At 61.7% G+C, this 115343-nt stretch carries 98 protein-coding genes and 5 pseudogenes (2 of these 103 cut by a window edge); 49 read left to right on the top strand and 54 right to left on the bottom strand.

All coding sequences use genetic code 11. The annotated features are described in order from the left end of the window. The 5 genes from AC0IYN_RS08720 to AC0IYN_RS08700 all read left to right on the top strand — a co-directional run. Positions 1–2964: the 3' portion of a DUF2339 domain-containing protein gene (locus AC0IYN_RS08720; RefSeq protein ID WP_471841081.1), read on the top strand. Its footprint begins 555 nt before the window's first position; the window shows 2964 of its 3519 coding nt (coding positions 556–3519); the start codon falls outside the window, past its left edge; the stop codon is at positions 2962–2964. Further along, on the top strand, positions 2964–4316 hold the full coding sequence (locus AC0IYN_RS08715; protein ID WP_471844761.1) for a DUF3999 domain-containing protein: 1353 nt from the start codon (positions 2964–2966) through the stop codon (positions 4314–4316). The genes AC0IYN_RS08720 and AC0IYN_RS08715 overlap by 1 nt, the downstream gene beginning before the upstream one ends. A 108-nt stretch (positions 4317–4424) precedes the next feature. Beyond that, on the top strand, positions 4425–5435 hold the full coding sequence (locus AC0IYN_RS08710; RefSeq protein WP_003187818.1) for a class 1 fructose-bisphosphatase: 1011 nt from the start codon (positions 4425–4427) through the stop codon (positions 5433–5435). A 176-nt stretch (positions 5436–5611) separates the two neighbouring features. Further along, positions 5612–5866 (top strand): hypothetical protein, encoded by a 255-nt coding sequence (locus tag AC0IYN_RS08705; protein ID WP_017849914.1) that lies wholly within the window; start codon positions 5612–5614, stop codon positions 5864–5866. A gap of 30 nt (positions 5867–5896) precedes the next feature. Beyond that, positions 5897–6466, top strand: a complete 570-nt coding sequence (locus tag AC0IYN_RS08700; protein ID WP_010213852.1) for a lipocalin family protein — start codon at positions 5897–5899, stop codon at positions 6464–6466. A gap of 130 nt (positions 6467–6596) precedes the next feature. On the opposite strand, the gene AC0IYN_RS08695 is transcribed toward AC0IYN_RS08700, so the two are convergent. Beyond that, positions 6597–7961, bottom strand: a complete 1365-nt coding sequence (locus tag AC0IYN_RS08695; RefSeq protein WP_406596780.1) for a formimidoylglutamate deiminase — start codon at positions 7959–7961, stop codon at positions 6597–6599. A 147-nt stretch (positions 7962–8108) separates the two neighbouring features. Here AC0IYN_RS08695 and hutC point away from each other — a divergent pair, with 147 nt between their 5' ends. Both hutC and AC0IYN_RS08685 read left to right on the top strand, forming a co-directional pair. After that, positions 8109–8819, top strand: a complete 711-nt coding sequence (gene hutC, locus AC0IYN_RS08690; protein ID WP_017738808.1) for a histidine utilization repressor — start codon at positions 8109–8111, stop codon at positions 8817–8819. Beyond that, a complete protein-coding gene (locus AC0IYN_RS08685; protein WP_471841077.1) occupies positions 8816–9376 on the top strand; it encodes a HutD/Ves family protein in 561 nt (186 codons plus the stop codon). The genes hutC and AC0IYN_RS08685 overlap by 4 nt, the downstream gene beginning before the upstream one ends. A gap of 178 nt (positions 9377–9554) precedes the next feature. On the opposite strand, the gene AC0IYN_RS08680 is transcribed toward AC0IYN_RS08685, so the two are convergent. After that, entirely contained in the window at positions 9555–9761 is a 207-nt protein-coding gene (locus AC0IYN_RS08680) for a hypothetical protein (RefSeq protein ID WP_406596782.1), read from the bottom strand. A 16-nt stretch (positions 9762–9777) separates the two neighbouring features. Between AC0IYN_RS08680 and hutU the strand changes: the two genes are divergently transcribed. The 20 genes from hutU to AC0IYN_RS08580 all read left to right on the top strand — a co-directional run bounded on the left by hutU (position 9778) and on the right by AC0IYN_RS08580 (position 34829). Next, the gene (gene hutU / locus AC0IYN_RS08675; protein ID WP_256656584.1) at positions 9778–11463 is read left to right on the top strand and encodes a urocanate hydratase; all 1686 of its coding nucleotides are present in this window, start codon (positions 9778–9780) and stop codon (positions 11461–11463) included. A 144-nt stretch (positions 11464–11607) separates the two neighbouring features. After that, complete coding sequence (locus tag AC0IYN_RS08670; RefSeq protein ID WP_406596783.1) at positions 11608–13065, top strand: purine-cytosine permease family protein; 1458 nt, start codon at positions 11608–11610, stop codon at positions 13063–13065. A 69-nt stretch (positions 13066–13134) separates the two neighbouring features. After that, complete coding sequence (locus tag AC0IYN_RS08665; protein ID WP_406596784.1) at positions 13135–14100, top strand: ABC transporter substrate-binding protein; 966 nt, start codon at positions 13135–13137, stop codon at positions 14098–14100. 71 nt (positions 14101–14171) lie between these two features. Beyond that, positions 14172–15023, top strand: coding sequence for an ABC transporter permease (locus AC0IYN_RS08660; protein ID WP_028615386.1), 852 nt, complete (start codon positions 14172–14174; stop codon positions 15021–15023). Then, positions 15020–15844: a quaternary amine ABC transporter ATP-binding protein gene (locus AC0IYN_RS08655; protein ID WP_005783958.1), complete on the top strand. Its 825-nt coding sequence runs from the start codon at positions 15020–15022 to the stop codon at positions 15842–15844. Before AC0IYN_RS08660 ends, AC0IYN_RS08655 begins: the two co-directional genes overlap by 4 nt. 137 nt (positions 15845–15981) lie before the next feature. Further along, entirely contained in the window at positions 15982–17490 is a 1509-nt protein-coding gene (hutH, locus tag AC0IYN_RS08650; RefSeq protein WP_471841072.1) for a histidine ammonia-lyase, read from the top strand. A gap of 32 nt (positions 17491–17522) precedes the next feature. Next, the gene (gene hutH, locus AC0IYN_RS08645) at positions 17523–19061 is read left to right on the top strand and encodes a histidine ammonia-lyase (RefSeq protein WP_122730420.1); all 1539 of its coding nucleotides are present in this window, start codon (positions 17523–17525) and stop codon (positions 19059–19061) included. Positions 19062–19218: 157 nt separating this feature from the next. Beyond that, positions 19219–20628: an amino acid permease gene (locus tag AC0IYN_RS08640; protein WP_406596786.1), complete on the top strand. Its 1410-nt coding sequence runs from the start codon at positions 19219–19221 to the stop codon at positions 20626–20628. A gap of 15 nt (positions 20629–20643) precedes the next feature. Beyond that, the gene (gene hutI, locus AC0IYN_RS08635) at positions 20644–21849 is read left to right on the top strand and encodes an imidazolonepropionase (protein ID WP_406596787.1); all 1206 of its coding nucleotides are present in this window, start codon (positions 20644–20646) and stop codon (positions 21847–21849) included. Positions 21850–21861: 12 nt separating this feature from the next. Beyond that, positions 21862–22662, top strand: a complete 801-nt coding sequence (gene hutG / locus AC0IYN_RS08630; protein ID WP_078046474.1) for an N-formylglutamate deformylase — start codon at positions 21862–21864, stop codon at positions 22660–22662. A gap of 188 nt (positions 22663–22850) precedes the next feature. Then, positions 22851–23786 (top strand): choline ABC transporter substrate-binding protein, encoded by a 936-nt coding sequence (gene choX, locus AC0IYN_RS08625; protein ID WP_471841066.1) that lies wholly within the window; start codon positions 22851–22853, stop codon positions 23784–23786. Between the two features lie 153 nt (positions 23787–23939). Continuing rightward, a complete protein-coding gene (locus tag AC0IYN_RS08620; RefSeq protein ID WP_457239072.1) occupies positions 23940–24869 on the top strand; it encodes an alpha/beta hydrolase in 930 nt (309 codons plus the stop codon). A gap of 104 nt (positions 24870–24973) precedes the next feature. Continuing rightward, a complete protein-coding gene (pip, locus tag AC0IYN_RS08615) occupies positions 24974–25945 on the top strand; it encodes a prolyl aminopeptidase (RefSeq protein ID WP_078046477.1) in 972 nt (323 codons plus the stop codon). Then, positions 25942–26379 (top strand): D-aminoacyl-tRNA deacylase, encoded by a 438-nt coding sequence (gene dtd, locus AC0IYN_RS08610; RefSeq protein ID WP_406596790.1) that lies wholly within the window; start codon positions 25942–25944, stop codon positions 26377–26379. The genes pip and dtd overlap by 4 nt, the downstream gene beginning before the upstream one ends. A gap of 267 nt (positions 26380–26646) precedes the next feature. Beyond that, positions 26647–28383, top strand: coding sequence for a glucan biosynthesis protein G (locus tag AC0IYN_RS08605; protein ID WP_457239073.1), 1737 nt, complete (start codon positions 26647–26649; stop codon positions 28381–28383). Continuing rightward, positions 28376–30946 (top strand): glucans biosynthesis glucosyltransferase MdoH, encoded by a 2571-nt coding sequence (mdoH, locus tag AC0IYN_RS08600; protein ID WP_406596792.1) that lies wholly within the window; start codon positions 28376–28378, stop codon positions 30944–30946. Before AC0IYN_RS08605 ends, mdoH begins: the two co-directional genes overlap by 8 nt. Positions 30947–31142: 196 nt before the next feature. Beyond that, complete coding sequence (locus tag AC0IYN_RS08595; RefSeq protein ID WP_457248078.1) at positions 31143–31943, top strand: transporter substrate-binding domain-containing protein; 801 nt, start codon at positions 31143–31145, stop codon at positions 31941–31943. A 220-nt stretch (positions 31944–32163) separates the two neighbouring features. After that, positions 32164–32961 carry a transporter substrate-binding domain-containing protein gene (locus AC0IYN_RS08590; protein WP_078046480.1) on the top strand — a complete coding sequence of 266 codons (798 nt, stop codon included), beginning with the start codon at positions 32164–32166 and terminating at the stop codon, positions 32959–32961. A 181-nt stretch (positions 32962–33142) separates the two neighbouring features. Next, complete coding sequence (locus AC0IYN_RS08585; RefSeq protein ID WP_025858674.1) at positions 33143–34102, top strand: amino acid ABC transporter permease; 960 nt, start codon at positions 33143–33145, stop codon at positions 34100–34102. After that, positions 34095–34829 carry an amino acid ABC transporter ATP-binding protein gene (locus AC0IYN_RS08580; RefSeq protein WP_406596794.1) on the top strand — a complete coding sequence of 245 codons (735 nt, stop codon included), beginning with the start codon at positions 34095–34097 and terminating at the stop codon, positions 34827–34829. The genes AC0IYN_RS08585 and AC0IYN_RS08580 overlap by 8 nt, the downstream gene beginning before the upstream one ends. Positions 34830–34928: 99 nt before the next feature. Here AC0IYN_RS08580 and AC0IYN_RS08575 read toward each other — a convergent pair whose 3' ends face one another. The 12 genes and pseudogenes from AC0IYN_RS08575 to ubiE form a co-directional block, all read right to left on the bottom strand. Next, complete coding sequence (locus AC0IYN_RS08575) at positions 34929–36836, bottom strand: methyl-accepting chemotaxis protein (RefSeq protein ID WP_406596795.1); 1908 nt, start codon at positions 36834–36836, stop codon at positions 34929–34931. A gap of 98 nt (positions 36837–36934) precedes the next feature. After that, positions 36935–37648 (bottom strand): methyl-accepting chemotaxis protein, encoded by a 714-nt coding sequence (locus tag AC0IYN_RS08570; protein ID WP_371857070.1) that lies wholly within the window; start codon positions 37646–37648, stop codon positions 36935–36937. Between the two features lie 144 nt (positions 37649–37792). Further along, positions 37793–38761, bottom strand: a pseudogene (locus AC0IYN_RS08565) (methyl-accepting chemotaxis protein); the annotation flags it as partial. Positions 38762–39348: 587 nt separating this feature from the next. Next, complete coding sequence (locus AC0IYN_RS08560) at positions 39349–40056, bottom strand: 16S rRNA (uracil(1498)-N(3))-methyltransferase (RefSeq protein ID WP_078046484.1); 708 nt, start codon at positions 40054–40056, stop codon at positions 39349–39351. Continuing rightward, on the bottom strand, positions 40053–40841 hold the full coding sequence (tatC, locus tag AC0IYN_RS08555; RefSeq protein ID WP_406596796.1) for a twin-arginine translocase subunit TatC: 789 nt from the start codon (positions 40839–40841) through the stop codon (positions 40053–40055). The genes AC0IYN_RS08560 and tatC overlap by 4 nt, the downstream gene beginning before the upstream one ends. Then, complete coding sequence (gene tatB, locus AC0IYN_RS08550) at positions 40838–41242, bottom strand: Sec-independent protein translocase protein TatB (RefSeq protein WP_406596797.1); 405 nt, start codon at positions 41240–41242, stop codon at positions 40838–40840. The genes tatC and tatB overlap by 4 nt, the downstream gene beginning before the upstream one ends. A gap of 10 nt (positions 41243–41252) precedes the next feature. Next, on the bottom strand, positions 41253–41531 hold the full coding sequence (locus AC0IYN_RS08545) for a twin-arginine translocase TatA/TatE family subunit (RefSeq protein ID WP_003171180.1): 279 nt from the start codon (positions 41529–41531) through the stop codon (positions 41253–41255). A 26-nt stretch (positions 41532–41557) separates the two neighbouring features. After that, the gene (locus AC0IYN_RS08540) at positions 41558–41890 is read right to left on the bottom strand and encodes a phosphoribosyl-ATP diphosphatase (RefSeq protein ID WP_003209299.1); all 333 of its coding nucleotides are present in this window, start codon (positions 41888–41890) and stop codon (positions 41558–41560) included. A gap of 2 nt (positions 41891–41892) precedes the next feature. Continuing rightward, positions 41893–42285, bottom strand: a complete 393-nt coding sequence (hisI, locus tag AC0IYN_RS08535; RefSeq protein WP_058423690.1) for a phosphoribosyl-AMP cyclohydrolase — start codon at positions 42283–42285, stop codon at positions 41893–41895. A 41-nt stretch (positions 42286–42326) separates the two neighbouring features. After that, the gene (gene ubiB / locus AC0IYN_RS08530) at positions 42327–43931 is read right to left on the bottom strand and encodes a ubiquinone biosynthesis regulatory protein kinase UbiB (RefSeq protein WP_471841061.1); all 1605 of its coding nucleotides are present in this window, start codon (positions 43929–43931) and stop codon (positions 42327–42329) included. Further along, positions 43928–44551: a ubiquinone biosynthesis accessory factor UbiJ gene (locus AC0IYN_RS08525; RefSeq protein WP_406596799.1), complete on the bottom strand. Its 624-nt coding sequence runs from the start codon at positions 44549–44551 to the stop codon at positions 43928–43930. Before AC0IYN_RS08525 ends, ubiB begins: the two co-directional genes overlap by 4 nt. Next, a complete protein-coding gene (gene ubiE, locus AC0IYN_RS08520) occupies positions 44551–45321 on the bottom strand; it encodes a bifunctional demethylmenaquinone methyltransferase/2-methoxy-6-polyprenyl-1,4-benzoquinol methylase UbiE (protein ID WP_003171186.1) in 771 nt (256 codons plus the stop codon). Before ubiE ends, AC0IYN_RS08525 begins: the two co-directional genes overlap by 1 nt. Before the next feature lie 144 nt (positions 45322–45465). Here ubiE and AC0IYN_RS08515 point away from each other — a divergent pair, with 144 nt between their 5' ends. The 3 genes from AC0IYN_RS08515 (at position 45466) to AC0IYN_RS08505 (ending at position 47290) form a co-directional block, all read left to right on the top strand. Next, positions 45466–45741, top strand: coding sequence for a polyhydroxyalkanoic acid system family protein (locus AC0IYN_RS08515; RefSeq protein ID WP_016979171.1), 276 nt, complete (start codon positions 45466–45468; stop codon positions 45739–45741). A 103-nt stretch (positions 45742–45844) separates the two neighbouring features. After that, complete coding sequence (locus AC0IYN_RS08510) at positions 45845–46267, top strand: phasin family protein (protein WP_406596800.1); 423 nt, start codon at positions 45845–45847, stop codon at positions 46265–46267. A 12-nt stretch (positions 46268–46279) separates the two neighbouring features. Next, entirely contained in the window at positions 46280–47290 is a 1011-nt protein-coding gene (locus tag AC0IYN_RS08505; protein ID WP_406596801.1) for a phasin family protein, read from the top strand. A 75-nt stretch (positions 47291–47365) separates the two neighbouring features. On the opposite strand, the gene AC0IYN_RS08500 is transcribed toward AC0IYN_RS08505, so the two are convergent. From AC0IYN_RS08500 to AC0IYN_RS08455, 10 genes and pseudogenes are all read right to left on the bottom strand, one after another. Next, entirely contained in the window at positions 47366–47986 is a 621-nt protein-coding gene (locus AC0IYN_RS08500; protein WP_406596802.1) for a TetR/AcrR family transcriptional regulator, read from the bottom strand. 27 nt (positions 47987–48013) lie between these two features. Continuing rightward, positions 48014–49695, bottom strand: a pseudogene (gene phaC / locus AC0IYN_RS08495) (class II poly(R)-hydroxyalkanoic acid synthase). A gap of 89 nt (positions 49696–49784) precedes the next feature. Next, positions 49785–50630: a poly(3-hydroxyalkanoate) depolymerase gene (phaZ, locus tag AC0IYN_RS08490; protein ID WP_016979176.1), complete on the bottom strand. Its 846-nt coding sequence runs from the start codon at positions 50628–50630 to the stop codon at positions 49785–49787. A 104-nt stretch (positions 50631–50734) separates the two neighbouring features. After that, positions 50735–52414 (bottom strand): class II poly(R)-hydroxyalkanoic acid synthase, encoded by a 1680-nt coding sequence (gene phaC / locus AC0IYN_RS08485; RefSeq protein WP_457240225.1) that lies wholly within the window; start codon positions 52412–52414, stop codon positions 50735–50737. 249 nt (positions 52415–52663) lie between these two features. Then, positions 52664–53041 (bottom strand): gamma-butyrobetaine hydroxylase family protein, encoded by a 378-nt coding sequence (locus AC0IYN_RS08480; protein WP_406596805.1) that lies wholly within the window; start codon positions 53039–53041, stop codon positions 52664–52666. Between the two features lie 160 nt (positions 53042–53201). Next, positions 53202–54539: an ATP-dependent protease ATPase subunit HslU gene (gene hslU, locus AC0IYN_RS08475; RefSeq protein ID WP_012721807.1), complete on the bottom strand. Its 1338-nt coding sequence runs from the start codon at positions 54537–54539 to the stop codon at positions 53202–53204. A 37-nt stretch (positions 54540–54576) separates the two neighbouring features. After that, entirely contained in the window at positions 54577–55107 is a 531-nt protein-coding gene (gene hslV / locus AC0IYN_RS08470; RefSeq protein WP_003171209.1) for an ATP-dependent protease subunit HslV, read from the bottom strand. Positions 55108–55353: 246 nt separating this feature from the next. Further along, the gene (locus AC0IYN_RS08465; RefSeq protein WP_025858692.1) at positions 55354–56055 is read right to left on the bottom strand and encodes an SPOR domain-containing protein; all 702 of its coding nucleotides are present in this window, start codon (positions 56053–56055) and stop codon (positions 55354–55356) included. Position 56056: 1 nt separating this feature from the next. Then, positions 56057–57793: an arginine--tRNA ligase gene (gene argS, locus AC0IYN_RS08460; protein ID WP_471841055.1), complete on the bottom strand. Its 1737-nt coding sequence runs from the start codon at positions 57791–57793 to the stop codon at positions 56057–56059. A gap of 233 nt (positions 57794–58026) precedes the next feature. Then, positions 58027–60246 carry a primosomal protein N' gene (locus tag AC0IYN_RS08455; RefSeq protein WP_471841053.1) on the bottom strand — a complete coding sequence of 740 codons (2220 nt, stop codon included), beginning with the start codon at positions 60244–60246 and terminating at the stop codon, positions 58027–58029. Between the two features lie 215 nt (positions 60247–60461). On the opposite strand from AC0IYN_RS08455, the gene rpmE reads away from it, so the two are divergent. From rpmE to AC0IYN_RS08440, 3 genes are all read left to right on the top strand, one after another. After that, complete coding sequence (gene rpmE / locus AC0IYN_RS08450) at positions 60462–60695, top strand: 50S ribosomal protein L31 (protein WP_005784030.1); 234 nt, start codon at positions 60462–60464, stop codon at positions 60693–60695. A gap of 14 nt (positions 60696–60709) precedes the next feature. Further along, entirely contained in the window at positions 60710–61516 is an 807-nt protein-coding gene (locus AC0IYN_RS08445; protein WP_406596808.1) for a thermonuclease family protein, read from the top strand. Between the two features lie 182 nt (positions 61517–61698). Next, positions 61699–62967 (top strand): malic enzyme-like NAD(P)-binding protein, encoded by a 1269-nt coding sequence (locus AC0IYN_RS08440; RefSeq protein WP_016979185.1) that lies wholly within the window; start codon positions 61699–61701, stop codon positions 62965–62967. Between the two features lie 291 nt (positions 62968–63258). Here AC0IYN_RS08440 and AC0IYN_RS08435 read toward each other — a convergent pair whose 3' ends face one another. Continuing rightward, positions 63259–65718, bottom strand: a complete 2460-nt coding sequence (locus AC0IYN_RS08435; RefSeq protein WP_471844759.1) for a penicillin-binding protein 1A — start codon at positions 65716–65718, stop codon at positions 63259–63261. Between the two features lie 221 nt (positions 65719–65939). Here AC0IYN_RS08435 and pilM point away from each other — a divergent pair, with 221 nt between their 5' ends. From pilM to hemE, 10 genes and pseudogenes are all read left to right on the top strand, one after another. Next, positions 65940–66593 (top strand): type IV pilus assembly protein PilM, encoded by a 654-nt coding sequence (gene pilM / locus AC0IYN_RS08430; RefSeq protein WP_406596809.1) that lies wholly within the window; start codon positions 65940–65942, stop codon positions 66591–66593. Beyond that, positions 66590–67144, top strand: a complete 555-nt coding sequence (locus AC0IYN_RS08425; RefSeq protein ID WP_078046505.1) for a PilN domain-containing protein — start codon at positions 66590–66592, stop codon at positions 67142–67144. The genes pilM and AC0IYN_RS08425 overlap by 4 nt, the downstream gene beginning before the upstream one ends. Then, entirely contained in the window at positions 67141–68112 is a 972-nt protein-coding gene (locus AC0IYN_RS08420) for a pilus assembly protein PilP (RefSeq protein WP_406596810.1), read from the top strand. The genes AC0IYN_RS08425 and AC0IYN_RS08420 overlap by 4 nt, the downstream gene beginning before the upstream one ends. Positions 68113–68250: 138 nt before the next feature. After that, a pseudogene (locus tag AC0IYN_RS08415) lies at positions 68251–69507 on the top strand (type IV pilus secretin PilQ); the annotation flags it as partial. A gap of 4 nt (positions 69508–69511) precedes the next feature. Further along, entirely contained in the window at positions 69512–70030 is a 519-nt protein-coding gene (gene aroK / locus AC0IYN_RS08410; protein ID WP_003187914.1) for a shikimate kinase AroK, read from the top strand. A gap of 125 nt (positions 70031–70155) precedes the next feature. Beyond that, positions 70156–71256, top strand: a complete 1101-nt coding sequence (gene aroB, locus AC0IYN_RS08405; RefSeq protein WP_406596811.1) for a 3-dehydroquinate synthase — start codon at positions 70156–70158, stop codon at positions 71254–71256. A 10-nt stretch (positions 71257–71266) separates the two neighbouring features. After that, positions 71267–72832 carry an AAA family ATPase gene (locus AC0IYN_RS08400; RefSeq protein ID WP_471841050.1) on the top strand — a complete coding sequence of 522 codons (1566 nt, stop codon included), beginning with the start codon at positions 71267–71269 and terminating at the stop codon, positions 72830–72832. A 353-nt stretch (positions 72833–73185) separates the two neighbouring features. Next, positions 73186–77631 (top strand): glutamate synthase large subunit, encoded by a 4446-nt coding sequence (gltB, locus tag AC0IYN_RS08395; RefSeq protein WP_471841048.1) that lies wholly within the window; start codon positions 73186–73188, stop codon positions 77629–77631. A gap of 32 nt (positions 77632–77663) precedes the next feature. Next, complete coding sequence (locus AC0IYN_RS08390) at positions 77664–79082, top strand: FAD-dependent oxidoreductase (RefSeq protein ID WP_034105894.1); 1419 nt, start codon at positions 77664–77666, stop codon at positions 79080–79082. A 243-nt stretch (positions 79083–79325) separates the two neighbouring features. Then, positions 79326–80393: a uroporphyrinogen decarboxylase gene (gene hemE / locus AC0IYN_RS08385; RefSeq protein WP_252993379.1), complete on the top strand. Its 1068-nt coding sequence runs from the start codon at positions 79326–79328 to the stop codon at positions 80391–80393. A gap of 141 nt (positions 80394–80534) precedes the next feature. Here the strand turns inward: hemE and AC0IYN_RS08380 are convergent, their stop codons facing one another. After that, positions 80535–81761 (bottom strand): MFS transporter, encoded by a 1227-nt coding sequence (locus AC0IYN_RS08380; protein WP_471844757.1) that lies wholly within the window; start codon positions 81759–81761, stop codon positions 80535–80537. Between the two features lie 172 nt (positions 81762–81933). Here AC0IYN_RS08380 and AC0IYN_RS08375 point away from each other — a divergent pair, with 172 nt between their 5' ends. After that, on the top strand, positions 81934–82827 hold the full coding sequence (locus tag AC0IYN_RS08375; RefSeq protein ID WP_092246437.1) for a LysR family transcriptional regulator: 894 nt from the start codon (positions 81934–81936) through the stop codon (positions 82825–82827). 160 nt (positions 82828–82987) lie between these two features. On the opposite strand, the gene AC0IYN_RS08370 is transcribed toward AC0IYN_RS08375, so the two are convergent. Genes AC0IYN_RS08370 through AC0IYN_RS08275 form a run of 20 tightly spaced genes read right to left on the bottom strand, consistent with a single transcriptional unit; the run spans position 82988 to position 100332 of the window. Continuing rightward, positions 82988–83431 carry a hypothetical protein gene (locus AC0IYN_RS08370; protein WP_406596814.1) on the bottom strand — a complete coding sequence of 148 codons (444 nt, stop codon included), beginning with the start codon at positions 83429–83431 and terminating at the stop codon, positions 82988–82990. 26 nt (positions 83432–83457) lie between these two features. Beyond that, on the bottom strand, positions 83458–84684 hold the full coding sequence (locus AC0IYN_RS08365) for a beta-ketoacyl-ACP synthase (RefSeq protein WP_122685782.1): 1227 nt from the start codon (positions 84682–84684) through the stop codon (positions 83458–83460). Beyond that, on the bottom strand, positions 84684–85412 hold the full coding sequence (locus tag AC0IYN_RS08360) for a 3-ketoacyl-ACP reductase FabG2 (RefSeq protein ID WP_471841046.1): 729 nt from the start codon (positions 85410–85412) through the stop codon (positions 84684–84686). The genes AC0IYN_RS08365 and AC0IYN_RS08360 overlap by 1 nt, the downstream gene beginning before the upstream one ends. Beyond that, entirely contained in the window at positions 85409–85870 is a 462-nt protein-coding gene (locus tag AC0IYN_RS08355) for a hotdog family protein (protein WP_471841044.1), read from the bottom strand. Before AC0IYN_RS08355 ends, AC0IYN_RS08360 begins: the two co-directional genes overlap by 4 nt. Next, positions 85867–87033, bottom strand: coding sequence for a beta-ketoacyl-[acyl-carrier-protein] synthase family protein (locus AC0IYN_RS08350; RefSeq protein WP_471841042.1), 1167 nt, complete (start codon positions 87031–87033; stop codon positions 85867–85869). The genes AC0IYN_RS08355 and AC0IYN_RS08350 overlap by 4 nt, the downstream gene beginning before the upstream one ends. Next, a complete protein-coding gene (locus AC0IYN_RS08345) occupies positions 87030–87512 on the bottom strand; it encodes a hypothetical protein (RefSeq protein ID WP_406596819.1) in 483 nt (160 codons plus the stop codon). Before AC0IYN_RS08345 ends, AC0IYN_RS08350 begins: the two co-directional genes overlap by 4 nt. Next, the gene (locus AC0IYN_RS08340) at positions 87509–88243 is read right to left on the bottom strand and encodes a class I SAM-dependent methyltransferase (protein ID WP_406596820.1); all 735 of its coding nucleotides are present in this window, start codon (positions 88241–88243) and stop codon (positions 87509–87511) included. The genes AC0IYN_RS08345 and AC0IYN_RS08340 overlap by 4 nt, the downstream gene beginning before the upstream one ends. Beyond that, complete coding sequence (locus tag AC0IYN_RS08335; RefSeq protein ID WP_406596821.1) at positions 88240–89487, bottom strand: NAD(P)/FAD-dependent oxidoreductase; 1248 nt, start codon at positions 89485–89487, stop codon at positions 88240–88242. Before AC0IYN_RS08335 ends, AC0IYN_RS08340 begins: the two co-directional genes overlap by 4 nt. Before the next feature lie 33 nt (positions 89488–89520). Beyond that, on the bottom strand, positions 89521–91833 hold the full coding sequence (locus tag AC0IYN_RS08330) for an MMPL family transporter (protein ID WP_471841037.1): 2313 nt from the start codon (positions 91831–91833) through the stop codon (positions 89521–89523). Beyond that, a complete protein-coding gene (locus tag AC0IYN_RS08325) occupies positions 91823–92506 on the bottom strand; it encodes an outer membrane lipoprotein carrier protein LolA (protein ID WP_457240203.1) in 684 nt (227 codons plus the stop codon). The genes AC0IYN_RS08330 and AC0IYN_RS08325 overlap by 11 nt, the downstream gene beginning before the upstream one ends. After that, entirely contained in the window at positions 92503–92928 is a 426-nt protein-coding gene (locus AC0IYN_RS08320; protein WP_028615440.1) for an acyl-CoA thioesterase, read from the bottom strand. Before AC0IYN_RS08320 ends, AC0IYN_RS08325 begins: the two co-directional genes overlap by 4 nt. After that, a complete protein-coding gene (locus AC0IYN_RS08315; protein ID WP_471841032.1) occupies positions 92921–94462 on the bottom strand; it encodes an HAL/PAL/TAL family ammonia-lyase in 1542 nt (513 codons plus the stop codon). The genes AC0IYN_RS08320 and AC0IYN_RS08315 overlap by 8 nt, the downstream gene beginning before the upstream one ends. Continuing rightward, complete coding sequence (locus AC0IYN_RS08310; protein ID WP_471841030.1) at positions 94446–95381, bottom strand: LpxL/LpxP family acyltransferase; 936 nt, start codon at positions 95379–95381, stop codon at positions 94446–94448. The genes AC0IYN_RS08315 and AC0IYN_RS08310 overlap by 17 nt, the downstream gene beginning before the upstream one ends. Then, positions 95378–96112, bottom strand: coding sequence for a glycosyltransferase family 2 protein (locus AC0IYN_RS08305; RefSeq protein ID WP_252993387.1), 735 nt, complete (start codon positions 96110–96112; stop codon positions 95378–95380). The genes AC0IYN_RS08310 and AC0IYN_RS08305 overlap by 4 nt, the downstream gene beginning before the upstream one ends. Further along, entirely contained in the window at positions 96105–97775 is a 1671-nt protein-coding gene (locus tag AC0IYN_RS08300; RefSeq protein ID WP_471841027.1) for an ApeI family dehydratase, read from the bottom strand. Before AC0IYN_RS08300 ends, AC0IYN_RS08305 begins: the two co-directional genes overlap by 8 nt. Further along, positions 97772–98317 carry a COG4648 family protein gene (locus AC0IYN_RS08295; RefSeq protein WP_406596828.1) on the bottom strand — a complete coding sequence of 182 codons (546 nt, stop codon included), beginning with the start codon at positions 98315–98317 and terminating at the stop codon, positions 97772–97774. Before AC0IYN_RS08295 ends, AC0IYN_RS08300 begins: the two co-directional genes overlap by 4 nt. Continuing rightward, positions 98314–98568 carry an acyl carrier protein gene (locus AC0IYN_RS08290; protein ID WP_003187949.1) on the bottom strand — a complete coding sequence of 85 codons (255 nt, stop codon included), beginning with the start codon at positions 98566–98568 and terminating at the stop codon, positions 98314–98316. The genes AC0IYN_RS08295 and AC0IYN_RS08290 overlap by 4 nt, the downstream gene beginning before the upstream one ends. Positions 98569–98577: 9 nt before the next feature. Beyond that, positions 98578–98847 carry a phosphopantetheine-binding protein gene (locus tag AC0IYN_RS08285; RefSeq protein WP_014716603.1) on the bottom strand — a complete coding sequence of 90 codons (270 nt, stop codon included), beginning with the start codon at positions 98845–98847 and terminating at the stop codon, positions 98578–98580. Next, on the bottom strand, positions 98825–99637 hold the full coding sequence (locus AC0IYN_RS08280) for a lysophospholipid acyltransferase family protein (RefSeq protein WP_406596829.1): 813 nt from the start codon (positions 99635–99637) through the stop codon (positions 98825–98827). Before AC0IYN_RS08280 ends, AC0IYN_RS08285 begins: the two co-directional genes overlap by 23 nt. Beyond that, positions 99613–100332, bottom strand: a complete 720-nt coding sequence (locus AC0IYN_RS08275; RefSeq protein WP_368946111.1) for a beta-ketoacyl synthase chain length factor — start codon at positions 100330–100332, stop codon at positions 99613–99615. Before AC0IYN_RS08275 ends, AC0IYN_RS08280 begins: the two co-directional genes overlap by 25 nt. A gap of 347 nt (positions 100333–100679) precedes the next feature. On the opposite strand from AC0IYN_RS08275, the gene AC0IYN_RS08270 reads away from it, so the two are divergent. Continuing rightward, a complete protein-coding gene (locus tag AC0IYN_RS08270; protein ID WP_078046531.1) occupies positions 100680–101450 on the top strand; it encodes a ParA family protein in 771 nt (256 codons plus the stop codon). Between the two features lie 92 nt (positions 101451–101542). Here the strand turns inward: AC0IYN_RS08270 and trxC are convergent, their stop codons facing one another. After that, entirely contained in the window at positions 101543–101977 is a 435-nt protein-coding gene (gene trxC, locus AC0IYN_RS08265; RefSeq protein WP_034105847.1) for a thioredoxin TrxC, read from the bottom strand. Between the two features lie 236 nt (positions 101978–102213). Between trxC and AC0IYN_RS08260 the strand changes: the two genes are divergently transcribed. Both AC0IYN_RS08260 and AC0IYN_RS08255 read left to right on the top strand, forming a co-directional pair. Continuing rightward, positions 102214–102501: a type II toxin-antitoxin system HigB family toxin gene (locus tag AC0IYN_RS08260; protein WP_471841020.1), complete on the top strand. Its 288-nt coding sequence runs from the start codon at positions 102214–102216 to the stop codon at positions 102499–102501. A gap of 8 nt (positions 102502–102509) precedes the next feature. Continuing rightward, positions 102510–102911, top strand: a complete 402-nt coding sequence (locus AC0IYN_RS08255) for a helix-turn-helix domain-containing protein (RefSeq protein ID WP_069078677.1) — start codon at positions 102510–102512, stop codon at positions 102909–102911. A 40-nt stretch (positions 102912–102951) separates the two neighbouring features. Here the strand turns inward: AC0IYN_RS08255 and selO are convergent, their stop codons facing one another. The 5 genes and pseudogenes from selO to AC0IYN_RS08230 all read right to left on the bottom strand — a co-directional run. Then, entirely contained in the window at positions 102952–104415 is a 1464-nt protein-coding gene (gene selO, locus AC0IYN_RS08250) for a protein adenylyltransferase SelO (protein WP_471841018.1), read from the bottom strand. Positions 104416–104463: 48 nt separating this feature from the next. After that, complete coding sequence (gene mscK, locus AC0IYN_RS08245) at positions 104464–107802, bottom strand: mechanosensitive channel MscK (RefSeq protein ID WP_471841016.1); 3339 nt, start codon at positions 107800–107802, stop codon at positions 104464–104466. Between the two features lie 50 nt (positions 107803–107852). Continuing rightward, a complete protein-coding gene (locus AC0IYN_RS08240; protein ID WP_471841014.1) occupies positions 107853–109595 on the bottom strand; it encodes a potassium/proton antiporter in 1743 nt (580 codons plus the stop codon). 343 nt (positions 109596–109938) lie between these two features. Beyond that, positions 109939–110538: pseudogene (locus AC0IYN_RS08235) on the bottom strand (methyl-accepting chemotaxis protein); the annotation flags it as partial. Positions 110539–110841: 303 nt separating this feature from the next. Continuing rightward, a pseudogene (locus AC0IYN_RS08230) lies at positions 110842–111498 on the bottom strand (MCP four helix bundle domain-containing protein); the annotation flags it as partial. Positions 111499–111842: 344 nt separating this feature from the next. Here AC0IYN_RS08230 and AC0IYN_RS08225 point away from each other — a divergent pair. Both AC0IYN_RS08225 and AC0IYN_RS08220 read left to right on the top strand, forming a co-directional pair. Next, positions 111843–112073 carry a hypothetical protein gene (locus AC0IYN_RS08225; RefSeq protein WP_012721849.1) on the top strand — a complete coding sequence of 77 codons (231 nt, stop codon included), beginning with the start codon at positions 111843–111845 and terminating at the stop codon, positions 112071–112073. Further along, entirely contained in the window at positions 112070–112363 is a 294-nt protein-coding gene (locus AC0IYN_RS08220; protein WP_016977202.1) for a cell division protein ZapA, read from the top strand. The genes AC0IYN_RS08225 and AC0IYN_RS08220 overlap by 4 nt, the downstream gene beginning before the upstream one ends. Here AC0IYN_RS08220 and AC0IYN_RS08215 read toward each other — a convergent pair. Together AC0IYN_RS08215 and putA are read right to left on the bottom strand one after the other, a co-directional pair. Further along, the gene (locus tag AC0IYN_RS08215) at positions 112360–114162 is read right to left on the bottom strand and encodes an acyl-CoA dehydrogenase (RefSeq protein ID WP_457239555.1); all 1803 of its coding nucleotides are present in this window, start codon (positions 114160–114162) and stop codon (positions 112360–112362) included. The two genes, AC0IYN_RS08220 and AC0IYN_RS08215, sit on opposite strands and share 4 nt — an antisense overlap. Before the next feature lie 214 nt (positions 114163–114376). Next, on the bottom strand, positions 114377–115343 hold the 3' end of the coding sequence (gene putA, locus AC0IYN_RS08210) for a trifunctional transcriptional regulator/proline dehydrogenase/L-glutamate gamma-semialdehyde dehydrogenase (RefSeq protein ID WP_457239556.1). The gene runs 2987 nt beyond the window's last position; the window shows 967 of its 3954 coding nt (coding positions 2988–3954); the start codon falls outside the window, past its right edge; the stop codon is at positions 114377–114379.

Below are 115343 nucleotides of genomic sequence, written 5' to 3'. Positions count from 1 at the left end.
CCGATCGAATTACGTTACGCCGGGGTGGCTGCTGCTGCGTTGGGCCTGCTGGGCCTGGGCTGGTGGCTGCGCCTGCGTAACAGCAATTACGGCTTGATGTTGCAAGGCACCGGGATCGCGGTGCTGTACCTGACCGTGTTCGCTGCGATGCGCTTGCACCCGCTGATCGACCCCGGCGCGGCGCTTGGCCTGCTGGTGGCCGTCACGGTGTTCTCGGCGATCCTGGCGATTACCCAGGATGCGCTGGGCCTGGCCTGTGCGGCGGCGTTGGGTGGTTTTGCCGCGCCGATACTGACGTCCACCGGCGCTGGCAACCACGTGGCGCTGTTCAGCTATTTCGCCCTGCTCAACGCTGGCATCCTGGCGATTGCCTGGTTCAAGGCCTGGCGCCTGCTCAACCTGATCGGTTTTGTCGGCACCTTTGGGATCGGTTTCGCCTGGGGCATGCGCTCCTACACGCCGGAACTGCTGTGGAGTACTGAACCGTTCCTGATGCTGTTTTTCCTGATGTACCTGGCCATCGGCCTGCTGTTCGCCCGGCGTAAATTGCTCGAGATGCGCGACGCGCCCGAGGATGACAGCCGTGGTGCACTGCTGCGCTGGTCGGCGGCCAAAGGCGATTATGTCGACGGCAGCATGCTGTTCGGCCCGCCGCTGGTGGGTTTCGGCTTGCAGTTTGCGCTGGTGCAGCACCTGGAGTTTGCCGCAGCGTTCAGCGCCTTGGGCCTGGGTATCGTCTACATGGGCCTGGCCCGACTGCTGAGCGGTGGGCGCGCCTTGCTACTGGCGGAAACCTGCCTGGCCTTGGGGGTGATCTTTGCCAGCCTGGCCATCCCCCTGGGCCTCGACGCGCGTTGGACGGCGGCGGCCTGGGCGGTGGAAGGCGCCGGCATTTTCTGGCTCGGCTTGCGTCAGCAGCGGCCGTTGGCGCGCGCGTTTGGCCTGTTGCTGCAAGTGGGTTCGGCGCTGGCGTTCCTCAGTGAATTACGTTCCGGTGAGCACACCTTGCTCAGTGGCGCGCCGCTGGGCGCGCTGCTGCTGGGCGCTGCGTTGTTGTTCAGCTTTGACCAGTTGCGCAAGGCATCCGGGGAGCAGTCCTCAGACTGGGAGCGCAAAGGCCTCCCGGTGTTGGCGAGCCTTGGCTTGAGCTTTTTGTACTTGCTCGCGCCTTTGTTGCTGGATACCCAAGGCACCGCTGTGAGTTGGGCAATCGCTGGCCTGGTGACGCTGCTTATAGGCCTGCGCATCGGCTCGCGCACCTTCCTGTTCACCGCATTCGCTGTGCAATTGCTGGGCGGCGCGGTGTTCCTGCTGCGATTGCAAGGTGGCGACGGCGCAGCGGTGTTCAATGCCGGCTGGAGCGGTTTGCTCACGGCGTCGTTGATTGGCTTGGCCTTGATCGGTGGCATGTTGTTGGCGGCGCGTGACGACATCGTGCGCAGCGATGTTCGACTGCTGCGCGGTTTGTCGGTGGTGCTGTTGGCGGGCCTCGTATTGATCAACCTCGCGGTGCTGTTCGTGCTGCCGTGGGAAAGCGCCAGTGGCGTGTGGGCGGCCAGTGGCTTGTTGGTCATCTGGCTGAGCCTGTACCTGCAACAGCGGGTCAGTTTTGTGTTCGGCTTGCTACTGCAATTGGTGGGCGGCGGTTCTTTCCTGCTGGCGGTACCGGAGTTGCTCGGGCCACTGACCAGCGAGGGGCTGCGTCCGTTGGCCCACAGCGGTTTCTGGACGCCGATGGTACTGGGCCTGGCTGCGCTGGTCGGCGCCTGGCGCTTGCAGCGCGAGCCCCATGCGCCGGTGTTTGCCGTGTTGAAGCTGCAACGCCTTTCCGACTTGCTGTTGGTCTGGGGCGCGGCCTGGTGGATGTTGGCGCTGATCGGCGAAGTGTTGCGGTTTATTCCACAGGAATTGCAGGGGGCATTCCTGCTGGGGTGCGCGGCAATCAGCGTCGCGATCTGGATGCTGCTGGCTGCGCGCCTGAAGTGGGTGTCGTTGGGGGTGTTGTCCACCCTGCTGATGCCAGCGGTGGGCTTGGTGTTGCTGGTGTACGGACATACTTATTACCACCCCGCGGCGGAGTACGGCTGGCTGGCGTGGTCGGCGGTATTTGTGGTGCATTTCATCTCGCTGCGACGCCTGGCGGCGATTGTGCCCGCCAAGGCGTTGAGCGTGGCCCACGTACTCGGCTGCTGGATGCTGATCGGCATATTGGCGCTGGAGTTGCGCTACGGTCTGCTGAGGTTTACTGCCGAGTACAACGCCTGGCGCTGGCTGGGCTGGGCGATCCTGCCAAGCCTCTATCTCGTGCTGGCCGCTTCGCCACGTCGTTGGCCATGGCCGGTGTCGGCGTATCCAAGGGAATATCGGGTGTTGGCGGCCGTGCCATTGGCGGTGCTGATGCTTGGCTGGTTCTGGCTGGCGAACAGCTTCAGCGACGGCACGGCCAAACCGCTGCCCTATGTGCCGCTGGTCAACCCGCTGGACCTGGGCCTGCTCTTTGCGCTGCTGGGTGTGTATTGGTGCGCGCGAAGTGTCGCGCCGCCACGGGGGCCGCGTACCGAGCTTGTCGCCCAAGGTGTCGCAGGTGTTTCGCTGTTTGCCTTCTTCACTGCGCTGGTGATGCGCACTGCCCACCATTGGGGCGGCGTGCCGTTTCAACTGGATGCGTTGCTCGAATCCATGCTGGTACAGGCCGGCCTGTCGATTGTCTGGACCCTGATCGCTCTCGGCCTGATGATCGGCGGCCACCTGCGCCATCGCCGCGAGGTGTGGCTGATAGGCGCAGTGTTGATTGCGGTGGTGGTCGCCAAGTTGTTCTTTGTCGAACTGAGCAACCGTGGCGGTCTGGCGCGGATCGTGTCGTTTATAGGCGTGGGCGGGCTGTTGCTGGTGGTGGGTTACTTCGCACCGCTGCCGCCCAAGCGCGCCGAACCGGTGTTGGACACTGAAGGAGCATCCTCTTGATCGGTAAGTTGAGCGTGGCCGTGCTGGGCCTGTGTACGACCTTGTCTGTGTGGGCGCAGGAAACGCCGGCCGACTTCACCTCCCACGTGCCGCTGAACGTCAGCGGCAGCGGCCCTTGGTATCGCCTGGAGCTGCCGCTGGCGGTGCAATTGAACGCGCGCCAGGCCGATCTTGGCGATGTGCGTGTGTTCAACGCCGCCGGCGAGCCGCAGGCCTATGCGTTGTCGCGTCAGGCCTCGCAGCGCAGCGAAAGTCGCAACGTTACGGCGGTGAAGTGGTTCCCGCTCTACGCCGCCGACACCCAGCAAGCCCTCCCAGACGTGGTAATGAAGGCCACCACTGCCGGCACCCTGGTGGAAATCAAACCGTCCACAGCCCCCAAGCCCGGCAAGCAAGTGCTGCGGGGCTGGGTGTTGGACGCCAGTGCAATCAAGGCGCCCCTGCAGCAATTGAGCCTGGACTGGAGTCGCGAGCAGGAGGGCTTCCAGCGTTTCAGCATTGAAGCCAGTGATGATTTGCAGCACTGGAAAGCCTGGGGCGATGGGCAGGTGGCGCGCTTGTCATTTGCCGATGAACGGGTCGAGCAGCATGACGTGAGCTTGCCGGGGCACTCGGCGCGTTATTTGCGGCTGGTGTGGCAAGGCCAGGCGGCGCCGTTGTTGACGTCGGCTAAGCTGGAGAGCGCCACCAGCAGCACCTTGCCGATGCCGTTGGTGTGGTCGCAGGCCTTTCCAGGGGAGCGGCTCAAGGCGGGAGAGTACAGCTGGCAATTGCCGACGGGGCTGAATGTCGAGCGCTTGCGGGTCGAGTTGAAGCAGCCCAATACGCTGGCGCCGGTGACGTTGTCGGGTCGAAGTGACGCCAAGCAGACCTGGCAGCCGTTGAGCAATGGCCTGCTGTACCGCCTGACCCAGAACGGCAAGGACGTGGTGCAGGATCAATTGCAGTTGCCGGGCCAGACGGTTGCCCAGTTGAAGTTGCAAGTGGACGAGCGGGGCGGTGGACTGGGCGTCGAAGCCCCCGCCTTACGCGTGGCCGTGCGTGCCACGCAACTGGTGTTCCTGGCGCGGGGTGAGCCGCCCTTCAGCCTGGCGCTGGGGAACGCGTCCGTGAAAGCCGCGAGCTTGCCACTCTCTACGCTGATTCCCGATTACAGTCCCGAGCGTTTGAAGGCGCTGGGCCAGGCCACCTTGGTGGGAGAAATCGCGGTCAAACCGCCGGCGATTGCCGCCTTGCCAGAAGCCGGCACCGACTGGAAGAAACTCGGCCTGTGGGCCGTGTTACTGCTCGGCGTGGCGGCACTGGGTGCCATGGCCTACAGTTTGCTGCGCAAGCCGCCGGAGGCACGTTAAATAAAGTCCATGAACTCTATTGGGTTTAAATCCTCTGATAGGAGGAAATACGCCCCGACTCGCGTTAAACTGCGCGGGTTTTCAGCCCCCCATTCTCCGGAGCCTTACATGTCCCGCGTTACCTTGAGTCGCTATTTGATTGAGCAGACCCGCAGCAACAACACGCCTGCCGATCTGCGCTTCCTTATCGAAGTGGTGGCGCGTGCTTGCAAGGAAATCAGCCACGCCGTGTCCAAAGGCGCATTGGGTGGTGTCCTGGGCAGCATGGGCACTGAAAACGTCCAGGGCGAAGTGCAGAAGAAACTCGACGTACTCTCCAACGAGATCCTGCTCGAAGCCAACGAATGGGGCGGTCACCTGGCCGGCATGGCGTCCGAAGAAATGGACAATGCCTACCAGATCCCGGGCAAATACCCGAAAGGCGCGTACCTGCTGGTATTTGACCCACTGGACGGCTCGTCCAACATCGACATCAACGCACCGGTCGGCACCATCTTCTCGGTATTGCGTTGCCCGAACGAATACCTGAGCCAGAACGAAGCCCTTAACGAAAAGGCCTTCCTGCAGCCAGGCACCGAGCAGGTCGCTGCCGGCTACGCCATCTACGGCCCACAGACCATGCTGGTGCTGACCCTGGGCGATGGCGTCAAGGGCTTCACCCTGGACCGTGAAATGGGCAGCTTCGTACTGACACACGAAGACATCTCCATTCCTGCATCCACCCAGGAATTCGCAATCAACATGTCCAACCAGCGCCACTGGGAAGAACCGGTGAAGCGCTATGTCAACGAGCTGATGGAAGGCGAAGAAGGCCCGTTGAAGAAAAACTTCAACATGCGCTGGGTTGCCGCGATGGTTGCCGACGTGCACCGCATCCTGACCCGTGGTGGTCTGTTCATGTACCCACGCGACAGCCGCGAGCCATCCAAGCCGGGCAAACTGCGCTTGATGTACGAAGCCAACCCGATGTCGTTCCTGGTTGAGCAGGCGGGCGGTGCGTCCACCGACGGCCACCAGCGCATCCTCGACATCCAGCCTGAAGGCCTGCACCAGCGTGTGGCGGTATTCCTGGGTTCGAAGGAAGAAGTTGAGCGTGTGACGGCCTATCACAAGAAGTAAGCTGCGGCGATAAGTGATCGGCGTTGTTGTGAGCCGTTTCACCCTTGAAGAAGCCCCGAAACGTTTCAGCGTTTTCGGGGCTTTTTTGTTTTCGTTCGTCGGGAACCAGACACCTCTTTTCCCTTCTAAGCTTCTGGCAGATACCCAAGCTGCTTCGTCCCTCCAGGAGTTTTTCCATGTCGTTACGCCGTCTCGCTTTGCTGGCTTTTTGCGTGCTATTGGCCGCTTGCAGCAAGGTCAACCAAGAAAACTACGCGAAGTTATCGGCTGGCATGGCCAAGGCAGAGGTGGAGTCGCTGTTGGGCAAGCCGACCGATTGTTCTGGCGCACTGGGCATGTCCAGCTGCACCTGGGGCGATAAAAACAGCTTTATCAGCGTTCAATATGCCGGTGACAAAGTTCTGATGTTTTCCGGGCAAGGCCTGAAGTAAACCGGGGCGCAAGCCTGCGGGAGAAGAAGAATGATGCGTTTTGTTTTGTTCCTTTGTGCCAGCCTGTTTTTGGCGGGCTGTGCCAGCCATTCTGGCGATGATCTGCAACCCAAGACCGCTGGCAGCGTCAACCTCAAGCGTTACCAGGGCACCTGGTACGAGTTGGCCCGATTGCCGATGTACTTCCAGCGCAACTGCGCGCAGTCCGAAGCTCGCTACACGTTGCTGCCCGATGGCGATATGTCAGTGTTCAACCGCTGCCTGACGACCGAGTGGAAGTGGGAAGAAGCCAAGGGCACCGCCACCCCGCAAGTGCCGGGCAAGACCGACAAGCTGTGGGTGGAATTCAATAACTGGTTTACCGCGCTGCTACCCGGCGTCGCCAAGGGCGATTACTGGGTGCTGTATGTCAGCGATGACTACAAGACCGCGATCGTCGGCAGCCCGAGCCGGCGCTACATGTGGATCTTGTCGCGCACGCCGACGGTCAATGCGGACACCCGCGAAGACCTGCTGAGCAGGGCGCGGCAGCAGGGGTATGACACCACGCGATTGATCTGGCGTACGTCGGACAAGCAGATGGCAAAAACCTCGCAATAACCCTGGGCCACCGCCGATCAAAAAATGTGGGAGCTGGCTTGCCTGCGATACAAGCACCACGGTGTAACTGATACACCTTGGTGCCTGTATCGCAGGCAGGCCAGCTCCCACATTTGTTATGTGTCGCGTGTTAGCCCAGTAGCGCTCTCAAAACTTGCGTGAAGGCCCGGCTGCTTTCTTCTTCGCCGGCATGATGCCCATCGCGCACCACCCACTTTCCGTTGACCAGCACATCCCGCACCTGCCGATCACCGCCCGCGAACAGCCAGCGATTCAGAATCCCGTCCTCCGTTGCCGTCGCCAAGTACGGATCATTACCGTCCAGCACAATCCAATCCGCACGCTTGCCCACTTCCAGTCGACCAATCGGCTGGCCCAACGCCTGGGCACCGCCGTCCAGCGCGGCATCAAACAGCGTGCGTCCGACCATCGGCTGATCGCTGCGATACAACCGATTACGCCGCTGATCTCGCAAGCGCTGGCCGTATTCCAGCCAACGTAACTCTTCCACCACGCTCAGTGATACATGGCTGTCGGACCCGATGCCTATGCGTCCGCCTTGGGCGAGAAAATCCACCGCCGGGAAAATCCCGTCACCCAGGTTCGCCTCGGTGGTCAGGCACAAACCGGCAATCGCACGGCTCTTGGCCATGCGCGCCACCTCGTCTGCATCGGCGTGGGTGGCATGCACCAGGCACCAGCGTTCATCGACGTCGACATGGTCATACAGCCATTGCAGCGGGCGCTTGCCACTCCACGCCAGGCAGTCGTCGACTTCCTTTTGCTGCTCGGCGATGTGGATATGCACCGGGCACGCCTTGTCGCTGGCGGCCAGCACGTCATTGATTTGTTGTGGCGTGACCGCGCGCAACGAGTGAAAGCACAGGCCCAGCTGTTGCGCCGGTTGCGTCGCGAGGATCGGTTGCAGGCGTGCTTGCAGGTCCAGGTAATCTTCAGTGCTGTTGATAAAGCGCCGCTGGCCTTCATTCGGTGCCTGGCCGCCAAACCCGGAGTGGGTGTAGAGCACCGGCACCAGCGTCAGGCCCATACCACTGCTGGCCGCCGCCTGGCTGATCTGCCGCGACAGCTCCGTGCGATCGGCATACGGCTGGCCGCTGACGTCATGGTGCACATAGTGAAATTCGGCCACCGACGTGTAGCCGGCCTTGAGCATCTCGATGTACAGCTGGCGCGCGATCACCTGCAATTGGTCCGGGTTGATCTTGCCCACCATGCGGTACATCAGGTCGCGCCAGGTCCAGAAACTGTCATTCGGGTTGCCTGCCACTTCAGCCAAGCCGGCCATCGCACGCTGGAATGCATGGGAGTGCAAGTTTGGCATACCCGCCAATATCGGGCCTCTCAGCCGTTCAGCACCTTCTGCGCTGGCATTGGCCTCAACTTTCGTCAGCAGCCCATCGGCGCTGACTTCAAGACGTACATCATTGGCCCATCCATTAGGCAGCAGCGCGCGTTCGGCAAAGAAAGCGGACATGATCAAGGCACTCCGGTCGTGTGTTTATTTGTATATACATATACAGACGTTTGCCTGCTCGGTAAACTCCGGCAATCTATGCATCTTTTCCCCCTGCAAGGATTCCCTGTGCCGACTCCGCCTGCCAAGTCTTCGCTGGCTGCCCACATGGACGAAAGTCCGGCGCCCTTGTATGCCCGCGTCAAACAGATGATCAGCCAGCAGATCCTCAACGGCAACTGGCCGCCCCATTACCGCGTGCCTTCCGAGAGCGAACTGGTCAGCCAGTTGGGGTTCAGCCGCATGACCATCAACCGTGCCCTGCGCGAACTCACCGCCGAAGGTCTGCTGGTGCGCATGCAAGGTGTCGGCACCTTTGTCGCTGAGCCGAAGAGCCAGTCGGCCCTGTTCGAAGTGCACAACATTGCCGATGAGATCGCCTCGCGCGGTCATCGGCATACCTGCCAGGTCATCCACCTGGGCGAGGAGGCGGCCGGTTCCGAGCGTGCTGTCGCCCTGGAAATGCGCGAAGGCGGGCGGGTGTTCCACTCGTTGATCGTGCACTTCGAAAACGACATTCCCGTGCAAATCGAAGACCGCTTCGTCAATGCCCTGGTCGCGCCGGAATACCTGCAGCAGGATTTCACCCAGCAAACGCCGTATGCCTACCTGAACCAGGTGGCGCCGTTGACCGAAGGCGAGCACGTGGTCGAAGCCATTCTTGCCGACGCTGCCGAGTGCAAGCTGCTGCAGATCGAACCCAGCGAGCCGTGCCTGCTGATTCGCCGGCGCACCTGGTCGGGTCGCCAGCCGGTGACCGCCGCGCGTCTGATCCACCCCGGTTCCCGTCATAGCCTGGAAGGACGTTTCAGTAAATGAGTGCAGTGAAAGTCTGGCGCGCCACCGATTACGTGCGCATGCCATGGAAAAACGGCGGTGGTAGCACCGAAGAAATCACCCGTGATGCCGGTACCGGCCTGGATGGTTTTGGCTGGCGACTGTCAATTGCCGATATTGCCGAGTCGGGCGGGTTTTCGACCTTCGCCGGCTACCAGCGCGTGATCACCGTGATCAAGGGCGCGGGCATGGTCCTGACCGTAGACGGTGAGGAGCAGCGCGGGTTGTTACCGCTCCAACCCTTCGCGTTCCAGGGTGACAGCCAAGTGTCATGCCGCTTGATCACCGGGCCGATCCGCGACTTCAACCTGATCTATTCGCCACAGCGTTACCACGCACGCCTGCAATGGATCGATGGCGAGCAGCGCTTTTTCAGCACGGCGCAGACGGTGCTGGTTTTCAGTGTGGCCGATGAAGTGAAAGTGCTGGACCACAAGCTGGGCCATCACGATTGCCTGCAAGTGGACGGTAACACTGGCCTGTTGGACCTCTGCGTAACAGGTCGCAGCTGCATCATCGAACTGACCCCACGCGATTAACCCTGTAGGAGCCGGCTTGCCGGCGATAACGGTATATCAGTATTGAAGGTGCTGACTGATACGCCGTTATCGCCGGCAAGCCAGCTCCTACAGTTGTTTTGTGGCGTTTATAAAATCTGTTTCCAACCCTCGCACCATTTTGTTACCGAATGCCCCAGCGTGGCGCAAAACCACGCCATCACGCCAAACCTCCCTTGCTGTAAAAATCCTCCGTAAGAAATTTCATCCAGTCTCCAAGCCTTAATTTCCAAGGCTTGCGCGCACTTTCCAAAAAAATCTCAACCGCCCCCTCAGCAAGTTGGCCGCTTGATTGCATATGCTTGTATGTACAAGTAAAGATGTGTGCGTAAGACTCTCCTTCGCACCATCCATGTTCGCGCATCATGCCGAGGAGTCCAGTCGTGACCGATTTTTCTAAAGCCAGGCCTACAAAATACCGTGACGTCGAAATCCGTGCCGCCCACGGTAACAAGCTCACCGCCAAAAGCTGGCTGACTGAAGCGCCGTTGCGCATGCTGATGAACAACCTCGACCCGCAAGTGGCCGAGAACCCGAAAGAATTGGTGGTGTACGGCGGTATCGGCCGTGCGGCGCGCAACTGGGAGTGCTACGACCAGATCGTCGAGAGCCTCACTAACCTGAATGACGACGAAACCCTGCTGGTGCAATCCGGCAAGCCGGTCGGCGTGTTCAAGACCCACAGCAACGCCCCGCGTGTACTGATCGCCAACTCCAACCTGGTGCCGCACTGGGCCAGCTGGGAACACTTCAACGAACTGGATGCCAAGGGCCTGGCCATGTACGGCCAGATGACTGCTGGCAGCTGGATCTACATCGGCAGCCAGGGCATCGTCCAGGGGACCTACGAAACCTTCGTCGAAGCCGGTCGCCAACACTACAACAGTGACCTGACTGGCCGTTGGGTCCTCACCGCCGGCCTCGGCGGCATGGGCGGCGCCCAGCCTCTGGCGGCCACCCTGGCCGGCGCGTGCTCGCTGAACATCGAGTGCCAGCAGGTCAGCATCGATTTCCGCCTGAACAGCCGTTACGTCGACGAGCAAGCCACTGACCTCGACGACGCCCTGGCACGCATCGCCAAGTACACCAAGGAAGGCAAGGCCATCTCCATCGCCCTGCTGGGTAACGCCGCGGAAATCCTGCCGGAATTGGTCAAGCGTGGCGTACGCCCGGACATGGTCACCGACCAGACCAGCGCCCACGACCCGCTCAACGGCTACCTGCCAGCCGGCTGGACCTGGGACGAATACCGCGCCCGCGCCAAGACCGAGCCGGCCGCCGTGATCAAGGCGGCCAAGCAGTCGATGGCCGTGCACGTCAAAGCCATGCTGGAATTCCAGAAGCAAGGCATCCCGACCTTCGACTACGGCAACAACATCCGCCAGATGGCCCAGGAAGAAGGCGTGGAAAACGCTTTCGACTTCCCAGGTTTCGTCCCGGCCTACATCCGCCCACTGTTCTGCCGTGGCATCGGCCCGTTCCGTTGGGCGGCACTGTCCGGCGACCCACAAGACATCTACAAGACCGACGCCAAGGTCAAAGAACTGATCCCCGACGACGCCCACCTGCACAACTGGCTGGACATGGCGCGCGAGCGCATCAGCTTCCAGGGCCTGCCGGCGCGTATCTGCTGGGTGGGTCTGGGCCAGCGCGCCAAGCTCGGCCTGGCATTCAACGAAATGGTACGCAGCGGTGAGCTGTCGGCGCCGGTGGTGATCGGCCGTGACCATCTGGACTCCGGCTCGGTATCCAGCCCGAACCGCGAGACCGAAGCCATGCAGGACGGTTCCGACGCCGTGTCCGACTGGCCACTGCTCAACGCCTTGCTCAACACCGCCAGCGGCGCGACCTGGGTTTCGCTGCACCACGGCGGCGGCGTGGGCATGGGCTTCTCCCAGCACTCCGGCATGGTGATCGTCTGCGACGGCACCGACGAAGCGGCTGAGCGGATTGCCCGTGTGCTGCACAACGACCCGGCCACTGGTGTGATGCGTCACGCAGACGCTGGCTACCAGATCGCGATCGACTGCGCCAAGGAGCAGGGCCTCAATCTTCCGATGATCAAATAACCCATGTGGGAGCGGGCTTGCCTGCGATGGCATCCCCTCGGTTCTACTGATAGACCGAGTCGCCCGCATCGCAGGCAAGCCAGCTCCCACAGAAAAGCGGTTTTACACAGGCTTTATGAACAATCCATCAGAGGTTGAACACACATGGCTGCAAATGACGCACGTGCAAGCACCACCCCGTTGATCGAAAGGCGTTCGATCGACTATATCCCGGAAGCGGAAAGACACGGTCGTCTATTGAGCCAGTTCACCCTGTGGATGGGTGCCAACCTGCAGATCACCGCGATTGTCACCGGGGCCTTGGCCGTGGTGCTGGGCGGTGATGTGTTCTGGTCGTTGATCGGGCTGTTTGTCGGCCAACTGATCGGCGGCGGCGTCATGGCGTTGCATGCGGCGCAGGGGCCCAAGCTGGGCCTGCCGCAGATGATTTCCAGTCGGGTGCAGTTCGGCGTGTATGGCGCGGCCATTCCGATCGTGCTGGTGTGCCTGATGTACCTGGGTTTCACCGCCACCGGCACGGTGCTGTCCGGTCAGGCGCTGGGCCAGTTGTTCGGGGTCAGCGACAGCACCGGTATTTTGATTTTCGCCAGTGTCATTGTGCTGGTCACGGTGCTGGGCTACCGGGTGATCCACTTCATCGGCCGTGTCGCCAGCGTCATTGGCGTGATCGCCTTTGTCTACCTGTTCAGCCGCCTGATAAGCCAGACCGACGTTGGCGCTCTCCTGCAAATCCGTCACTTCAGCTGGAGCAGTTTTCTGCTGGCGGTGTCGCTCGCGGCCTCCTGGCAGATCGCCTTCGGCCCTTACGTGGCGGACTACTCGCGTTACCTGCCGAGCACCACGTCATCGGTGAAGACTTTTTTCGCCGCCGGCGCGGGTTCGGTCGTGGGCGCCCAGGTGGCGATGGTCCTCGGCGTGTTTGCTGCGGCCATGTCCAATGGTCAGTTCGCCGGGCATGAAGTGGCCTACATCGTTGGCTTGAGCGGTACCGGCGCCACCGCTGCGCTGCTGTACTTCAGCATCGCGTTTGGCAAGGTCACTATCTCGACGCTGAACTCCTACGGCAGCTTCATGTGCATCGCGACCATCATCAGCGGCTTCCGTGGTCGCCTTGAGGTCACGCGCCTGCAGCGCTTGGTATTCGTGCTGGTGATTGTCGGTACGGCGACCCTGATCGCGTTGCTCGGCCAGCACTCGTTCCTCGGTGCGTTCAAGTCTTTCATCCTGTTCCTGCTGGCGTTCTTCACGCCCTGGAGTGCGATCAACCTGGTGGACTACTACTGCATCACCCGCGAGCGCTATGACGTGCCGGCACTGGCGGACCCCAACGGGCGCTATGGCCGCTGGAACCTGCTGGGTATCAGCGTGTATGTCTTCGGCGTGCTGGTGCAGTTGCCGTTCATCTCCACCAAGTTCTACACCGGCCCCCTGGTGGCCGCGCTGGGTGATGTGGATATTTCCTGGATCATCGGCCTGGTGCTGCCGGCGGCGCTGTATTACCTGTGTGCAAAAAAATGGCACGGCACGGTGCCCGATCACCTGATCCTGCCAACAGAGCAGGGCGCTATACCAAGAGCAAACGGGCTGGCTGCACAAGCCTGATGGGACGTGGACAGGGCAGGATGCCTACTGACTGCCGTAATCCATTTCAAGATTGGGAGCGTCACAACAATGAAAATGCATAAGACCCTGCTGGCCACCTTGCTCTCTGCAGGTTTGCTCGCCTCCGCTGGCGCCCAGGCAGCCGGCTGGTGCGAATCCGGCAAACCGGTGAAATTCGCCGGCCTGAACTGGGAAAGCGGCATGTTGCTCACCGACATCCTGCAAACCGTGCTGGAAAAAGGCTACGACTGCAAAACCGACAGCCTGCCGGGCAACTCCATCACCATGGAAAACGCCCTGAGCAGCAATGACATCCAAGTGTTCGCCGAAGAATGGGTGGGCCGCAGTGAAGTCTGGAACAAAGCCGAGAAGGCCGGCAAAGTCGTTGGCGTCGGTGCCCCGGTCGTGGGCGCTATCGAAGGTTGGTACGTGCCGCGCTATGTGATCGAAGGCGACGCCAAACGCAAGTTGGAACCCAAGGCGCCGGACCTGAAAAACATCGCCGACCTGGCCAAGTACGCTTCCGTGTTCAAGGATCAGGAAGAACCGTCCAAGGGCCGTTTCTACAACTGCCCGGCTGGCTGGACCTGCGAGCTGGACAACAGCGAGATGCTGAAAAGCTACGGCCTGGAAAATGCCTACACCAACTTCCGTCCAGGCACCGGCCCGGCGCTGGATGCGGCGGTGCTGTCGAGCTACAAGCGTGGCGAGCCGATCCTGTTCTACTACTGGTCGCCGACGCCGCTGATGGGCCAGGTTGACCTGGTCAAGCTGGAAGAAAAACCCGGCGTGGATAAAAGCGTGAGCATCAAGGTCGGCCTGTCCAAGACTTTCCATGAGCAAGCCCCTGAGCTGGTGGCCGTGCTGGAAAAGGTCAACCTGCCTATCGACCTGCTGAACCAGAACCTGGGTCGCATGGCCAAGGAACGAATTGAGTCGCCAAAACTGGCGAAAATTTTCCTCAAGGAACATCCTGAAGTCTGGCACGCCTGGGTGAGCGACGACGCAGCCAAGAAAATCGACGCGGCCTTGTAGGTCAAGCGTGCCCGGCTACCCTGAAGGGCAGCCGGGCGCCTGGCCACAACCCACTGGATCGAGAGCACGATATGTTTCCTGAGAGTTTTACGTTTTCCATCGCCGACTGGGTCAACGGTTGGGTGGACTCATTGGTCACCAACTACGGTGATGTGTTCCGGCACATTTCCGACACCCTGCTGTGGGCCATCGTCAACCTGGAAGGGTTGCTGCGCGCAGCGCCCTGGTGGCTGATGCTGGCTATCGTCGGCGGCGTCGCCTGGCATGCCACCCGCAAGGTGGTGACCACGGCGGTGATCGTCGGTTTGCTGTTCCTGGTAGGCGCGGTTGGCCTGTGGGACAAGTTGATGCAGACCCTGGCCTTGATGATGGTCGCCACGGTGATCTCGGTGCTGATCGGTATCCCGCTGGGCATTCTGTCCGCACGTAGCAATCGCCTGCGTTCGGTGCTGATGCCGCTGCTCGACATCATGCAAACCATGCCCAGCTTTGTGTACCTGATCCCGGTGCTGATGTTGTTCGGCCTGGGCAAGGTCCCGGCGATTTTCGCCACGGTGATCTACGCCGCGCCGCCGCTGATTCGTCTGACAGACTTGGGCATTCGCCAAGTCGACGGCGAAGTCATGGAAGCCATCAATGCGTTTGGTGCCAACCGCTGGCAGCAACTGTTCGGTGTGCAGCTTCCGCTGGCCTTGCCGAGCATCATGGCCGGTATCAACCAGACCACCATGATGGCGCTGTCGATGGTGGTGATCGCCTCGATGATCGGCGCCCGTGGCTTGGGTGAAGACGTCCTCGTCGGCATCCAGACCCTCAACGTCGGCCGAGGCCTTGAAGCCGGGCTGGCGATCGTGATTCTCGCAGTGGTCATCGACCGCATTACCCAGGCCTATGGTCGTCCACGGCATGAGGCGAGCAAATGACTACTGTCAGCAAAATCGAAGTTAAAAACGTCTTCAAGATCTTCGGCGCGCGCTCCAAGGATGCGCTGGCCATGGTCGGGCAGGGCAAGACCAAGGACCAGGTGCTGGCCGAGACTGGCTGCGTGGTCGGCGTGAACGACTTGTCCCTGAGCATCGGCACCGGCGAGATCTTCGTGATCATGGGCCTGTCGGGTTCCGGCAAGTCCACCCTGGTGCGTCACTTCAACCGCCTGATCGACCCGACCAGTGGCGCAATCCTGGTGGACGGCGAAGACATCCTGCAACTGGACATGGAAGCCCTGCGCCAATTCCGTCGACACAAGATCAGCATGGTGTTCCAGAGCTTCGGCCTGTTGCCCCACAAGAGCGTGCTCGACAACGTCGCCTACGGCCTCAAGGTGCGTGGCGAAACCAAACAGGTGTGCGCCGAACGCGCCCTGCACTGGATCGAAACCGTGGGCCTCAAGGGCTACGAAAACAAATACCCGCACCAGCTTTCCGGCGGCATGCGGCAACGTGTCGGCCTGGCCCGCGCCTTGGCTGCCGACACCGACATCATCCTGATGGACGAAGCCTTCAGCGCCCTCGACCCACTGATCCGCGCCGAGATGCAGGACCAGTTGCTGGAGCTGCAAAAGACCCTGCACAAAACCATCGTGTTCATCACCCACGACCTCGACGAGGCCGTGCGCATCGGCAACCGCATTGCGATCCTCAAGGACGGCAAGCTGATCCAGGTCGGCACGCCTCGGGAGATCCTGCATTCTCCGGCGGATGAATATGTGGATCGGTTTGTCCAGCGGCGGGCGGCGGTGGTCTGAGCTGAAAGGTGTAATGAGGCTGCTGGCGCCATCGCTGGCAAGCCAGCTCCTACATGGAGCGCGCAATCCCCTGTAGGAGCCCGGCTTGCCGGCGATGAGGCCAGTGAGGCCACACAAGAATTCAAGAAGGTATGAAGATGTCCCAGGCAACAAAAATCACCATCGCCGATGCCCCGCTGCGCTGGCAGGACGTCGTCGCCGTGGCCCGCCACGGCGCGGTGCTTGAACTCTCCGGCCAGGCCTGGGCGCGCATCGACAACGCCCAAGCCATTGTGCAGCGCATTGTCACCAGCGGGGAGCGCGCCTATGGCGTGAACACTGGCCTGGGCGCGTTGTGCAATGTGTCGCTCAAGGGCGAGCAACTCAGCCAACTGTCGCGCAACACCTTGCTGAGCCATGCCTGCGGCGTCGGCCCGGCGCTGAGCGATGAGCAGACCCGCGCGATCATCTGTGCGGCGATCATCAACTACAGCCACGGCAAATCCGGCCTGCATCCGCAGGTGGTGCACTCGTTGCTGGCGCTGCTCAACCATGGCATTACCCCGCAAGTTCCGTCCCAGGGTTCGGTGGGTTACCTGACCCACATGGCCCATGTGGGCGTGGCCTTGTTGGGCGTGGGTAATGTGAGTTACCGAGGCCGCATCGTTCCGGCTCAAGAGGCCTTAAGCGCTGAAGGTTTGCAACCAGTGGTGCTCGGCGCCAAGGACGGCCTGTGCCTGGTCAACGGCACGCCGTGCATGACCGGCCTGAGCTGCCTGGCCCTGGCCGACGTGCATCACTTGCTGCAATGGGCCGACGTGATCGGCGCCATGAGCTTTGAAGCCCAGCGTGGGCAGATCGATGCCTTCGATGAAGAAATCATCGCGCTCAAGCCGCACCCTGGCATGCAACACGTGGGAATGAACCTGCGCGCCTTGCTCGATGGCAGCGAAGTGATCGCCAGCAGCAAGGGCATTCGCACTCAGGATGCGTTAAGCATTCGCTCGATCCCGCAGATCCATGGCGCGGCTCGCGACCAGGTAGAGCACGCCACCCGCCAGATCGAGACCGAACTCAACAGCACCACCGATAACCCGCTGGTACTCGGTACGCCAGACAATTACCGCGTAGTGTCCCAGGCCAACCCCCACGGACAATCCGTGGCATTGGCGGCGGACATGCTCGCGATTGCCATGGCCGAAATCGGCTCGGTGGCCGAACGTCGCCTGGACCGCCTGATCAACCCGCACGTCAGCGGCTTGCCGGCGTTCCTGGTGAGCAACCCTGGGGTCAACTCCGGGATGATGATCGTGCAGTACGTCGCCGCTTCGCTGTGTGGGCAGAACCGCCAGTTGGCGCAACCGGCGGTGCTCGACAATTTCGTCACCTCGGGCCTGCAGGAAGACCACCTGAGCATGGGCACCAATGCCGCGCTCAAGCTGCACCAGGTATTGGCCAACGTGACGCAGATCCTCGCCATCGAGTACCTGCTGGCGGCCCAGGCGTTTGAGTTCTTGAAGGACCAGCGTTTCGGCGTGGGCACCGACCGTGCGTGGCGCCTGCTGCGTGAAGTGGTGCCGGCCTATGAGCAGGACCGCTGGCTGGCGCCGGACATTGCGGCCGCCGCCAAGCTACTCAAAGACACCGACTTACCGAATTTACACTGAAGACTTATTCAAAAGAACAATTCAAAAGGAGCATGAATGTGACTGCGCTAAACCTGATTCCAGGCCAACTGAGCCTTGCCCAACTGCGAGCCATCTACCAGCAGCCGGTAACCCTCAGTCTGGATGACAGCGCCACGGCGCAGATCGAAGCCAGTGTGGCCTGCGTGGAGCAGATTCTCGCCGAGAACCGCACCGCCTATGGCATCAACACCGGTTTCGGCCTGCTGGCCTCGACCCGCATCGCCAGCGAAGACCTGGAAAACCTCCAGCGTTCCCTGGTGCTGTCCCACGCCGCTGGCGTCGGTGAGCCGATCAGCGATGCGCTGGTGCGGCTGGTCATGGTGCTCAAGGTCAACAGCCTGAGCCGTGGGTTCTCCGGGATCCGCCGCCAAGTGATCGACGCGCTGATCGCACTGATCAACGCCGAGGTGTACCCGCATATTCCGCTCAAAGGTTCGGTAGGCGCCTCGGGCGACCTGGCACCTTTGGCGCACATGTCCTTGGTGCTGCTGGGCGAAGGCAAGGCACGCTACAAGGGCGAATGGCTGGAAGCCACCGAAGCGCTGAAGGTCGCCGGCCTCACGCCGCTGACCCTCGCCGCCAAGGAAGGCCTGGCGCTGCTCAACGGCACCCAGGTGTCCACCGCGTACGCCCTGCGTGGCCTGTTCGAAGGTGAAGACCTGTTCGCCGGCGCCCTGGCGTGTGGCGCACTCACCGTGGAAGCGGTGCTGGGTTCGCGCTCACCCTTCGACGCACGCATTCATGCCGCACGCGGCCAGCGTGGGCAAATCGATTCGGCAGCGGCCTATCGTCACCTGCTGGGTGAAAGCAGCCAGGTGTCCCAGTCGCACCAGAACTGCGACAAGGTGCAGGACCCGTACTCGCTGCGTTGCCAGCCGCAAGTCATGGGTGCGTGCCTGACCCAGTTCCGCCAGGCCGCCGAGGTGCTGGTGGTCGAGGCCAACGCCGTGTCGGATAACCCGCTGGTCTTTGCCGCCGAAGGTGACGTGATTTCCGGGGGTAACTTCCACGCCGAACCAGTGGCCATGGCCGCCGACAACATGGCGCTGGCCATCGCTGAAATCGGTTCCCTCAGCGAGCGCCGTATCTCGCTGATGATGGACAAGCACATGTCGCAACTGCCGCCGTTCCTGGTGGGCAATGGTGGCGTGAACTCCGGCTTCATGATCGCCCAAGTGACCGCCGCCGCGCTCGCCAGCGAAAACAAAGCGCTGGCCCATCCCCATAGCGTCGACAGCCTGCCGACCTCGGCCAACCAGGAAGACCATGTGTCCATGGCCCCGGCTGCGGGCAAGCGCCTGTGGGAAATGGCTGAAAACACCCGTGGCGTTCTCGCCGTGGAATGGCTGGCCGCGTGCCAGGGCCTGGACCTGCGCGACGGCCTGAAAACTTCGCCTGCGCTTGAAAAGGCACGTGGGATTCTGCGTGACAAAGTGGCGTTCTATGAGAAGGACCGCTTCTTCGCACCGGACATCAACGCCGCCAGTGAGTTGTTGGCCAGCCGCTGCCTGAATGAGTTGGTGCCGGCCAAGTTGCTGCCGAGCCTCTAAGCGCAGCATCCCCGTAGGAGCCGGCTTGCCGGCGATGACGCTGTGTCAGTCACAGATATAGGCACTGATAGATAGCCATCGCTGGCGAGCCAGCTCCTACAGGGGATTTGCGACAGGTTCGGATTTTTCTCGGGATAAAAATAACTAGGGAAGAGAAATGCACCAGCAAGAAAAGGGTTTGAAACGCGGGCTAAGCGCCCGACATATTCGCTTCATGGCACTCGGTTCCGCGATCGGCACCGGGCTGTTCTATGGCTCTGCCTCGGCTATCCAGATGGCCGGCCCCGCTGTACTGCTGGCCTACCTGATCGGCGGCGCCGCCGTGTTCATGGTGATGCGCGCCCTCGGCGAAATGGCTGTGCACAACCCGGTCGCCGGCTCTTTCGGCCAGTATGCCAGCACCTACCTGGGCCCCATGGCCGGGTTTATCCTCGGCTGGACCTATGCCTTTGAAATGATCATCGTCTGCCTGGCTGATGTGACCGCCTTCGGCATCTACATGGGCTTCTGGTTTCCCGAAGTCGCGCGGTGGGTCTGGGTGCTCGGCATTGTGTTTCTGATCGGCGGCCTGAACCTGTGCAACGTAAAAGTGTTTGGCGAGATGGAGTTCTGGCTGTCGCTGCTCAAGGTAGGCGCCATCGTGGCGATGATCCTCGGCGGTTTCGGCATCATGCTGTTCGGTATTCATTCGGCCGGTGAAACCCAGGCCAGCGGCCTTAGCAACCTGTGGGCCCACGGCGGCTTCATGCCCAACGGCATCGGTGGCCTGATCGCCTCGTTCGCGGTGGTGATGTTTGCCTTTGGCGGCATCGAAATCATTGGCATCACCGCCGGCGAAGCCAAGGACCCGCAACGCGTGATCCCCAAGGCGATCAACGCGGTGCCGCTGCGTATCCTGCTGTTCTACGTACTGACTTTGTTTGTGCTGATGGCCATCTATCCATGGCCACAGATCGGCAGCCAGGGCAGCCCGTTTGTGCAGATCTTTAGCAACTTGGGCATCGGCTCGGCGGCGACCATCCTCAACATCGTGGTGATCTCGGCGGCCGTTTCGGCGATCAACAGCGACATCTTCGGCGCTGGCCGCATGATGTACGGCTTGGCCCAGCAAGGGCAGGCACCCAAGGGCTTCGCGCAATTGTCCAAACACGGCGTGCCATGGATGACCGTGCTGGTGATGGGCGCAGCGCTGCTCGGCGGCGTAGTGCTTAACTACCTGATCCCGGAAAACGTGTTCCTGCTGATCGCCTCGATTGCCACCTTCGCCACCGTGTGGGTGTGGCTGATGATCCTGTTCACCCAGGTCGCCATGCGCCGTTCGATGACTAAAGAGCAGGTGGCCGAACTGAAATTCCCCGTGCCGTTCTGGCCCTATGCGCCAGCGGCGGCCATTGTCTTCATGCTGTTCGTGTTTGGTGTGCTGGGGTATTTCCCGGACACCCAGGCCGCCTTGCTGGTCGGTGCCGTGTGGATCGTGTTGCTGGTGGTTGCCTACCTGTTGTGGGTCAAGCCCGCAGCCGGCCAAGCGGCCAAGGTCCACTACGACCCGGCTTTGTCTCATCGTTAATCTAGGGAGGCGTTGATGAAAACGCTTTGGCAACACTGCCACGTCGCAACCATGGCCCAGGGCAAATACTCGATCATCGAGGACGCCGCCATGGTGACTGCCGATTCGCTCATTGAGTGGATCGGCCCCCGCAGCCAGGTACCCACGGCGGATTACGCCCAGGTGCATGACCTGCAAGGCGCGTGGGTCACCCCCGGGCTGATCGACTGCCACACCCACACGGTGTTCGGCGGCAACCGCAGCGGCGAATTCGAGCAACGCCTCGAAGGCGTTAGCTACGCCGAGATCGCGGCCAAGGGCGGCGGTATTGCCAGCACCGTGCGTGCCACCCGTGCGGCGACGGAAGATGAACTGTTTGCCAGCGCTGAGAAGCGCCTGCGCAGTCTGCTACGGGACGGCGTGACCACCGTAGAGATCAAGTCCGGCTACGGCCTGGACCTGGCCAATGAGCGCAAGATGCTGCGCGTTGCCCGTCGCCTCGGTGAAGCGCTGCCGGTCAGCGTGCGCGCCACGTGCCTGGCGGCCCACGCGTTGCCGCCGGAGTACAAGGACCGCGCCGACGACTACATCGAGCACATCTGCGCCGAGATGCTGCCGGCCCTGGCGGCGGAAGGGCTGGTGGATGCAGTGGATGCGTTCTGCGAATACCTGGCGTTCTCCACCGAGCAGGTGGAGCGCGTGTTCAAAGTCGCCCAGCAACTGGGCCTGCCGGTGAAGTTGCACGCCGAGCAGCTTTCGTCGCTGCACGGCTCCAGCCTGGCCGCGCGTTACCACGCGCTGTCGGCGGACCACCTGGAATTCATGACCGAAGAAGACGCCATCGCCATGGCTGCCGCCGGCACCGTCGCGGTCTTGCTGCCCGGCGCCTTCTATTTCCTGCGCGAAACCCAGTTGCCGCCAATGGACGCCCTGCGCAAGCACGGCGTGAAGATCGCCATCGCCAGCGACCTCAACCCCGGCACCTCGCCAGCGCTGTCGGTGCGCCTGATGCTCAACATGGCGTGCACCCTGTTCCGCATGACCCCGGAAGAGGCCCTGGCCGGCGCCACCCAACATGCCGCCACTGCGTTGGGCATGGGCGATACCCACGGCTCCCTGGAAGTCGGCAAGGTCGCGGATTTTGTCGCCTGGCAGATCGATCGTCCCGCCGACCTGGCCTATTGGTTGGGTGGCGAGCTGGATAAACGCGTCGTGCGCCACGGCGTCGACGTCACTGTTTGAGGAGTACTGCTTGTGGATAAGGTTCTGAACTTCAAACAAGGTCGCGTGCCGCTGCTGATCAGCATGCCCCACGCCGGTCTGCACCTCACACCCGCCGTCAAGGCTGGGCTGATCCCCGAGGCGCAAAGCCTGCCGGACACCGACTGGCACATTCCTGCGCTGTATGACTTTGCCGAGGCACTGGGTGCCAGCACCTTGTCGGCCGAATATTCGCGGTTTGTGATCGACTTGAACCGGCCATCCGACGACAAGCCGTTGTATGCCGGCGCCACCACCGGCCTGTACCCGGCGACGCTGTTCGATGGCGTGCCCTTGTTTCGTGAAGGGCATGAGCCGTCTGAAGAAGAGCGCGTGACCTACCTGCAAAAAATCTGGGGCCCGTATCACCGAACCCTGCAGGAGGAGCTGGCGCGGCTCAAGGCTGAGTTCGGCTATGCACTGTTGTTTGATGCGCACTCGATCCGCTCGGTGATCCCGCACCTGTTCGACGGCAAGTTGCCGGACTTCAATCTCGGCACCTTCAACGGCGCCGCCTGTGATCCCACGTTGGCCAGCCAGTTGGAAGCCATCTGCGCTACGCATCCGCAGTACACCCACGTACTCAACGGGCGCTTCAAGGGCGGCCACATCACCCGGCATTACGGTGACCCGGCGCAGGATATCCATGCGGTGCAGCTGGAGTTGTGCCAGAGCACCTACATGGAAGAAGTTGAGCCGTTCCGTTATCGCCCGGACCTGGCCGAGCCGACGCGTGTGGTGCTCAAGCAGTTGCTTGACGGGTTGTTAGCCTGGGGGCAACAGCGTTACGGCTGAAATAGCTATCGCAGGCAAGCCAGCTCCCACATTGAATCGGGTTCACACGGTCATAATGGGAGCGGGCTTGCCCGCGATGACGGCCGCACAGTCGCCCCAGTGCAACTGGCCGTCGCCCCAGTTCGTGTTGACTCAGGCTCCACTGGCTAAGGTTGTGGAATAACAACAGCCAAGTGAGACCGCCCCCCATGCAAAAAACCTTGTTGAGCCTTGTCGGCGCCGCACTGTTCAGTGCACACGCCATGGCCGCCGAACCGGCCTCCTGCAAAAACATCCGCATGGGCGTCGTCAGCTGGACTGACGTTGTCGCCACCTCCGGCATGGCCGACGTGCTGCTCAATGGCCTGGGCTACGACAGCAAGCAGACCAGCGCCGTGCAGCAGATCATCTTTGCCGGCATCCGCGACAAGCGCCTGGATATCTTCCTCGGTTACTGGAAACCGGCGATGGACAACAACATCGCGCCGTTCCTGGCGGCCAAGCAGGTCAAGGTGTTCGACACTCCGAGCCTGTCCGACGCCCAGGCCACCCTGGCCGTGCCGCAATATGTTGCCGATGCTGGCTTGAAGACCTTTGCCGATATTGCCCGCTTCAAGGACAAGCTGGGCGGCAAGATCTACGGGATCGAACCCGGCAGCGGCGCGAACACGGATATCCAGAAAATGATCTACACCAACCGCTTTGGCTTGGGTGGCTTCAAGCTGGTCGCCTCCGGTGAGGCGGGGATGCTCGCCGCTGTGCAACGCGCGGTGAACCGCAAGGAGTTCGTGGTGTTCGTCGGCTGGACCCCGCACCCGATGAACATCAACATGAAAATGGCCTACCTCACCGGCAGCGAAGACGTATTTGGCCCCGACGAAGGCCGCGCCACGGTTTCCACCGTCACCGCGCCGGACTTTGCCGAGCGTTGCCCCAACGCTAACCGTCTGCTGGAGAACCTCACCTTCACCGCCGCCCAGGAAAGCCAACTGATGGTGCCGATCATGGAGGGCCAGTCGCCGCGGGACGTCGCCAGGCAATGGTTGCGGGATCATCCCGAGGATTTGCAGCGCTGGTTGGCGGGGGTCCAAGCGTTTGATGGCACGGACGCAGTGGCAGCTGTACAAGCCAGCCTGGAGCTTTGAGCCGAACCTTCCACACCAGGCAACACGGGAAAATGTGGGAGCCGGGCTCGCTCGCGATGGCGGTGTGTCAGGCATTGACTAGTTGGCAGGCACACCGCTTTCGCAGGCAAGTCAGCTCCCACACTTGATCTCCAGCGTCAGGGATATTTGCGCATGTACCCGATTTCTCCTCAGCTTGTTGCTTTCGTCGCCAAGACCGAATCCTTCGCCAGCGACGACTCGTCGCTGGTTGGGCTGCGCACAGGCTATGACCGCATGTGCCGTGCATTCACCCCGCCGCAACCCGAAGGCTTGCAGGTCGAGGACTTCACCCTGGCGGGCGTGCGTGTACGCAGTTATCTGCCCACCGCGCCTACTCCTCCTGATGGCTGGCCGTGCCTCCTTTATATACACGGCGGCGGCTGGGTGGTCGGCGGGCTAGATTCCCACGACTTCATCTGCTTCGAGCTGGCCACTGCCTTGCAGGTACTGGTGATCGCCATCGATTACCGGCTGGCGCCTGAGCACCCGTTCCCTGCCGCCTATGAAGATTGCCGCGCCGTATGGCAGGCGATCCAGGCAGGACAGGGGCCTCACGCGATCAACCTGCAGCGTCGGGTGGTGATGGGCGACAGCGCCGGCGGCAACCTGGCGGCGGCGTTGTGCCTGGGCTTGCGGGACGACGGGCAGCCGCTGCCTTGGGCCCAGGTATTGATTTATCCGGGCCTGGGCGGCCCGGCCGACCTGCCGTCGCGGCGCGACTGCAGGGACGCGCCGTTGCTCAGCAGCGCCGACACCGACTGTTACCTGGCGCTGTACCTGCGGGGCAGCGGCACGCCATCGCCCTACGCCATGCCGCTGCTGGCTGCGGATTTCAGCGGTCTGCCCCAGGCCTTCATCGCCGTGGCCCAGTTCGACCCGCTGCGCGACGACGGCAGGCTCTACGCCGAACGGCTGCAAGCGGCGGGCGTGACCACCGTGCTGTATCCCGGCAAAGGCCTGGTGCACGGCTGCCTGCGGGCGCGGCGGCAAGCGCCGGAGGTCGACCGGCTCTACGACTACCTGCTGGAGTACCTGGGGAGCGAAGGGCTGACACAGGTCTAAGCGCTCTAGGACATGCTCATTGCACAATTCGGGTTTATAGTGCCAGACGGCAAAAATAAAAGACGTCCCCCCAGGGATGAACCCGACCCCTTACGGAGCGCGCAATGCAGACTTGGTACCCGCAGATCAAACCCTACGCCCGGCACGATCTGGCAGTCGATGACACCCATACGCTGTATGTCGATGAAAGTGGCTCCCCCGAAGGCTTGCCCGTCGTTTTCATCCATGGTGGCCCAGGTGCCGGTTGTGACGCCCAGAGCCGCTGCTATTTCGACCCAAACCTGTACCGCATCGTCACCTTCGACCAGCGTGGTTGCGGGCGCTCCACCCCGCGCGCCAGCCTGGAAAACAACACCACCTGGGACCTGGTCGCCGACCTTGAGCGCATCCGCGAACACCTGGGCATCGACAAATGGGTACTGTTCGGCGGTTCCTGGGGCTCGACCCTGGCCCTGGCCTACGCGCAAACCCATCCGGAGCGTGTACACGGCCTGATCGTGCGCGGCATTTTCCTGGCCCGCCCACAGGACATTCATTGGTTCTACCAGGAAGGGGCGAGCCGCCTGTTCCCGGATTACTGGCAGGACTACATCGCCCCCATCCCGCCGGAAGAGCGCCACGACATGATCGCGGCCTACCACAAGCGCCTCACCGGCAACGACCAGATCGCCCAGATGCATGCCGCCAAGGCCTGGTCGGGCTGGGAAGGTCGCATGCTGGGCCTGTGCCCGAGCCCGCAGCACGTGGAGCGTTTTTCCGAACCGCAACGCGCCTTGTCCATTGCGCGGATCGAGTGCCACTACTTCACCAACAACTCGTTCCTGGAGCCCAACCAGCTGATCCGCGATATGCACAAGATCGCCCATCTGCCTGGCGTAATCATTCACGGGCGCTACGATATGATCTGCCCATTGGACAACGCGTGGGAGTTGCACCAGGCGTGGCCCAACAGTGAGCTGCAGGTGATTCGCGAGGCCGGCCATGCGGCGTCCGAGCCGGGCATTACCGATGCCTTGGTGCGTGCGACCAGCGAAATGGCACGGCGCTTGCTCGATTTGCCGCCTGAAGAAGCATGAAGGGCCTGTTGCAACGGGTGCGAGGCGCCCGGGTCGAGGTGGCGGGGGAAATCGTCGGGGCCATTGACCAGGGATTGCTGGTGCTGGTGGCCGTCGAGCCTGCGGATACGCCCGAGAGCGCCGATAAACTGCTGCACAAGCTGCTGAACTACCGGGTATTCAGCGACGACGCAGGCAAGATGAACCTGTCGCTCAAGGACATCGGTGGCGGCTTGTTGCTGGTATCGCAGTTCACCCTGGCGGCGGACACCAAGAGCGGGCTGCGGCCGAGCTTCTCTACAGCGGCCCCGCCAGCCCTGGGAGCGGCACTATTTGATCACTTGCTGTTACAAGCGCAACAATTGCATGGCAAGGTGGCCTCAGGGCGTTTTGGCGCCGATATGCAGGTGCATTTGGTCAATGATGGCCCTGTGACCTTCCTCTTACAGACGTGAATGTATTAAAAACGACTTTTAATGCCTAAAAACGTAGGGTTTCGCTACAAATACTTTGTTCTCCATGGTGCGTTGTCTCGCGGGCTACTAGATAATCGCGCGCTACGGGGATCAGCGTTGTTTGGTCCATTTTTGACTTAGGTAGAGACTTGTCCGATAGCCATTGGGGAATCATTTTGACCCAGGGGAGTCGGAACAATGCTCGCCAACCTGGCATATAGATAGCTGGCCGTTGGTTTTTTGATCTGTTTTCGGCGAGGGTTGCTCGTGATTGTTAGTCCCTGTAATGCACCAAAATTGTCTGCCAAACGGTTACGAAACGCACTGGTGACGGGCTCCGCCCTGTTTTGCCTGTTCGGCGCGGGTCAACTGTGGGCATTCAGTCTGGATGATGTGTCGGCCAAGGCAAAAGAGCTGGCCGGGCAGAAATACGAAGCTCCGCGCAGCAATCTGCCGAACGAGTTCCGCGAAATGAAATTCGCGGACTACCAGAAGATTCGTTTCCGTAACGAAAAAGCCGAGTGGGCAGATCAAAACACCCCGTTCAAGCTGTCCTTCTATCACCAGGGTATGCACTTCGATACACCGGTGAAAATCAACGAAGTCACCGCCGACAGCGTCCAGGAAATCAAGTACGACCCGACGCGCTTCGACTTCGGCGACGTGAAGTTTGATCCTAAAGCCACTGAACAGCTGGGTTATGCCGGCTTCCGTGTGCTGTACCCGATCAACAAGGCCGACAAGCAAGACGAAATCATGACCATGCTGGGCGCGAGCTATTTCCGCGTGGTTGGCAAGGGCCAGGCCTACGGCTTGTCCGCCCGTGGCATGGCGATCGACACTGCATTGCCATCCGGCGAAGAATTCCCGCGTTTTACCGAGTTCTGGATCGAACGTCCGAAGCCGGGTGAGAAACAACTGGTGATCTTCGCCCTGTTGGACTCCCCACGCGCTACCGGTGCTTATCGCCTGACGCTGCGCCCGGGCACCGACACCATTGTCGACGTGAAATCCCAGATGTTCCTGCGCGACAAGGTCAGCAAACTGGGGGTTGCCCCGTTGACCAGCATGTACCTGTTCGGCGCCAACCAGCCGTCGAAAGTACTCAACTACCGTCGTGAGCTGCACGATTCCAGCGGCCTGTCGATCCATGCCGGCAATGGCGAGTGGATCTGGCGCCCTCTTAACAACCCTAAACACCTGTCGGTCAGCAACTTCACCGTAGAGAACCCGCGTGGTTTCGGCCTGCTGCAACGTGGCCGTGATTTCAGTCACTACGAAGACCTGGACGACAACTACGACAAGCGCCCAAGCGCCTGGATCGAGCCTGAGGGCGACTGGGGCAAAGGCACCGTCAACCTGGTAGAGATCCCGACTGCCGATGAAACCAACGACAACATCGTTGCGTTCTGGAGCCCTGCGGAGCTGCCAGAAGTCGGCAAGCCGCTGGATGTCTCCTACCGCCTGCACTGGACCATGGACGAAAAGTCGCTGCACCCGACCGACAGCGCCTGGGTCAAGCAGACCCTGCGTTCCACCGGTGACGTGAAGCAATCCAACCTGATCCGCCAGCCTGACGGCAGCGTGGCCTACCTGGTGGACTTCGAGGGCCCGTCCCTCAAGGCCCTGCCGTCGGATGCCGCCGTGCGCAGCCAGGTGAGTGTCAGCGACAACGCCGAACTGGTTGAAAACAGCGTGCGCTACAACGAGCACACCAAGGGCTGGCGCTTGACCCTGCGGATGAAGATCAAGGACGCAGGCAAGCCGACCGAAATGCGCGCAGCGCTGGTGCAGGATGTTGCGCCTCCAGCGCCTGAGCAGGACACCAGCCACGTGCTCAAGGCTGACAAGGTCCTGGCCAAGCAACACGAGAAACAGGCTAAGAAAGACGCGAAAGACAAGGAAGCCAAGCAGCCAGAAGCTGCCCCAGCCACGCCGGAGCCGATCAAGACAGAACAAGTCCTGACCGAGACCTGGAGCTATCAGTTGCCTGCCGATGAGTAATTCTCAAGTAACGCCCGAGACTCTGTCCGAGTACCTGGCGCATCTACCGATGACCGCTGAGCAGCGCGCCGAACTGGCGGGCTGCACATCCTTCACCGAGTTGCACGAGCGCTTGTCGTCGAAGACTTTCGACGCGCCTATCGACGCCGCCCAGGCGTCGGTTGGCACGCGGTTGACCCTCAACACGGCCGAAGAGCTGCAAGACGCCGAAATGCTGGCGCTCGACGCTGAGGGTCGCGTGTGCCTCAAGGCCACGCCGCCGATTCGTCGTACCCGCGTGGTACCGGAGCCGTGGCGCACCAACATCCTGGTGCGCGGCTGGCGCCGTATCACCGGGCGCAGCAATCCTCCGGCGCCGCCGAAGGATGAGCGTGTATTGCCGGCTGCGCGCTGGCGTACCGTCGGCTCGATCCGCCGTTACATCCTGCTGGTGCTGATGCTCGGCCAGACCATCGTCGCCGGCTGGTACATGAAAGGCATCATGCCGTACCAGGGCTGGTCGCTGGTCGACTTCGACGAAATCCGCAACCAGACCTTGTTGCAAACCGCTACCCAGGTGCTGCCTTACGCCCTGCAAACCAGCATCCTGATCATGTTCGGGATCTTGTTCTGCTGGGTGTCGGCGGGTTTCTGGACCGCGTTGATGGGCTTCCTGGAGTTGCTTACCGGCCACGATAAATACCGGATCTCCGGTAAAAGTGCCGGCGACGAGCCGATTCCAAAAGACGCCCGTACCGCGCTGGTAATGCCGATCTGCAACGAAGACGTGCCCCGGGTGTTTGCCGGCCTGCGCGCGACATTCGAGTCGGTCGCCGCCACGGGTGACCTGGATCGTTTCGACTTCTTCGTGCTCAGCGACAGTAACGAGGCCGACATCTGCATCGCCGAACAGCAAGCCTGGCTTGACGTGTGCCGCGAAGCCGGTGGTTTCGGCAAGATCTTCTATCGCCGTCGTCGCCGTCGCGTAAAGCGCAAGAGCGGCAACCTCGACGATTTCTGCCGTCGCTGGGGCGGTGACTATAAATACATGGTCGTGCTCGACGCTGACAGCGTGATGAGCGGCGAATGCCTGACCAGCCTGGTGCGCTTGATGGAAGCCACGCCGGATGCCGGGATTATCCAGACCGCGCCGCGTGCGTCGGGCATGGACACCCTGTATGCGCGCATGCAGCAGTTCGCGACCCGCGTCTACGGCCCGCTGTTCACCGCCGGCCTGCACTTCTGGCAGTTGGGTGAATCCCACTACTGGGGTCACAACGCGATCATCCGCATGAAGCCGTTCATCGAGCACTGCGCCCTGGCGCCATTGCCGGGCAAGGGCGCGTTCGCCGGTTCGATTCTGTCCCACGACTTCGTTGAAGCGGCGTTGATGCGCCGTGCTGGCTGGGGCGTGTGGATTGCCTACGACCTGCCAGGCAGCTACGAAGAACTGCCGCCGAACCTGCTGGACGAACTCAAGCGTGACCGTCGCTGGTGCCACGGTAACCTGATGAACTTCCGCCTGTTCCTGGTCAAGGGCATGCACCCGGTACACCGCGCGGTGTTCCTGACCGGTGTGATGTCCTACCTGTCGGCGCCGTTGTGGTTCCTGTTCCTGGTGCTGTCCACGGCCTTGCTGGCGGTGAACACCCTGATGGAACCGCAGTACTTCATGGCGCCGCGCCAGTTGTACCCACTGTGGCCGCAATGGCATCCGGACAAGGCGGTGGCGCTGTTCTCCACCACCATCGTGCTGCTGTTCCTGCCCAAACTGCTGAGCATCATTCTGATCTGGGCCAAGGGCGCGAAAGAGTTCGGCGGCAAGTTCAAGGTGACCTTGTCGATGCTGCTGGAGATGCTGTTTTCCATGCTGCTGGCGCCGGTGCGGATGATCTTCCACACCCGCTTCGTGCTCGCCGCGTTCCTCGGCTGGGCTGCGACCTGGAACTCGCCGCAGCGCGACGACGACTCCACCCCTTGGAGTGAGGCAGTCAAGCGCCACGGTCCGCAAACCCTGCTGGGCTTCCTGTGGGCGCTGCTGGTGGTGTGGTTGAACCCGAGCTTCCTGTGGTGGCTGGTGCCGATCGTCGGTTCGCTGATGCTGTCGATCCCGGTGTCGGTGATCTCCAGCCGTGTTGGCCTGGGCCTCAAGTCCCGCGACGAGAGCCTGTTCCTGATCCCTGAGGAATACAATCCGCCGCAGGCGCTGCTCTCTACCGACAAGTACACCCACGAAAACCGTTGGCACGCGCTTAACGACGGCTTCGTGCGTTCGGTGGTCGACCCGCAGCAGAACGCCCTGGCCTGTGCCCTGGCAACCTCGCGCCATGCCCAGGCCGAGCCGATCGAGTACCTGCGTGCCGAGCGTGTGCGTCACGCGTTGAAGGTCGGCCCTGCCGGTCTCAACAACGGTGAACGCCTGGCCTTGCTCAGTGACCCGGTAGCCCTGGCCCGCCTGCACGAACAGGTCTGGAGCGAAGGCCATGCCGAGTGGCTCGCCGCCTGGCGGGAGTCGATCAAGGCTGATCCGCACGCACCGTTGCTACCATTGCAACCGCTGTCGTCCCAGGCCCAACCGGCCTGATTCAGACGCCCCCGAAGGCCCGCCTCGGGGGCGTTTCAAGCGCTGGTCCTACAGCGTTTTATGCTCCGTCCTTCCTGTGCTAATTCCTTGTTTTTTATAAACTATTTCGAAACAAAAGACCTTCGTTCGAGGCGTATTGCCGTGCCTGGGACTGAGTTAGCATCGCCCCCGGATTTGACGTGTCACTGGGGTATTCATGAGCAAAGGTTTTTGTTCGGCACTGCTGATAAGCGCTGTCGCATTGATTCACATGGGGCTGGCACAGGCCGGCGCGATTGACGACGCGGTACGACGCGGCGTGCTGAAGGTCGGCACCACGCCCACCTACGTGCCTTTCGAGATGACGGATAAACAGGGGCGCATCGTCGGTTTTGAAATCGACTTGCTCAAGGTCATGAGCCAGGCGCTGGGGGTGGAACTCGAATTGGTATCCGTGCCCTACACCGAGTTGGTGGCGGGGTTGATGGCGAAAAAATTCGACCTGATCGGTAGCGGCATGACGGTCACCCAAGAGCGCAACCTCAAGCTGAATTTCAGCGATTCGTTCATTGTCGTTGGCCAGTCAGTGTTGTTGCACCCAAGGTTTCTGGGCAAGGTCACCAGTATCGAAGATCTCGACGATGCCAGTTACCGGATTGCTACCACCGAAGGCACCACGGGTGAGGCGGCCGCCCGACGCTTTTTAGGCGCGGCCCGGATCAGCAGTTTTGCGACGCCCGAGGAAGGCGTACGCCAATTGCTGCTGGGCAAGGCCGATGCCTTTATCCATGACGCGCCTTACAACCTGATCGCCATGAGTCGCCCGGAAAACAGTGCGCTGCTGGCGCTTGAGCAACCCTTCACCTTCGAACCCCTGGCGTTCGGATTGAAAAAAGGTGATTTCGACAGCCTCAACTGGATTAATCACTTCCTCAACCAAGTGGCCCAGGACGGAACCTATGATCGGCTGCACGACAAGTGGTTTAAAGACACGGCCTGGCTGGTTGAAATCGACTGAAAGTCATAACTGCTTACACATGAATTCGTTGCCGTTGCCCTGTGCCCATGTGTCTATCGCTGCGCTTTGCCGCACCGTTGTGGGGCTTTTCCGACATACGCCGATAACAAATAGCCGTGAAACCTTTGTGACGAGAGACGAGTGGGTTAGGATCGCACCCCGAAATGGTGCAGCCCTTTTTGCGCGCCGATCTCATAAGAATCGTTTAGGGGACTTGATGATGAAAAAGTATCTTTCGATGCTGCTGCTTGGCGTCACTGCGCTGGTCGCGGCCACTGCTGCCCAAGCGGGTGCTATCGATGATGCGGTCAAGCGCGGCACGCTGAAAGTCGGCATGGACCCGACCTACATGCCGTTCGAAATGACAGACAAGCGCGGTGAGATCATCGGTTTCGAAGTCGACATCCTCAAGGCCATGGCCAAGTCCATGGGCGTCAAGCTGGAGCTGGTTTCCACTGGCTACGACGGCATCATCCCGGCCTTCCTGACCGGTAAGTTCGACATGATTGGCAGCGGCATGACCCTGACCCAGGAACGCAACCTGCGCCTGAATTTCAGCGAACCCTTCATCGTGGTCGGCCAGACCCTGCTGATCCGCAAGGACCTGGAAGGCACCATCAAGTCCTACAAAGACCTGAACGACGAGAAATACCGCCTGACCTCCAAGCTGGGCACCACCGGTGAGATGGTCGCCAAGAAACTGATCTCCAAGGCCAAGTACCACGGCTACGACAACGAGCAGGAAGGCGTGCTGGACGTGGTCAACGGTAAGGCCGATGCCTTTGTGTATGACGCGCCGTACAACGTGGTTGCCGAGAAAAAAGTCGGTAATGGCAAGCTGGTGTTCCTGGAAGAACCGTTCACCTTCGAGCCCCTGGCGTTTGGCCTGAAGAAAGGCGACTACGACAGCATCAACTTCATCAACAACTTCTTGCACCAGATCCGCAACGACGGCACCTACGATCGCATCCATGACAAGTGGTTCAAGAGCTCCGAGTGGCTCAAGGACATGGAATAAGGCTGGTTTGTAGTGAGCGGGCTTGCCCCGCGCTGGGTGGCGAAGCCGCCCCAAATCCATACACCTCGGTCTTTCTGAAACACCGCGGCGTCTGGTCTTAGGGCGGCTTCGCCACCCAGCGCGGGGCAAGCCCGCTCACTACACAAAGGCGCTTGCCTTAGACTTTTTTGGATGTTGAGTAATGAAACAGAAAAAAGCCCAATGGCCCTGGCACCTGCTTACCGTGGTCGTGTTGGTCGGCCTGGCCGGCGCCTTGTACTACGCCACCTCGTTGATGTCCTACGAGTGGCGCTGGAACCGCGTACCGCAATACTTCGCCTACCAGGCCGAGACCTCCCAGCGCGCCGCTGACATTTCCACGGTGGTGGAATTGGTGCGCAAGGGCGATCTGGCCGAGGTGACCCTGCGCAACGACGCCGGCGCCGAGCAAAAGCTGACCGTTGCCGACAATAGCCTGCAAGTGGCGCGCGGTGACGATGTGGCCGAAGGCGATGTCGTCGGTGTGACCCGGCAGTGGGCGTTGGGACCCTTGATGTGGGGCTTGTGGACCACGCTGTGGCTGTCGGTGGTGTCCGGCATCCTGGGCCTGGCGATTGGCCTGGCGACTGGCTTGTGTCGTTTGTCCAGCAACCCGACGTTGCGGGATCTGTCGACGATCTACGTCGAACTGGTGCGCGGAACGCCGCTATTGGTGCAGATCTTCATTTTCTATTTCTTCATCGGCACGGTGCTCAACCTGTCCCGGGAGTTCGCCGGGATCGCCGCGCTGTCGCTTTTTACCGGCGCCTATGTGGCGGAAATCGTCCGCGCGGGTGTGCAGTCCATCACCCGCGGCCAGAACGAAGCCGCGCGGTCCCTGGGCCTGAGTGCCAGCCAGTCGATGCGCCATGTGGTATTGCCACAGGCGTTCAAGCGTGTGCTGCCGCCGCTGGCCGGGCAATTTATCAGCCTGGTCAAGGACACGTCCTTGGTGTCGGTGATCGCGATTACCGAGCTGCTCAAGAGCGGACGCGAAGTGATCACCACCTCGTTCTCGCCGTTTGAAATCCTGTTCTGTGTCGCAGGCCTGTACCTGCTGATCAACCTGCCGCTGTCGAAAATGGCCAGCCGGCTTGAGCGGAGGCTCGCGCAAAGTGATTGAAGTCCGCGATCTGGTAAAAGTCTTCGACACCCGTGGACACGTGGTCCGCGCGGTGGACCATGTCACCACCCAGGTGGCCAAGGGCGAAGTGCTGGTGGTGATCGGCCCGTCGGGCTCCGGCAAGTCGACGTTCCTGCGCTGCCTCAATGGCCTGGAAGCATTCGATTCCGGCTCGGTGAGCATCGATGGCCTGCAACTGGCTGATCCGAAAACCGACGTAAACGCCTATCGCCGCGAAGTCGGCATGGTGTTCCAGCACTTCAACCTCTTCCCGCACATGACCGTGCTGGAAAACCTGTGCCTGGCGCAGAAAGTCGTGCGCAAGCGCGGCAAGAAGGAGCGTGAAGCCAAGGCGCTGGCGTTGCTGGAAAAGGTCGGCATTGCGCAGAAGGCCAACGAATTTCCCTCACGCTTGTCCGGTGGCCAGCAGCAACGGGTGGCGATTGCCCGTGCCCTGGCGATGGAGCCCAAGGTGATGCTTTTCGATGAACCCACCTCGGCGCTTGACCCGGAAATGGTCGGCGAAGTGCTGGATGTGATGAAGACCCTGGCCCTGGAAGGCATGACCATGGTCTGCGTCACCCACGAAATGGGCTTTGCCCGCGAAGTGGCGGACCGGGTGTTGTTCTTCGATCACGGCAAATTGCTCGAAGATGCCGCCCCGGCCGAGTTTTTTGATGCGCCGAAAGACCCTCGGGCTCAAGCGTTCCTGCGCCAGGTTCTCTAGGTTCGCGTTCGCTCATGTTAGTAAGCTTGCCTTTTCGAGCTGCTTTTCGGCCCAGCGCGAGCAAGCTCGCTCACCACAGTGACAGGCGCGACACAGGGCTCAAAGCCTGAATCTGCCGACCAGCGTCTGCAAATCCAGGCTTAGTTTCGTCAGCTGAACACTCGCCGTCGCTGTCTCCTCGCTGGCGGCGGCTGTCTGCTCCGACACGTCCCGCACCCTTAACACACTGCGATTGATTTCTTCGGCCACTGCGCTCTGTTCCTCTGCGGCCGCAGCAATTTGTGGGTTCATTTCCTGGATGACAGAGACCGTGCGGGCAATCGCCGCCAGGGCATCTCCCGCGTCACGGGTCAGTTCGACGCTGTAGTCGGTCAAGGTGCGACTGCTCTCCATGATATCGGCGACCTGTTGGGTGCCGGTGTGCAGTCCCTGGATCAGCCCTTCGATTTCTTCGGCCGATTCCTGGGTGCGCTGTGCCAGGCTGCGGACTTCGTCGGCGACCACCGCAAAGCCTTTGCCGGCAGAGCCTGCGCGGGCGGCTTCAATAGCGGCGTTCAGCGCCAGCAGGTTGGTCTGCTGGGACACTGATTTGATCACGTCCAATACACTGCCGATCTTCTGGCTTTCTTGCTGCAACGCGAGCATCGCATGGCCCGAAAGAGCCATCTCATTTGCGAGCTGGCCGATCTGCTCAACGGCCTGTGTCACCACTTTGTCCCCGGCGTTGGCTTGTAGATCGGCTTCATTCGCTGCGACTGACGCTTGCTCGGCGTGCCGGGCGACTTCTTGGGCGGTGGCGAGCATTTCGTTCATGGCGGTCGCCACCTGGTCGGTTTCGTCTTTCTGGTTGTTGATACCGGTACGGGTCTGCGCGGTGACAGCCGATAGCTGCGTGGCGGCGCTAGCGATCTGACGGGCACTGTCGTCGATGCCGCTGATGAGGCTGCGCAGATTGCGGGTCATGTCACTGATAGTTTGCTGCAGTTGGCCCAACTCATCGCGGCGCTCCACCTGGATATCGTGGCTGAGATCACCTTGCGCGATGCGGTTGGCGCACACGAGTACCTGGCGTAATGGCACGGCAATCTGGCGGGCGATCCACCAGGCCGCCAGGGTACCGAGCAGCAGGGCAGCAACCGTGACGCTGATGAGCAGGGTTCGCGTTTGCTCTGCTTCCCTGTCGCGCATGAGGGTCTGGGCCCGACTGACGGCGTCGTTCTGGTCGAGCAGCTGGTTGAGCTGCTGTTCAAACCGATTCTGCGCCGTTTCGGTGGTGAGTTGAGCGTCCTTGAGCGCTATCAGCTGTGCGCGATAGTTCGCCAGGTCGGCTTTGAGCGGCGTGGAGTCGGCCGGCAGGTCAGTCAAGGCAGCCTGGGCGACGTCCAGGGCGTTGAGGGCGTTGCTGACGGCTTCGGCATAGGCTTGCAGCGACTCGGCCGCCCAGGCGGGGCTCTGGGCGCGGTCCTCGGCATGCTTCATGGCTTGGCGCAGGTTTTCGATGGCATTCAGCGCTTGCTGGTCTTGCTGATCGGGTAAATCGTTGGCCAATTGTGTGAGGCGATCACTGGCCTGAAGCGCCGTCGCATGCAGGGGCGGTCGCATAGTGTCGCGCCGTTCGATCAGTGGGGGCAGTTCAATGAGTGCCGTCTTGAAGTAGGCGACCAGGCCTTTGGCATCCTGGATACGCTGCAGGTCAGTCGGGTCCCTCAAGTGGTTCGACAGGTAGACCAAATGTTGATCGATGCGTGCGATCTGCTGCTCCATTTTGCCCAGGCTGCTGGTGTCTGCGAGCGTTCGGTAAACGATACGGTCCGCACGCATGGCTTCAGCGATGATGGCCACCTTGCTTAAGGCGGTCAGGTTGCTTGAGCGGAACAGCACCGCATTCAGGGCCTGCCATCCGGTCATGGCGATGGCGAAGCTGAGGATCAGCACCAGGCCAAAGCCCACGGCGAGCTTGAGGCGGACGCTGGCATCGACCAGCACGCGGGTCAGCCGAGAAAACATAGTGAACCTCCGAATCTGAAAAAGCGTTGCGCAGACGCTAATTCGATTCGGAGAACAGCTGGGCTGATAACTACGTAGGAAATTTCACAAGTTATTCGTTAGATGCGGAAGCGCCCTACCAGCGTTTGCAGGTAAATACCCAGGCGAGCCAACTCGGCGCTGGACGCGGCGGTCTCTTCACTGGCCGAAGAGGTTTGTTCCGAGACATCACGCACATTCAACACGCTGCGGTTGATCTCTTCCGCCACTGCGCTTTGTTGCTCAGCGGCGGTGGCGATCTGCGAGTTCATTGCCTGGATGGTCGAGACTGTGCGGGTGATGCTAGCCAGGGCGCTGCCGGCACGGCGCGTCAGCTCGACGCTGCTGTCGGTCAGGCCACGGCTGTTATCCATGATGGTCGCGACCTGCTGCGTGCCGTTTTGCAGGCCGACGATCAGCTCCTCGATCTCTTCGGTGGACTTCTGCGTGCGCTGGGCCAGGCTGCGCACTTCGTCGGCCACCACCGCGAAGCCGCGCCCGGCTTCCCCGGCGCGTGCGGCTTCAATGGCGGCGTTGAGGGCCAGCAGGTTGGTTTGCTGCGCAACGGACTTGATCACGTCGAGCACGCTGCCGATCTTGTCGCTTTCGCGCTTCAGATCACCCATGGCGACGGTGGAGTTGCCCACTTCGGTGGCCAGGCGTTCGATCTGGGCGATGGCTTCACCGACCACTTTGTCGCCCTCACGGGCTTGCTGGTCGGCGGCCACGGCAGCCTCGGAGGCTTCCTCGGCGTTGCGCGCCACTTCCTGCACCGTGGCGGCCATTTCATTCATGGCGGTTGCCACCTGGTCGGTCTCGACCTTCTGGCTGTTGACCCCGGCGCTGGTCTGTTCGGTCACGGCCGAGAGTTGCTCGGCGGCGCTGGCGATCTGGGTGACGCCATCGCTGATCCCCCCGATCAGCTCGCGCAGGCCGACGGTCATGCTCTGCATGGCGCGTTGCAGTTGGCCCAGTTCATCCTGGCGCACCGAGGTCAGGTTGTGGCTCAGGTCGCCTGAGGCCACGCGTTCAGCCACTTGGAGCGTCTGGTTCAGCGGGATGATGATCTGGCGGGTGATGGCCCAGGCGGCGATCAGGCCGAAGACCAGCGCCAATACCGTGGCCAGTAGCAGGAAGTTCTTGGCCAGTGCGGCGTCGGTGTCGCGCACCACGGTTTGCGAGGCGGTGAGTTTTTCACTGTGGCCGAGCAGGATATCGCCTTGCTCGGTCATGATTTTCAATGCCGCTGCGCTGGCAACTTGGGAGTCGCGGTACTGGCTGACCGCCGCGCGATAGGCCTGCAACGACACGCTGGCCTCTTGCAGGTTGGCCTGGTACTGCGCCGGCAGTTGCCCTTCGAGCTCGGTGATTTTCTTCAGGGCATTGTCGATGGCATCCAGGGCCGGTTGCTCAGCTTCGACTTTGCCGCTGTAGGTGTAGCCGCGTACCTGGAAGCGCGATTGCTGGATCAGCTTGCTCAGGTCGACCACGCTATTGAACTGGGTGACGCTGTCGCCTTGCAGCAGGGACTTCTCGACTTCATTGATCTTGGCCACGGCGTTGTCGGCGGTGTCGCCGAGCTTGCTGCGTGCACCTTCGCGCTTGAGTCCGGCCTGGACCATGGCGCCGAAGGCCTTTTTGTATTGATTCAAGGCGTCCTGTTGTTGTTCCACCAGGGCCTTGTCGGCGGGCTGCTCGATCAGCTCGGCGGCTTTTTTCAGGCCGCTGTCCAATTGCGTGAGCAGGCCGTTGACCGCGTCGGTGCCTTGTTCGCCTCGACGCATTTCGAAGTCCAGGCGCGCCAGGCGCAGGTCTTTGGTCAGCCCGGTGAGGCTGGAGATATAGCCCAGTTTGTCGCCTCGACTGATGACATCGCTCAGGCCGGTCCAGCCGGTGAAGGTGATCATTAATGTCAACAGCAACACCAGGCCGAAGCCCACGCCGAGTTTGGTTTTGACGCTGATATTCCCCAGCTTTTCGGCTAACCAACGATACATGCTGCGAACTCCCCTGGAACAAGGCTTGGACTTATTCAAAGGTTATCGGCAGGTTGGAAACATTCTGTAGCAGCTGGCTTGCCAGCGATGGCGGTGGTGCGGTGTACATATCCGTTATTTGGGTAACGGCTGGTATTGGTTCCGCCCTTACGGCGGGTCACTTTTGGAAAAGAGCCCCAAAAGTAACCAAAAGGGCTCTTGCCCCAACACTCGGCACCTCGCATAGGCTCGGTGTGCCCGTAATCCGACAGGTATTTGGGGGGCCGCCGCCACGCGCCATCCATGGCGCGGGGCGGCTAAACCGGCATCCCTGCCGGTTTACCCCCCAAATCCCTGTCGAATTCCGGCCAGCGTGTTTGACGGGGCGCCTGAGATCAAAAGCAGGATCAAGATCAAGGTCAAGAGCGGCTCGCTTCGCACCGTGGTTAGCGCTGGGTGCTTCAGAATCGTGTAGATGCCTACATCGCCGGCATGCCGGCTCCTGCAGGGGGGTGGTATTAGAAGAGGCGGGCGAGCAGGGCGGTGACGGCGGTTTCGACGCGCAGGATGCGGGCGCCGAGTTGCACGGGTTGTAACCCGGCTTTGGCCAGCAGGTCGACTTCGTAGGGGATCCAGCCGCCTTCCGGGCCGATTGCCAGTGTCACTGGCTCATCCAGCCCACGCGGGCACGCGGGGTAATCGCCTGGGTGGCCGATCAGGCCCAAGGTGCCTTCGGTCATGGCTGGCAGGCGGTCTTCGACGAACGGTTTGAAGCGTTTTTCGATGACGATTTCGGGCAACACTGTGTCCCGTGCCTGCTCCAGGCCGAGGATCAGTTGCTCGCGAATCGCCTCGGGCTCCAGGAATGGGGTTTGCCAGAAACTTTTCTCGACCCGGTAACTGTTGACCAGCACCACCTTGGGCACGCCCATGGCGGCCACGGTTTGCAGTACCCGGCGCAGCATTTTCGGGCGTGGCAGGGCCAGCAGCAGGGTCAGCGGCAGTTTGGTGGGGGGAGGTTGGTCGAAGCTGACTTGCAGTTCGGCTTCGCGGGTTTCCAGGCGTACCAGTTGCGCATTGCCCATCAGCCCGCCGATACGGCCGACGCGCAGGCTGTCGCCAACGGCGGCGCGGTGGACTTCCTGCATGTGCACCAGGCGCCGATCACGCAGCACCACACGGTCGGCCGCGATAAAATCGGCCTCTTCGAGCAGTAGCAGGTTCACGGCTGGGTCGCTGGCGGCTGGTCGTCGTCGCGCTGGTCATCCGGGTGTTCGCCGCGCTTGCTGATCAAGCCGCTGAACAGGATGCCGATTTCGAACAGCATCCACATCGGCACGGCCAGCAGGGTCTGGGAGAAGATGTCCGGCGGCGTAAGGATCATGCCGACCACAAAGCAGCCGATGATCACGTACGGGCGGATCTTCTTCAGGTACGCCACGTTGACCACGCCGATCCATACCAGCAGCACCACGGCCACCGGGATTTCGAAGGCCACGCCAAAGGCGAAGAACAGCGTCATCACAAAGTCGAGGTAGCTGGTGATGTCGGTCATCATTTCCACGCCGGCCGGGGTGGCGGCGGCGAAGAATTTGAAGATCAGCGGGAACACCAGGAAGTACGCGAACGCCATGCCGGTGTAGAACAGCAGGATGCTCGACACCAGCAACGGCACGGCGATGCGCTTCTCATGCTTATACAGGCCCGGCGCGATAAAGCCCCAGATCTGGTGCAGGATCACCGGGATCGCCAGGAACAGCGAGACCATCATGGTCAGCTTCAGCGGCGTGAGGAACGGCGATGACACATCGGTGGCGATCATCGTCGCACCGGCCGGCAGGTACTGGCGCAGCGGCGTGGAGACGAAGGTGTAGATCTGCTGGGTAAAGGCGAACAACCCGGCAAAGATGATGAAGATGGCCGCTACGCAACGCAGCAGGCGGGTTCGCAGCTCGGTGAGGTGCGAGACCAGCGGCATATGCTGGTCGTTTTCCGGTTTATCAGCGCTCATGGGGCTCGCGGCGGCAATGTAGGGTCATGGGGCGCGGGCGACGCAACAGGCGTCGGCGCAGGCTCGGTGGGCGCGGTCGGTGCCACGGGGGCGGCTTCGGCAACAGGCGCGATGCTGTTTTGGGCCACAGGCTCTGCCGGTTTGGCGGGCTCCTGCACCGGTGACAGAATCTTGCGGGCTTCCTGCTCCAACGAAAGGATGTGCTCGTTGTGAAGTTGCCGGCGGATCTCGTCGGCGCCGATTTCCCGTTCAACTTCCTGTTTGATGGCGTTGAAACTGCGTTTCAGGCGCCCGATCCACAGGCCGGCCGTGCGTGCAGCACCGGGCAGGCGTTCCGGCCCCAGTACCAGCAGGGCCACGAGGCCGACGAGGAGCAGTTCAGAGAAGCTGATACCAAACATTAGTCAGTGCTCACGAGTCTTTGCGGGTCGGCTCTTCGACTTTCTCAGCCTGCACGTCGAAGGTGCGACGCTCGGTGATCGGCTGGGTGGCCTGCGGGTGCACAGGCTGGGCCGGAGGCACAGGGTTGGCAGCTGGGTCGGCAGGTTTTTCGTCATCGTTCATGGCTTTGCGAAAGCCCTTGATCGACTCGCCCACGTCAGTGCCCAGGTTCTTGAGTTTCTTGGTGCCGAACACCAGTACCACCACCACCAGAATGACGATCCAGTGTTTCCAGTCAAAAATGCCCATGCTGCAAATCCTCTAGTCTTAGTTATTCAGGCGGACGGGCGCGAAGCCTTTTCGGCATGCCCGGACAATCCGAAGCGACGGTCCAGTTCATCCAGCACAGCCTGTGGGTGCTGCCCCAGTTGGGCGAGCATGACCAGGCTATGGAACCACAAGTCGGCGGTCTCGTAGATGACATCGCTGCAATCACCGCTGATCTGCGCGTCCTTGGCGGCGATGATGGTCTCGACGGATTCTTCGCCGAGTTTTTCCAGGATCTTGTTCAAGCCCTTGTGGTACAGGCTGGCGACGTAGGAGCTGTCGGCATCTGCGCCTTTGCGGTCTTCCAGCACCTGGGCCACGCGGTTCAGGGTATCGCTCATGTCTAGTGTCCTGCCGAGTAGATGGCGTGCGGGTCTTTGAGCACCGGTTCCACGACTTTCCATTCGCCGTTCTCGAACACGCGATAGAAGCAGCTGTGACGGCCGGTGTGGCAGGCGATGTCGCCGATCTGCTCGACCATGAGGATCACCACGTCGGCGTCGCAGTCGATGCGCATCTCGTGCAGGGTCTGCACGTGCCCGGACTCTTCGCCCTTGCGCCACAGTTTGCCACGCGAGCGTGACCAGTAGATGGCGCGCTGCTCAGTGGCGGTGAGGCTCAGGGCCTCGCGGTTCATCCAGGCCATCATCAATACGCGCCCGGTCTTGTAGTCCTGGGCAATGGCCGGCACCAGGCCGTCGCTGTCCCACTTGATCTCGTCCAGCCAGTCTTTCATGTTCGGCTCCGGCAATTTGCGACAGTGTATAACCGGATTGGCTATCGACGCACGATCAGATAAACACCCACGGCGACCATGATGCCGGCCGGCCAGTGGCCCAGTTGGTTCAGCGGGCCACCGATGGCGAGCATCACCCCGCCCACCAGGTGCGCAGCACCCAGCAGGCGCAGGAACCAGTCATCCTTGCGCTGCTTCCAGGGCGGCGCCGGGTCCTTGGCGTGGGGCTGGGACATGCGCTCCAGCAGGTCGCGGGTCATGTTGGCCAGGTGCGGCAGTTGTTCCATCTGGCTGTGCAGGTTGCCCAGCACGGTTTTCGGGCTCATCCGCTCGCGCATCCAACGCTCCAGGAACGGCTGGGCGGTGTTCCACAGGTCGAGGTCCGGGTACAGCTGGCGGCCCAGGCCTTCGATGTTCAGCAAGGTTTTTTGCAGCAGCACCAACTGTGGCTGCACTTCCATATTGAAGCGCCGCGCAGTCTGGAACAGGCGCATCAGCACCTGGCCGAATGAAATATCTTTTAATGGTTTTTCAAAGATCGGCTCGCACACGGTGCGGATCGCGGCTTCGAATTCGTTGAGCTTGGTTTCCGCCGGCACCCAGCCCGAATCGATGTGCAATTGCGCCACGCGGCGGTAGTCACGCTTGAAGAAGGCGAACAGGTTGCGGGCCAGGTAGTCCTGGTCTTCCGGGGTCAGGCTGCCGACGATGCCGCAGTCGATCGCGATGTACTGCGGGCTCCACGGGTTGACGGTGCTGACAAAGATATTGCCTGGGTGCATGTCGGCGTGGAAGAAACTGTCGCGGAATACCTGGGTGAAGAAGATCTCCACGCCGCGTTCGGCGAGCATCTTCATGTCGGTGCGCTGGTCGGCCAGGGTTGCGAGGTCAGTGACCTGTACGCCGTAGATGCGCTCCATCACCAGCACTTTCGGGCGGCACCAGTCCCAATACACTTGCGGCACGTACAGCAGCGGCGAGCCTTCGAAGTTGCGCTTGAGCTGGCTGGCATTCGCCGCTTCGCGCAGCAGATCGAGTTCGTCGTAGATGGTTTTTTCGTAGTCGGCGACCACGTCCACCGGGTGCAGCAGGCGCGCATCGGCAGAGAAGCGCTCGGCAGCGCGGGCGAGGATGAACAGCCAGGCCAGGTCCTGGCCGATGATCGGCTTGAGGCCGGGGCGAATCACCTTCACCACCACTTCTTCGCCGGTCTTGAGTTGCGCTGCGTGCACCTGTGCGACCGACGCCGAGGCCAGAGGGTCGACGTCGAAGCGGCTGAACACGTCGCTGATCTTCTTGCCCAGTTGCTCCTCGATAAGCTTCATCGATTGCTGGGAGTCGAACGGCGGCACACGGTCCTGCAACAGCATCAACTCGTCCGCGATGTCTTCAGGCAGCAGGTCGCGGCGGGTGGAGAGGATCTGCCCGAACTTGATGAAGATCGGCCCCAGGTCCTGCAACGCCAGGCGCAGGCGCGCGCCACGGCTCAGTTCCAGCTGTTTGCGCGGGAACCAGCGCCACGGCAATACATAACGTACAGCGAGCAGGAACCACGGCAGGGGCAGGGCGAACAGCAGGTCATCGAGGCGGTAGCGGATTACGACGCGCTGGATACGAAACAAACGGCGGACGGCGAGCAGCTTCATGCGTTATCGCTTGGATCAAGGGAACGGCTCAGGCGCTCGAAGCGGGCCTCAAGGCGTTCCAGGTCGATTTTGGCCTTGTCGAGTTCACGAAAGCGCGCTTGCGCTTCTCGTTCTCCGACCAGGGTGCGCGATTCTTCGCTCAGGTATTCGGCAAGGTTCTGGTTGAGGCTGGCAAACCCCTGCTGGTACCAACGCGAGCGGCTGCGCAGGTGCCCGCTGATCAACTGGGTGGCCACCGGGCCGATCCAGCGGGACAGCTCGTATTCCCAGTCCAGTTCCAGGTCTTGCAGTACGGCGGCCAGGTCCATCAGCACCGAACTGTCGCCTTCCAGCTCCACTTCGTCGCTGTGCAGGATGGCGGTCTTGTTGCGGCTCAGGGCCAGGTGCAACAGGCTCGAAGCCGGCGCACGCAGGGTGCAGTCGGCGTCGGCGGCCCATTGGGTCGCGAGCATCAGGCCTTCATCGCTGGGCAGGATAAACAGCTGCAAGGAGGGGCTGCGGCAGTCGACGGCAATGACTTTGCCGTTGAGGTGCGCCAGCCGCGCCAGGGCGGTGCTGTCCAGGCGCAGCACACGGTTGAGGCCGTGTTCAACGCTGGCGAGAAGACCTTTGAGCAGCATCAGGGCTTGATACCACGGTGCAGGGCGACGATGCCCGAGGTCATGTTGTGGTAGGTCACGCGGTCGAAACCGGCTTCTACCATCATCGACTTCAGGGTTTCCTGGTCGGGGTGCATGCGGATCGATTCGGCCAGGTAGCGATAGCTCTCGGCGTCATTGGTGATCAGCTTGCCCATCAACGGCATGAAGGCAAAGGAATAGGTGTCGTAGACCTTTGACATCAGTGCATTGGTCGGCTTGGAGAACTCCAGCACCAACAGGCGTCCGCCCGGCTTGAGCACGCGCAGCATCGAGCGGATCGCGTCCTCCTTGTGGGTCACGTTGCGCAGGCCGAAGGCGATGGTCACACAGTCGAAATGGTTGTCTGGAAACGGCAGCTTTTCAGCGTCGGCCTGGACGAACTCAATATTGCCGGCCACACCCTTGTCGAGCAGGCGGTCACGGCCGACCTTGAGCATCGAACCGTTGATGTCCGCCAAGACTACCTGGCCGGTAGGCCCGACAAGCTTGGAGAACTTGGCTGCCAGGTCGCCTGTGCCGCCGGCGATGTCCAACACGCGGTTGCCGGTGCGAACACCCGACAGCTCGATGGTGAACCGCTTCCACAGGCGATGCATGCCGCCCGATAGCACGTCGTTCATCAGGTCGTACTTGGCCGCAACGGAATGGAACACCTCAGCGACTTTTTCCGCCTTTTGGCTTTCCGGGACGTTCTTGAAGCCGAAGTGAGTGGTGGGTTCGGCATCGCTGCCTTTGCGCTGATCAGTCATATCGCTGTCACCAAAAGAGAATGCGGGACATGATAATCCCCACGACCTGCTTTGTCTTGGCAAGGCTGAAGGTAAGATGGGGGGTCACCGAGACCTTTTGCCGCATCGAAGGTATCCAAGTCCCTATAAAGAGGAGTCATTGCAATGGCCCGTATAACCGTTGAGCGCGCACATTCCCTGGGTAAAGAAGGCGCGCGGGCAAAGGCCGACAAGTTGGCGCACAAACTCAAGGAACAATATGGCCTGGAGCCGTCGTGGTCCGGCGATACCTTGAACCTCAAGCGTTCGGGGGTTAAAGGCACTGTAGTAGTCGCCGACGATTCACTGCGCATTGATGTGGAACTGGGCCTGTTGATGTCGGCCATGAGTGGCACCATCAAGTCCGAAATCGAAAAAGCCCTGGATAAGGCCTTGGCCTGACCGTTGTTCTTAGGGTGCCGATTCTAATTTTCCAGCCTACTTTGTGCCCAAGCCCTCAACTCCTGTGGGCCGTTCCTCCCCCCTATTCTGCGTGAGGTGCACCATGGCCAAAGTTATCCTGAAGAAAAAAATCGACGCCCCGACCACTACTCTGAGCGACGTTAAATCCTACGCCCGCAAGATCTGGCTGGCGGGTCTTGGTGCCTACGCCAAGGTTGGAAGCGAGGGCGGCGACTACTTCAAAGAGCTGGTTAAAACTGGTCAACATGTTGAAAGTAAAGGCAAAAAAGTTGCAGTTGAACAACTTGAGGCCGCCAACAGTCAGATTGATCAAGTAAAGAGTAATGTCTCCGCCGTCAAAGGTCTGGTAGAAGTTCAGCTGGATAAAGTTGAAAAAGCTTTTGATACTCGTGTTGCCAGTGCCTTGAATCGAATCGGCATTGCGTCTAAACATGACGTTGAGACACTCTCTGCTAAGCTCGAAGAGCTGACGACATTGCTAGAACGTGTCGCGCGTAAACACTAAGGAGACATCGGGATGGCTGTTAAAAAGACTACTCAGAAAGAAGGCAGCTCGTGGGTCGGGGAAGTTGAAAAATATTCCCGTAAGATCTGGCTTGCTGGTTTAGGCGTGTACTCGAAGGTTAGCAGTGACGGCGGCAAGTACTTCGAGACTTTGGTCAAGGACGGCGAGAAGGCCGAGAAGTTGACCAAAACCACGGTTGGTAAAAAAGTTGAAGCGGCCAAGGCAACTGCCGGTTCCGCCAAGTCGAGCATTTCTGACACGTGGGGCAAGTTGGAAGAAACTTTCGACAAGCGCCTTAACAGTGCCATTTCGCGACTGGGTGTGCCGAGCAAGGCTGAACTGAAAACGCTGCACAGCAAGGTCGATACCCTGACCAAGCAAATTGAGAAACTTACCGGCGCTAAAGTGGCTCCAGCGAAAACGGCTGCGGCTAAACCTGCTCCCAAGCCTGCCGCTAAAACCGCCGCCGCCAAACCTGCTGCCAAAACAGCAGCCAAGCCTCTGGTAAAAGCGGCTGCCAAGCCGGCTTCCAAACCTGCGGCCAAGGCGCCGGCCAAAGCAGCTGCTAAACCAGCCGCCAAGCCAGCCGCCAAAACTGCAGCTGCCAAGCCGGCCGCCAAGCCTGCTTCCAAACCGGTCGCGGCTAAAGCGGCTGCCAAGCCTGCTGCTAAACCAGCGGCTAAACCCACCGCCAAGGCCGCCGCCAAACCGGCTGCCAAGCCAGCGGCCAAAACAGCAGCTGCCAAACCCGCTGCCAAACCGGCCGCTGCGAAGCCTGCAGCCAAGCCGGCCGCCGCGAAACCGGCCGCCAAGCCTGCCGCAGCCAAGCCTGCGGCAAAACCAGCCGCCGCCAAGAAGCCAGCGGTCGCGAAAAAACCAGCAGCACCCAAGCCAGCTGTTGCGGCCAAGCCGGCAACTACCGCGCCAACCGCTTCCACAGCCAACTCGGTGTCCGCACCGACCCCTGCTGCTGTGACCCCGACTGCGACGCCGGCAACCCCGACGCCATCCAGTCAGTCCTGATTTTTCCCAGGACGCAAAAAATGCCCGGCCTGCAAAGGCCGGGCATTTTTATGTGTGGGAGCAAGCCCCACATTTCTAGGCGGGGTCATCCAGGTATTTCAGCGCAAACTTCTCAGTTGCCTGCCGCGCCGGCGGCAGCAAGTGCGGCGCTACCAGCATCATGATCTGGTAGACCACGACCTGCACTTCACTTTCGCGGTCAAGAATCCGTTGGTAGTCCAGGGAGAACAGCAGCGTCATAGTGATCTGCTCCACCAACTGCCCCAACGCCTGAGTGCTGCTGACCAGTTGGCCCGCCGTCTTCAGCCGTGCCAGCAAAGAGGCCAGGGTACGTTTGAGCGCCGTCAGCAGGTTGCGAATGCCCTTGGCCAGCTTCGGTAAGCGCCCCGCCAGGTTCGACAGGTCCTGGAACAGAAACCGGTAATGCGCCATGCGCTCGACGATCAGGTGCAGGAACAGCCAGTAGTCCTCGGCTTCCAGTTGCGCGTCGGCCGGTGGATCAAGCAGGGGCGCCAGCTCATTCTGAAAACGCTCGAACAAGCCGAGTACCAGCGGCTCCTTGCCATGGAAGTGGTAGTAGAGGTTGCCGGGGCTGATCCCCATTTCATTGGCCACCTCCATGGTCGACACGTTCGGTTCACCCTTGTGGTTGAACAACTGCAGGGCACATTCAAGGATACGGTCGCGCGTCTTCATCCAGTCTTCTTAATGTGATCGTTGAGCTCAGCGCACGCGCACATAAGTGCCCGGCGCCGCTTCCATCGGTGGGTAGTTCTGGTTGCCAGGGCGGTGAGTGTTTCGCGTTGCACGCCAGAGCGCTGCTGGATCCACTCCAGCCACTGCGGCCACCAACTGCCTTCGACGTGGTTGGCGTCGTAATACCAGGCGCGCGGATCGCTGCTCAGCTTGGGATTCTCGACATAGTTGGCCTTGGGGTTGCCCGGCGGGTTGAGGATGCTCTGGATGTGCCCGCTGTTGGACAGCACGAAGCGCCGCTCGCCGCCGAGCAATTGGGTGGAGCGGTACACCGCATCCCACGGCGTGATGTGGTCGTTGATCCCGGCCACGCTGAAACTGTCCACGGTGACCTTTTGCAAATCGATGGGCGTGCCGCAGACCTCCAGGCCGCCGGGATGGCTGAGCGGGTTGTGCTTGAAGAAGTCCAGCAGGTCGCCATGCAGCGCGGCGGGCAGGCGTGTGTTGTCGTTGTTCCAGTACAGGATGTCGAAGGCCGGCGGCTCTTTGCCCAACAGGTAGTTGTTGATCCAGTAGTTCCAGATCAGGTCATTGGGGCGCATCCAGGCGAATACCTTGGCCATGTCGCGACCGTCGAGCACGCCTTGCTGGTAGGAGCGGCGCTTGGCGGCTTCCAGGGTCTGTTCGTCGGCGAACAGCGTGGCGGGGCTGTCTATCTGGCTGTCCAGCAGGCTCACCAGGTAACTGGCACTGGAGATGCGCCGCAACTGGCGCTTGGCTTGCAGGTGGCCTTGCAACGCGGCGATGGTCAGGCCACCGGCGCAGGCGCCCATCAGGTTGACTTCACGAGCACCGGTGATCGCGCGGCAGACGTTGAGCGCTTCTTCCAGCGCTGCCACGTAGGTGGAGAGGCCCCATTCGCGATGGCGCACATCCGGGTTGCGCCAACTGACCATGAACGTTTGCAGGCCGCTCTTGAGGGCGTATTGCACAAAGCTGTTGGCCGGGCTCAGGTCGAAAATGTAGTACTTGTTGATTTGCGGCGGCACGATCAGCAGCGGCTTGGCGTACTGTTTTTCGCTCATGGGCTTGTACTGGATCAGCTCCAGCAGCTCATTGCGAAACACCACCGAGCCCGGCGTGGTGGCTACGGTCTTGCCGACCTCGAAAGCGTGCTTGCTGACCTGGCGTGGGAGGCCATTGTTGTGCAGCAAATCTTCGAACAGGTTGCTGACACCGCGCACCACGCTGTTGCCACCGGAGTTGAGCAGCTCCTTGATCGCCAGGGGATTGAGCAAGGTATTGGAGGGGGAGACGGCATCATTGAGCAGGGCGAAGGCAAAATGCGCACGGGCCCGGTCGTCGGCGCTCATCGCGCTGTCATCGATCCAGTGACGCGTTTGTTTCTGCCAGCTCAGATAGGCTTGCAGGCTGCGGCGGTACAGCGGGTTGAGCGCCCAGGTGGGATCGCTGAAGCGGCTGTCGTTGGGGTTGGGCGCATGCACGGTTTCACCCAGCAGCACGCGGCCCAACTGGCCGCCCAAGGCCATGGCATGGCGGGCGGTATGCAAGGGGTTGCGCAAGCCGTGGGCGGCGACGCTGCGCAGGGTCGACAGCAAATCCCGGCCGCGCAGGCCGGTGATTGCATTTTGCGCATTGATGAACGCGGCGGGGGTGGGGGCCGGGTTCGTCACGGGTCTTTCTCGCATGAGCCAACACTCCTTCGTCAAGCCATCAAACAGGCACGCCAATTCAGAACCATAGTCGGTTCCTGGCAAGTTGCGCGGCGGTGCAGTCCTTACACGGCCGGTCGCGGGTGAATCACCGCGCGCATGCGCTCCTCTTCGAGAAACTTCATGATGATCGGCGCCACGGCTTCGGCCCGGGTGATCAAGAACAAGTGACCGTCATCGATGATGTGCAACTGTGCATTGGGAATGCGCCACGCGAGCATGCGCATGTTGATCAGCGGGATCAGCGGGTCGTCGTCGCCGGCCAGCACCAGGGTGGGTTGGCGGATCTTGTGCAGCCAGTGGATGCTGGTCCAGCCCAACCCCGCGAACAGTTGCCAGTAATAGCCCAGCTTGCCGGCCGAGCGCACTTTGCTCGCATGTTCGGCGGCCAGTTTCGAGTCGCGGCGGAACGAGCCGCCGTAGATCATCGGCGCGATGCGCACCACATGCGACGGTTGAATGTAGCGGCGCGGGCTGGCCATCAGCCAAAGCACCTTGGGCTTGCCCGGCACCATCACCGCCCCCGCTGCCGTGGCTGCCAGGATCAGCTTCTTGCAACGTTCCGGGTAGTCGTAGGCAAACTGCTGCGCCAACGCGCCGCCCCAAGACACGCCCACCGCATTTACCTGGCCATAGTCCAGGTAATCGAGCATGCGTGCGGTCAGTTTCGCCAGGCCGGGAAAGCGGTAGGGCCGGTTCGGCGTCGATGAACCGCCCACGCCGGGTACATCGAAGGCGATCACTTCCAGGTCCGGGTCCAGTGCCTGGACGAACGGAAACACCAGTTCAAGGTTGGCGCCGATGCCATTGAAGATCAGCAGCGGCGTCAAGTGAGGCTTGCCCGGGCGCACCGCCGTGCGGATGGTCTGGCCATCCAGGTCGATGGTGCGAAAGATGAACGGTTGCGGCATGGGAAAGCCCTGTAGGTAATATCGATACCCTTTGTAGGAGCCGACTTGCCGGCGATGGCGGTCTTGAGGGCCTCATCGCCGGCAAGCCGGGCTCCTGCAGTGGGTTAGCGTTCATGCACATAAGTCCCTGGCGCCGCTTCGGCCGCGCCATAGGTTTTGTTACCCAAACTTGTCGGCGCTTTCTTCAACTTACCCGCCCGCTCCGCCTGCCAGGCCTGCCAATGCAGCCACCACGAGTCAGTGTGCTTGGTGGCATTCTCCTGCCATTCCAGCGGTTTCGCCGTCAGGCTGTCACTGGTCTGGTAGCGCGCCTTGGGGTTGCCCGGCGGGTTGAGGATGCTCTGGATATGCCCGCTGCTGGACAGCACGAACTCGACCTTGCCACCAAACAACTGCGCTGACTTGTAGCAAGACTGCCACGGCGTGATGTGGTCGTTGGTACCGGCCAGTGAGTAAATATCAGCAGTGACCTGCTTGAGATCGATGGGCGTGCCGCACACTTCCAGGGCGTTGGCGCGCACCAATGGGTTGTTTTTGAACAGTTCGATCAGGTCGCCGTGAAAGGCTGCCGGCAAGCGTGTGGTGTCGTTGTTCCAGAACAGGATGTCGAACACCGGCGGCTCGTTGCCCAGCAGGTAGTTGTTCACCCAGTAGTTCCAGATCAGGTCGTTGGGGCGCATCCAGGCGAATACCTTGGCCATGTCGCGGCCTTCCAGTACGCCGGCCTGGTAGGAATGGCGCTTGGCGGCTTCCAGGGTTTGCTCGTCGACGAACAGCGCCACCTGGGTGTCCAGCGTCGTGTCGAGCACGCTCACCAGCAGGGTCAGGGCGTTGACCTTCTTCTCCCCCAGCGCCGCGTAGTGGCCCAGCAGGGCGGTGCAGGTGATGCCACCGGAGCAGGCGCCAAGCATATTCACGTCTTTGCTGCCGGTAATCGCCGTGACCACGTCGACCGCTTCCTTGAGCGCCTCGATATAGGTCGACAGGCCCCACTCGCGCTGAGCCTTGGTCGGGTTACGCCAACTGACGATAAAAGTTTGCTGGTTATTGCGCAGGCAGAAGCGCGCCAGGCTCTTCTCCGGGCTCAGGTCGAATACATAGAATTTGTTGATCTGCGGCGGCACCACCAGCAGCGGGCGTTCGTGCACCTGTTCGGTGATCGGCTTGTACTGGATCAGCTCCAGCACATCGTTGCGAAACACCACCGCGCCTTCGGTGGTGCCCAGGGTCTTGCCCACTTCAAAGGCGCCCATGTTGACCTGGCTCGGCATGCCGCCGTTGTGCACCATGTCCTTGGCCAGGTGGGACAGGCCATCGAGCAGGCTCTTGCCGCCGGTCTCGAAGAAGCGTTTGACCGCCGCCGGGTTAGCCGCGCTGTTGGTGGGGGCCATGGCTTCGGTCATCAGGTTGATCACGAAGTGGCCGCGGCTGATGTCCTGTTCCGACAGGTTGCTGTCGCCGATCCAGTCGTGCAGTTCCTTGCGCCACGCCAGGTAGGTTTGCAGATAACGTTTGTAGAGCGGGTTCTGGCTCCAGGCCGGGTCACTGAAGCGGCGGTCGTCGCTTTCGGGTACCAGCGCCGACTTGCCGAACATCACGTTCTTGAGTTCGACGCCAAAGTGGGCGACGTGCTTGACGCTGTGCAACGGTTGCTTGATGGCTTGGGTCAGCACCATCTTCGCCGAGGCGAGTAAATCCTTTTTACGTAACGCGATGATCGGGTTGAGCCCCAGGGTGTTTTCCGAGGCCTGGCGTTTCAAGTCATCGTTGTTCTTGTTACTCATCTACGACGCTCCATTGTCCGAAAGACGAGTACCGGGTACCGCTGCGCACCAAGTTTCGATACACAACACAAGCCTGGTACTGCGACTCGGGTGACCGTTGATACCGCATCGTCAAATGCAGGGAACTTGCCAGTTCCATTGGTTACCCGAGTTTAATTTTTTTCGCAAGCGGGCCAATCGTTGGCCACAAGAGAAGGCATTCAAGCAGATGAAATTAGAAAATGCCCTCTAAAGAGCGAGAGGCTTGGGCTAGAGCATCAGCCGTACGATCGACTCACTCGGATCGCGGGTTTTGCCGGCGGCTTTGAGCTCGGCCAAGTAATCGGCCCACAGCGCGTCCTGACGCACGGCCAGCTGATAGAGGTAGTCCCAGGTGAACAGTCCACTGTCATGCCCGTCGTCGAAGGTCAATTTCAGTGCGTATTGGCCGGCCGGTTCAACCTGGGTCAACCGAACGTTGAGCTTGCCGAATTGCAGGATGGGTTTGCCGTGGCCCTGGACCTCGGCGGAAGGCGAGTGGGTGCGCAGCAGCTCGGCAGGCAGTTGGTACACCTCGTCGGGCCCATAGGTGAGGCCGAGGGTGTTGGAGGTTTTGTGCAGGTTTACAGCCGTGGGAAATTTCGACATTGGAGAACCGCCCAGAAATAGTCCTGAAGGAACCGGCTTCAAACTGTGGGAGCAGGCTTGCTCGCGAAAGCGGTGTGCCAGTCAGCACATCTGTTACTGATACACCGCATTCGCGAGCAAGCCCGCTCCCACAATAAAGCAAAGCGGTCCTGCGTGAGGCTTACAGGATATAACGAGACAGGTCTTCGTTCTGCGCCAATTCGCCCAAGTGGCTGTTGACGTAATCCGCATCGATCTTGATCACTTCGCCATTTTGCGCACCGGCCAGGTCGCCGGCACTGAAGGACACTTCCTCCAGCAAACGCTCCAGCAAGGTGTGCAGGCGACGCGCACCGATATTCTCGGTCTTCTCGTTGACCTGCCAGGCGATCTCCGCCAGGCGCTTGATGCCGTCGGGCTGGAACTCGATGCCCAGGCCTTCGGTTTTCAGCAGCTCACGGTATTGCTCGGTGAGCGACGCGTGTGGCTCGCTGAGGATGCGTTCGAAGTCGCCTGGGGTCAGCGCCTTGAGTTCCACGCGGATCGGCAGGCGGCCTTGCAGCTCCGGCACCAGGTCGCTTGGCTTGCTCAGGTGGAATGCACCGGAGGCGATAAACAGGATGTGGTCGGTCTTGACCATGCCCAGCTTGGTGTTCACGGTGCAGCCTTCGATCAGCGGCAGCAGGTCGCGCTGCACGCCTTCACGGGATACATCCACACCGCCGGAGTTACCGCGCTTGGCGACCTTGTCGATTTCGTCGATAAACACGATGCCGTGCTGCTCGACCGCTTCCAGGGCCTTGGCCTTGAGTTCTTCCTCATTCACCAGGCGCCCGGCTTCTTCGTCGCGCACCAGTTTCAGCGCTTCCTTCACCTTGAGCTTGCGGCTTTTCTTCTTGCCCTTGCCCATGTTGGCGAACAGGTTCTGCAACTGGCTGGTCATTTCTTCCATGCCAGGCGGAGCAGAGATGTCGACGCCGGAGACTTCGGCGACTTCGATCTCGATTTCCTTGTCGTCCAGCTGGCCCTCACGCAGGCGCTTGCGGAACAGCTGGCGGGTGTTGGAGTCCGAGGCCGGTGCGGCGTCTTCGTTGAAGCCCATGCGTGCCGGTGGCAGCAGGGCATCGAGGATACGTTCTTCGGCGGCGTCTTCGGCGCGGTGGCTGACCTTGGTCATTTCCTGTTCGCGCAGCAGCTTCAGGGCGGCATCGGCCAGGTCACGAATGATCGACTCGACGTCGCGGCCCACGTAGCCCACTTCGGTGAACTTGGTGGCTTCGACCTTGATAAACGGCGCGTTGGCCAGCTTGGCCAGGCGACGGGCGATCTCGGTTTTACCGACGCCGGTCGGGCCGATCATCAGGATGTTCTTCGGCGTTACTTCAACGCGCAGTTCTTCGGGCAGTTGCATCCGGCGCCAGCGGTTACGCAGCGCAATGGCAACGGCGCGCTTGGCATCGTCCTGGCCGATGATATGGCGGTTGAGTTCATGGACGATTTCGCGGGGAGTCATGGACATAGTGTTTGGCGGCCTCAAGCGGGAATAAGCCTACGGCTTACTCAGCGAGGTCCTGCTCCTCAATGGTCTGGTTGTGGTTGGTGAACACGCAAATATCGCCGGCAATGCCCAGGGCCGTCTCGACGATTTCGCGGGCCGACAGGTCGGTCTTCTTCAACAGTGCGCTGGCTGCCGCCTGGGCGTAGCCACCGCCGGAACCCATGGCGATCAGGCCATGTTCGGGCTCAACCACATCGCCGTTACCGGTGATGATCAGGGAAGCGTCTTTGTTGGCAACCGCCAGCATGGCTTCCAGGCGGCTGAGGGAGCGGTCGGTGCGCCATTCTTTGGCAAGTTCGACCGCAGCGCGCACGAGGTGGCCCTGATGTTTTTCAAGCTGGCCTTCGAAACGCTCGAAGAGGGTGAAGGCGTCGGCGGTCGCGCCGGCAAAGCCTGCGAGCACCTGGCCGTGGTACAGGCGACGCACTTTCTTGGCGTTGCCTTTCATCACGGTATTACCCAGGGAAACCTGGCCGTCGCCGCCCATGACGACTTTGCCGTGGCGACGTACTGAAACGATGGTGGTCAAGGGGAGAGTCTCCACGCAGCGGGGCGAAAATGCCCTGATGAAAACTCATATGGGGGTGGCGGGGGGGATTTCAACCGCGGGGGCAGTGTGCGGACGAGTGGTGTTTATCTTTCTGACACGCCGCAAAACAAAATGTGGGAGCGGGCTTGCTCGCGAATGCGGTGGGTCAGTCGCCGAAAATATTGACTGAAATACCGCTTTCGCGAGCAAGCCTGCTCCCACATGGGGCCTGCTGCGCTCTTAGGCTCAGCGACTCTGGCGTTGTTGTAACAACAGGTTGCTAAAGCCCGCGCCAGCCAGTTGTTTCTGCGCCACAGTCAGCTGTTCTCGGTTGCTGAACGGCCCCACCAGCACGCGATACCAGGTCGCATCCTTCACCGTGCCGGACTCCACCGTCACCGACTGGCCGAGCAGAATGATCTGCGCCCGCACGCGATCCGCATCCGCCTGTTTCGGGAACGAACCCGCTTGCAGGAAGAACTTGGTCACGGGTGCGGCCTTGGTCTCGGCAACCGGCGGGGCCGGCGGCGGGGTGATCCCGGCCAGTGCGGCCTGGGCGCGTGCCGTGTCGATTTTCGCCGCTTCGGCAGGGGTGACTGGCGTGGTCGGCACTTGTGGCGTCGGCAGGGTTTTCTCTGGCACGGCGTCAGGCGGCACGATCACTTCCGATTCCGGCAGCAGCGTATAGAAGTCGTATTTCGGCTTCACCGGTGCGGTCGGGCTTGGCGCAGTCTTGTTGGCTTCGGCCATTTTCGTGGCCTTCTGCTGTTCCTGCTTGACCCGTTTGACGTCATCGCCCTTGCCCGGATCCAGTTTCATCAGGAACACAATAAACGCGCCGACGGTGAGGCCGATGGCCATCCACAACCAGCCCGGGATCGGCTTCTTCGCCGGGGCCTGGTAGCGGCTGGCGCCGCGCTTGGGTGCGGGTTTTTTCTTGGCAGCCAACTTACATACGCTCCAGAGTTTCCAGGCCCAACAGCTCGAGGCCTTGCTTGAGGGTCCGTCCAGCCAGTGCAGCCAAGCGCAGGCGGCTTTGCTTCTGGGCTTCGTCGTCGGCGGTCAGGATCGGGCAGTTCTCGTAGAAGCTGGAGAACAGGCCGGCGACTTCGTACAGGTAGGTGCACAGGATGTGCGGCGTGCCTTTCTCACCGACGCTGTTCAGCACTTCGCCGAATTGCGCCAGCTTGGCGGCCAGCTCTTGTTCATGGGGGGCATCCAGCACGATCTGGCCTTCAACTTCGCTGAAATCCTTGCCCAGCTTGCGGAACACGCCGGCCACACGGGTATAGGCGTACAGCAGGTAGGGTGCGGTGTTGCCTTCGAAGTTGAGCATCAGCTCGAAGTTGAAGCTGTAGTCGCTGGTGCGGTGCTTGGACAGGTCGGCGTATTTCACCGCGCCAATGCCCACCACGCGGGCGATGTTGCGCAGGTCGGCCTCGGCCAGCTCCGGGTTCTTTTCCTTCACCAGGCTGTAGGCACGTTCCTGGGCTTCGGTCAGCAGGTCGATCAGCTTCACGGTGCCGCCGTCACGGGTCTTGAACGGGCGGCCATCGGCGCCGTTCATGGTGCCGAAGCCCATGTGCTCCATGTGCATCGGGTGAGTGACGAAACCGGCGCGGCGCGCCACTTCGAACACCTGCTGGAAGTGCAGCGCCTGGCGTTGGTCAACAAAATACAAGGCGCGATCGGCCTTGAGCACGCCACTGCGGTAGCGCACGGCCGCCAGGTCGGTGGTGGCATAGAGGTAGCCGCCATCGGCCTTGACGATGATCACCGGCAGCGGCTCGCCGTCGGCGGTCTTGAATTCTTCGAGGAACACGCACTGCGCGCCGTTGCTCTCCACCAGCAGGCCTTTGGCCTTGAGGTCGTTGACCACGTTGATCAGGTCGTCGTTGTAGGCGCTTTCGCCCATCACGTCGGCCATGGTCAGCTTGACGTTGAGCAGCTCGTAGATTTCCTGGCAGTGCGACAGGGAGATCTCACGGAAGCGGTTCCACAGCGCCAGGCATTCCTTGTCACCGGCTTGCAACTTGACCACCAGGCCACGGGCGCGGTCGGCGAATTCTTCGGATTCGTCGAAGCGCTTCTTGGCGGCGCGGTAGAAGTTTTCCAGGTCCGACAGCTCGTTGCTGGTGATCGGGTTCTCTTGCAGGTAAGCCATCAGCATGCCGAACTGGGTGCCCCAGTCGCCCACGTGGTTCTGACGGATCACGGTGTCGCCGAGGAACTCCAGCACCCGCGCCACGCCGTCGCCGATGATGGTGGAGCGCAGGTGGCCCACGTGCATCTCTTTGGCCAGGTTCGGCGCCGACAGGTCAACGGCCACGCGCTGCAGCGGGCCGGCCTTGCGCACGCCGATCCTGGCATCGGCCAGGGCGGCATCCAGGCGCGAAGCCAGGGCTTGGGTGTTCTGGAAGAAGTTGATGAAGCCTGGGCCGGCGATTTCGGCCTTGGTGACGCTCTCGTCGGCAGGCAGCGCGGCGATGATTTTCTCTGCCAGGTCGCGCGGCTTCATGCCTGCGGGTTTGGACAGCATCATCGCAATGTTGCTGGCGAAGTCACCGTGGGTCTTGTCGCGGGTGTTTTCCACCTGGATCGCCGGCGACAGGCCTTCAGGCAACACACCTTCGTTGACGAGTTGGGTGAGGGCTTGTTGGATCAGCTGGCGAATGGTGTCTTTCATGGTGTTCTCTTTCGACCGCAAGCGGCGGCGCGCGATGCGCAGGTGGAAAAACTGGGCATTATCCGTGGCGAGGGCGGGCTTGCCAACCGTTCAGACCAGATGGCGGACCTGCGGGCTTCCCTCTCCAGGACGCTATCCCCCTGTAGGAGCCGGCTTGCCGGCGATAAGGCCCTTGAGAGCGATGCAACATTCAATGCCGCCATCGCCGGCAAGTCGGCTCCTACAGGGATGATTTAGTACAAATCTACCGGGTCTACATCCAATGACCATCGCACTTGCCGGCCGCTGGGCAGTTGCTCCAAGGCAAGCAACCAGCTACTTAATAGCCGATGCAGCGGTGCGCGCGAGGTTGCCTGCAAGAGTAGCTGAGCACGATAACGCCCGGCGCGGCGCTCCATAGGCGCGGGCACCGGGCCGAGCAATTCGATGCCGCTCAGACCCAGTTCGCCGAGTAAACGTTCGGCGGCGCTGCAGGCTTCATCCAGGAAACCTTCGGCCTGCCCCGGTTTATGGGCTTCGGCGCGCAACAGGGCCAAATGGGAAAAAGGCGGCAGGCCCGCGGCGCGACGTTCGCTCAGCGCCTGCTCGGCGAAGGCGAAGTAGCCTTGTTCGGTCAGTTGGATCAGCAGCGGATGGTCGGCCAAGTGGGTCTGGATGATCACCCGGCCCGGCTCTTCGGCGCGGCCCGCACGCCCCGCGACCTGCACGATCAACTGCGCCATGCGCTCGCTGGCGCGGAAGTCCCCGGAGAACAGCCCGCCGTCGGCATCCAGGATCGACACCAGGGTCACCCGTGGAAAATGGTGCCCCTTGGCAAGCATCTGCGTGCCGATGAGGATGCACGGGTGGCCTTTCTGGATGGTGGCGAACAGCTGGTTCATCGCGTCCTTGCGCGACGTGCTGTCGCGGTCGACCCGCAGCACCGGGTAATCCGGGAACAGGATGCCCAGGCGCTCTTCGGCCCGTTCGGTGCCTGCGCCGACCGGGCGCAGGTCGACTTTGCCGCACTGCGGGCAGTGGCGCGGTACACGTTCCACATGGCCGCAGTGATGGCAGCGCAGCTCGCCGTAGCGCTGGTGCACGGTCAAGCGCGCGTCGCAACGCTCGCACTCGGACATCCAGCCGCAGTCATGGCACAGCAACGTCGGCGCAAAACCACGGCGATTGAGGAACACCAGCACCTGTTGGCCGGCGGCAAGCGTCTGGCCGATGGCTTGTTGCATCGGCCCGGAAATACCGCTGTCCAGCGGGCGACTTTTAACATCCAGGCGCAGGAAACGTGGCTGCTTGGCGCCGCCCGCGCGCTCGTTCAGGCGTAGCAGGCCGTATCGACCGGTGTAAGCGTTGTGCAGGCTTTCGAGGGACGGCGTGGCCGAGCCCAGCACGATCGGGATGTCTTCCTGGCGGGCGCGCACCAGCGCCAGGTCGCGGGCGTGATAGCGCAGGCCTTCCTGCTGTTTGTAGGAGCCGTCGTGCTCCTCGTCGATGATGATCAGCCCAGGGTTTTTCATCGGCGTGAACAGCGCCGACCGGGTGCCAATAATAATGTCGGCCTCGCCATCTCGCGCGGCCAGCCATGACTCCAGGCGTTCGCGGTCGTTGACGGCCGAGTGCACCAGGGCGATACGCGCGTTGAAGCGCTGCTCGAACCGCGCCAGGGTTTGCGGGCCCAGGTTGATCTCGGGGATCAGCACCAGCGCCTGTTTACCGGCTTGCAGGGTTTCGCGGATCAACTGCAGATAGACTTCGGTCTTGCCGCTGCCGGTGACGCCGGCCAGCAGGAACGCGTGGAAACTGTCAAAGCCGGCACGAATCGCTTCGTAGGCCGCGCGTTGCTCGGGGTTCAGCGGCAGTTCCGGCTGCGCCAGCCAGTGTTCGTGGCGGGCGTCGGGCGCGTGCTTGCGGATTTCCACCTGCACCAGGCCCTTGGCGAGCAACAGGTCGAGGCTGTCTTTGCTCAGCATCAGCTTGCTTAATAGCTGGTGAGCCACGCCGTGAGGGTGCTGCGCCAGTGTGGCCAAGGCTTCACGCTGGCGCGGCGCGCGGGCAATGCGCGGGTCGTCGAGGCGCGCCCCCGGCACCATCGACCAAAAGCGCTCCTGGCGCGCTTCAGCCAGCTCGCCCTGGCGCAACAGCACGGGTAACGCCCAGCTCAGAGTGTCGCCCAGGCTGTGCTGGTAATACTGGGCGGTCCACAGGCACAGCTTGAACAGCGCAGGCGGCAGCGGTGGGGTGGCGTCAAGGATCGCCAGGGCAGGCTTGAGTTTCTCGGTCGGCACTTCGCTGTGGTCAGAAACTTCCACCAGGATGCCGATCATCTCTCGGCGTCCGAACGGCACGCGCACGCGCATGCCCGGCTGCAACTGCGCCCGCAGCACGCCGGCCGGGGCCCGGTAATCGAACAGGCGGCGCAGGGGCGAGGGCAGGGCTAGGCGCAAAATGGCGTCGGGCACGCGAGGGGTCTCATATAAAGGCAGGCGGTGGCGCAGGGGCGGGAGCCTAGCAGACAGGGGAGGGCTTGGGTATGCCACGGTTTTCTGATGAAAGGAGGTTTTCAACCGGAGGCGGCGCTTGCGCGATTGAAAAGGTCTGGTAGAATCCGCGGCCTAATTACGTGCGGTATTCGACAATAGTGTCGAGTGGCGGCACGCTAGCCCGAGGAAGTGCCATGAAAGCCGATATCCATCCAGCGTACGAAACCATCGAAGTCACCTGCAGCTGCGGCAACAAGTTCGAAACCCGTTCGAACCTGTGCAAGCCACTGGGTACTGACGTATGCAACGAGTGCCACCCGTTCTACACCGGTAAGCAGAAAACTCTGGACACCGGCGGCCGTGTACAGCGCTTCGCAGATCGCTTTGGTGCTTTCGGCAAGAAGCCTGCTGCTACTCCAGCAGAGTAAGGCTCAAAAGCCTTATGGGCTTTTGCCAGCTGTTAAAAAAGGCGTCCCTTGTGGGCGCCTTTTTTGTGCCTGGGATTTGGCTTTCAGTCGCCCAGGCCGACGTGTTTTGCCCCGCCCCGGCCGCCTTGGCCCAGGTGGAGGTGCAGCGTGTGGTGGATGGCGACACCGTACGCCTCAAGGATGGCCGCAGCGTGCGGATGATTGGCCTCAATGCGCCTGAAACCGGTAAGCGCGGTAGCGCCGACGAGCCTTACGCCGTCGCCGCCCGTCAGCGCTTGCAGGCATTGGTGGACGCCAGCGACCGTCGCGTCGGCCTGGTTGTTGGGCGCGAGCGCAAGGATCGCTACGGCCGTACCTTGGCCCACCTGTACGGCGCTGAGGGTAAGAATCTTGAGGCGCAGCTGCTGGCCGAAGGCTTGGGGTTTCAGGTGGGCGTCGCGCCCAATGTTGATCTTGTCGCCTGCCAGCAGGCTGCGGAGAACAGCGCCCGTGAGGCGCGTTTGGGTGTGTGGCGCCAGTCACCCGTACAAAGCGTGGCGCAGCTCAAGCAGTCCGGCTTTGCTTTGGTCAGCGGCCGGGTGAGCAAGATCGAACGCAATCGCGGTGGAATCTGGATCGAATTGCAGGGCTCACTGGTATTACGCATTGCACCCGAGCTTGTCCGTCAATTCGACACCGAGTGGCTCAATGGTCTGCAAGGCAAGTCAATCGAGGCCCGTGGCTGGGTGCAGGATCGCGCCAAGCGTGGCGGCCTGAAAAACGGCCAGGCGCGTTGGCTTCTGCCACTGACCGATCCCGGCATGCTCAAATCGACGCTTTAAGAAAAAAATTGTAGACATTTTTTTAGTCGATTGTGAACAGTTGAGCCCTTGTATCCCGTGGCCTTAGACCAAAGTACGGCGCTTTGGGGCCTTGACACCTGTGACTACCCAGTCTTGTGGGGACTTTACGACACGCGTATCCTCGGCGGTCCGTCGACCAACAGTAAAAGCGGAATGCCGATATGTCTGATTTGAAAACTGCCGCTCTCGAATATCATGCCCATCCTCGTCCAGGAAAGCTGAGTGTAGAGCTCACCAAGGCCACTGCCACCGCCCGTGACCTGTCGCTGGCCTACAGCCCTGGTGTTGCCGAGCCCGTACGTGAAATCGCCCGCGACCCCGAACTGGCGTACAAGTACACCGGCAAAGGCAACCTGGTTGCAGTGATTTCCGATGGCACCGCGATTCTGGGCCTGGGTAACCTCGGCCCATTGGCGTCCAAGCCAGTCATGGAAGGTAAAGGCGTACTGTTCAAGCGCTTTGCCGGCATCGACGTTTTCGACATCGAAGTCGATTCCGAAAGCCCGCAGGCTTTCATCGACACGGTCAAGCGCATTTCCATCACCTTCGGTGGCATCAACCTGGAAGACATCAAGGCACCTGAGTGCTTCGAGATCGAAAAGGCCCTGATCGAACAGTGCGACATTCCGGTATTCCACGATGACCAGCACGGCACCGCGATCGTTACTGCGGCCGGCATGATCAACGCCCTGGAAATCGCGGGCAAGACCCTGGCCGACGCACAGATCGTCTGCCTGGGCGCCGGCGCGGCGGCCATCTCCTGCATGAAGTTGCTGGTGAGCATGGGCGCCAAGCTGGAAAACATCTTCATGGTCGACAGCAAGGGCGTGGTCCAGTCCGAGCGTACCGACCTGAACCAGTACAAGGCGATGTTTGCCCACGCGACCGACAAGCGCACCCTGGCTGACGCCCTCGACGGCGCAGACGTGTTCGTCGGCCTGTCCGGCCCGAACCTGCTGAGCGCCGAAGGCCTCAAGTCCATGGCCGCCAACCCGATCGTGTTCGCCTGCTCCAACCCGGACCCAGAGATCTCGCCAGAACTGGCCCATGCCACCCGTAGCGACGTGATCATGGCCACCGGCCGTTCGGACTACCCGAACCAGGTCAACAACGTACTGGGCTTCCCGTTCATCTTCCGTGGTGCCCTGGACGTTCGCGCCAAGCGCATCAACGAAGAGATGAAAGTGGCTGCCGCCAACGCCCTGCGTGAACTGGCCAAGCTGCCAGTGCCTCAGGAAGTGTGCGACGCCTACGGCGGTATCAAGCTGGAATTCGGTCGCGAGTACATCATCCCGAAACCAATGGACAAGCGCCTGATCACCCTGATCTCCGATGCCGTGGCCAAGGCCGCCATCGAGACCGGCGTGGCCACCCTGCCGTATCCGAAGCACTACCCGCTGCAAAGCGTGGATGATGTGTTCAACGGCTAAGCCGTTGTAGCGCACCCACAAAAAGCCCCGGCTCTTGCGAGTCGGGGCTTTTTTGTGGCGGATCTCTTTGTGCAGGGCAGGCTTGCTGTGCTGGTCAGGCTTGCTGTGGTGAGCAGGCCTTTGTGGTGAGTGGGCTTGCCCCGCGCTGGGCTGCGAAGCAGCCCTAAAACCTGCCAACGCGTTTCAACTGGATGAATGCGATACTTGCATTAGGGCCGCTTCGCGCCCCAGCGCGGGGCAAGCCCGCTCACCACAAAAGCCCGTTCACCACGATAAGCCCTGGTTCCAACCTCAGAACAGATCGATCGGCGCCGCCTCATCCGCCGGCAGCGGGCTGCCCGGCGCAACGCCATTGCCCAGCTCATTGACCGACGGCGGCGTATCTTCGCTCTTGAACAATTCGAAGTATGCATTCGGCGTGCTTGGCGAGGCCGCACGGCCACTGACCGGGTCGATGCGCAGGCTGAGGATGCCTTCCGGCTCCGGCTGCGTGTGCGGCGGCTTGTCCTTCAAGGCCGCGCCCATGTAGCTCATCCAGATCGGCAGCGCGACGGTACCGCCGAACTCGCGACGGCCAAGGCTTTCCGGCTGATCGTAGCCCGTCCATACGGTGGTCACGTAGTCGGCGTTATAGCCAGAGAACCAGGCATCCTTGGATTCGTTGGTGGTACCGGTCTTGCCGGCAATGTCCGGACGGTTCAGCGCCAGGGCGCGGCGGCCAGTACCTTTCTTGATGACGTCTTCCAGGATGCTGTTGAGGATATACGTGGTACGGCCATCGACAATGCGCTCGGCGACAGCGGGTGCCTGGGGCTCGGCGGGGCTGCCATTGGCGGCAGGGGTGGTGCCTGGAGCCGGTTCGATGGTAATGCCGCCATTGCTCGGCGCCGCCAGGCCGTCAGTCGCCGCGACGCCGTTGACCACATCACCCGGCACACGTGGCGGGTTGGCGGTGAACAGGGTGTCGCCGTTGCGGCTTTCGATCTTGTCGATCAGGTACGGCGCGATCTTGTAGCCGCCGTTGGCAAAGGTGCTCCAACCGGTGGCGATTTCCATCGGCGTGAGGGTCGCGGTGCCCAGGGCCAGGGACAGGTTGGGCGGCAGGTCCGACTTGGCGAAGCCGAAGCGCGTCATGTAATCGATGGTCTTGCCCACGCCCATTGCCTGCAGCAGGCGGATCGACACCAGGTTACGCGACTTGTACAGCGCCTCACGGATACGGATCGGGCCAAGGAAGGTGTTGGTGTCGTTCTTCGGACGCCAGACCTTGTCCAGGTACTCGTCGACAAACACGATCGGGGCGTCGTTGACCAGGCTGGCGGCGGTGTAGCCGTTGTCCAGCGCAGCGCTGTAGATGAATGGCTTGAAGCTTGAGCCCGGCTGGCGTTTGGCCTGGGTCGCGCGGTTGTAGTTGCTCTGCTCGAACGCGAAGCCACCGACCAGGGCGCGGATCGCACCGTTCTGCGGGTCCAGCGACACCAGGGCGCCTTGAGCCAGCGGGACCTGGCTGAACTTGAGGCTGTCGTCCTTCTGGCGTTGCACGCGGATCAAGTCACCCACCTGCGCCACGTCCGACGGCTGCTTGGGCATCGGGCCCATGCTGTTGGTGTTCAGGAATGGGCGCGCCCACTTCATGCTGTCCCACGCCACATGGGCTTCGCCGGTGCGGGTCAGCACCTGCACGCCATCTTTCTTCACCTGGGTGACGATGGCCGGTTCCAGGCCGCTGATTGCGCGTTGTTTGCCCAGCTCAGTGGTCCAGGCGCTCAGGGTCTTGCCCGGCAGACGGGATTCAGGGCCGCGGTAGCCGTGGCGCTGGTCGTAGGTGATCAGGCCGGCATGCACCGAGGTGTTGGCGATTTCCTGCAGGTCGCTCGGTACGGTGGTGGTCACCCGGAAGCCTTCGGTATAGGCCTCGCTGCCATAGCGGCCAACCATTTCGGCGCGCGCCATTTCGGCGATATAAGGCGCGTTAACTTCAGGTGTCGGCACGTGGTAGCTGGCATTCAGCGGCTCGGCGATGGCGCTTTCGTAAGCGGCCTGGTCGATTTTGCCCAGCTTGTACATGCGCCCCAGGATCCAGTCGCGACGTTCTTTACTGCGCGCCGGGTTGGCCAGGGGGTTGAAACGTGAAGGGGCTTTTGGCAGGCCGGCGATCATGGCCATCTGCGCCAGGCTGGCGTCACGAATGGACTTGCCGTAGTAAACCTGCGAGGCGGCCTCGATCCCGTAGGCGCGGTTGCCCAGGTAGATCTTGTTGACGTAGAGCTCGAGGATCTCGTCCTTGGTCAGCTGGCGTTCGATTTGCAGCGCCAGGAGGATTTCGGTGGCCTTGCGCGAAAAGCTGCGCTCGCTGGTGAGGAAGAAGTTCTTCGCCACCTGCATGGTGATGGTGCTGCCGCCGGACTGAATGTGTCCGCTTTTTACCAACTGGGTCGCCGCACGCACCAGGCTGCTGGGGTCGACGCCATAGTGGTTGGCAAAATTATCGTCTTCGGCCGAGAGCAGGGCGCTGATGAAGTTGGGTGGAATATCGGCAAAACGGATCGGTGTGCGGCGCATTTCGCCGAACTCCGCGATCAGTTTTTCATCGCTGCTGTAGACCCGCAAAGGAATCTGCAACTGGATACTTCTAAGGGCCTCTACGGAGGGCAAACCCGGACTAAGGTAGAGGTAGGCCCCGCTCAGCACGAGCAGCAGCCCGCAAACGATGGCGACAATGGAGTACCCGAAAAACTTCAGCAGACGAATCAAGGCTTTTGGATTTCCAGAGAAAAGAATGAGTTAGGCGTCGGGGCATGCATGACAAACGATGGATCGACCCGAGCTGCAGATAAAAAGCGGGAAAAAACGCTCGGCATTAAAGCATTTTTCGCCTTGGGGCGTCATTCGCACCTGTTCAACAAGTCGACCGAATGCATGGCGCCCAGCGGCAATCAGGCGGTATGACAGGCAAAGTTTTAGGGAGTTTTATGGGAAAGGGATTTTTCAGGCAAAAAGTCGACACCCTGCTGGGTGTCGACATCAATGACACGGCAATCCGGCTGGTGGAACTGGGTCGCTCAACCTCGGGTTACAACATTCAAGCGTACGTCACGCAGGCATTGCCCGTGCAGTCGGTGGTCGATGGGACATTCCTCGATCTTGAAGGCGTGGGCCGTGCCCTGCGCAGTGCATGGTCGCGGTTGTCGACCTCGGTGCGTGGTGCTGCCGCTGCCGTGGCCGGCCCTTCGGTGATCACGCGAATGATCGAGATGGACGCCGGGCTCACTGACGATGAGATGACCTGGATGATCCAGATGGAGGCGGACCAGTACATTCCTTATCCCCTGGATGAGGTGGCCATCGATTTCCAAGTGCGTGGGCCTACGGCGCTGAACCCCGGTCGGGTCGACGTGCTGCTGGCGGCATGCCTGAAGGAACAGGTAGAGGCCCGCGAGGCGGTTCTGGCCCTGGCGGGGCTGGTGCCCAGGGTCATCGATGTCGAAGCGTTTGCATTGGCGCGCGCTAGCCGTCAGGATTTCGCCAGCTTCACGCCGAGCCATCGAGTCGATGGTGCACAATGGGCCGTGGATGCCCAAGGGATGGGAATTGCTTGCGGGTTGGCCCTGAGGAGTTTCGCTTGAAGACACGAATCAACCTATTGCCATGGCGCCAGGCGCTGGCAGAGCGGCGACGCAAGTATTTGCTGGCGTGTCTGCTGGCGTTCGCCTGCGCGGCGCTGGCGACCGTGTGGCTGGCGGATCAGGTGATCGACCAGGCCATTGATCGCCAAGTCACCCGCAACGACCATCTGGGCAAGGAGGTCGCTGGCCTCGATTCACGCATCAAGACCATCGACGACCTGCAGGAACAAAGCCAGCAGCTGGCCCAGCGCATGAAGGTCGTGCAAGACCTGCACGATTCACGCTCCTCCGGTGCCCAGTTGCTCGATCAACTGGCCCGCGCGGTACCCGACGGCGTCCACCTGCATGAAGTGGTAGCCAAGGGCGATACCGTGAGTATCAGCGGCAGCGCGGAGTCCAGCCAGGACATCGCCCAGCTGATGCGCCGTCTCGAGGCCGCCGAAGGTGCCCATTCCACTCGGTTGCAACATGTGCGAACGGATGGCGCGCGCGGCAACAACGAATTTCAGCTGATGGTGCGTCAGGGCGAGTCCTCCGAGGCTCAGCCTTGAGCCTGCCAAGGCTCAATCTTTCTGCACTCACTCACAACGCTGCAAAATGGCCCCTTCCTGGCAAGGCCCTGTTGGGCTGTGCGCTGGCGGCTGTAGTGTTTGTGGTGGGCGACATGGTGTACCTGAGCCCTTCGCGGCAACGGTTACAACGGGTCGAAGCGCAGGAAGTGGCCCTGCAGCAGCACGTCACGCAAAAGTCCGCCCTGGCTGCCAGCCTTGAGACGCGCACGCACCAGTTCCAGTTGATGCGGGCGAAAGCCAATGAGCTTTTGCAGGCGTTGCCGGGTGAGTCCGAAATGCCCGGCTTGCTGGAAGACATCGCGGGCTTGGCGCTGGCCAATGGTGTGCTGGTCGAAAACGTCACCCCGCTGGATGAACAGCCCAGGCCGTTCTATCACGAGCAACCCGTGCAGGTCGGTTTGACCGGGGCTTATCACGACCTGGCAATGTTCCTGAGCCGCCTGGGTGGCCTGTCGCGAATCGCCACGGTGCACGATATTGCCCTGCGCCGTGATGGCAAGCTGCTGCGCCTGGACCTGCTGGCCAAGACGTATTGGCAGGCGCCGTCAGGCGCCGGGCCGGGCGGGCAGGGATTAGGAAGGCAGGCTTTTGTCTATGACGCCTCCGGTCTGCGTGATCCTTTCCAGCGGCTTGCCATTCAGGTCGGCCATTTGCCTGGTCGGCCCGCCCGGGCGCCGGATCTCGCCAGGCCACGTGGCGTCCTGGAAACCCTGGCAGTGGACCAGTTTGAAATGGTCGGCACGCTGTCCCGCGGTGTGCAGGCTTTTGCCCTGCTGCGTGCGGCCTCCAGGGTGCACCGGCTGGCGGTCGGTGACTACCTGGGGCCGGACCATGGCCGGGTCACGGTCATCCATGAGCGTTACGTCGAGCTGGTCGAACTGTTTCCCGATGGTCAGGGTGCGTGGCTGGAACGCCCGCGAACCCTGGTGTTAAACGTCAACTCATAACGGAATCAAACAATGAAAAGGACTTTCTCGTCCTTCGGTGTGGCGCTATGGATAGCGTTCACGGCACCGATGGCTGCTGCGCTACCCAATCGCATAGACCTGATCCAGTTGCCACCGCCTGGCAACGCCGCGTCGAGCGCCTACACGGGCGACAGGCTCAACCTCAACTTCCAAAGCATCGAGCTGCGTACAGCGTTGCAGCAAATCGCCGATGTGGCGGGCCTCAACCTGGTGGCGAGCGACGATGTGCAAGGTTCAATTACCCTGCGCCTCAAGGATGTGCCCTGGGATCAGGCGCTGGACCTGGTGCTGCAGGCCAAGGGCCTGGATAAGCGGGTGAAGGCCGGCGTGTTACTGGTCGCGCCCGCCGAAGAGTTGGCTGCACGTGAGCTGCTGACCCTGGAGTCGCGCAAGCAAATGGCCGAGCTGGCGCCATTGCGCCGTGAACTCTTGCAAGTCAATTACGCCAAGGCGGCAGACCTGGCCAAGCTGTTCCAGTCGGTGACGGGCCTTGAGGGCGTGACCGATGAGCGTGGGTCGGTGGCGGTCGATGATCGCACCAATAACATCATTGCCTACCAGACCGGGGAGCGGCTGGAGGAGCTGCGGCGGATCGTGGCGCAACTGGACATCCCGGTGCGCCAGGTGATGATCGAGGCGCGCATTGTCGAGGCCAATGTCGATTACGATAAAAGCCTGGGCGCGCGCTGGGGCGGGCGGCTCAATCACGGCAACTGGGGCGCGGGGGGTATTGCGAAGCCGCCGGCCGAAGGTGCGGAACCCTCGGGAAACTTGCCCAGTTCACCCTTTGTTGACTTGGGCTCGCTGACCGGTACCTCAGGCCTAGGCATCGCCTTTATCACCGACAACCTGCTGCTGGACCTGGAACTCACCGCCATGGAGAAAACCGGCAACGGGGAAATTGTCTCGCAACCCAAGGTGGTGACTTCCGACAAGGAAACCGCGCGCATCCTCAAGGGCACTGAAATCCCCTATCAGGAATCCAGCTCCAGCGGCGCCACGTCGGTGTCGTTCAAGGAAGCCTCGTTATCGCTGGAGGTGACCCCGCAGATCACCCCCGACAACCGGGTGATCATGGAGGTCAAGGTCACCAAGGACGAGCCCGACTACCTGAACAAGCTCAATGATGTGCCGCCGATCAAGAAAAACGAAGTGAACGCCAAGGTGCTGGTCAAGGATGGCGAGACCATCGTCATCGGCGGGGTTTTCTCTAATACCCAAAGCAAAGTGGTAGATAAAGTGCCATTTTTGGGCGATGTGCCGTATCTTGGCCGCCTTTTCCGGCGCGATGTGCTGGCGGAGAAAAAATCCGAGCTGCTGGTATTCCTGACTCCGCGTATTATGAATAACCAGGCGATTGCTGTGAGTCGTTGATTCTGTGCGAAATTTGATTCTTGTAGGACCGATGGGCGCTGGAAAAAGCACCATCGGCCGTTTGCTGGCCAAAGAGCTGCGCCTGCCGTTCAAAGATTCCGACAAGGAAATTGAATTGCGCACGGGTGCCAATATCCCATGGATCTTCGATAAGGAAGGCGAGCTGGGCTTTCGTGATCGTGAGCAGGCGATGATCGCCGAGCTGTGCGGCTGCGATGGCGTGGTATTGGCCACCGGCGGTGGCGCAGTGATGCGCGATGAAAACCGTCGGGCGCTGCATGCCGGTGGTCGGGTGGTCTATCTGCATGCGTCGGTCGAGCAGCAGGTGGGCCGCACTGCCCGTGATCGCAATCGCCCATTGCTGCGCACTGCCGACCCGGCAAAGACCTTGCGGGACCTGCTTGCATTGCGTGATCCGCTGTATCGGGAAATCGCCGATCTGGTGGTAGAAACCGATGAGCGGCCACCTCGGATGGTGGTCCTCGACATTCTTGAGCGCCTGCAACGGCTGCCACCCCGTTAAAGCCAGGCCCGAAATGCGCTATTCTCGGCGGCGCGCCATCACCCTCCAGGGTGTGGCGTAGAGCCATCAGGCGACGTCAGAACTTGGCGTTGCCGGTCGTCAATACATCTCTAACGCGGGGACACATGCAGACACTTAAGGTCGATCTAGGCGAGCGCAGCTACCCGATCCATATTGGTGAAGGTTTGCTGGACCAGCCCGAGCTGCTCGCACCGCATATTGCCGGGCGGCAAGTGGCGATCATCTCCAACGAAACGGTCGCGCCGCTGTATCTTGAGCGTCTGAGCCGCAGCCTGGCGGCGTATTCCGTGATCTCTGTGATCTTGCCCGACGGCGAAGCCCACAAAAACTGGGAAACCCTGCAACTGATCTTTGATGGCCTGCTGACCGCACGTCATGACCGCCGCACCACCGTGATCGCCTTGGGCGGCGGTGTCATCGGCGACATGGCCGGCTTTGCAGCGGCCTGCTACCAGCGTGGCGTGGACTTTATCCAGGTGCCGACCACCCTGTTGTCCCAAGTCGATTCGTCGGTGGGCGGCAAGACCGGCATCAACCACCCGCTGGGCAAGAACATGGTCGGCGCGTTCTACCAGCCCCAAGCCGTGCTGATCGATACCGCCACCCTCAACACTCTGCCGCCGCGCGAGCTGTCGGCGGGCCTGGCGGAAGTCATCAAGTACGGGCTGATCTGCGACGAGCCGTTCCTGACGTGGCTGGAAGAGCACGTCGACGCCCTGCGCAATCTGGACCAGGCGGCACTCACCGAAGCCATTTCCCGCTCCTGCGCCGCCAAGGCGCTGGTGGTGAATGCCGACGAACGGGAGTCCGGCGTACGGGCCACCTTGAACCTGGGCCACACCTTCGGCCATGCGATCGAAACGCACATGGGCTATGGTGTGTGGTTGCATGGGGAAGCCGTGGCGGCTGGCACTGTGATGGCATTGGAGATGTCGCAGCGCCTGGGCTGGATCAGTGCCCAGGAGCGTGACCGGGGCATCCGCCTATTCAAGCGCGCCGGTTTGCCAGTCATTCCGCCTGAGGAAATGACCGAGGCGGACTTCCTCGAACATATGGCGATAGACAAGAAAGTGATCGACGGTCGACTGCGACTGGTGCTGCTGCGCCACATGGGCGAAGCGGTGGTGACCGACGATTATCCGAAAGAGATTTTACAGGCCACGCTGGGAGCGGATTACCGCGCCCTGGCCCAGCTTAAAGGTTAATAAGATCCCGATGACTAGTTTGCATGCCGACGAGGCGTTCCTCGGCCATTACCAGTTAAGCCACGACCCCTTTGCTCCACGGGTGCCTGGTTTCAAATTTTTCCCGGCCCAGCGCAAGCCTGTGCTCGGCCAGCTGCACCACCTCGCGCGCTACAGCCAGCTGCTGCTGGTGGTGACGGGCCCGTTGGGCAGCGGCAAGACGCTGTTGCGCCAGGCCCTGGTTGCCAGCACCAACAAGCAATCGGTACAGAGCGTGGTGGTGTCAGCCCGTGGTGCCGGTGATGCGGCAGGCGTATTGCGCCAGGTTGCGCAGGCCCTGGATGTGGCTACAGCCGAGCCGAACGCGATTCTCAAGCAGGTCGTGCAACTGGGCCTGACCGGCCAGGAAGTCTACCTGCTAGTGGATGACGCCGAGCAGCTTGACGAGTCCGCGCTTGAAGCGCTGCTGGCGCTGGCGGCGGGTACGCCGGAAGGTCGCCCGCACGTGTTCCTGTTCGGCGAGTCGTCGTTGATCGCCGACCTTGAGCAGATCAGCGGCGAACAGGAGCTGTTCCACGTCATCGAGTTGCAGCCGTACGAAGAGGAAGAAACCCGCGAATACCTGGCTCAACGCCTGGAAGGCGCAGGGGCGGGCATCGAACTTTTCTCCGCTCAACAGATCTCTGATATTCACGAAAGCTCCGACGGCTGGCCTGGCACCATCAACCAGGTTGCCCGCGATGCGATGATCGAAGCCATGATTGCCAGCCGCTCTGCGGTCAAGCGTCCAAAGATGGGGTTCACTATGCCTAAGAAACACGTATTGGCTATTTCCGCCGTTGTCGTGGTCGCTGTTGCCGCCGCCTGGTTGATCCCAGGTCGCAGCAAGGCGCCCACCACAGCCGGCGCGCCAACCGAACAGGCGCAGTTGCCACTGGGCAAGCCCACGCCAAACGTCGAATTCGCCAACTCCGGCCAACCGACCAACCTACCGATGGTCGGCCAACCTGTGATGCGCGGCCCGCTTGCCGAAGAAGCCGGTGGCATCTCCGAAGGCGACGACGGCGTGCCGGTGGAAGGCTCCAGCGCCACTCCACCAACCGTGACCACCACTGCGCCGCCTGCGGGCGTGCCAGCCGGTCAGCCGGCTGCGGTTGCCAAGCCGACCTCGGCGCCGACCGTTGCCACCGCCAAGCCTGCGCCCGTGACCAAGCCGGTCGCGCCTGCGCCAGCCGCCAAGCCAGCCCCTGCGCCAGCCGCCAAACCGGCTGAAAAACCAGCCGCTACCGTTGCAAAGGCCGGCGCCGCTGGCAGCAGCTGGTACGCCAGCCAGCCGACCGGCAACTTCGTGGTGCAGATCCTCGGCACCAGTTCCGAAGCCAACGCCCAGGCGTTCGTGAAGGAGCAGGGCGGCGAGTACCGTTATTTCAAGAAAGTGCTCAACGGCAAGCCTCTCTACGTGATCACCTACGGCAACTTCTCCAGCCGTGCCGCAGCTGATTCTGCGATCAAAACCTTGCCAGCGAAGGTTCAGGCTGGTAAACCTTGGCCTCGCACTGTTGCCAGCGTTCAACAAGAACTCGCAACAACTCGCTGAAGATCCGGCGGCCTTACCCAGACCGCCCTCCCGGCACCTCAAAAAATAACCGCAAGTGCGTGCAGTCTCTAGAGACCGCGCGCTTTGTGGTGTCTGCGTCACAGTGGCTTTTGAGTCGTAGCGGTCAGAATTAAAAAAGTTTTGACTAGCACAGCATATCGCTTTAAACCTTTCATAAATGCGACATAGATTTGCGACATTTCGTCGCTAAATTTGTGAGCGTCTGTGTCGGTGTGTACAATGACCTCCCTTTTGCCCCCGCTAAGCCGGCGTACGTTCGGCGTGGAAGGTAACCGGTTGAATTGAAAAGAAATTTGCCTCGATATAAGAGGCAGCCTGGTGAGAAAGTGTCTATGAAAGCAGGTCTGTACCAACCCGATGAATTCAAGGATAACTGCGGTTTCGGCCTGATAGCCCACATGCAGGGCGAGCCCAGTCATACCCTTTTGCAAACGGCCATCGAGGCCCTGACCTGCATGACCCACCGCGGTGGGATCAACGCCGACGGCAAGACCGGTGACGGTTGCGGCTTGCTGATTCAAAAGCCCGACCAGTTCCTGCGCGCTGTCGCAAAAGAACAATTTGCTGTCGACCTGCCCAAGCAGTACGCCGTGGGCATGGTGTTTTTCAACCAGGACCCGGTCAAAGCCGAAGCCGCTCGCGAGAACATGAACCGCGAGATCCTGGCCGCCGGCCTGCAGCTCGTCGGCTGGCGCAAAGTGCCGATCGACACCAGCGTGCTCGGCCGCCTGGCCAATGAGCGCCTGCCGCAGATCGAACAAGTGTTCATCGCAGGCGAGGGCCTGAGCGACCAGGACATGGCGATCAAGCTGTTCACGTCGCGTCGCCGCTCGTCCGTGGCCAACGCCGCCGACACCGACCACTACATCTGCAGCTTTTCCCACAAGACCATCATTTATAAAGGCCTGATGATGCCGGCGGACTTGACCGCCTTCTATCCAGACCTGAGCGATGAGCGCCTGCAAACCGCAATTTGCGTGTTCCACCAGCGCTTCTCCACCAACACCCTGCCGAAATGGCCGCTGGCCCAGCCATTCCGCTTCCTCGCCCATAACGGCGAGATCAACACCATCACCGGCAACCGCAACTGGGCCGTGGCCCGTCGCACCAAGTTCGCCAATGACCTGATGGACCTTGAAGAGCTCGGCCCGCTGGTCAACCGCGTGGGTTCCGACTCCTCCAGCATGGACAACATGCTCGAACTGATGGTCACCGGCGGCATCGACCTGTTCCGTGGCGTGCGCATGATCATTCCGCCAGCGTGGCAGAACGTCGAGACCATGGACCCGGACCTGCGTGCATTCTACGAGTACAACTCGATGCACATGGAGCCGTGGGACGGCCCGGCTGGCGTGGTCATGACCGACGGCCGCTACGCGGTGTGCCTGCTCGACCGTAACGGTCTGCGCCCGGCGCGTTGGGTCACCACCACCAACGGCTTCATCACCCTCGCGTCGGAAATCGGCGTGTGGAACTACAAGCCTGAAGACGTGATCGCCAAAGGCCGCGTAGGCCCTGGCCAGATCCTGGCCGTGGACACCGAGACCGGGCAGATCCTCGACACCGACGCCATCGACGACCGCTTGAAGTCGCGTCACCCGTACAAGCAATGGCTGCGCAAGAACGCCCTGCGCATCCAGGCGACCATGGAAGACAACGACCACGGTTCGGCTTTTTATGATGTCGACCAGCTCAAGCAGTACATGAAGATGTACCAGGTCACGTTCGAAGAGCGCGACCAAGTGCTGCGTCCGCTCGGCGAGCAAGGCTACGAGGCGGTCGGCTCCATGGGCGATGACACGCCGATGGCGGTGCTGTCCCAGCGCGTGCGCACGCCGTACGACTATTTCCGCCAGCAGTTCGCCCAGGTGACCAACCCACCGATCGACCCGCTGCGCGAAGCCATCGTGATGTCCCTGGAAGTCTGCCTCGGTGCCGAGCGCAACATCTTCCAGGAATCGCCTGAGCACGCTTCCCGCGTGATCCTCAGCTCGCCGGTCGTTTCTCCGGCCAAGTGGCGTTCGCTGATGACCCTGGAGCGCCCGGGCTTCGACCGCCAGATCATCGACCTGAACTACGACGAGAGCCTCGGCCTTGAAGCCGCGGTGCGCAACGTCGCCGACCAGGCTGAAGAGGCCGTGCGTGCCGGTCGCACCCAGATCGTGCTGACCGACCGCCACATTGCCCCAGGCAAGTTGCCGATCCACGCCTCCCTGGCCACCGGCGCGGTGCACCACCGCCTGACTGAGAAAGGCCTGCGTTGCGACTCCAACATCCTCGTGGAAACCGCCACCGCTCGCGACCCGCATCACTTTGCGGTGCTGATCGGTTTCGGCGCCTCGGCGGTGTACCCGTTCCTCGCGTACGAAGTGCTGGGTGACCTGATCCGTACCGGTGAAGTGCTGGGCGACCTCTATGAGGTGTTCAAGAACTACCGTAAAGGCATCACCAAGGGTCTGTTGAAGATCCTGTCGAAGATGGGTATTTCCACCGTCACCTCGTACCGTGGTGCACAGTTGTTCGAAGCCATCGGCCTGTCCGAAGAGGTGTGCGACCTGAGCTTCCGTGGCGTGCCAAGCCGTATCAAGGGCGCGCGTTTCGTCGACATCGAAGCTGAGCAGAAAGCCCTGGCAGCCGAAGCCTGGAGCGCGCGCAAGCCAATCCAGCAAGGCGGCCTGCTCAAGTTCGTGCACGGTGGCGAATACCACGCGTACAACCCAGACGTGGTCAACACCCTGCAAGCCGCTGTGCAGCAGGGCGACTACGCCAAGTTCAAGGAATACACCTCGCTGGTGGACAACCGCCCGGTGTCGATGATCCGCGACCTGTTCAAGGTGAAGACCCTGGACACGGCGTTGGATATCAGCGAAATCGAGCCGCTGGAGTCGATCCTCAAGCGCTTCGACTCCGCCGGTATCTCCCTGGGCGCCTTGTCGCCTGAGGCTCACGAAGCCCTGGCCGAAGCCATGAACCGCCTGGGTGCGCGTTCCAACTCCGGCGAAGGCGGTGAAGACCCAGCGCGCTACGGCACCATCAAGAGCTCGAAAATCAAGCAGGTCGCGACTGGCCGTTTCGGGGTGACGCCGGAATACCTGGTCAACGCCGAAGTGCTGCAGATCAAGGTGGCCCAGGGTGCCAAGCCTGGTGAGGGCGGCCAGCTGCCAGGCGGCAAGGTCAACGGTCTGATCGCCAAGCTGCGTTATGCAGTGCCGGGCGTCACGCTGATTTCGCCACCGCCGCACCACGACATTTATTCGATTGAAGATTTGTCGCAGCTGATTTTCGACCTGAAACAAGTCAACCCGCAGGCGCTGGTCTCGGTGAAACTGGTGGCAGAAGCCGGCGTGGGCACCATTGCCGCTGGCGTGGCCAAGGCCTATGCCGACCTGATCACCATCTCCGGCTACGACGGCGGCACCGGCGCTTCGCCGCTGACCTCAATCAAGTACGCCGGTGCACCGTGGGAACTCGGCCTGGCCGAAACCCACCAGACCCTGCGCGGCAACGACCTGCGCGGCAAAGTACGGGTGCAGACCGACGGCGGCCTGAAAACCGGCCTCGATGTGATCAAGGCCGCGATCCTCGGCGCCGAAAGCTTCGGCTTCGGTACTGCGCCAATGATCGCCCTGGGCTGCAAATACCTGCGTATCTGCCACCTGAACAACTGCGCCACCGGCGTCGCGACGCAGAACGAGAAGCTGCGCAAGGATCACTACATCGGCACCGTCGACATGGTGGTGAACTTCTTCACCTACGTCGCCGAAGAAACCCGTGAGTGGTTGGCCAAGCTGGGTGTGCGCTCCCTCGAAGAGCTGATCGGTCGTACCGACCTGCTGGACATCCTCGAAGGCCAGACCGCCAAGCAGAACCACCTGGACCTGACGCCGCTGTTGGGCAGCGACCACATCCCGGCGGACAAGCCACAATTTTGCCAGGTGGACCGCAACCCACCGTTCGACAAAGGCCTGCTGGCCGAGAAGATGGTCGAAATGGCCAGCGCCTCGATCAACGACGCCAGCGGTGGTGATTTCGCCCTCGATATCTGCAACTGCGACCGCTCCATCGGCGCACGCATCTCCGGCGAAATCGCGCGCAAGCACGGCAACCAAGGCATGGCGAAGGCCCCAATCACCTTCCGCTTCAAGGGCACTGCGGGCCAGAGCTTCGGCGTGTGGAACGCTGGTGGCCTGCACATGTACCTGGAAGGCGACGCCAACGACTACGTGGGCAAGGGCATGACCGGCGGCAAGCTGGTGATCGTTCCGCCTAAAGGCAGCGTCTACAAGACCCAGGACAGTGCCATCATCGGCAACACCTGCTTGTACGGCGCCACCGGTGGCAAGCTGTTCGCCGCCGGTACTGCCGGTGAGCGTTTCGCCGTGCGCAACTCCGGTGCCCACACCGTGGTGGAAGGCACTGGCGATCACTGCTGCGAGTACATGACCGGGGGCTTTGTCGCGGTACTGGGCAAGACCGGTTACAACTTCGGCTCGGGCATGACCGGCGGTTTCGCCTACGTGCTTGACCAGGACAACACCTTCGTCGACAAGGTCAACCACGAGTTGGTCGAGATCCAGCGAATCAGCGGCGAAGCCATGGAGTCCTACCGGAACCACTTGCAGCACGTGCTGGACGAGTACGTCGAGGAGACCGGCAGCGAATGGGGCCGTAACCTCGCTGAAAACCTCGATGATTACCTGCGTCGTTTCTGGCTGGTCAAGCCCAAGGCTGCCAACCTGAAATCGTTGCTTTCCAGCATCCGTGCCAACCCGCAGTGATATGCGCCTGAAGAGTTTGATGAGGTTTTAAAATGGCTGAACGTCTGAATAACGACTTCCAGTTCATCGATGTCGGGCGCAAAGATCCGAAGAAGAAACTGTTGCGTCAACGCAAGAAAGAGTTCGTGGAGATCTACGAACCCTTCAAACCCCAGCACTCGGCCGACCAGGCCCACCGCTGCCTGGGGTGCGGTAACCCGTATTGCGAATGGAAGTGCCCGGTGCACAACTTCATTCCCAACTGGCTGAAGCTGGTGGCCGAGGGCAACATCCTCGCCGCTGCCGAACTGTCGCACCAGACCAACACCCTGCCGGAAGTGTGCGGCCGGGTGTGCCCGCAGGACCGTCTGTGCGAGGGTGCCTGCACCCTTAACGACGGCTTCGGCGCGGTGACCATCGGTTCGGTGGAGAAGTACATCACCGACACCGCGTTCGCCATGGGCTGGCGTCCGGACATGTCCAAGGTCAAGCCGACTGGCAAGCGCGTCGCGATCATCGGCGCGGGCCCGGCGGGCCTGGGCTGTGCCGACGTGCTGGTGCGTGGCGGCGTGACCCCGGTGGTGTTCGACAAGAACCCGGAAATCGGCGGGCTGCTGACCTTCGGTATCCCCGAGTTCAAGCTGGAAAAAACCGTGCTGAGCAACCGTCGTGAAGTCTTCACCGGCATGGGTATCGAGTTCCGACTCAATACCGAAATCGGCAAGGACATCACCATGGAGCAACTGCTCGAAGAATACGATGCGGTATTCATGGGCATGGGCACCTACACCTACATGAAAGGCGGCTTTGCCGGTGAGGACCTGCCGGGCGTGTATGACGCGCTCGACTTCCTGATCGCCAACGTCAACCGCAACCTGGGCTTTGAAAAGTCGCCGGAAGACTTCGTCGACATGAAAGGCAAGAAGGTCGTGGTGCTGGGCGGTGGCGACACCGCGATGGACTGCAACCGCACGTCGATCCGCCAGGGCGCCAAGTCGGTGACCTGTGCCTATCGCCGTGACGAAGCCAACATGCCCGGCTCGCGCAAAGAGGTGAAGAACGCCAAGGAAGAAGGCGTGAAATTCCTCTACAACCGCCAGCCGATTGCAATCGTCGGTGAAGACCGTGTTGAAGGCGTGAAGGTGGTCGAGACCCGTCTCGGCGAACCGGACGCCCGAGGCCGTCGTAGCCCCGAGCCGATCCCGGGCTCCGAAGAGATCATCCCGGCTGACGCCGTGGTCATCGCCTTCGGCTTCCGCCCAAGCCCGGCGCCGTGGTTTGAGCAGTTCCAGATCCAGACTGACAGCCAGGGCCGCGTCGTAGCCCCGGAACAAGGCCAGTACAAACACCAGACCAGCAACCCGAAGATCTTCGCCGGTGGCGATATGGTGCGCGGTTCCGACCTGGTGGTAACCGCGATCTTCGAAGGCCGCAATGCCGCCGAAGGTATCCTGGATTACCTGCAGGTCTGATCCCGATCCCCAGCTTGAAATCGGATCAAAATGTGGGAGCGGGCTTGCTCGCGAATACGGTATATCAGTCACTGGATGTGTCGACTGACCCGCCGCTTTCGCGAGCAAGCCCGCTCCCACATTTGTTTTGCGGCGCTTTCATGTCCGCGACAAATTGACCCGATAGACAAAAGGCACGGCGCATTCCGTGCCTTTTGCGTCTGGCTCTGAGAAAATGCCCGCACTTTTTTTGCGGATGCCGACATGACTGCCCTCAAGAACGACCGTTTCCTTCGTGCCCTGCTCAAGCAACCCGTGGACGTCACCCCTGTGTGGATGATGCGCCAGGCCGGTCGCTACCTGCCGGAATACCGCGCCAGTCGCGCCAACGCCGGCGACTTCATGAGCCTGTGCATGAACCCGGAGTTCGCCTGCGAAGTCACGATGCAGCCGCTGGACCGCTACCCACAACTGGACGCGGCCATCCTCTTCTCCGACATCCTCACCATCCCTGACGCCATGGGCCAAGGCCTGTACTTCGAAACCGGCGAAGGCCCGCGTTTCAAGAAAGTCGTCAGCACCCTGGCCGATATCGAAGCCTTGCCGATCCCCGATCCGCACAAAGACCTCGGCTACGTGATGGACGCCGTCAGCACCATCCGCCGCGAGCTTAACGGCCGTGTGCCGCTGATCGGCTTCTCCGGCAGCCCCTGGACCCTGGCCACCTACATGGTCGAAGGCGGCTCGTCGAAAGACTTCCGCAAGACCAAGGCCATGCTCTACGACAACCCACAGGCCATGCACCTGCTGCTGGATAAGCTGGCGCAGTCGGTCACCTCCTACCTCAACGGCCAGATCATGGCCGGCGCCCAGGCGGTGCAGATCTTCGACACCTGGGGCGGCAACCTCTCGGCGGCGGCGTACCAGGAGTTCTCCCTGGCCTACATGCGCAAAATCGTCAGCGGCCTGATCCGCGAACACGAAGGCCGCAAAGTGCCGGTAATCATGTTCACCAAGGGTGGCGGCCTGTGGCTGGAAAGCATTGCCGACGCCGGTGCCGACGCCCTGGGCCTGGACTGGACTTGCGACATTGGCGAAGCCCGCCAGCGCGTCGGCAACCGCGTCGCGCTGCAAGGCAACATGGACCCGACCGTGCTGTACGCCAAGCCGGAAGCCATCCGCACCGAAGTTGGCCGCATCCTCGCCAGCTACGGCAAAGGCACCGGGCATGTGTTCAACCTCGGCCATGGCATTACTCCGGAAGTGAACCCGGAGCATGCAGGTGCCTTCCTGCAAGCGGTGCACGAACTGTCCGCGCAGTACCACGAGTAAATGAAAAAGCCCGGCAAATGCCGGGCTTTTTCATGGCTGAACACAAATCAAAATGTGGGAGCTGGCTTGCCTGCGATAGCAGGAGTGAATTCACTATCGCTATCGCAGGCAAGCCAGCTCCCACATAAAAGCAAAATAGCCTTAGACCTTCACGTCTCCCAACGGCGGCAACTTCGCCAGCTTCAACGCCACCAGCAACGCGCCAATCAACAGCGCCACAATAAACGCCCCGATCCCGTTCCACCCGGCAAAGTGCCAGAAGAACCCGCCCGCCGTCCCCGCAATACTCGACCCCACGTAGTAGCAGAACAGGTACAGCGACGATGCCTGGCCCTTGGCTTTCACCGCGCGGCGGCCGATCCAGCTGCTGGCCACCGAGTGGGCGCCGAAGAAGCCGAAGGTGAAGATCAGCATGCCCGGCACCACCAGCCACAGGGGGGTGAACAGGGTCAGCGCCATGCCGGCCAGCATCAGCACGATGGTGCCCCACAGCACCCGACGGCGACCGAGGCGGTCAGCCAGGGAGCCGATTTTCGCCGAGCTGTAGATGCCCGAGAGGTACACCAGCGACAGCAGGCCGACCACCGCTTGGCTCAGGTCGTAGGGATCGGCCAGCAGGCGATAGCCGATGTAGTTGAACATGGTCACGAACGCCCCCATCAGCAGGAACGCTTCGAGGAACAACCAGGGCAGGCCTGCGTCCTTGAAGTGCATGACGAAGCCATCCACCAGGCTGCGCGGCTTGAGGCTGGTGGCGCGGAAGTTGCGCGATTCGGGGAGGATTTTCCAGAACACCGTGGCGGCGATCAGCGCCAGGGCACCGATGATCAGCATTGCGGTGTGCCAACTGACGAAGTCGATCAACACGCCTATGATCAGGCGCCCGCTCATGCCGCCAATCGCGTTACCGCCGATGTACAAGCCCATGGCCAAGCCGATGTGCTGCGGGTGGATTTCTTCGCTCAGGTAGGTCATGGCTACGGCGGCCAGGCCACTCAGTGACAAGCCCACCAGTGCGCGCATGAACAGGATGCCTTCCCAGGTGGGCATCAAGCCACTGGCGATGGTCGCCAGCGCGGCGCAGAACAGCGCAGACACCATCACCGGCTTGCGTCCCAACCGGTCGGAGATCGGCCCGGTGATGAGCAAGCCGAACGCCAGCATCGCCGTGGCCACCGACAGGATCAGGCTGCTTTGTGCCGCATTGATGGAAAACTCATGGGACAGCGCCGGCATCATTGGCTGCACACAATACAGCAGCGCAAAGGTAGCGAAACCGCCGGAGAACAGCGCCAGCACCGTGCGCATGAACATCGGCGTGCCTTTTTCGATGTACGCGTCATTGAGCTGGGCCACCACCTCATCCAGGGCGGTGGGCGGTACGTCTTGAGCGAGTGGAGCAACAGCAGCTTTCACGGGGACCTCGGGGAGGAAGAGCGTGCCAGGACAGGCAATGCAAAAAAGAATATAGCTCCCTAATGATTCTTTCCAATATATTGTTCGACCTGTTTGATAGCTTTAACGACCTAATGAGGCTCCCATGGAATTGCGTCACTTGCGGTACTTCATTGCCGTCGCCGAAGAGTTGCATTTCGGCAGGGCCGCGCAGGTGCTGGGCATCTCGCAACCGCCGCTGAGCCAGCAGATCCAGGCGCTGGAGCAGGAAGTGGGGGCGCGGTTGTTTGAGCGTACCAATCGTCGGGTCGAACTGAGTGAAGCGGGGCGGTTGTTCCTGCAAGAGGCGCGATTGGTGCTGGCACAGGTGGACAAAGCGGCGGACGTAGCGCGCCGGGCGCAGTTGGGTGAGCTGGGCGAACTGAAGATTGGCTTCACCTCGTCGGCACCGTTCAATTCCAGCATTCCCCAGGCGATCTTTGCGTTTCGCCAGGCGTTCCCGGCGGTGCATCTGAACCTGCAGGAGATGAGCAGCACCGAAGTGGCCGAGTCGCTGGTGGATGAGTCTATCCAGGTGGGCCTGATGCGCCCGCTGCCATTGCCGGATTCGCTGAGTGTGGTCGAGTTGATGCGTGAGCCGCTGGTGGCGGTGCTGAATGCTGGTCACCCATTGGTGGCGGGCAGCGAGCGTGGTTTGCACCTGGCGCAATTGGCACAGGAACCGTTTGTGTTTTTCCCGCGCACTTACGGCAGCGGCCTCTATGCCCAGTTGCTCAACCTGGCGCGTGATGCCGGCTTCAGCCCGCACTTTGCTCAGGAGGCCGGGGAGGCGATGACCATCATCGGCTTGGTGGCGGCGGGCTTGGGCGTGTCGGTGCTGCCGGCGTCCTACCAGCGCATTCGGATCGATGGCGTGGTGTATCGCACGCTGCTGGATCAGGAGGCGATGACGGCGGTGTGGCTGGTGCAACGCAAGGGCGCGCAGACGCCGATGGCAGAGGCGTTTGTGGAGTTGTTGACGCGCAAGGCTGCCCAATAACGCTTTGTGGTGAGCGCGCTTGTTGTGGTGAGCGGGCTTGCCCCGCGCTGGAGTGCGAAGCGCTCCCAAGATCTTTGGGGCCGCTACGCAGCCCAGCGCGAGCAAGCTCGCTCACCACAACAGCCCGCTCACCACGGAGGGGGTGTGCCTGACGCTGGTCTTACTTCGACGTCCCCGTCTGCTCAAACAACTGCGCCGCCGTCCCCGCCTCATTCACGCCATTGCTGCGCAACCCCGCCATGATGTCGCTGTCCAGATTGTTCACCCAACGGTTGTAGTTGCGATGGATCTTGCCGTCCTTGTAGCCCAGGTCGCGGCTGTCGCGGTAGGTGATGGCGTAGCTGTTGCGGGTGTAGCGGATGTCGATGGCTGCGTAATATTGGTTACGCACGTTGATCTCGGCCTGCACCAGTTGCGGGCTCAGGCGCTGAACCGTCCACTCGCGCTTTTGCAGGGCGTTGACGATCACCGTTTTCATTTTTTCTTCGCTGACCTGGGCGTTGGCCGGCAGGTCGTGCTGGGTGTTGAGGATCGGCTTGCTGGTGCAGCCGGCGGTGACCAGCAGGGCCAGGGTGATCAGGGTGACGCGTAGCAAGGAAGACATTCCGTATTCTCCAATCGATTTGAAAGTCAGGACCAGCGGCGGAAGATCAGCGAGGTGTTGACGCCGCCAAAGGCAAAGTTGTTGTTCATCACGTAGTCGTGGTGCATCTCGCGGAATTCACCTTGCAGGTAATCCAGCTCGCCGCATTGCGGGTCGACCGAATCCAGGTTGAAGGTGTGCACGTATTGGTCGCGGTTCATCATCTCGATGCTGAACCACGACTCCAGCGCGCCGCACGCGCCCAAGGTGTGGCCGAGGAAGCTCTTTTGTGAGCTGATGGGCATGCGGCTGCCGAACAGGCTGCTGGTCGCGAGTGTTTCGGCGATATCGCCCTGGTCGGTGGCGGTGCCGTGACCGTTCACGTAGCCGATTGCGGATGGCTCAAGCCCGGCATCTTCCAGGGCCAGTTCCATCGCGCGGCGCATGGTTTTCTGCTCCGGGCGGGTGGTGTGCTGGCCGTCGGCGTTGCTGCCGAAGCCCACCAGCTCGGCGTGGATATGCGCACCGCGTGCCAACGCGTGTTCCAGTTCCTCCAACACCAACATGCCGCCGCCTTCACCGATCACCAGGCCGTCACGACCACTGTCATAGGGACGTGGACTGGTCTGAGGCGCATCGTTCTTGAGGCTGGTGGCGTAGAGCGCATCGAATACCATGGCCTCAGTGGGGCACAGCTCCTCGGCGCCGCCGGCGAGCATCAACGGCAGGCGCCCGAACTTGATCGCCTCATAGGCATAGCCGATGCCCTGGCTGCCGCTGGTGCAAGCGCTGGACGTAGGGATCAGCCGCCCGGTCAGGCCAAAGAAGATGCTGATATTCGCCGCCGTGGTGTGCGGCATCATGCGCACATAGGAGTTGGCATTCAGCCCCTCGGCCACCGAGTTCAGCAGCATATTGCCGAACGCCTTGATCTCGTCGGTGCTGCCGGTGGACGAGCCACAGGCCACGCCCATGCGCCCGTCCTTGATCGACTCATCGCCGAGCAAGCCGGCGTCCTGCAACGCCTGCTCGGCGGCCCATACCGCCAGGCGCGAGACACGGCCCATGCTGCGCAGTTGCTTGCGCGTCCAATGGGCGGGCACGACAAAATCGTCGATCGGCCCGGCCAGGCGCGTGTTCAATTCGGTAAAGCGGTCCCACTCGTCCATGCGCCGAATGCCGCTGCGGTTGGCGCGGAAGTTGGCGGCGATGGTGTCCCAATCGCTGCCCAGGGAGGTCATGCCGGCCATGCCGGTGACGACGACGCGTTTCATCAGCACAGGCCTCCATTCACGGCCAGGACCTGGCGCGTGATGTAGCCAGCCTCGGCCGACATCAGGAAGTTCACCGCGCCGGCCACCTCTTCCGGCGTGCCCATGCGCTGCGCCGGGATCATCTTCATCAGTTCTTCCACCGGCACGTTCTCATCCAGCATGGCGGTGTCGATCAAGCCCGGAGCGACGCAATTGACGGTAATCTTGCGCTTGCCCAGCTCGATGGCCAGGGCCTTGGCCGCACCGATCAAGCCGGCTTTGGAGGCGCTGTAGTTGACCTGCCCACGGTTGCCGATCAGCCCGGAAACCGAGGTGATGCACACGATACGCCCAGCCGCGCGACGACGAATCATCGACATCATCACCGGGTGCAACACGTTGTAGAAACCGTCGAGGTTGGTGCGCATCACCACGTCCCAGTCGTCTTCCGATAAGGCCGGGAAGGCGCCGTCTCGGGTCAGGCCGGCGTTGAGCACCACGCCGTAATAGGCACCGTGTTGCTCAACGTCAGCTTCGAGGATTTCCTTGCACGCAGCACGATCCGCCACATCGAATTGCAGCACCCGCGCCTTGCGGCCCAGGGCTTCAACCTCGGCCTGCACTGCATCGGCGTCGCTACGGCCACTGCGGCAATGCAGCACGATGTCATGCCCGGCCTGAGCCAGGCGCAGTGCGATGGCGCGGCCAATGCCACGGCTGGAGCCGGTGACCAGTACGGATTCAGTCATGGCGTTACGTCCTTCGATTCATCTAAATAGTTGGCCGCCTGGGGCGGTCGAAATACATTCAAGCGGGCGCTGGCCTGGATCCCGTCTCCGGTCAGGTGGCATTCGAACACACCCATGCCATTGTCGTCTTCCAGGGAGCGCAGACCGTGGATGCTCAGCTCGGCACCGGCCGGGAAGTACTCCACGTTGCACTCGAACTTGCGTGTGCCGAGCAGGAAGCCGAGTTCCACGGCTTCACCCTTCTGGCGCGCGCGGCAACCGGCGTAGGCGGCAACACTTTGCGCCATCAACTCGATGCCGACCCAGGCCGGCAAGCTGCCATCCGGGCGATTGAACAGGCCGCCAGGCTTGACCGTGGTACGGGTGCGGACCTGCTCTTCATCGAACGACAGCACCTGGTCGATCAGGATCATGTCGCCCGCATGGGGCAGCAGTTCGTCGAGTGGCCAATCGATCATGGGACCCCTCCGATTATCAGGCTGACGTTGTTGCCGCCGAAGGCAAATGAGTTGCTCATCAGGCAGCGTTTTTCCAGGGTGGCGCCGGCGGTGGCCCATTGCAAGGCGGGCAGCGCGGGGTCGGCCTGGCCGTCCCACACATGCGGTGGCAGCCGGTTGTGAACCAGGCTCAACCAGCAGAACGCCGCTTCCAATGCGCCGGCTGCGCCCAGGGTGTGGCCGCTCATGGGTTTGGTCGAGGAGCAGGCCACGCCGTGCGGGAACAGGCTGGCGACGGCCAGGCTTTCCATGGCGTCGTTATGTTGGGTGGCGGTGCCGTGCAAGTTCAGGTAACCGATCTGCTCGGGCTGCAATCGGGCGCTGGCCAAGGCTTTGCGCATGGATTGCAACGCGCCTTTGCCGGTGGGCTCGGGCGCGGAGATATGGTGCGCATCGCAACTGGCGCCGCTGCCCAGCAGGGCGATGGGCGCGGGTTCCTTGCTCATCACAAACAGCACGGCCGCTTCGCCGATGTTGATGCCGTTGCGGTTCACCGAGAACGGATTACAGCGCTCGTTCGACACCGCTTCCAATGAGCTGAAACCGTTGAGTGTCAGCTTGCACAGGCTGTCGACGCCGCCGCAGATCACTGCATCGCACACGCCCAGGTCCAGCAGGCGCTGGGCGCTCATCAGCGCGCGGGCGCTGGAGGTGCAGGCGGTGGAGATCACATAGGCCGGGCCGCTCAGTTGCAGCCAGTCAGCGAGGAAGTTCGCCGGAGCACTGAGTTCCTGTTGCTGGTAGTCGTAGTCGCCGGGGAACTGGTGTTCGCGCAAAAAGTGCGCGATGCCCCGGCTGGCTTCGTCGATGCCCGAGGTGCTGGTGCCAAGCACGATGCCCACCCGTGACGCGCCATAGGTGTGGATCGCCTGGCGGATCTCGCCTTCGATCTGCAGCGCCGCTTCCAGCAACAACTGGTTATTGCGGCTGCTTTGCTGGCCCAGCTCAGTGGGGATGGTTGCCAGCTCACCTTGCACACCGGCCACCGGTAGCACGCGCTCAGGTACCCAGCCGCTTTCGGCGCGCATGCCGGAGCAATCACCGGCAAACAGGTTGCGGCTGACCTCCGCCTGGCCACGGCCGAGGGCGCAGATCACGCCCAAGGCGTTGAGGTAGGCGCTCATCGTGCGACTCCGAGCGGTGTGATGCGATAGCTCAGCGGCTGCCCGCTGATGTTCACACTGAATACCTCAGAGGATTGATACACGATCTGCCAATGACCCGGCAGGGTACGCGTCAAGTCCATCGCCTGCGCGCTGGGGTAGAGGGCGCGCACGTCATCCGGCGCGGTCAGCGCAAACAGCAGCGCGGCAAACAATTCGCGCGCCTGGGGATTGGGCGGCAGCAAGCCATCGGCCTGCCATTCGCCATTGATCAGCTTTTGCCGCGCCTGGGGGATGCCCAGCGGGTCCATCATCGACCAACGAATGCCACCGCTTTCGCGCTGGATCACCAACAGCCAGTCCTGGCTCTGCCCGTCGGCCAGGCGCTGCACATGCAATTGCAGCGGCAAAGCCAGGGTTGGGGTTTTCTCCGGCAGCGGCGGCTGGCTGGCGCAGGCGCTCAGCAGCAACAGGCAGCCGATCAACAGCAAGCGCATCATGGGGCTGCGCTCGTTAAGGGTTTGCGTGCCACGCAGTTGACCAGGGTTTCTTCGCGCTGGCCCACCGGTGGCGCCTTGCGCAGGCCCCAGCGTTCAAGCAGGCCGAAGTCGCTGGAGCGGCTCCACCACAAGTACGGGTATGAGACGTTCTGCGGTCCGAATTCAAAGCCCTGCTCGCGGAGCATCTCCAGGTATTCCTCGGCGCTTTTTTGCACGTGCATTGGGTGGCGAAACAGCCAGCGGATGACCCAGGTGTCGATGTAGGCTTCGGTGGATTCGGCAAACAATAAATAGCCACCCGGCTTGAGCACCCGGTAGAACTCCTTGAGCGCGCGATGCTGCTCGACCAGGTGGTGGAAGGTCTGGTGGCAGAACAGGAGATCGACACTTTCGTCCGGCACTTGCAGGGTGGCGCAGTCGCTGCCGATCAACTCGATGGCCAAGCCCTGACGCTCCGCTTCTGCACGGCTCAACTCCAGGCTGTGAGGGTCGGCGTCCAGGCCAATCAGGCGCTCAGGGGCGAACACCTGCTGCAACAGCTTGAAGGACTTGCCCTGGCCACAACCGGCGTCCAGCAGCACCGGCGCTGCTGGCAAGGGCTCGGTGAACAGGCTGCGCAGATCGTTGATCGCCACGCGCAATACGTGATGTTGCCAGGTATGACTGCGCAGGAACCAGAAGCCGAACTTGGTTTCTTCGACGTAGTTCTTACTCAAGTACTGACTGCTCACGCTGCATCCCCTGCACAAATTTCCGACAACATCCGCAACCGCCGCTTGGGCTCACTCACAAACGGGTTGCGCTCATCCCACGCGTAACCGGCGAGGATCGAACTGATCATCCGGCGAATATCCGGCGAGCTGCCGGGATGGAAGATCACGTCCTGGAATGTCCCGGCGTACCAGCCTTCGACGTAACAGCGGAAGGTATCGACACCGCGCTTCAGCGGCTCGGCAAATTCGGTTTGCCAGTCCACGGTTTCGCCGTTGAGCTGGCGATGCAGCACACCGGCGGCCATGCTCGCCGAGCGCATGGCGATGGTCACCCCGGAGGAGAACACCGGGTCGAGGAATTCCGCCGCGTTGCCCAGCAATGCAAAGCCCGGCCCGTGCAGGCTTTTGACGTTGGCCGCGTAGCCGCCGATGGTCCGCGCGGGCGTATCCCAGACGGCGTTTTGCAGCACGCCGGACAGGCTTGGGGTTTCATCGATAAAGCCGCGCAGGCAGGCATCGAGGTCGCTGTCACGGCCGTCGAAATGCTCCTTGGCCGCGACTACGCCCACCGAACAACGCCCGTTGCTGAACGGAATGGTCCAGAACCAGATATCGCGCTGGGTCGGGTGCGTGGTGACCAGAATCTTTGTGCGATCAAAGCCGGGATGTTCGATGCGATCTTCGACGTGAGTAAACACGGCTTGGCGTACTGGGAAGTCGGACGGCAGGTCCAGGTCCAGCAGGCGCGGCAGCACGCGGCCATAGCCGCTGGCGTCGAGTACGAACTTGGCCTTGAGGTGGTACTCGCTGCCGTTCTCACGGCGCACATGCAGGTAGCGGCTCTCGCCGTTGAAATCCACGCCGACGATAGTTTCGCCGTAGCGGATCTCCACACCTTGCTTGGCGGCCTGATCGGCCAGCAACTTGTCGAACTCGCCGCGCTGCACCTGGAAGGTGGTCGGCTTGCCGTTGCTGAAGGTGTCACTGAAATCAAATGCGCTGTAGCGCTCGCCCCAGGCGAACGCGGCGCCGGTTTTCACCTGGAACCCTGCGGCCTGTACTGCGTCGAGCATGCCGGCTTCTTCGATGAAATCGATGCAGTGCGACAGCAGGCTTTCGCCGATCGAGAACCGTGGGAAATGCTGGCGCTCGATGATCAATACATCATGCCCTTTGCGCTTTAACAGCGCGGCGGCGATGGCCCCGGACGGACCGGCACCGATCACCACCACCTGGCGACGTTCCATTTCAACTGTGGGCACGAGGGCTCCTTGCCACATTGGCGATAATCACATTCATAAGGCGTGCTTCTGTTGCCCGGCCCAGGGTGCCAGCATAAAGCTGAATGCCAGCCCCAGGCTGACCGATAAGCCGAAATTACTCACTGCCGGTGTACTGGACACCGCCAGCAGCCCAAACGACAGCCAGGTCGTCAACGCTGCCAACAAGGTGCCCAAGAGACTGACCGCAGGGCCGCCGATTTGCTCGCGCATCAGGATCGCGTAGTCGACGCTGATGGCCGTGACCAACAGCAGGCCGAACAGACTGAACAGTGTCAGCGGCTGGCCCAGCCATCCAAGGCTGGCCAGGCTGCACAGGGCCGCCAGCAGCGGCAGCGCGACGATACGCAAGGCACCGCCGAAGCCGAACGGCAGGATCAGCAGCAGTACGATCAACACGCAGGACATCAACTTCAGTTCAGCGGCGCTGATCTGTGTGTCGGCGAACACCCGGTTCAAGTCGCCCAGGCGGTCCACCAGTTGCACACCGGGTAAGTCCAGCGCCTGCACACGCAGCAAGGCGGGGTTGTTCAAGCCTTGCAGGCTGACCATGGCCGCCACGCCGCCATCGACCTTACCGAGCCACAGCGTGCGCCAAGGCTCGGCCATCGGGCCGGCCAGCGCAGCGTCGATATCTTGGGTAGGCAGCGCTTGCAGGTGCGCGACTTCGGCTTGCAGGGCGCTGGCGGGTACGCCGAGGTCGAGCAGCGGCTGCCAGTGTTGTGGCAGGTTGTTCAGCGCATCACGCAGTTGCTCTTGCTCGGCGGGCTGGCTGACCAGTTGATTGAGCGCCAGGTAGCCCTGGAGCTTGTCCATATTCACCAATTGATCCAGGCGCTGCGCCAACGCGCTCTGACGCTCTAGCAACTGTTGCTGGTTGTCCGCCCGCACCAGGAAGAACTGGCTGGTGGGCTGGAACCCGGTAATACGCGCCACGGCCTGTGCTTCTTGCAGCAATTGCGGCGGTGCACCGATCCATTGGCGAATATCGTTCTTGCTGTTCAGGTGCCAGAGGCCTCCCGCGCAAAACAGCAGCAGCAAGGCCAGCAGCACCGGGCTCGGCACGCGCTTGAGCAATGAGGCGCGTAGCAGCCACAGGCATTCGGCGATGCGCAGCGGCCATTGCGCCGGGCGCAACTCGACGCCCTTGAGCAGCGCTGGCAACAGGCACACGGCGGACAGGTAGGCGCCGACCAAGCCTGCGGCTGAGAAGATGGCGATTTGCGTCAACGCCGGGAACGGCGTCCAGGCCAGCGCCAGGTAACCGATACAGCTGGTCGCCAGGCTCAAGCTCAAGCCCGGCAAGGTGATGCGCAACGCCGGCCAACTGCGCCACGGGTTCATGCTCCAGCTTTTCGACAAGTAGTGCAGCGGGTAATCCACCGCCACGCCGATCAGGCTGGAGCCCAGCACCAGCGTCATCACGTGCATATGGCCGAACAGCGCCACACAGGCCACCGCGCCAAACAGCATGCCCACCAGCACCGGCACAAAGGCCAGCAACACGCGCCAGCGGCGGAAGGCGAGCAACAGCAACAACAGGATGCCGACGGTTGCGCCGCCGCCGACCCAGGTGATTTCGCGCGTGGCTTGCTGCTGACCATTGGCGGCGTAGAGCAAGCCGCTGGCGGCGAGTAATTGCGCGCCGTGTTCGCTGGCCTGCTCGCGGCTGGCCTGGAGCAGGTCCGCCACTTGCAGCGGCAGTTTCATGTCGAAGGCATTGCCGGTGGTGCGCGCACGCAGCAGCACCCAGCTCTTGCCGTCGGCATCGGCGATCAACGCGCCGCTGCCGATATCCAACTGCACCGAGCCGTGTTGCGGCTGGCTGTTCTGGATACGTCCGGTCAGGCCCAGCCAGTCATCCTGGCTGGGCACCAGGCTGAAGCCGGTAAAGGGGTCGAACAGCGCTTGCACGCGCTGCTGGATAAACGCGTCGGGCTGTTCGAGCAACTGCTCGCGGTCCTTGGCCGAGAGCATCGCCAGGCGCCCGCGCAGCAGTTGCTCGCGCAGTGCCGGCAAGTCGGCTTGCAGGTTCCACTGCACTTTTTCAAACAGCCCACTGGCCTGCCAGCGCTCGCCCAATTGTTGGGCAACTGCCACGGCTTGCTGGCGGTCGGCATGGCCCACCAGCACCAGCATCTCGCGGTTCAGCGGTTCCTGCATGCGCTGTTCGGCTTGCTGTTCCAGGGCATCCGGCGTGTTGCCCGGCACCAGTTCCATCAGGTTGGCCGACAACGGCGCGCCATGGCGCCACTGCCAGCCGGCCAGGGCCAGCACGGCCACCAGCAGGATCAGGAACAGGCGCGGCAGCAGGCGCTCACTGGGCAAAGTCGTGTTGCTCCGCTTCGCTCAGGGGTTGGCTGGCGGTGCTGTCCTGCATGCGCAAAACAGTGCTGTCGCCTTGGGTTTCCAACAGTTGGATGGTCTGCACCAAGTCGCCGCCGTCGATGTTGATCTGGGTGAAAACCTGCTTGAGCAACAGTGAGCGCGGGATCAGCGTGAGCTTCCATTGCTTCGCCTCGCCTTGCAGCTGCAATTCAAAGTCACGCTGCAAGCCGCTGCTGTCGCCCTGGAGCACGGCGAGGAACAGGCGATTCTGCTCGGCGCCGGCGCTCTTGTTCGGCAGCAGTTGCCAGCCATTGGCATCGCGGCGGGCAATGCCTTGGGCGCTGATGCGGTAGTCCTGTTGCAGCGGAGTTTTCAGCAGCCACAACAGGCCGTGGTCCTTGGCGAGCACGAAGGTGCCTTTGCTGACCAGAGGCTGGGGCAGGGCGCGCAGGTGTTTTTCCTGGGTGAAGTTGCCGTGGATCACTGAGGGTTTTGCAAGTTGGTCGCTCAGTTGCTGCAAGTCAAAAGCATGGGCACAGAAGCTCAGCAACAACCCGATCCCTGTAGGAGCGAGCTTGCTCGCGAAAAACCTGAGGGCGCTGCGCAGTGTCAGGCAGCCCGCGTTATCGTTGACGATTTTCGCCGGCAAGCCGGCTCCTACAGGGGGTCTCATTTCAGGGCCCTTTCGACGGCGTCAGTGAATACTTTGGGGGAGGCCAACTGCATCTCGCGGCTGGCGATTTCCACCGCCACCTGCACAGTGCTGGCACGGGTCAGGCGCTCGCCGCTGGCGAGGTCGGTGATCAGGTAATTGACCTTCAAGCGGTTCTCCCACTCCACCAGGCTGGCGCGCACGTTGAGGGTCTGGCCGAACACGGCGCCGCGTACGTAGCGCAACTGCATGTCGATCACCGGCCAGGCGTAGCCCGATTCAAGCATTGCCGTGTAGTTATGACCGATCTTGTCCAGCAGCGCGCAGCGCGCCACTTCCAGGTACTTCACGTAATGCCCGTGCCACACGACGTTCATGGTGTCGACGTCAAAAAACGGCACGAGGATTTCAGTGTCGCAATGCAGCACGCCCTGGCTACGCATGCAGCCTCCAGTGTTGCTCGGCAATGCGTTGCAGGCACAGGCGCAGTTCGCCTTCCAGGGCGCGGTCTTCGATGACCGGCGGGAAGTCCTTGGCCAGTGCTTCGTGCATCGCCGCCAGGGCCGGCGGCAATGGACGGGCGTCCTCGGCTTGAGCGCGCAGCCACACACCCTGGTTGGCGGCAAGCAAGGTTGCCGCGGCGACCTGTTCGGTCAGCTCCAGCACACGGATCGCATCGCGGGCGGCGATGGTGCCCATGCTCACCTTGTCCTGGTTATGGCACTCGGTGGAGCGCGAGAACACGCTGGCCGGCATGGTATTTTTCAAGGCTTCGGCGGTCCAGGCGCTGGTGCCGATCTGCACGGCCTTGAAGCCGTGGTTGATCATGGCGCGGTCAGTCGGCGCGCCGGACAGGTTGCTCGGCAGGCCATGGTTGTAACGCACGTCCACCAGCAGCGCGAGTTGGCGGTCGAGCAGGTCGGCGACGTTGGCGACGAGGGTCTTGAGGCTGTCCATGGCAAAGGCGATATGCCCGCCGTAGAAATGTCCACCGTGCAGCACGCGCTCTTCTTCAGCGTCGATGATCGGGTTGTCGTTGGCGCTGTTCAGTTCGATCTCGATGAACGAACGCAGCCAGTTCAGGCTGTCGGCCAATACGCCGAGGACGTGGGGCGCGCAACGCAGCGAATAACGGTCTTGCAGGCGATGCAACGGCGCGGTCGGCGCGTCGATGGCCAGGTCCTTGCGTAGCCAGGCGGCGACCTGCATCTGCCCCGGGTGCGGCTTGGCGGCGAACAGGCGTTCGTCGAAGTGTTCCGGGTTGCCCTGCAGCGCCACCACGTTCAACGCGGTGATGCGCGTGGCCAGTTGCAGCAGGTAGTCGGCGCGGGCGAAGGCGAGGCACGCCAGGCCGGTCATCACGGCGGTGCCGTTCATCAGCGCCAGGGCTTCCTTGGGGCGTAGCACCAAAGGCGTCCAGCCCAACTCACGGTGCACGTCGGCCGCCTGGCGCCGTTCGCCACGGAACATCACTTCACGCTCGCCGGACAGGGTGGCGGCCACATAGGACAGCGGCGTCAGGTCGCCGCTGGCGCCCACCGAGCCTTCTTCCGGGATCAGCGGCAGTACATCGTGTTCAAGGAACGCATGCAGGCGCTCCAGCAACTCCACGCGCACACCGGAAACGCCGTGGCACAGCGACTGCAAACGCGCAGCCAGCACCGCGCGGGTGGCTTGGGCATCGAGCAGCTTGCCCAGGCCGCAACCGTGGAACGTGTACAGATGACGCGGCAGGGCCTCGACGTGCTGCAACGGCACCGCCACCACGCACGAGTCGCCGTAGCCGGTGGTTACGCCGTAGATCACGCCTTCTTTGTCCAGCAGCGAGTCGAGGAACTGCGCGCCCTTGGCAATGCGCTGGCGATACGCGGCGTCGTCCTGCAATTGGGTCGGCGCCTGACGGTTGGCCAAGGCCAGTACGTCTTCGATGCGCAAAGCGCGTTCGCCAAAGGTTACCGGCTCAAGATGCGTCGTCATCGGTCTTCCAGAAAGGGTAAAAGTTGAACCATTGTTGGGGCGCTTCCAGGCAGAACTGGCCCAGGCGTGCAGCGTAGCGCGCGGTCCACAGGGCTATGACCTGCTCGCGGGTGTTGCGTTTCCATTCGATCATCTCGGCGAAAGGCTCAATGCTCAGGCGATAGCGGCCTGGGTGCTTGAGGCACATCAGCAGGTTCACTGGGCATTTGAGCAATCCCGCCAGCAGCCACGGGCCTTGGGGGAAGGCGGCGTCATGACCGAGGAAGTCCACCCGTACCGTGCGCCCGCCATGCAGCGGCACGCGGTCGCCGGCGATGGCCAGCCATTCACCGTCGTCCAGGCGCTGGCTGAGCAGCAACATGGTGGCCGGGTCCAACTCGCTGACCTGGATCAGACGCAAGTGGGTCGCCCCGGCTTCGCCCAGCAGGCGATTGAATTGCTCGGCGTGCTTGGTGTGCACCAGTACGTTCATGGTGACCTGCTCGCCAATCTCGGCGAGGGCGCGGCACACTTCCAGGTTGCCCAGGTGCGCGCCCACCAGCATCTGCCCGCGCTCGCCGCGCAGTCGCCCGCGCAATTGCGCCGGATCGTTGATCTCGATCTGCTCCAGGCGCAGCTTGCCGTTCCACACGTCGAGTTTGTCGAGCAGCGAGTCGGCAAACGCCATGAACTGGCCGAAGACCTTCCAGTGGGTTGGTCGCAGTTCCTCCCTCCCGCTCCAATCGGCCAGGCGCTGTTGGTACTGCCAGGCGCTCTGGCGCGCGGTGCGGCCGAACAGGAAGAAGTACAGCACGATGCCGTACAACAGCGGGCTCAACACGCGTCGGCCAAGGACCTTGGCGGCGAAGGCGGTGAGCTTCATCAGCCAGTAGCTGCCGCGCTCTTCGCGGTCAGCCCAGTGCTTGGTGCTGTCGCTCATGCCTGCCACCGTCGCCACAGAATCACTGGCGCGCGCACCAGCATGCCGAAGAACAGCCGGGTGTGCATGGCCGAGATCCGCACGTTATCGCGGAACAGTCGGAAGTGGGACAGGCCGTCGGCAGGGTAATGCACCTGGGTCGGCAGCCAGCGCATCGGCTGGTTGCGCCAGGCCAGGCGCACCAGGATGTCCGAGTCGAAATCCATGCGCGTGCCGATGTAGGCCGAGTCCATCAGCGCCAGCACCGGCGCCAGCGGGTACACGCGAAAGCCGCACATGGAGTCGCGGATCTGCAGCGACAATGTGTTGATCCATACCCACACGTGGGTCAGGTAGCGCGCGTAAAGGCGGCCCTTGGGCACGCTGTCGTCGTATTCCGGGTAGCCGCAGATGATCGCGTCGGGGTGCCGGCGAGAGGTGTCGATAAAGGTCTCGACTTCGCGCAGATCGTGCTGGCCGTCGGCGTCGACTTGCAAGGCATGGCTGAAGCCCTGGCGTGCGGCTTCGCGGAAACCGGCCATGACGGCACCGCCCTTGCCCTGATTGCTGGGTAAGGTCAGCAGGGTGACGTTGTCCAGGGTCGCCAATTGCGCCAGTACGGCCGCGCAGGCGGGGCTGCTGCCGTCGTCGACCAGCAGGCAGGGCAGGCCGCTGTCCAGCAGGCTGCGGACCACGGCCGGTACGGCGGCTTCGTGGTTGTAGACCGGGATCAGGGCGCAGGGGTTATGCATGCGCGGGCTCCAGTTGAATCCGGCCACTGGAACACGCTGCAACGCCATTGCGGTAGGCGAAATACAATTTGCCGCGTTGCGCATCAAAGCGCAGGTGCAATTCGATCGCATCGCCAGGGCGCACCAATTGCTGGAACTTGAGCACTTCCATGCCGGCAAAGGCCGGCGGCAGATCGAGCAGTTGCTGGCCCAGGTTGAAGGCCCATTCCACCTGTACTACCCCCGGCAGCACCGGCGTGACCGGGAAGTGTCCGCTGAAATAAGCCAGGTCTGGCGGCACGCTCAGTTGCAAGGTCCATTCGCCGTCGGCTTCAACCTGCTCCAGCACTTCCGGCGCCTTCGGGCGGGCTGCCAGCAGCAGCGCCTCGACATCGGCCTGGGGCAGTTTGCCTTGGCTGTTCAGGGGCAACTGTCTCAACAACCGCCAGCGGCGCGGCAACGCCAAGGCTTCGCAATGTTGGCTCAGATGCTGGCGCAGGGTCTGGGTGAGCGTGCGTCGCCCCTGGTTGCGCAAGGCATGCAGCCCCTCGGCGCTCAGCACCACCAGCGCGCCGAGTGACGCGCGGTTTTCCTGTACCACGCCCAGGCGGGTTTCCGCGACCCAGGGGTGGTCCATCAATGCGTGTTCCAGCATAGGCAGGGAGATGCGTTTTTCTTCCAGCTTGACGATGCGATCCAGGCGGCCGAGCAGCTCGAAACGGCCATCGGCATGGATACGTGCCGCGTCGGCGGTTTGCTCGACATGCCCCTCAGGCAGGTAAGGCGAGGCGATGCGCAGGGCGCCGTCGGCATCCTGGCTCAGTTGCACGTCGGCGAACGGTTGCCATGGCTGTGCGCCTTGGCGCCAGGCAATGCCACCGGTTTCCGAGCTGCCGAGGATCTCGGTCGGCCATTGTTGCAAGCGGTCATACAGGCTGCCGGCGGCTTCTACGGGCAGCGCGCCGCCAGATGAAAACACCCGCTTCACCTGGCTCAACGCGGGCCAGTCGAGGTTGTCGCCCATGCGCTTGAGCAGCGCCGGGCTGGCGACCCAGGCAAAGTGCGGGTGCTCGCGGCTGGCGCGCTGCATGTCTTCGGGGAAGGCCAGTTGCTTGCGCACAAAGGCGCGGCCGGCGCACAGCGGCCACAGCACGCGGAACAACAAGCCGTAGATATGCTGGGTGGCGACGCTGCCAATGATGCAGGCGTCTTTGAGGCCAGGACCCCACAGGGTTTCCAGGGCCTCGACCTCGTTGGCCAGTTGGCGCAGGGTTTTGTCGATGCGCTTGGGTTCGCCGCTGGAGCCGGAGGTGCACAGGCTCAGTAGGCATGCGTCGAGGTCGAGTGCGGCAGCGCTCAGTGGCGCCTGGTACAGCGCGTCCAGGTCTGCCGCTTCGGTCAGCCAGGCATCGACGGCCTCCTCCCAGCGTTGGCGGGTCTGAGGTTGCAGGTCGGCGGGCAGCAGCACGCTGACCCCGGCCCGCCAGGCGCCCAGCAGGGCAATCGCCAGCAGGCCGGCGTCTTCCAGGTACACGGCCAGGCGCTGGATACCGCGCGCTTGCAGGCCCGCCGCCAGGCTCAGGGACTGCTCCCACAGCTGCGCGTGATTCATAGCAGGTTCGGTGGTGACCGGACGCTGTTCCAGCGGCTCGAGCAGCAAGTGCTCAAGTTTCAACCCATTCATACGCGGCCTCGAACCCTTTGTCGTACCAGCCATTCCACGGCAAACAACAGCCCCATCAGCCCGTAGGCGATCAGGCCGTTGTACAACGTCCACCAGCTCAGCGGCGCCCACAGGGTGAGGGCGGCGGCGAGCAGGCCATTACACAGAAAAAACACGCTCCACACCACGGTCACCCGGCGGGTATACACGATGGCATGGGGCGGCAACACGGGATCGGTCATGCGTGCCAGGCGCTCGACCATCGGCGGGCCATATTTGAGGCTCAAGCCGAACAGCGCCAGCATGAACGCACTGACCAGGCTCGGGTACCAGCGCAACAAGCGGGGGTTGTCGAACCAGGCCAGCAGCAGGCAGAACACGATCACCGCCAGCGCCATCCAGCGACTGCCGGGGCGTCGCGCCCCAGTCAACGCGCGCAGTAGCCACAGGCTGCCCAGCAGCAGGCCGAATTGCCATGGCGCAAAGTGCTCGGTGCCGTAATAGACCGCAAAGGGGTACAGCAGCCCCGCCACCAGCAGGCCGAGGCCGATCAGCCGGCTCATGCGGCAGGCTGGACCAGACGGTACACCGCCTCAACCACGTCGTTAACAGTGCGCACCGCCTTGAATTCCTCGGCGGCGATCTTCTTGCCGGTCTGGCGCTTGATATGGTCGATCAAGTCGACGGCATCGATGCTGTCGATTTCCAGGTCCTGGTACAGGTTGGCGTCAAGGGTGACGCGTTCCGGCGGCAGTTCAAACAGTTCCACCAAGGCGTCGCGCAGGGTGTTGAAAATATCGTCACGAGTTTGCATGGTCCGGTCTCAAGCTGCCTGTCTGGCCGTGACGAACGCCGCAAGGCTGGCCACGTTGGTGAAGTGATTGCGCGTGTCCTTGGCGTCGGCATCGATCTTGATGCCGTACTTTTTCTGGATCGCCAGGCCCAGTTCCAGGGCGTCTACCGAATCCAGGCCGAGGCCTTCGCCGAACAGGGTTTGCTCGCTGCCGATGTCGTCGACGCTGATGTCTTCCAGGCCCAGGGCCTCGATGATCAGCGTCTTTATGTCGTGCTCAAGGCGGTGTTGGTCGCTCATCTTCGGCGAGCTCCTTAATAAAATAGTGATGCAGGTAATCGTTGAGCTTGCGTGAGGCCTGGGGCGCGGGGCCCAGTGTTGCGAACGCCTGTGGTTCTATATCGGCACCCACGCGCAAACTGAAGTGAAAGCGGCATTTTGGGATGCGATACCAGGGTTCGGCCTTGGTCAGCGTGGTGGGGCTCACTTTGATCACCACCGGGGTGATGATTGTCGCACCCCGCAGCGCAATGGCGGCGCCACCGCGATGAAAGGCAGGCGCTGCGCCGGGTGTGGTGCGGGTGCCTTCCGGGAAAATGATCAGGGTCTGGCCTGCGCGCAGGGCGTCGGCGGCGGCATCGAGCATGTCCGAGCTGCCGTCATTGCTGATGTAGCCGGCGTCGCGCACGGGGCCGCGCATGAACGGGTTTTGGAACAGGCTCTGCTTGACCACGCAGTTGGTCTGGCGCATCAGGCCGATCAGGAACACCACGTCGATCAGCGACGGGTGGTTGGCAATGATCATCTGGCCCGGGCGCCCGAGGTTTTCCGCGCCTTCGACGCTGTAGGTCAGCACGCCGGCGCGCTGCATCAGGCGGATAAAAAACCAGAACAGTTTGCTGATGGTGTGGCGGACACGGCGCTGGTGTTCTGCTGCGCTGCCTGGCAGGCAACTGAGCAGTGGAAATACCAGCAGGCGCAGGCACAGCCCGCCTATGCCGAACAGGAAGAAGCTGGCGGCGGTGGCAAACAGGCGCCAGTAGTAGGCGTCCCGAGGCTTGTCGTTCACGGCTTGCGTTGCCAGTTCCATACGCGGTTCTTCCAGGCATGTTGGCAGGCGACCTGTTCGGTGAGCAGGGTGCGCAGCAGGTTCAGGGCGTGGGGCCACTGGGTTTGAGTGGGTTGGACAGTGCCGCTGCTCAGTTCCAGCTGCCACTCGTCGCCCGGTGTCAGCAACAGGCCGAGGGCGTAGGGAAAGGGCACATCGACGATCCAGCTGGCGTAAGCCTCGGGTGGCTGCTCCTCAGTAATCACCAGCAACACGGCCGGGGCGCCTTCGTTGAGCAGCGCGGCGGCTTCGAGCATGCCGTGTTCCAGGCCGTCGCCAGTGGCGGCAAGGGCGGTCATTTCGCTGGTTTCGTTGCGCAGGATCGACCACAGGCCAATCACCGCGTTGTGCACCGACAGGCTGAACTGGGTGGGCGACAGTGGCTGGTCGTTGGCCAGGTCGCTGAGGATGTCGAGGGTGCGCGGGGTCTCGCCATGCCGGGAAATGAACACCAGCGGCAGGTCCTGCAGGCCCTCGGCCAGTGGCCAGCCGACGCTGAACGCCATCCGCGCCAGGCGGCTCAGGCGGCGACGTTGCATGGCCGGCAGGAACGAGACATCAGGGGCCGCATCGCTTGCAGGCAGCAACGCCGGGGCCTGGCACCAGGCGTGCCAGTCGTCCACGCTATCGAGCCCAGGGGCCCAGGCGCGCCATTGGGCGATGTTGAAAGTGATCACTGAGAAGTTATCCCGCCCCTGCGGGCTTCCATGTGCGGCTTTTGGCCCCGAATACCGGGACAGGGAGCAATCGCCGAATGGCGCGCATTATCCCGGTGCCGTGGGGTTCTAGCAAACTTTGGTAAAGAAATGTGCATGGCCGATTACAAAATAGTCGGAAGAATTTACAGATTGTCCTTTACCTGGGGCGGGATAGATTGTCGGACCGTTCTTTTTAGTCTGTCCGTCGTGTATGACAGGCAGGTCGTCGACGCCCCGTCATGCAGCAGTGCATGGATGAACGAGGTAGCTAACAGGCGCTTTTGCCCTCTACACTCGGACATTCATTGATACACGGAGGTTTTTCCATGCGGCGCGTGGTGTTCAATCAGAAAGGCGGGGTGGGCAAGTCCAGCATCGCCTGCAACCTGGCGGCAGTCAGCGCCAGCGAAGGCTATCGAACCCTGTTGGTGGACCTCGATGCACAAGCCAACTCAACCCAATACCTCACCGGGCTGACCGGCGAAGATATACCGATGGGCATTGCCGAGTTCTTTAAGCAAACCCTGTCTTCCGGGCCGTTTTCGAAGAAAAACCGGGTGGATATCTACGAGACACCCTTCGACAACCTGCACGTGATCACCGCCACCGCCGAATTGGCGGACTTGCAGCCCAAGCTTGAGGCCAAGCACAAGATCAACAAGCTGCGAAAGTTGCTGGATGAACTGAGCGAAGATTACGACCGGATCTACCTGGATACGCCGCCGGCTCTGAACTTCTACGCGGTTTCTGCGTTGATTGCCGCTGATCGCGTGCTGATCCCCTTCGATTGCGACAGCTTCTCGCGCCAGGCCCTCTATGGCCTGCTGGCAGAAATCGAAGAGTTGAAGGAAGACCACAACGAAGGCCTTGAGGTCGAAGGCATCGTGGTCAACCAGTTCCAGGCCCGGGCGAGCCTGCCGCAGCAGATGTTGGATGAGTTGATTGCCGAGGGCCTGCCGGTGTTGCCGGTGTACCTGGCCAGTTCCGTACGCATGCGTGAATCGCACCAGGAGAGCAAGCCGCTGATCCACTTGGACCCACGGCACAAGCTGACACAGCAATTTGTGGAGCTGCATAACCTGCTGGAAAACGCCTGACCTACACCCCTCCACTGTAGGAGCCGGCTTGCCGGCGATGGCGCCCTCAAGAACGCCATCGCCGGCAAGCCGGCTCCTACGGCTAATCGTGTTTACACGCCTTGGCTACGCAGCCAACTCATCAACTGCGGCAACGGAAACGCCCCACTCTGGCGGGCTACTTCGCGGCCGTTCTTGAACAGAATCAAACTGGGAATTGACCGAATCCCAAGCTGCGCCGACAACTGCTGATTGGCCTCGCTGTCCAGCTTGGCCAATCGGCACTTGCCCTCTAACTGCCCAGCCGCCTGCTCGAAGACTGGCGCAAACGATTTACACGGCCCGCACCAGTCAGCCCACACATCCACCAGCAACGGCAGGTCGCCTTTGATCTGGCTGGCGTAGTCGCCTTGTTTCAGCTCAAAAGGCTTATTCAGTAGAACCGGCTGCTTGCAGCGCCCGCACTTTGGCGCATCACCCAGGCGTTCACCAGGGATGCGGTTGAGGCCGTTGCAGTGGGGGCAGGGGATTACAAGAGGTTCGGACATGGTGGGGCTCCAACGAAAGCAGTCAGTGGAGCTCAATGTGGAGTCGGGCGCAGGTGTTATCAAGTTCTAAGCGACGTTGCATATGCTCACAGATTTTTGCGCGTCGATTGCGCGTGCCTATCTAGGCTGTGAAAGCGTGTTCGACAAGGCACCACCGGTCCGATCGGCTCTATAGCAAATTGCGATAGTCAGCGTTCGAGTTTAACCTTCATAGCAAGATGCGATAGGGATGTTGCATGCGAGTGATCAGTGCGAAGCAAATACGCAATGCCAAGGAAAAATGGCCTCACTCAGCGAGTGCTCTGGATGAGTGGCATCGTAAGGTCAAAGTCATCAGCCCTGAAGATTTTGCGATGTTGAGAGCAGTTTTCCCTGCTGTGGATAAAGTTGGGGCACTGCATGTGTTCAATATTGGAGGTAACAAGCTCCGCCTTGTTGCCATCGTGCGCTATCGAATGCAGCGCCTCTATATCCGGCATATTTTGGACCATCGTGAATACGACAAGGGTAAATGGAAGGAGTAATGGGAAAAATGAGTGTATTGATCGAGCAAGTCGCCGAGCATTGGCAGTTCGTGTCCCCCTTGTTGCGTAAGCCGAAAACCGAGGCTGATTACGATCTGTTGGTAGAGGCGCTCGACGAATTGCTGGATATCGTGGGGGAAGATGAAACCCATCCGCTGATGGGGCTGGTCGATATCATCGGTGACTGGGTTGAGGCCTACGACTTAGAGCATTGGCCAATACCTGAGGCGAGCGGAGTTGATGTACTGCGGTCAATGATGCAGGAGCATGGTTTGACGCAAAGTGATCTGCCTGGCGTAGGCGCTCAGTCGGTTGTCTCAGAAATCCTGAGTGGAAAACGCCAGCTGAACGTTCGGCAGATTCGTTGGCTGGCAGAGTTCTTCAAGGTGCCAGTGGACATGTTCATCTGATCATGGCCAAGACGGTGGGCGATTTTCTGGATACGCGTCCTTAAGACGAACAACTAATTTCCAAATGCTTCCCCCAATCCGGCGGCCGCTGTGCGTATTGCTCCATCCCCGCTTGTTCCTCAAACGGCTTGGAAAGCACCTCGTGCAGCCGTCGCACCTCGCTGTAATCCCCGGATTCGGCAGCAACGATGGCGTTCTGTGCCAGGTAGTTGCGCAGGATATACAGCGGGTTCACCGCATGCATCCGCGCTCGGCGCTGTTCCTCGCTGTAGTCACCATCCCGTGCAACACGCGCCTTGTACTGCTCGGCCCAGGCATCAAACCCGGCCAGGTCGACAAAGTCATCGCGCAACCGCGCCACGGCCAACGCCGCCGACTCGTCGCCCAGACGCCGAAAGAACAGCGTGTAATCGACGCCGCTGTTCTGCATCAGCTTCAACAACCGCTCGACCAGATGCTGGTCATCGTCTTCGGCGGTGGTGAGCCCCAGGCGGCGGCGCATCAGGTCCAGGTAGTTCGCCTGATACAGCGGCAGGTATAGCCCAAGGGCTTCTTTCAAGGCGTCGACGCTGATAAACGGCGTCAGTGCTTGCGCCAATGCACTCAAGTTCCACTGCCCGATCGGCACCTGATTGCTGAAGGAATAGCGCCCTTCATGGTCCGAGTGGTTGCAGATGAAGTGCGCGTCAAAGTCATCCAAAAACGCAAACGGCCCGAAGTCGAAGGTGATGCCCAGAATCGACATGTTGTCGGTGTTCATCACGCCGTGGCAGAAGCCATAAGCCTGCCACTTGGCGATCAGTTCGGCATTGCGCTCGACGATTTCGCGGAACATCGCCAGGTAAGGCTCGGGCTGTTCGCGGCACTCGGGGTAGTGCAGGTTCAGTACATGCTCGGCCAGCAGCGCCTGCTGCTCGGGCTTCTTGGTGTAGTAGAAATATTCGAAATGGCCGAAGCGGATATGACTGTGCGCCATGCGCAACACCATCGCGCCACGTTCCTGCTTCTCACGCCACACCGGGGTGTCGGAGCCGATCACGCACAAGGCACGGCTGCTGGGTATGCCCAACGCGTGCAGGGCTTCGGATGCCAGGAACTCACGAATCGACGAGCGCAGCACGGCCCGCCCATCGCCCATGCGTGAATAGGGCGTCATCCCGGCGCCCTTGAGGTGCAGGTCCCAGTGCTCGCCCGCCTCGTTGTACACCTCGCCCAGCAACAACCCACGGCCATCGCCCAATTGTGGGGTGTAGCCACCGAACTGATGCCCGGAATAGACCATCGCCCGCGGTTCTGCCTCGGCCCACAGCTTGTGGCCGCCAAACAGCTCGGCGAACACCGGTGTTTCGGCAATGGCGGGGTCAAGGTCGAGCAGGGCCATGGCGGCCGTGCTCGCCACGACCAGGCGCGGTGCGTCGAGGGGCTCAGGCAATACGTGGGTCGAGAACGCGTCGCCCAGGCGTGCGAAGCGGTTGTCGAAGGTCAGTTCGTCGAGGGCTTTCACCGGCCATCTCCAGCAGAATGTCCGAGCATTCTGCTGGGGATAGCGCGGTTAGTCGAGTTTGCTCGGCGACGGTTCCTGCACACCGCCGTCGTTGGCGGGCTTGGCCGGGGTGTCGACCTCCACCAATTTGTATTCCTGGCCGTGGAGGTTCTTGAGGTAGACCTCCATCTGGCGGAACGAGATGTTGATGTGCTCTTTCTTGAACTCGCGATTGATAAAGCGGTTCACTTCGTCGATTACCGGATTACGGTCGCCGAGGTCGCGCACGTGCATGCGCAACTCATGGTCGAGGGTGCTTTCGCCGAAGTTGAGGAAGTACACATGCGGCTCTGGCTCCTTGAGTACCCGTGGGTTGTCGCGGGCGGCCTTGAGCAGCAATTCCTTCACGCGGTCCAGGTCGGAGCCGTAGTCCACACCCAGCTTCAACGTGACGCGGGTGATGGTGTCGGTCAGCGACCAGTTGATCAGTTGCCCGGTGATGAAGGTTTTGTTCGGGACAATGATGTCCTTGCGGTCAAAGTCAGTGATCGTGGTGGCGCGGATGCGGATCTTGCTCACCGTGCCCGACAGGTTGCCGATGGTGATGGTGTCGCCGATGCGCACCGGGCGTTCGAACAGGATCATGATGCCGGAGATGAAGTTGGCGAAAATCTCCTGCATGCCGAAGCCCAGGCCCACCGACAGCGCGGCCACCAGCCATTGCAACTTGTCCCAGCTCACACCCAGCGTTGACAGGGTCGACACGAAGCCGACGCCGGCAATGATGTAGGACAGCAAGGTGGTAGTGGCATAGGCGCTGCCTTGTGCCAGGTCCAGCTTGGACAGCACCAGCACTTCGAGCAAACCCGGCAGGTTGCGCGCCAGCGCGAAGGTAATACCGATGATGATCAGCGCGCCGAGCAAGTCGCCGATGCTGATGGGCACCATGCTGATATTGGCGCCGGTGCCGCTGGTGTATTCGTACAGCGTGACGTTGTCCAGGTAGGAGAACACCGAGATCAGGTCCGACCACACCCAGTACAGTGCAGCGATAAAGCCGCCAAGCAGGGCAAGGCGAATCAGGCGCATGGACTGTTCGTTGACCTGCTCGATGTCCAGGGTCGGCTCTTCGATCACCGCTTCGCCGTCACCGGCTTCCTTGGCGGCCTGGCGTTTGGCCAGGGCCCGCGCATAGGCCAGTCGCCGGGCGGCAACGCCCAGGCCGCGAACGAAGGTGGCTTCGATCACCAGCCAGAACATCAGCAAGTAGAGGGTGTTGATCAGCCGGTCGCTGAGCTTGAGCGCGGTGTAGTAGTAACCGAAGCACACAGCAATAAACAACGCGATGGGCAGCGCGGTAAACAGCAGGCCCACGGCTTTGCGGAACAGCGAGGCTTTTTCATGGGTCGGGCTGTGCAACAGCAGGCGGCCCAGCAGCCAGGCCATCAGCGCGTAGCAGGTCAGCACCACGCCGATGCCCAGCACGTCGTCGGCGAGCGCCGCCGGTTGGTGCTCGGCAATCGCCACCACGGCCACCAAGGCCAATACCACCAGCCCGAGCTTGCGTACCCAACCTTGCAGGAATTCGACCTGGGGCTTTTCCCAGCGGAAGTGCAGTTCGGCCACGCCGCCCGGCGCCAGGATGCGGTAGGCGGTGTAGAACACCAGCCACGCCTGGGCGATCTGTAGCAGCGCAGCGCCCAGGTTGGCGTTTTGGCCACGGGCGTCGATTTGCAGCGCGTAGCCGCACAGTGCCAGGCCCAGGGATACCGGCATCGCCAGCAGGATATTGATCAGGATGGCCTGCGGCGTGTGCCACTGGCTGTCGCGCTTGAAGTGGCCGATGTCCAAGTGGACCTTGTTCAGGCGCTGGTACAGCGCTTTGCGTCGCCACAGCAACGCACCGATCAACAGCAGCAGCGGCAGGAACAGCAGCGGGCGCTGGGTCAGGCCGTCATACAGTTCGCTGACGCTGGAGGCCCAGGGCAGGGTGGCAACTTGCTTGCTCAGGTGCGCCGGCACCGTTTCCAGCCATTCGGTGTCCAGCGGCTTGTTGCTGGGGATCCAGAACATTTGCTCATCCAGCGTCGCCCGCAGGGTCGTGGCGGTGCTGAGCAGTTGTTTCTGGTTCAGTTGCAGGGTGATGGATTCGTTGAGCAGCGCGCTCAGCTCACGGCTCAGGCGTTCCAGCAGGTCGCTGCGGGTGATCGCCAGTTCCAGCAGGGTGCGGCGCAGTTGCGGGGTGACGTCTTCCGGCGACTGGTTCGCCAGCAAGTTATCCACATAAGTGCTGGGGGAGCTGATCAGCTCGCGCTGCTGGTTGACCTCAAACTGGTACAGGCGAATGTTGGCGATATCGTCCGCCAGGTCGCGGTCCACCGTCAGGCGTGGCAGGGCCTGCTTTTGTTTGTAGAGAATCTTCGACAGCAACAGGCTGCCCTTGAGCACGTTGATCTGCTCGTCCAGCGCCGAATCGCTCTGGGTCACGGTGTCGAGCTGTTGCTTGGTCTGCAGGTTTTTCTGGGTCAGGTCGTTGAGGCGGTCGGTACTTTTGAGCAGGTAGTCGGACAGCTTCAGGTTGGCCGCGCTTTCGGTGGCTAGCAGGCTGCTGCCGCCGGCTTTTTGCGCTTCGATGGATTGTTGGGTCACCGTCTGTTGGGACTGGGCCAGGCGCTTCTGATTGATCAGGGTCTGCAGGTCCTGGATCTCTTGTTCCAGGCGCGCGGTTTTCTCCATCACCAGGTCGTGCTGGCTGTTGCCCAGGTCTTGCAGTTGGCTGTTACCGGCCAGCTCCTGGCGGCGCAACGGGATCAGCGCGTTGAGGGCCGCAAGTTCGGCGTTGAGCTGGTTGCGCTGGTCGCCGCTGAGGGATTTACCGTTGTCCTTGCCGGCCTTGAGGATCGAATTGATCTGCTGGATGCGCGTCTGGCTGCTGCTGATTTCAGTCTGGGCGCGCTCGGGGCGGGTCTGGGCAGCGATAGACAGGCTGTTGGCGTCGGCCAGTTCTTTTTGCAGGTCACCTTGCTGGGTGGTGCGTTGCACCAGCAACTGCTCAAGCTGCGGCACCGGCAGGGTGGCGTAGCGCTGGGCAACCGGGATGATTTTGGTGGCCTTGAGCCGGGTCAGCTCGCGCTGGTTGTCGCCGGTCTGGCGCGGCGCGTCTTCCAACTGGCGCTTGAGGTCGACCAGGCGCTGCTCGTAATCCTGCTTGTTGCCCAGGTACGTCAGGGTCTGTTGCAGGATGGTCTGCAGCGCCTTCATGTCGGCGTCGGGCAGCTTGCGGTCGGGCAGCTTGTCCAGGGTTTGCTGGATGGCGTCGGCGCTGGGCGGGTCGGCCGCGTGAACGGTGCCGACACAAAGGGTCAGGCCCAGCAGGGCAGTGGCGAGGAACGTGCGCAGGGTAGGCATAGAGACCGGTCTTGCAAGGTGAAGAATCGGGGGCGTCGTCGCCCCGCAGTTTAGAGGAAGAGTCCGGGGCCCGGGCGACTTCCTTCGGGGAATCTGACGCCCACTTTGCCGATCTTGTTCCCGTCCATGACCGCGACGGTCCAGATGGTGTTGTTCCACTCCACCTGGTCGCCGACGATGGGGGCACCGCCGACTTTCTGGGTGATAAAGCTGCTCAGTGGCATGTCCGGGTCGATGCCCTCCAGCTTCAGGCCGTACAGGGCGGAAACCGCGCCCAGCTGGGCGTCGCCTTCCAGCACGAAGTCGCCGAAGAAGCGCAGGTCCAGGCCGCGTTGCGGTGCCTGGCTGAACAGTTTGCCCAGGGCGGGCAGGTTGTGTTCATGGCCGATCACACAGAGCAAATCGCCGACTTCCAGTACCGTACTACCCGACGGATGGAGCAGTTGCTGGCCACGGAACAGCGCAGCAATGCGCGTGCCTTCGGGCATTTTCAGCTCACGCAGGGCGGCACCGATGCACCATTTTTCCGCGCCCAGGCGGTAGACGAACAGCTCCCACTCGCTGGTGACGTGCACTTCCAGCGCGGCACGGGAAATCGGCGCCGGGTCCGGCGGTACGGTGACCTTGAGCAGCTTGGCCACCCACGGCAGGCTTGTGCCCTGCACCAGCAGCGACACCAGCACGATAAAGAACGCGAGGTTGAAATACAGCTGCGCATGGGGCAGCCCGGCCATCAGCGGGAACACCGCCAGGATGATCGGCACCGCGCCGCGCAGGCCTACCCAGGCGATAAAGGCCTTTTCACGACCGTGGAACGCTTTGAAAGGCAGCAGGCCGACCATTACCGACAATGGCCGCGCAAACAGAATCATCCACAACGCCAGGCCCAGGGCCGGCAACGCGATGGGCAGCAAGTCATGGGGCGTGACCAGCAGGCCCAGCACCAGGAACATGCCGATCTGTGCCAACCAGGCCATGCCATCGAGCATATGCAAAATGCCATGACGGCTGCGCACCGGGCGGTTGCCGATCACCAGGCCGCACAGGTACACGGCGAGGAAGCCGCTGCCGTGCAGGGCGTTTGTCACGGCAAACACGAACAGGCCGCCGGCAATCACCAGGATCGGGTACAGGCCGGTGGCCAGGTTGATACGGTTGACCATTTGCAGCATCAGCCAGCCGCCGCTCAGGCCGACCACGCCGCCGATGCCGAATTCGCGCACCAGGTGCGTCAGCAGACTCCAGTGCAAACCGGTTTGGCCGCTGGCGAGCATGTCGATCAAGGTGACAGTGAGGAACACCGCCATCGGGTCGTTGCTGCCGGATTCGATTTCCAGGCTCGCGGTGACCCGTTCGTTGAGGCCCTTGCCGCCGAGCAGCGAGAACACGGCTGCGGCGTCCGTGGAGCCGACAATCGCGCCAATCAACAGGCCCTGGATGATATTGAGGTCAAACAGCCAGGCCGCGGCCATGCCGGTGAGGCCGGTGGTAATCAACACCCCCACCGTGGCCAGCGACAACGCCGGCCAGAGTGCCACGCGGAAACTCGCCACCCGGGTGCGCAGGCCACCGTCGAGCAGGATCACGGCCAGGGCGAGGTTGCCCACCAGGTAGGCGGTCGGGTAGTTGTCGAAGATGATGCCGCCGCCGTCGACGCCGGCGACCATGCCCACGGCCAGGATGATCACCAGGATCGGGATGCCCAGGCGGGACGAAAGAGAACTCACCAGAATGCTCGCACTCACCAGCAACGCGCCGATCAAGAACAGGCTGTTGATGGTCGTCGCATTCAAAGGCAGTACTCCATAAGCAAACAAGACGGGGCGCAAACTGACCATGCAGTCTGCGTGCCAGCGATTCTAACCTGTTGAATTGCGGTGCTGTCAAAAAGCTTTTTCTGATTCGTGCGGAGCTAATGTGGAAGCTGGCTTGCTGTAGTGAGTAGGGCTCTAGTGGTGAGCAGGCAGGCTGTGATGATCAAGACTTTTGTGGTGAGCAGGCTTGCCCTGCGCTGGGCTGCGAAGCAGCCCCAAAACCAGTCACCGCATACTGTCTGTAAAAATGAGGTGTTCCTGTTGGGGCTGCTTCGCAGCCCAGCGCGGGGCAAGCCCGCTCACTACAGTCGGTCGGGGTCAGTTACAGGCGGAAGCGCCCGACCATCCCATTCAAGTCCACCGCCAGGCGCGACAGCTCGCTGCTCGCTGCACTGGTCTGGCTGGCACCCGTGGCCGATTGCACCGACAGGTCACGGATGTTCACCAGGTTGCGGTCCACTTCCCTCGCCACTTGGGCCTGCTCTTCCGCTGCGCTGGCGATCACTAGGTTGCGTTCGTTGATCTCCACGATCGCGGTGTTAATGGTATCCAGCGACATGCCGGCGCCTTTGGCGATGTTCAGCGTCGATTCGGCGCGTTCGGTGCTGTTGCGCATCGAATCCACCGCGTGCTCGGTGCCGGCCTGGATACTGCCGATCATCCGCTCGATCTCGCTGGTCGATTGCTGCGTGCGATGCGCCAGGGCGCGCACTTCATCGGCGACCACCGCAAAACCGCGACCGGCTTCGCCAGCACGTGCCGCTTCAATCGCCGCGTTCAGGGCCAGCAGGTTGGTCTGGTCGGCCAGGCCGCGAATCACGTCGAGTACCTTGCCGATGTCGCGCGACTCATTGGCCAGGTCGCCAATCAGGGTGGCCGTGGCCTGCACATCGCCGCTCATGCGTTCGATGGCGCTGACGGTTTCCTGCACCAGATCACGGCCATCGCCGGCAGATGTGGTGGCGTTGCGCGATGCCTCGGAGGTGCTCACCGCATTGCGGGCGACTTCTTCGACGGCGCTGGTCATCTCGTTCACCGCCGTGGCGGCTTGTTCGATTTCGTTGTTTTGCTGGGTCAGGCCACGGGCGCTTTCGTCGGTGACGGCGTTCAGTTCCTCGGCAGCCGACGCCAACTGGGTCGCGGACCCGGCAATGCGTTGCAAGGTGTCGCGCAGCTTGTCCTGCATCTTGGCCATGGCCGCCAGCAGGCGTCCGGCCTCGTCGTTGCCGTCGACCTTGATCGGGCGGGTCAGGTTGCCTTCCGCCACTTCTTCCGCGGCTTCCAACGCCTGGGAAATGGGCAGGGTGATGCTGCGGGTCAGCAGCCAGGCGAACAACAAGGTCAGCAGGGTGGCGACCACCAACAGGCATACCACTAAGTTGAAGGCCATGTTGTATTGGTCCTCGGCGTCCTTATTGGTTGCCAGGGCCATCTTGTTATTGAGGTCCAGCAGGCGCGTCAGCACCGCGTTGACCTGCTCGGAATTGCTCAGCAACTCGGTATTGAGCAATTTGCGCAGATCGTCGACTTGATTCGCCTGCGAGAGGCTCTTCATGCGCTCTTCAATCTGATGGTACTGGCCCAGCAGGCGTACGTATTCGTCGTAGGTCGAGCGCTCTTCGCTGCTCTCGATGAGTTTTTCGTAGATGCCCTGGGCCGTGCGAATCTGCTGATTGCGCAGCTCAAAGGCTTCCAGGGTTTTTTGCTGGACGTCCGGCTCGCGGTTGGTCAGCAGGCGGTACGACAGCACGCGCAGGCGCAGAGTCAGTTGGGTGAACTCATCGAGGGCACGAATGCTTGGCACGCTGGACAGGGTGATGTCTTCCGTGGCGGCGCGTATCTTGCTCATTTGATTCAGGGCGAACACACCGAGAAACAACATCAACGCGCCAATAAACGCGAAGCCGAGGAAGGCCCTCGGAGCGATATTCATATTACGAAGCGACATGCGGGAATCCTGGGGGGAGAGCGCGATCCGTGCGGCCATGAGACGGTCTGTGACTCTCTATCGGTCGTACGACTAAAGTCTAAAGGGGCATGTGCGTTTTTGTCGCATCTGACGAGGGGTTCGATCGATTCAGGAACCAGATCGGGTAAATGCAGTCACTAAGGCTCGAAAGTGCGGCCCGGCCCTTAAAAATCGGGCTGCGCGCCAGGGATAACCCTGGCATCCGAGGTGAATTTTCTTTATCGTCACCGCCCTTTGAAAAAGCCCGAGAAATCAAAATGTTAGAAGCATCCCTCAGCCAATTGGAACAACTGGTCAGCGATCTGGTACAGCAGAATCAGGATCTACTGGGCAGCAACGAATCCCTCAAGGCCGAACTGGCGCGCGCCAAGGATGAGAACGACAGCCTGCAGTTGAACCTGATGGAACAGGAAGAGAAGCACGGCGCCACTGCCGCCCGTATCCAGGCACTGGTTGAGCGTGTGAGCGCAGGGCCTGTCAGCGCATGAGTGAAGGGATAAAGGTCGTTTCGATTCTCGGAGAGGATTACTCGATCAAGGCTCCGGCCGGGGAAGAAAAAACCCTGATGCACGCCGTGACCCTGCTCAAGGCGTCCCTGGCCACCACCAAGAAAAAGTACCCGACCCTGATCGGTGACAAGTTACTGGTGCTGGCGGCGCTGAACCTGTGCGCCGAGCAGATCGAAATGCAGCAGGCTCACCAGCAGGAACTCGACCGTTACCAAGAGCAAGTCAGCGCCACGGTCGATGTGATTTCCAAGGCAATCGGAACGCCTTAGAACCACTCATCTTGCATGCCGAGGCACGTGTCATCGCGGGCCTCCAAGATTGCCAGTTCATGATGGCAGCTCGGTACTTCCCAGGTCAGGAAGTACCGGGCAGCCTGGAGCTTGCCTCTGTAGAAGGCCACATCCGCCGCATGACCCTTGGCCAAGCCTTCTTCGGCGCGAATCGCCTGTTCCAGCCAGCGCCAGCCAATCACCGTATGCCCGAACACCTTCAAGTACAGCGCCGAATTCGCCAGGCTGCTGTTGACCTTGCCGTGGGCGAGATCCGTCAGAAGGCCGATCGTCACGCTTTGCAGGCGGTTGACCAACTGCTCAAGAGGTTCCCTGAGTGGGGTGAGGCTTGGGTATTGCTGCGCGCGGGCACCGGTTTCGGCGATCAGTCTGATGAGTTGCTTCAAGCCCGCCCCGCCGTTCTGCGCGAGCTTGCGCCCGAGCAAATCCAGGGACTGGATGCCATGGGTGCCTTCATGGATGGGGTTCAGGCGGTTATCGCGGTAGTACTGTTCCACCGGGTATTCACGGGTGTAGCCGTGGCCACCGAGAATCTGGATCGCCAGTTCGTTGGCCTTGAGGCAGAACTCCGAGGGCCAGGACTTGACGATAGGGGTGAGCAAGTCCAGCAGTTCGTGGGCGTGCTTGCGCTCGGCTTCGGTTTCCAGGGTGGTGGTGTCGTCGAACAGGCGAGCGGCGTAGAGGCCGAGGTCGAAGGCGCCTTCCACGTAGGACTTTTGGGTGAGCAGCATGCGCTTGATGTCCGCGTGCTGAATGATCGAGACCGGCGCGGTGGTGGGGTCCTTGCTATCAGGCAAGCGGCCTTGCGGGCGTTCACGGGCGTACTCCAGGGAGTAGAGGTAGCCGGCATAACCGAGCATCACCGCACCCATGCCCACGCCGATGCGCGCCTCGTTCATCATCTGGAACATGCAGCTCAACCCCTGGTGCGGCTTACCCACCAGGTAGCCGACACAGTTGCCGTTGTCGCCGAAATTCAGCGCGGTGGACGTGGTGCCGCGCCAACCCATCTTGTGGAACAGCCCTGCCAGCAACACATCGTTGCGCTCGCCCAGGCTGCCGTCGTCGTTGACCAGGAACTTGGGCACGATAAACAGCGAAATGCCCTTCACTCCGGGCGGCGCATCCGGCAGCTTGGCCAACACCATGTGCACGATGTTTTCCGACAGTGGGTGATCGCCGCCGGAAATAAAGATCTTGTTGCCCTTGAGCCGATACGTGCCGTCAACCGCAGGCTCGGCGCGGGTACGAATATCCGACAGCGATGAGCCGGCGTGGGGTTCGGTGAGGGCCATGGTGCCAAAGAAACGGCCGTCGATCATCGGTTGCAGGAAGCGTTGTTTCTGATCCTCAGTGCCGAAGCTCTCGATCAGGTTGGCGGCGCCCATGGTCAGGAACGGATAAGAAGTGGATGCCGCGTTGGCCGACTGGAAGTGCGCAAAACAGGCTTGGGACAGCAGGGTGGGCAGTTGCATGCCGCCCGCCTCGAAACTGCGCGCCGCGTTGAGGAAGCCGGCTTCGAGGAACGCATCCACCGCGGGCTTCACTTCCGGAATCAGGATGGCCTTGCCGTCTTCGTAGCGTGGTTCGTTTTCGTCGTTCTTGCGGTTGTGAGGGGCGAAATACTTCTCGGCGATAGTGCGCGCGGTACTGATGGCCGCATCGAAGGTTTCGCGATTGTGCTCGGCAAACCGCTCGCGCTGGGTCAGGCCCTCGGCATCAAGGACTTCATACAGCTCGAAAGCCAGATTGCGGGAACTGAGCAGCGTCTCGGACATGGCGGCTTACCTTTGGAGGAATTGGCCTGAGTCTAAGTGCGCGAATAGAGGCTGGATAGCAAGATTGATTTGGGTGATGGAGGTGTAAAACAACAGCGCAAGGCTTGCGCAGTCCATGTGGGAGCTGGCTTGCCTGCGATGGCATCGCTGCGGTCTGTCAGTAGCACCGCGTCGCTTGCATCGCAGACAAGCCAGCTCCTACAAGGGGAGGGTGTTAGCCGATGGTCATCAGGCTGGCGTTACCGCCTGCTGCAGCGGTGTTAACACTCAACGCCCGCTCAATCACCAGGCGTTCCAGTGCAATCGCGGTCTCGCCTTGCGACAAGCCATGCACCCCGACAATCGCTCCACTACGCTGCGCCACTTGCTGGCACACCGCACGCAATTGATCGGAATCACCGTGGTGCAGGACGGCGTCGAACACCACTTCGTCCTTGGTCCAGTCGGCCACGCGCTTGATCTTCGCCTGAATCTCCTTCGGCAGGCGTGGGAACAAGGCCTTGGTCAGGTCAGATTCCGGCCATACCGCCGAACCGCCCACGGCCAGTACCGCCGCCAGTTGCGTCAGCAGATCGCCTTCTACGTCCGCCAGGCACAATACGTGCTCGCGGGGCAGGATGGCGTAGCTGTTGCGTTCGCCGGTCGGGCCGGCCAGTTGGCGGGTGATGCCGCTTTGCGATTGCGCGGCGAACTGGCTGCACAGGGCGCTCAGGTCGCTGAACTGATTGCTGTCGGCCCAGGATTTCAGGGCGGTCAGCGGCTGGCTCATGGCGTCGCGCAAACGAACATCCGGTGCAGCCAGTGCATCGCCACGTACGAAGGATTGCTCGATGGCATCCGTAGGGCGCGTCGACAGCAGGCGGTACAGGTACAGCGGGCCACCGGCTTTCGGGCCAGTGCCCGACAGACCTTCGCCGCCGAACGGTTGCACGCCAACCACGGCACCGACGATGTTGCGGTTGACGTAGACGTTACCGGCATTAACGTTGTCGATCACCTTGGCGATGGTCTCGTCGATACGGGTATGCACGCCCAGGGTCAGGCCGTAGCCGGAAGCGTTGATCTGGCCGATGAGCTGGTCGATCTCTTTACGCTTGTAGCGCACCACGTGCAGTACTGGGCCAAAGATTTCGCGTTGCAGTTCGTCGAAGCTTTCCAGCTCGATCAGGGTTGGCATCACG

The organism is Pseudomonas sp. AC112, assembly GCF_979253545.1.
This window is presented reverse-complemented; position numbering and strand designations above follow the sequence as displayed.

Bases quoted from the DNA above. Each gene is read 5' to 3' on its own strand.
- AC0IYN_RS08710 (WP_003187818.1), top strand. From the start codon at position 4,425: ATGTCCCGCGTTACCTTGAGTCGCTATTTGATTGAGCAGACCCGCAGC.
- AC0IYN_RS08705 (WP_017849914.1), top strand. From the start codon at position 5,612: ATGTCGTTACGCCGTCTCGCTTTGCTGGCTTTTTGCGTGCTATTGGCC.
- AC0IYN_RS08700 (WP_010213852.1), top strand. From the start codon at position 5,897: ATGATGCGTTTTGTTTTGTTCCTTTGTGCCAGCCTGTTTTTGGCGGGC.
- AC0IYN_RS08695 (WP_406596780.1), bottom strand. From the start codon at position 7,961: ATGTCCGCTTTCTTTGCCGAACGCGCGCTGCTGCCTAATGGATGGGCC.
- hutC (WP_017738808.1), top strand. From the start codon at position 8,109: ATGGACGAAAGTCCGGCGCCCTTGTATGCCCGCGTCAAACAGATGATC.
- AC0IYN_RS08685 (WP_471841077.1), top strand. From the start codon at position 8,816: ATGAGTGCAGTGAAAGTCTGGCGCGCCACCGATTACGTGCGCATGCCA.
- AC0IYN_RS08680 (WP_406596782.1), bottom strand. From the start codon at position 9,761: ATGATGCGCGAACATGGATGGTGCGAAGGAGAGTCTTACGCACACATC.
- AC0IYN_RS08670 (WP_406596783.1), top strand. From the start codon at position 11,608: ATGGCTGCAAATGACGCACGTGCAAGCACCACCCCGTTGATCGAAAGG.
- AC0IYN_RS08665 (WP_406596784.1), top strand. From the start codon at position 13,135: ATGAAAATGCATAAGACCCTGCTGGCCACCTTGCTCTCTGCAGGTTTG.
- AC0IYN_RS08660 (WP_028615386.1), top strand. From the start codon at position 14,172: ATGTTTCCTGAGAGTTTTACGTTTTCCATCGCCGACTGGGTCAACGGT.
- AC0IYN_RS08655 (WP_005783958.1), top strand. From the start codon at position 15,020: ATGACTACTGTCAGCAAAATCGAAGTTAAAAACGTCTTCAAGATCTTC.
- hutH (WP_471841072.1), top strand. From the start codon at position 15,982: ATGTCCCAGGCAACAAAAATCACCATCGCCGATGCCCCGCTGCGCTGG.
- hutH (WP_122730420.1), top strand. From the start codon at position 17,523: ATGAATGTGACTGCGCTAAACCTGATTCCAGGCCAACTGAGCCTTGCC.
- AC0IYN_RS08640 (WP_406596786.1), top strand. From the start codon at position 19,219: ATGCACCAGCAAGAAAAGGGTTTGAAACGCGGGCTAAGCGCCCGACAT.
- hutI (WP_406596787.1), top strand. From the start codon at position 20,644: ATGAAAACGCTTTGGCAACACTGCCACGTCGCAACCATGGCCCAGGGC.
- choX (WP_471841066.1), top strand. From the start codon at position 22,851: ATGCAAAAAACCTTGTTGAGCCTTGTCGGCGCCGCACTGTTCAGTGCA.
- AC0IYN_RS08620 (WP_457239072.1), top strand. From the start codon at position 23,940: ATGTACCCGATTTCTCCTCAGCTTGTTGCTTTCGTCGCCAAGACCGAA.
- pip (WP_078046477.1), top strand. From the start codon at position 24,974: ATGCAGACTTGGTACCCGCAGATCAAACCCTACGCCCGGCACGATCTG.
- dtd (WP_406596790.1), top strand. From the start codon at position 25,942: ATGAAGGGCCTGTTGCAACGGGTGCGAGGCGCCCGGGTCGAGGTGGCG.
- mdoH (WP_406596792.1), top strand. From the start codon at position 28,376: ATGAGTAATTCTCAAGTAACGCCCGAGACTCTGTCCGAGTACCTGGCG.
- AC0IYN_RS08595 (WP_457248078.1), top strand. From the start codon at position 31,143: ATGAGCAAAGGTTTTTGTTCGGCACTGCTGATAAGCGCTGTCGCATTG.
- AC0IYN_RS08590 (WP_078046480.1), top strand. From the start codon at position 32,164: ATGAAAAAGTATCTTTCGATGCTGCTGCTTGGCGTCACTGCGCTGGTC.
- AC0IYN_RS08585 (WP_025858674.1), top strand. From the start codon at position 33,143: ATGAAACAGAAAAAAGCCCAATGGCCCTGGCACCTGCTTACCGTGGTC.
- AC0IYN_RS08575 (WP_406596795.1), bottom strand. From the start codon at position 36,836: ATGTTTTCTCGGCTGACCCGCGTGCTGGTCGATGCCAGCGTCCGCCTC.
- AC0IYN_RS08570 (WP_371857070.1), bottom strand. From the start codon at position 37,648: ATGAATGAAATGGCCGCCACGGTGCAGGAAGTGGCGCGCAACGCCGAG.
- tatC (WP_406596796.1), bottom strand. From the start codon at position 40,841: ATGAGCGCTGATAAACCGGAAAACGACCAGCATATGCCGCTGGTCTCG.
- tatB (WP_406596797.1), bottom strand. From the start codon at position 41,242: ATGTTTGGTATCAGCTTCTCTGAACTGCTCCTCGTCGGCCTCGTGGCC.
- AC0IYN_RS08545 (WP_003171180.1), bottom strand. From the start codon at position 41,531: ATGGGCATTTTTGACTGGAAACACTGGATCGTCATTCTGGTGGTGGTG.
- AC0IYN_RS08540 (WP_003209299.1), bottom strand. From the start codon at position 41,890: ATGAGCGATACCCTGAACCGCGTGGCCCAGGTGCTGGAAGACCGCAAA.
- hisI (WP_058423690.1), bottom strand. From the start codon at position 42,285: ATGAAAGACTGGCTGGACGAGATCAAGTGGGACAGCGACGGCCTGGTG.
- ubiB (WP_471841061.1), bottom strand. From the start codon at position 43,931: ATGAAGCTGCTCGCCGTCCGCCGTTTGTTTCGTATCCAGCGCGTCGTA.
- AC0IYN_RS08525 (WP_406596799.1), bottom strand. From the start codon at position 44,551: ATGCTGCTCAAAGGTCTTCTCGCCAGCGTTGAACACGGCCTCAACCGT.
- ubiE (WP_003171186.1), bottom strand. From the start codon at position 45,321: ATGACTGATCAGCGCAAAGGCAGCGATGCCGAACCCACCACTCACTTC.
- AC0IYN_RS08515 (WP_016979171.1), top strand. From the start codon at position 45,466: ATGGCCCGTATAACCGTTGAGCGCGCACATTCCCTGGGTAAAGAAGGC.
- AC0IYN_RS08510 (WP_406596800.1), top strand. From the start codon at position 45,845: ATGGCCAAAGTTATCCTGAAGAAAAAAATCGACGCCCCGACCACTACT.
- AC0IYN_RS08505 (WP_406596801.1), top strand. From the start codon at position 46,280: ATGGCTGTTAAAAAGACTACTCAGAAAGAAGGCAGCTCGTGGGTCGGG.
- AC0IYN_RS08500 (WP_406596802.1), bottom strand. From the start codon at position 47,986: ATGAAGACGCGCGACCGTATCCTTGAATGTGCCCTGCAGTTGTTCAAC.
- phaZ (WP_016979176.1), bottom strand. From the start codon at position 50,630: ATGCCGCAACCGTTCATCTTTCGCACCATCGACCTGGATGGCCAGACC.
- phaC (WP_457240225.1), bottom strand. From the start codon at position 52,414: ATGAGTAACAAGAACAACGATGACTTGAAACGCCAGGCCTCGGAAAAC.
- AC0IYN_RS08480 (WP_406596805.1), bottom strand. From the start codon at position 53,041: ATGTCGAAATTTCCCACGGCTGTAAACCTGCACAAAACCTCCAACACC.
- hslU (WP_012721807.1), bottom strand. From the start codon at position 54,539: ATGTCCATGACTCCCCGCGAAATCGTCCATGAACTCAACCGCCATATC.
- argS (WP_471841055.1), bottom strand. From the start codon at position 57,793: ATGAAAGACACCATTCGCCAGCTGATCCAACAAGCCCTCACCCAACTC.
- rpmE (WP_005784030.1), top strand. From the start codon at position 60,462: ATGAAAGCCGATATCCATCCAGCGTACGAAACCATCGAAGTCACCTGC.
- AC0IYN_RS08445 (WP_406596808.1), top strand. From the start codon at position 60,710: ATGGGCTTTTGCCAGCTGTTAAAAAAGGCGTCCCTTGTGGGCGCCTTT.
- AC0IYN_RS08440 (WP_016979185.1), top strand. From the start codon at position 61,699: ATGTCTGATTTGAAAACTGCCGCTCTCGAATATCATGCCCATCCTCGT.
- pilM (WP_406596809.1), top strand. From the start codon at position 65,940: ATGGGAAAGGGATTTTTCAGGCAAAAAGTCGACACCCTGCTGGGTGTC.
- aroB (WP_406596811.1), top strand. From the start codon at position 70,156: ATGCAGACACTTAAGGTCGATCTAGGCGAGCGCAGCTACCCGATCCAT.
- AC0IYN_RS08400 (WP_471841050.1), top strand. From the start codon at position 71,267: ATGACTAGTTTGCATGCCGACGAGGCGTTCCTCGGCCATTACCAGTTA.
- gltB (WP_471841048.1), top strand. From the start codon at position 73,186: ATGAAAGCAGGTCTGTACCAACCCGATGAATTCAAGGATAACTGCGGT.
- AC0IYN_RS08390 (WP_034105894.1), top strand. From the start codon at position 77,664: ATGGCTGAACGTCTGAATAACGACTTCCAGTTCATCGATGTCGGGCGC.
- hemE (WP_252993379.1), top strand. From the start codon at position 79,326: ATGACTGCCCTCAAGAACGACCGTTTCCTTCGTGCCCTGCTCAAGCAA.
- AC0IYN_RS08375 (WP_092246437.1), top strand. From the start codon at position 81,934: ATGGAATTGCGTCACTTGCGGTACTTCATTGCCGTCGCCGAAGAGTTG.
- AC0IYN_RS08370 (WP_406596814.1), bottom strand. From the start codon at position 83,431: ATGTCTTCCTTGCTACGCGTCACCCTGATCACCCTGGCCCTGCTGGTC.
- AC0IYN_RS08365 (WP_122685782.1), bottom strand. From the start codon at position 84,684: ATGAAACGCGTCGTCGTCACCGGCATGGCCGGCATGACCTCCCTGGGC.
- AC0IYN_RS08360 (WP_471841046.1), bottom strand. From the start codon at position 85,412: ATGACTGAATCCGTACTGGTCACCGGCTCCAGCCGTGGCATTGGCCGC.
- AC0IYN_RS08355 (WP_471841044.1), bottom strand. From the start codon at position 85,870: ATGATCGATTGGCCACTCGACGAACTGCTGCCCCATGCGGGCGACATG.
- AC0IYN_RS08350 (WP_471841042.1), bottom strand. From the start codon at position 87,033: ATGAGCGCCTACCTCAACGCCTTGGGCGTGATCTGCGCCCTCGGCCGT.
- AC0IYN_RS08345 (WP_406596819.1), bottom strand. From the start codon at position 87,512: ATGATGCGCTTGCTGTTGATCGGCTGCCTGTTGCTGCTGAGCGCCTGC.
- AC0IYN_RS08325 (WP_457240203.1), bottom strand. From the start codon at position 92,506: ATGAGACCCCCTGTAGGAGCCGGCTTGCCGGCGAAAATCGTCAACGAT.
- AC0IYN_RS08320 (WP_028615440.1), bottom strand. From the start codon at position 92,928: ATGCGTAGCCAGGGCGTGCTGCATTGCGACACTGAAATCCTCGTGCCG.
- AC0IYN_RS08315 (WP_471841032.1), bottom strand. From the start codon at position 94,462: ATGACGACGCATCTTGAGCCGGTAACCTTTGGCGAACGCGCTTTGCGC.
- AC0IYN_RS08310 (WP_471841030.1), bottom strand. From the start codon at position 95,381: ATGAGCGACAGCACCAAGCACTGGGCTGACCGCGAAGAGCGCGGCAGC.
- AC0IYN_RS08305 (WP_252993387.1), bottom strand. From the start codon at position 96,112: ATGCATAACCCCTGCGCCCTGATCCCGGTCTACAACCACGAAGCCGCC.
- AC0IYN_RS08300 (WP_471841027.1), bottom strand. From the start codon at position 97,775: ATGAATGGGTTGAAACTTGAGCACTTGCTGCTCGAGCCGCTGGAACAG.
- AC0IYN_RS08295 (WP_406596828.1), bottom strand. From the start codon at position 98,317: ATGAGCCGGCTGATCGGCCTCGGCCTGCTGGTGGCGGGGCTGCTGTAC.
- AC0IYN_RS08290 (WP_003187949.1), bottom strand. From the start codon at position 98,568: ATGCAAACTCGTGACGATATTTTCAACACCCTGCGCGACGCCTTGGTG.
- AC0IYN_RS08285 (WP_014716603.1), bottom strand. From the start codon at position 98,847: ATGAGCGACCAACACCGCCTTGAGCACGACATAAAGACGCTGATCATC.
- AC0IYN_RS08280 (WP_406596829.1), bottom strand. From the start codon at position 99,637: ATGGAACTGGCAACGCAAGCCGTGAACGACAAGCCTCGGGACGCCTAC.
- AC0IYN_RS08270 (WP_078046531.1), top strand. From the start codon at position 100,680: ATGCGGCGCGTGGTGTTCAATCAGAAAGGCGGGGTGGGCAAGTCCAGC.
- trxC (WP_034105847.1), bottom strand. From the start codon at position 101,977: ATGTCCGAACCTCTTGTAATCCCCTGCCCCCACTGCAACGGCCTCAAC.
- AC0IYN_RS08260 (WP_471841020.1), top strand. From the start codon at position 102,214: ATGCGAGTGATCAGTGCGAAGCAAATACGCAATGCCAAGGAAAAATGG.
- AC0IYN_RS08255 (WP_069078677.1), top strand. From the start codon at position 102,510: ATGAGTGTATTGATCGAGCAAGTCGCCGAGCATTGGCAGTTCGTGTCC.
- mscK (WP_471841016.1), bottom strand. From the start codon at position 107,802: ATGCCTACCCTGCGCACGTTCCTCGCCACTGCCCTGCTGGGCCTGACC.
- AC0IYN_RS08225 (WP_012721849.1), top strand. From the start codon at position 111,843: ATGTTAGAAGCATCCCTCAGCCAATTGGAACAACTGGTCAGCGATCTG.
- AC0IYN_RS08220 (WP_016977202.1), top strand. From the start codon at position 112,070: ATGAGTGAAGGGATAAAGGTCGTTTCGATTCTCGGAGAGGATTACTCG.
- AC0IYN_RS08215 (WP_457239555.1), bottom strand. From the start codon at position 114,162: ATGTCCGAGACGCTGCTCAGTTCCCGCAATCTGGCTTTCGAGCTGTAT.